Source organism: Celeribacter ethanolicus (assembly GCF_002407265.1).
Lineage (GTDB): Bacteria > Pseudomonadota > Alphaproteobacteria > Rhodobacterales > Rhodobacteraceae > Celeribacter > Celeribacter ethanolicus.
Genome location: NZ_CP022196.1, coordinates 1,012,549 through 1,125,279 on the forward strand (window position 1 = coordinate 1,012,549; position 112,731 = coordinate 1,125,279).

The window sequence follows — 112,731 nt, forward strand, 5'->3', positions numbered from 1 at the left end:
CGAGTATATCCATGCTTTCCTCTTGTCTTTTTTGCGACCGACTAGCCCATCGGCACCGAGGCACCGCGTCCCCGATCACAGCCGCATGTGGCATTGTCGACCTCAATCACCTTGCCATCCGTCACCTGTTCATAAAGACGGCGCTGATCCGGTGACATCTCGTCCTGATACCCCGGCGCATCGAATTTGAAATCGTAAATATTCGTGACCGCGCCGTCCGCATCGAGCGTGGCGAAATCGGGCTGAATCCGTAGCGCGTTGTCGAGCATATCCACCGCCCCGTCGATGATGTTGTAGACATCCATCGCCGTCATTGCCACATCGAGCCCCGTGGCAATCTGACCCAAAAACGGTACGGCCCGAAGCCAGAACCGTTTGCCCATGGACTTGAGACGGTTCACCCCTGCCCGGCCGATCGCGCGTGTGACCGCCCGTTTCATCGCCTCGCGCAAACCGCTCTGGGTGTAGAATTTGCGCCCGAGATCGAGCGCCTTGTCGCCCGCCGCGTAGAGGGTGCGTTCCGCCGCCCCGATGGAATTTCCGAGCGCACGGCGCAGCGGCGATCCCGCGCTGTCGAGGGCGGCATTAACCTTGTCGCGGGCAAGGATGGAGGGCCGTTTGCAGCCCGGTTTACCGCGGCATTTCTGCCATTCCTCCCGCGCCTCGCAAAAAATCTTGCACAGCGCATCCATCACCGGATCGCCCGAGCCGAGCCCCGCCTCACGCTGGCCCGAGTTGCCGCAGATCGTGTTGCGGTTGTTCATGAAAAGCTTGTCGCTGAGACGGCAGATGTTGTTGCCTTCGGCGTAGACGTTGGGAGAATAGGTGATCCAGTTGGACTGTTTGAGAAATGTGCCCGAGGCCACCCCGCCCATGGAGCCGCCGCCATCGCCCGTGCAGGAGGCAAATTCCGAGGGGCTCGTGGCAATCATCTGTCCACCGTCGGCCTTGACCGTTTCAGTGCCTTTGACGAGGCTGCCGTTGTCCGCTTTGATCGAATACGGCACAGGGTCGCCTTTTCCCGGCGTTTTGCACACATCGGGGGCGGAGTTCATATGGCTGCCGCCCGAGCCTTTGTGAGAGATGGTCAAACCATTGACCGCAATCGTCACCCCCATGGATCAAACCTCTCGCATGAGGGATGGAGATTTGTGGAACAGCCCCGCCGCCCCGGCCGGAACGCGGAAGCCCTGCGCGTGGTCCAGTTCGACCACGGTTTCGCTCACGGCCACATCCTCGTCGGCCCGCGCGAGCGACCAGGCCGCGTGGTAGAGCACATGAACCTGCATCGTGTCGAGATCCACCTCGACGCGCTGGAGCCGTGCCTCGGCGGGCTGCCAACGGCCCGAGAGTTTGGTGTCGCACCGCAGAGAAAGCAGCGGAAGCGGATAGATCCCCGGCGCATCTAAGGGGCCGGTGGTGCCGAAACCGCCTGCTTCCAGCGCGGCGCCCGGCGCAAAAAGATCGCGTGACAGGCGCTGATCGGGCGGCGCCGATTGCCAGTAGTCCGCCGACATATCCTCGGGAAAAAGCGGTGCACGGCGGCGTTCCCAGTTGGCATCATAGGTGCCGCCGAGCGCGCGGCGCGCCTCCCAGAGCGGGGAAATCGGACCGAGTTGCGCTGGCACCGTCCCTGTGCCCTCTGTCGCACCCTCCCTTGCCGGGGTCTGTCCGGCGAGATAGACCACTGGCGGGCTCGCCTTGGGATCTTCCGACACATTGCGAAAGCCCCGCCCGAGTGGATTGAGCGGATGCCCCGGCCCGCCGTATCCATGCGCCCCGTCAAGACAGAGCAAAGCGGGGGGCGTATCCGGGTCGGCTCGCACACGGATGCCGGGACTGCCGAAACCGAACGTCGGATTGCGTTGGTAGCAGAGCGGCGGATGCACTTCGAGAATTTTACTCCAGCCCCCGATCCGTAAACCCAGCGCGCGTGGCCGGCTCTCCTCGGCTTCCCTGCGCGCGGCGGGCTGATGGGCATGAGCGCGGATGATGAGATCGACACGCGGACGCGGTGGTGTGAGATCGGCATCGCGCGCGAGAGCGTCCCCCTCGGCGAAGACGAAAGAGGGGGTGATCGGACGCTGTTCGGGGTCGAAAAGCGGCAAGGCTCCGTCCCTGAGGGAGAACCCCGCCACCAGCCAAAGCCCCCAGAAGCCCGCATTGTCGGGGGTCCGATAGGCGCCAGTCTCCGCCGGAAAGGGGGTATGGTTCGTCAGCGTCCACATTCAGTTCAGATCTATCCTTCCGGCCAGAAGCCTGAGCGCTCCGGCGCTGTCGACCGTCACCTGTTCGCCCCGGAGACGGATATGGCCGTCCGGATAGAGTGCGATGGAGCTTTCCCCTGCGGAAATGATCGTCGGAGCGTCGTCGTCCCGTTCGGCCTCCTCGACGAGCCCAAGCACCACCGTCACCGGCGCGTCCCCGTCATTCAGGTCCTGACAGACCGCCAGACGCCCCACGTCCGAGGGCGACAGGCTCCCGGCCAGAAGAACCCGCGCGTTGGTGTCTGCAAGCCCCACGGCGCCATTCGGAGCAACACTGATCACACAGCGCAGGTGAAACGATCCGATCCGGTCCATGCGACGCTCCATACCACCCCGGCCTACTGCGCTTGTCTGGCGCCGAAATAGGCCGTCAGGGTTTCGAGCAGGATTTTCTGGACATAAGACGCATGCATCGAGGTGCCCTCCAGATAAAGATCGGTGCCCGCGGGCGCCACGGTGACGAAAGACAAAAGCTGCCCGTCCTTGCCATAGGCCAGCATCACGTCGAGTTTCACCAGAGCCTTGACCTCTCCCAGTTCGACGCGAAAGGTGTAGAGCGCGTTGAAGGCGGTCGTCTGCGCGAGATCCCCAATGCGGGAGGCCTCCACGGGCGCCAGTGTAAAGGGCTGATCGGGCGCCAGTTGGCCGAGCGCCATATGCGCCATCGCTGCCGCCGTATCGGCCAGATCGTTAAAGGACGCATCGCCGGGCGGGCCGTTCGGAAGATCGGCGGGTGCGGGCACTGACGCGATCATCGCGGCCAGATTGCCCTTGGCATCCGCCGTGTCGCGCCAGAATGAGAACACGCCCTTCGCGCCCAAATCCAGCGGTGCGTCGATCTCCTGCCAATGCGCGGGGAAACGCGCCCTCCAGGGCGCACCCCAGCGTGTCGCAAGTGCGCGGACCGGCGCGTCATCCCCGACCAGAGGCGTGTCGAGGGCGGTCTTGAATCTGAGGCTGCCGACCATTTTCGCCATGTCTTCGGCGTAGTTTTCGAACCGTTCGGCCTCGAAGCGCTGGCGCAGGATCAAAAGCTCCTCGCCGCGACGCCAGACGGAAATCCGGTTGACCATCATCGCACCGCTCGCATCGGTGCCGCCAAGCACCTCGCCGAACATCGGATCGGGCGCGCTCATGCCGAAATCGGTGGAAGACCAGACCCGCGCGAGCAGGCGCGCGTAGCTGACCGCGAGCGCAACCCGATCGGGATAGAGCGTGGCCCGGTAAAGGCGCACCTCATAGCGATCGCGTTCGAGCGGATCATAGCCGATACGGACCTGTTCGAAGGTGGAAAACAGCGCGGCGGGCGCAAATTCGACGGGCACATCCTGGGCTTCGCTCCACAGGAAGCGCTCGGGCACCCATGTGCTGAAATCGAGCGCCTCGCCGTCGAGATCGAAGGCGGTGAGACCCTTGGTTTCGCTCAAACGGGAAAATTTTTGCGCAGCAGCGCCCTCCGTTTCCGCCCTGCCCGTTTCCGCCCCGGTGTTCTGCGTATCAGCCATGCTGGCCCCCGCAACGCTCATCAGCGCGCCGATCAAAAGCGCCACCCGCGCCAAATTCCATCGCATTCGGGTCCATCGCATCGCGCCCCGCTCCTGTCATCAGTCGTTCCAAATCGCATTCCACCCGCTTTTGATCCCGTTCCAGATCTTGTCGAGCCCAACAAGCCCCGCGCGCCCCTTCACGGACGCCCCGAGCCCCAGCCCGATCTTCGCTCCGGCTTCGGCGGTCGCACGGCCTTTCTCATAGCCGACCTGCCCGTCGACACCGGCCTGCGCACCGATCTGGCCGCTGACCTCGCCACCGACCATAATACCGATGTCCCAGCTTTCCGAAAGCTCTTCGAAATCGTCTTCGGCCCAGCTATTATAAAGCGCGATCAGAGGGTTGGCGACACGTCGCGGGGTAATGTAGATATCGCCCCCTGCGCCGATTTCCACGAGGTTCACCTCCGCCCCAAGCTCGCCTTTGAGCGTGGCCTGTTCGGGAGAGAGCACCAGTTCGACATCGCCCTTGGCATCGCCCGAAACGACCGATCCGCTCACATCGCCCGCCACAAGACCGCTGTCGTCGCTCTCGATCTTGCCCTCGAGGAAGGAGCCGCTGGCTTGTGCGCCGGCGCCCGCTTTGAAACCGTCACTGCCCAACTCGAAACTGGCGGAGGCATCGCTGTCCGCGCCCAGAACGCGGCCCGAACCGGAAAAGAAATCGCCCTCTTCGCCGAAGCTGCCGTCTGCGACCGAGACGTCGAAGAAATCCTTGCTCGCCTCGGCCTGAGCCACGGTGAATTCCGCGTCGCGCCACTTGCCGGCGAAATCATTGTCCGACCAGTCTGTGCCGTCGGGATTCCTGCGGGTGTAGCCGGAGGCGAGATACTCGCGCACGACCCTTTGCGATCCGCTCCGCACCCCCAGATCCTTTGTGCCGCGCGACACCTCCCCGCCCGAGAAATCCCAGATCTTTTCCTCCTCGGCGGGCGCCGGATCGGGCGCCTCTGGCACGGTGACATTGGCCGGGGAGGCCAGCGCGAAATCCGTGGCGACACAGATGCCCGCGTCTCCCGCGGGTTCGAAGAATGGCAACGCCATCGGCGGGTGCCACCCTTCGGCGCTTTGTGTGCCTTCAAAGGGAAACTTGCTCTGCAGACGCATGTCCGAGCCGAGCATATCCATGAGCGACGGCAGCCCGTCCGGAACATTTTCCGGCTTGAGCACCCGAGGGCCGAAAAGAGGGGTATCCTGCGCCATCCGCCCCGCGCCCTCAGTTGAAATCTATCTTGTCGGCGTCGAGTTTGATATGCTTGCCCTTGAGGACGATATCTCCCTCCTTGGACATGGTCAGAGTGGAATTTTCCCCCACCTTTATGGTGATCTGATCGCCCACGCGCAGCACCTGTACCTGTCCCACATCAGATTCCCAACGCCCGCGCACCAGCGTGCTCATGGATTTGCCAACGGTTGTCTGAAACGCCTGCCCGACGACAATCGACTTGGCCACCCCCACGATCTCGGAAGACGCCACATTGACCACTTCGGATTTGTTCTTTTCCACGAACATCTGGAAGTTGCCCTTGCCGAAATTGAGCACGTCGGGGATTTTGATTTTCTCCATCACATCGCCCAATTTCGAGAACAACACCTGCGTCTTGTTCATCAGGGCGCGCGACAGGGGGTTGCTGCCGACGGCAATCGACATGTTTCCGGAAATCACTTCCGAATGATCGCCCCCGACCTGGATCGACTTATCCTGTCCCACAACCTCGCTCTGGTCGACCTCGACCCGTTTGGAGCGGTCGTTGAGCACCTGGATGTTCATATCCTTCTGAGCATGAAGGAACACCTCCTCCTCACCCCTCTTGTCCTCAAACCGAAGTTCGTTGAACCCCTCGCCCTCATGCGTATCCGTCCGGAACGTGCTGCGTGTCTTATGCTCCGGCAACTCATACGGCACCGCGTTCTTGCCGTTATAAAAGCACCCGGTGACCAACGGCTTGTCCGGGTCGCCGTCCAGAAACTCGACCACGACTTCCATCCCGATCCGCGGGATCACCATGCCGCCCCAGCCGTTGCCCGCCCAGCTCTGCGACACACGGCAGCGCATGGAGTAGGCTGCGTCCAAATCCCAGTGGAACTGCACCAGAATGCGCCCGTATTCGTCGCAGTCGATCTCGCCATCGCCCACGACCACCGCCGTTTGCGGACCTTTCACATCCGCCCGCGCGGTCTTCAGCTCCGGCACCAAGGGCGCGTCGGCGGGCAGCAAAACATAGCGCCCGGTGTAGGCGTAGCCGTCGCCCTCTTCACCGCCGGAGCCGTAATTGTCCGACGTGTAGCTGTGATGCGCCACGAGGCAGAGGTAGTCCTCTCCCGTCCCCGGAAGAGGCTCGCCGCCAAGCGTCACCCGCAGCCCCGCGCCAAGCGCAGGAATATCGCCCTGCGCCTCAAAGCGCCGGTCCTGGCCGGTCTCACCCTCCGACCGCAGCCGCGCGACCACATCGCCACGGCCCTGGTCGAGGTAATCCCCCGGCCAGTCAAAACTCTCGATCTGGCCCTGAGCATAGCGCGAAGAAGATGAAGAATTGGTTTCCATCGCCGCGGTCGGCGTCTTGAAATTGTAATCCGTGAGCCGCACCGCCCCCGTCGTGATCCGCCGCGCCGGACGCCATTCCCAGAAGTGCTCGATCTCTTCCTGATGGTGGCCGTCATAGGGTTTAAACGGGCGCGCGCCGATGGTCGCGTGGCTCTCGACAATGTCGGTCAGAACCATCAGGTGCGATCCGCTATCCTGTTCAAAATGATAGGAAATCCCGTGCCGCTCCATGAGCCGCGCGGCGAAATCCATGTCGCTCTCGCGGTACTGAACGGTGTATTCGAGTTCGGGATACTCGAGCGTCAGCCGGGGCTCCATCTTGCCCGCCGAGGCATAGGCGCCGAGGAGCTCGGTGAGGATGTCGACCACGGTTTTGTTGTGGAAAATCCGCTGGTTGCGGCGCAGAGAGGCAAGCCAGAACCAGGGTTTGAGCGTCAACCGGTAGCGATGCCCATTCTCGCCCGCGCCATCCACCGCGCTTCGGAAATGATGCCGTCAAAAGGCTTATCCGAGCCGTCATGGGTGCGCAGCGTAACGGTGGCATGGGTGCCCAAAAGCGCATCGAAATCAATATCATCGGCGGCGGCGAGACAGTCGACGTGGTAACTAAACACCCCGTTGACCCGCTCCTCGCCTTCAAAGCGCATCAGGACCAGAACGTCCTCGCCAAGAGCTGTGGTCAGGCGACCCATGCGGGAGGTTTGCGAGAAAAACGACATGACGGAAACCAGAAACTGGGAAGGAGTTGGCGCGAGTGTAGCCTCGTGAAAGATCAACTCAAGGGGAAATAAACGGAACAAGGTGTCATGACTGGAAACATTTGTGCGAGCTGAACAAAGCTCCCCCCGATCGGATATTCGCATTCCGTGCGGCGAGTGCCGGGCTGTCCGCCCGATGATTTTGCATCAAACCGCGTCTCTGATCGCACCTGCAAAATACAGCACGATGCTCCTGATGAGCGCGCCAAATTTTGTGTAATGCGGCCTTTAAAACGTCTCAGACCATCACTCTGTACAACGTGCCTCTACCGTCACACGGCTTCGCCGAGTTGCGCGAGATGGCTGGTCAGATCGGTTGCTTCGCCACCGGCATTGACGGTCTCGAAATAGTCGTGCCAGCCCGATTGCGCGATGCCGGAGACGAGCGCGCCGAGCGCCGCGTCATCGGGACAGCGCCACACTGCAAAGAATGCCTGCGGCGCGGAATGGAGTCTGGTCCGATCGACCTTGCCAAAGGCAAGAGCCTCCACGCCGAGGGCAGACAAGGCAGGCATCGCAGCCCCGATGGCGTCAAAGAACCGTTGGCGCCGGTCATCAGACAGGTCCAGCCAGGCAGGTTTCGGCGTGTAGAGTTCGGTGAGATAATGAGCCATGCATTGCATCCGTTTCAGTTTTTGGGAACGGGAGAGATCGAGCGAAGCGCGCGTTTGCAGATGCGCCCCGTCGCAGGTGTCGGACTTTCGACGGACCACCGGGCACATAGGGACTGCACCCAATCCGCCCGGTCCTTGCCAGCATCGTTCAGCCAGTTGCCGACGGAGTTCTGCACATAGGCGGACGGGTCTGCGCGAAGCGGCTCAAGAATCGAAAGCGCAAGTTGCGGCTGTGCCTTGAGCGCACCGATATGCGTGCACCACACACCACGCGGCCGGGTCGCTTCCGATGCAAAACGACGCACGCGCTCCGAAGGGTCCGCGGTCCATTCGGACAACATGGCGATGGCGGTTTCGAGTTCAGCGGCGAAATGCTTTCGGACGGCCATCCACGCCCATTCCCGCACCCCGAAATGCAGGTCGTCCGCATAGGGGCGTATGGCCGCGAGGCGGTCGCGGAGCGACATATCGGCGGCGGCGCCAATCATGAAGCAGGCCCAGCCACGCACGGTGTCCGATCTGTGCCGTCCAAGCCGCTCCAAAACGGAGCCGCCAAGCTCCGCGCGGATTACTCGCGCCGCAAGCGACATGCGTTTGGAAATGCCTGTCGCCGCACCGCGCTCCATTTCGCTCAAGGCGTCCGCACCGATTTCCGGCAGGACAGTGCGCATGAGTGCCGTGAAATCGACGGCCAGACATTCGGTCAGCGTTGCGGCCTCCACCTCTCCGGCGTTGAGCCGGGCGCGGCGGTTCGGATCAATCTCCTTGACGCCGCGCCCGGCGGCCTTCGCGCCGCTCATGCGCGTGCATCCTCATCCTGGCCAATCTGTTGCTTGCCTGCCCGTTGCTGGCCTGCCTGTTGCTTTCCGGTCTCCAGATTCCGCCAAATGCGTTGCAGCAGACCGGTCAAGGTCTGGCGGTCGGCTGCCGTAAAGCCTTGAAACAGGGAGGCGACCCATTCGGTATGTTCGCGGAACAGCTCCCCCGCCGCCGTCTGCCCGACCTCGGTCAATGCAACGGCAATCTTTCGCCGATCGCTGAGGCCACCGCGCCGAACTATGAAGCCGTCACGTTCCAGCCCATCGAGAAGTCCGGTGATCGTCGCCCGCGTCACGCCCGCCCGTTCAGCCAATTCATGCGGCGAAAGCCCCTCAGGCTTGTCGTGCAAAAGGAACAACAGAACGAACTTGCCTTCGGAAAGGCGATGCCGCGCGAGCCGGACTGCGCAGTCGCGATCGATGGCATCGTCCGGCGTCGTGCCACCACAAGGCGCCATTTCCGGATCGGGTAAGTTTCTCAAGGGACACCACGACATCTGAGGCACCGCCTTCACCGCACGCGGGCCGGACAGGTCCCGGGCCTCAAACGCCGGAACGAACGCCTAGAGCATTTGCGAAATCGTGCGCGCCGTGGCCCTGACCTTGCCGATCAGCGCCTCATCCGGGTGAAGCTGCATCTCGTGGCCGGACAGGTTGATCGCCCCAAGGGTACGCCCGTGACGCGAGACCAGAGGCGCGGCGATGGAAAACGTGCCGGTCGAAAGATGCGACCTTTGCGCGACATAACCTCTTTCCCGATCTTCCTTCAGAAGCGGCTTGAGCTCCGCAAGGGAGGACGGCGCGAGCGGGCTCATGCGTTCGAAGACATATCCGTCGAAGCGGCGGTCCAGATCCTCTTCCGGCAGGTCCGAAAGGAGCATACGCCCCATCGTCGTCGAGAAGGCCGGCAGGCGCGAGCCGACAGGCACGTTCGACACCATCGCGCGATTGGACAGGGCGCGATAGACATAGATGATCTCGGTCCCTTCGAGCACGGAAACATGCACCGTGAACCCGGTTTCGGCGCGCAGCTCGTCGGCGGGAACCCGGGCAATATCGTAGACATCCTGCGAGGCCAGATAGCGATAGCCCAGATCCATCACTCGCGGGGCGAGCCGATAGCTGGTCTTGTGCTTGCTGAGATAGCCTTCCCGCTCCAGCGTGACGACAAAGCGATAGGCCGCGCTGCTGGTGATCGACAGCGCCTCGGCGATTTCAGAGAGCGTCAACTCGGGGCTGTCAGCGCTGAAGCATTCGAGAATGCCGAGCCCCCGCAGAAGCGAATTCGAACGGTAATCAGGTTCCTTTACCAAAGCGCCTCCCCAGTGGATTGCAGTGTCAGGTCGACCTTCTTGCGGACAGCCGCTCTGCGACCCGCGACATGGCCACGCCATAATCTGCGACAATTTTCTCTTCCTGCGGATGCTGCCCGTCCGCGATCACCCTTTTGCCCCGGACCACGACATCCCCCACATGGAAGCCTCGGCCAGCGAAGACGTGGAAGTCAAGCAGGGCCTCGGGTTCGACCGGCAGAATCGCTGCGGGTTCCGGCGAAGCGACCTCGACGAAACTCGCCATGCCGCCGACGGCCAGCCCCTGCTCCGGGCGCCCCGCCGCCCGCGCCCCGCCCTGGGCCGCACGGGTCCAGAGGTTCGCGGCGACATGGGGCGTGTCCATCGCGGCCAGAACATTGCGTTGCCGGTCGCGAAGGCGCTGGCTGTATTCGAGTTGCTGCACTTCCTGGGCGGCACAGGTGGCGATGTTGGAATCCGATCCGATGCCGAAGAACCCGCCCTGCGCCAGATAATCCGTACCCCGGAAGATGCCGTCGCCGAGATTCGCCTCGGTCAGCGGACAGAGACCGACCGTCGCGCCGCTGCGCGCGATCATCGCCACCTCGCGGTCGTCGAGATGCGTCGCATGAATCAGGCACCAGCGCTTGTCTACGGGGGCGATGTCGAACAGTTGCGCGACCGGACGCTTGCCGTTCCAGGCCAGCGCATCCTCGACCTCCTTGACCTGCTCGGCGACGTGGATATGCACCGGGCTGTCGGGAATGAGATCGGCGCGCAGCTCCAGAAGCTTCGCGATCTCCTCCGGCGTGGCGGCGCGCAGCGAATGCGGCGCAATGCCGAGCGTATGACCCGCAGCCTTGGCGGGCGCACGCAGGCTGTCGAGCATTTCGGCATAGCCATCGAGGCTCTGGATGAACCGCCGCTGACCGTCGGTCGGCGCCAGCCCGCCAAAGTTGGAATGCGCGTAAAACACCGGCAGGTGCGTCAGGTCGATCCCGGTGGCCTCTGCCGCCTCGAAAATGCCCAGCGACAGTTCCTCGCGTCGGGCATAAGGTGTGCCGTCAAGATCGTTGTGCACGTAGTGGAATTCCACGATCCCCGTATAGCCGCCCTTGAGCAGCGACAGGTAAAGCCGCGCGGCGATGGCCTGCATGTCCTCGGGCGACAGGGTCAGGGCGAAGAAATACATGATGTCGCGCCAGGACCAGAAACTGTCGACCGGGTTGCGGCGCACCTCGGAAAGGCCCGCCATCGCATATTGGAAGGCGTGGCTGTGCAGGTCGGCGATCCCAGGCACGACCGGGTTGTCATAGACCGGAAGCCCCTCCGGGTTGTCGTCCTCGGCGGCGGCCCGGATCAGCCCGTCGGGCGAAAAATGGACCGACAGGTTGCGCACCCAGCCCTTGGGGGTCAGCGCAAATCGGAAATGCGCACCTTTCAGCGTTTCGAAAGCCATCACGATTGCTCCGTCTCGGGGTGGAAGTCGGCCATGACCGCAATCAACCGCGCCAGCGTCTCTTTCAGCCGGTCGGCACGCTCGGGAATGTAGCTCCAGGGCGTCTCTTCCTGCATGTAGCACTCCTGCGCGATCTCGATTTGCAGGGCATGCACGTTCTGCTCCGGCTGGCCATAGTGGCGCGTGATGTAGCCGCCCTTGAAGCGCCCGTCGCGCACCGCGCTGTACTCGCTGGCCTGAAGGGCTGCGAAAGCCGCGTCAGACAGGCCCGGCGCACAGGCCGCACCGGAATTCGTGCCGAGATTGAGATCCGGCAAACGCCCCTCGAACAGGCGCGGGACCTGACTGCGGATCGAGTGCATGTCCAGCATCACGCAATAGCCATGTGCCGCCTTGATGCGCGCGATCTCTGCGGCCAGCGCCGCGTGATAGGGCGTCCACCATGCCGCAATGCGCTCTGCCTGCTCCGCCGCATCCGGCTCGGCGCCGGGACGGTAGAGCGGCACGCCATCGAAGGTGATGGTCGACATCAGCCCGGTCGTGGCCCCGGCGTAAAGCGGCTTGTCGTCCGACGGACGGTTGAGATCCACCGCATAGCGCGTCACATTGGCGACCATCAGACTGGCACCCTCGGGCAAGAGGTCGCGCGCGATGCGATCCATGTGCCAATCGGTGTCACTCAGATCGAGCGCCCCGGGCGTCAGCGCCGCGCGCAGCGAGTCGGGCACCTGGGTGCCGGCATGCGGCACGTTCAGAAGCAACGGTGTGCTGCCGCATATCTGTTCAAATACTAGGCGTTTTTCGGGAAGGGCGGGCGCGTCCTGCATCTCCAATCCTTTCATATTTGAAAACAGTTATTGACATACAAAATTACGAGGTCAAGAAATTATACATCCAACACAGGAGTGCCTCCCCTGCGGCAACGCGAGGGGATGATGCTCGACAACCAACCACGGAGGATTCCATGTCCCTTTCCCGTCGCCAATTCCTCGGCGCGACCACGGCGAGCCTCGCCCTGCTGTCCGCCCCGGCCTTTGCCGCCGGCCGCACCTTCTTCGGCATCGCCACCGGCGGCACCGGCGGCACCTATTATCCGCTCGGCGGCATGCTGGCCCAGTTGATCTCGAACACCGCGGAACTGCCGGACACGAAACTGTCGGCCACGGCGGAAACCGGCAACGCCTCCGTTGCCAACGCCCAGCTTCTGGGCCGGGGCGAAATCGAATCCGCCTTTGCCGCCGCTGACATCCTGGATGCCGCCTATAAGGGCGTGAGCCAGTTCGAGGACGGCGCCATCACCAACCTGCGTGCCATCGGCGCGCTCTACCCGGAAACCGTACAGCTCGTGGTGCGTGCCGACAGCGGCATCGCGACCTTCGAGGATCTCAAGGGCAAATCCATCTCCTCCGGCTCGCCGGGCTCCGGCCAATGGCAGCTTCTGGGCGATCTGCTCGAAGCCCATGGCATGACCCGCGACGACGTGTCCGAGGATTATTCCTCCTTCGCGCAGTCGGTCGACAAGATCAAGGACGGCAACCTCGACGCCTCGCTGATCACCGCCGGCCTGCCGACTTCCTCGGTGACCGATCTCGCCAATGGCCATGACATCCGCATCGTGCCGCTGACCGGACCGGCCATCGTCAAGCTTCAGGAAGCCCAGCCCTATTACGCCGATGCCACCATTCCGGCAGGCAGCTACAAGGGCGTCGAGACCGATGTTCCGACCCTTGCCGTGCGCGCCATCTGGGCGACCCATGCGGAAGTCCCGGACGAGGTCATCTATGCCGTGACCAAGGCGCTCTACGAAAACACCGAGACCCTGGGTCAGGTGCACCCGATGGGCAAACAGATCTCGCTCGACAAGGCGCTCGAATCCGTCTCGATTCCGGTCCACCCGGGGGCCGAGAAATACTATGCCGAGAAAGGCATCACCAAGTAATGCCGGGGCATTTCCCCCTGCACCCCATCGGAAGGGCGGCCCGTGCCGCCCTTCTCCTTACGCTCGCCCTGCCCGCCACGGCCGGGCATGCGGACGGCTGGCTTTGCCTGTCCGAGACCCGTGGCAATCAGGCCGAAGTGGCCCGCCTGCCGCTCGGTCCCGACCGCAGCTTCGAGCTGAGTTTCATCCATTCCGTATCGCGCACCCCGGTCATCGACAGCTACCGCATTGAGGACGGAGAAATCCTCCAGACGCGGGAGGTCTTCATGGCACATGGGGCTGGACTTCCCTCGATTGCCAACGATATGGACGCCACCGGATGGCGGCACGAGGACGGACATTTCATCCTCGACATGCAGCGCCATACCGGCCCGATCCCGCTGCGCATTCAGGCGCAATTCAAGAACACCCTGTCGATTGACGGCACCGATCTGCCTCTGGCAAATCTGGGCCATTCGGCTCTCACCCTTGCCCCCTGCGACGAGGAGACACCCCAATGACCCAAGGTCTACCCCCGAAAGACAACCACGGCCATACTGCGGCCGATGGCGATCATGAATTCACCGCCGACGAGGTCGAAGCCCTCGTTCGGGAATACGACTCGGAATCGAATTTCCGCAATCTCGTCGGTCCGACCGCAATCCTGGTCACGATCGCCTCGGTCGCGCTGTCGCTGTTCCACGTCTACACCGCCGGTTTCGGCCTGCTGAACGAAGTGATGCACCGCACGATTCACCTGAGTTTCGTGATGGGGCTGATCTTCCTCGTCTTCCCGCGCAAACGCGCCGCGCCGACCACCCGCCTCTGGGTCGAATCCGGGCTTTTCGCGGCCTTTTATCTCTACATCCTCTACGGATTGGCCGGGTCGTTGACGGGCGGCACGCTGAAGACAGTGTTCATCGCCGTCATGCTTTTCCTGATCGCCCTGACCCTGCCCTTCAACCGCAAGGGCGCCGACCCCGAAAAGGTCGCCATCCGCGACTGGATCTTTGCCGCAGCAGGCGCCGGGTTCTCCGCCTATCTGTCGATCCTGTTCAAATACATCTTCATCGAAAACGTCGGCAATCCGCCCGAAGCCGCCTATATGATGGGCTTTCTCGCGATCATCATGACGCTGGAGGCGACGCGCCGCACCATGGGGCCGACGCTTGCCTGGATCGGCGTCTTCTGCCTGATCTACGCGCTCGCCGGGCCCTATCTGCCGGGCATCATGGCGCATCGTGGCTATTCGATCACCCGCATCATCAACCACCTTTTCATCGGCACCGAAGGCATCTACGGCGTCGCCGTCGGCGTGGTGGCCACATATGTGTTCCACTTCGTCCTCTTCGGCATCCTCGCCCAGATGAGCGGTCTCGGCCAGCTCTTCATCGACCTCGCCACCATCATCGCGGGCCGCGCCTCCGGCGGGTCTGCCAAGGTCTCCGTCGTGTCCTCGGGCTTCTTCGGCATGATCTCCGGCTCCCCCATCGCCAACACCGTAACCACCGGCGCCTTCACCATCCCGCTGATGAAGAAATCGGGGTTCTCGGGGCGGTTCGCGGGTGCGGTCGAAGCCTCCGCCTCCTGCGGTGGCCAGATCACCCCGCCGATCATGGGGGCCTCGGCCTTTGTCATGACCGAAATGCTGGGCGTGCCCTATAACGAACTGATCCTGATCGCCATCGTGCCCGCCGCCTTCCATTACATCGCCATCCTCCTGATGGTGCATCTGGAGGCCAAGAAGCTCGGCCTGACGGGCCTGTCCAAGGACAAGATCCCGCAGTTCGGTGCGGTTCTGGCCCGGTCCTGGCACCTCTTCGTGCCGCTGGGCGTGATGGTGGCGCTGCTTCTGATGCAATACACCCCCTTTCTCGCGGCCTTCTGGGGCATCATCCTGACCATCGTCTTTAGCTATGTGCCGCTCTTGATGCGCGCCTTCGGCAACACCACGATGGACACCTCCACCGTGCTGACGCCGCCGCGTCTGGTGCGGGGCTTCGAGGACGGGGCCAAGTTCGCGCTGGCCATCGGTGCGGCCTGTGCCTGTGTCGGATTCCTTCTGGGGATGACCACCCTGACCGGCCTCGGCTTCAAATTCTCCGCAGCCGTCGTCGAACTGGCGCATGACGTGGCCGGGTTCGCCATCGGGCTCGACTTCACCGGGCTGCTGTCGGAAAACGGTCTGGCGCTGTTCTTCGGTCTGATCTTCGTCGCCATCGCCTGCATCATCATGGGCGCGGGCATCCCGACGACGCCGACCTACATCATCCTCGCCTCGATCGCCGCCCCGGCGCTCACCGAATTCGGCGTGCCGCTGATCGCGACCCACTTCTTCGTCTTCTACTTCGGCGTGCTGGCCGACGTGACCCCACCGGTGGCGCTTGCGGCCTATGCCGCGGCGGGTCTGGCACGGGCCGAACCGATGACGACGGGGACGACCGCCTTCCGGCTGTCCATGGGCAAGGCTCTGGTGCCGTTCATGTTCATCTACGCGCCGAGCCTGCTGTTCGTGAACTTCACCTGGCTGGAATTCATCACCGCGCTTCTGTCCGGTCTGATGGGGGTGGTAGCGCTCTCGGCGGCCTATATCGGCTGGTTCCGGCGGCCCCTTGTGCTGTGGGAAAAACTGGCGCTGACCGTTGCCGGTCTGCTGCTGATTTCGACGCATTTCGCGACGATCTCGATCGGGGCGCTCATCGTTCTGGCCATTCTGGCCCGTCCCGTCAACGCACAGCCCGGCACCGCCTAGAACGGAGCCTCTGCACTTTTCGCACTGGCCGGCGCGCATCACGCACGTCGGCCAGTGTCGTGCATAGCCCCCTTCGACACCAAAGCCCGAGCATGCCCCTACGGCGCTCTTTCACAAAGCACCTTGCGCCACGAGACAGGTCTTGGTTTAGAAATATCAGGATATTTTACGGGAGCCCGCCTTGCCACTCATCAGCCTGTCCCATCTGGGGCAAGATTTGCAAAAGAAATACGTTCTGAGCTGTCTCGCCGAAATCTGGCAGGAGATGGGCCTGACCGTGCGTGTCGGCCCAGGCTTTGCGGAAGACGCTGATCTCTGCATCCTGCATCACGACGTCACCCGCCTGTCGCCGGAGCGCGTGCCACAGGCGCCAGAAGGGGTGCGGGTGCTCAACGGCGCGGTGCGCGACATTTCCAAGCGCCGCTATTCCTCGCTCCGGCTGGAGCCGGGCGCGGATTGGGACGGGCAGGTCATCGTCAAATCGAACCTCAACCATTTCGGCGGCCCCGAGCAACGCAACCTGCCGCGGCTGACGCGACTGCGGCTCAAGGCGCAAAGCCGCCTCGCCCGGTTGAACTGGGACCTCGCCCGCAGCCTGCCGAAGAAGACATATCCCGTGCTCGACCGTCTCGACAAGGTGCCCGGCTGGGTCTGGGAGCGCGACGATCTTCTGGTCGAGCGCTTCATGCCGGAGCGTGAAGGCGATCATTATTGCCTGCGTGGCTGGCTGTTCTTCGGCTCCGCCAGCTACGGCTACAAGCTGGTGGCGACCGATCCTCTGGTGAAGGTGCGCACCATGGTGCGCTATGAATATCTCGACGAAGTGCCACCGGAGCTGCAACGTCACCGCGAGGAGATGGGCTTCGACTTCGGCAAGTTCGATTATGTCATGCATGACGGGCGCGCGATCCTGCTGGACGCCAACAAGACACCGAGTTTCGCGGGCGACCGCCGCTCCGAACGCGTCCTGCGGCTGGCCCGCGCCGTCGAGGAGTTCCTGCCATGACAGCCGCGCTCCCTGCCCTGCCCCCGCTCACGCTCAGCGGACAAGAGGCTGTGCTCTGCCCCGCGCATGCCGCCTATATGGCCCGCACCGATCTCGAACAGACCCGAATGCTGGGCTATACGCCGGTCAATCTCGATGCGGTGACGACGCTCCTGCTCGGCCTGCTGGGCACGCGGGCGACCGTGCGCCACATCAGCGGCACCACGGATGAAATTCTGGACTGTCTCACCGAGGCGGGCCTGTCGATCACCGAGGAGATGCATCGCTACGAAACCCGGGCGGAGGCCGAAGCCCACGCCGAACGGCTGGTCGCCGAGGGCCGGGCGCTGTTCTGGCCCTACCCGCTGCGTGCCGGACGGTTTGCCGATGCGGCGCATCTGGTGCCGCCCGCGCTCTGGGCCCGTCTCAACAGCAAGACCGCCCTGCCCGATCTCGTGCCGCCCGAGGCGCTTGCGTCACGGCAAACCTACCCGACCGCAGCGCTGCCCGGGGAGATCGCCCTGCCCGTCTATCTCAAGGCTGGCGGAGAAGAGGCCACCGGCTGGGGTTATGCGGTGCGTCCTTGCGACACCGCCGGGCAACTGGACGAGGCGCGCGCCGCCTTCCTCGCTCAGGGCATCGAGACCGTGATCGTCGAGGACGCCATGACCGTGCGCCACTGCTGGTGTGTCAATCTCGCGGTCACCCCGGAGACCGTGCAACTGCTCGGCGCCGCCGAACAGACATTCTCCGCCCCCGCGCGGCAACTGGGCAGCGTGATCGACCCGGACACGCCCTATCCCGAGGCGGGTCATGCGCTTGCTTTGAGTGTCGCCGACGCGGCCCGCAGGCAGGGCTTTCTCGGAGTCTGCGGCCTGGACATCGGCCAGACCGACGACGGGCAGCTGATCGTCTTCGACCCGAATTTCCGCTTCAACTCCTCCACCCCGCAAATCCTGCTGCACCGCGCGGCGGCGATGCGCAGCGGGCTGCCGGTCAGCCTGTCCTTTTCCGGCACGACGCGCCGCGCAATGCCCGACCTGATCACACGCATCAGGGGGCCCATCGCGGACGGATGGTTCGTGCCGACGCGGCTGCTCGACGGCACACTCCTGCCCGCCGCCGACGGGATGAGCCTGTGCACCGGGTTCGTGCTGGCCGAAACGCGCGCGGCGGCAGAGGACCGCAGCCGCACGCTTCAGGCTCTGATCGAGGTCTGAGAACGCCTATCGGGTTCGGTCGATCACGCGTCCGCCACACAAAGCTGTCGCTGCTCGCCGAGCCCCTCGATGCCGAGCGTCACCACGTCTCCGTCCCGCAGAAACCGTTGCGGGGCCATCCCCATGCCGACGCCCGCGGGCGTACCGGTGGAAATGATGTCGCCCGGCTGTAGCGTGAAGAACTGCGACAGGTAGGAAATCAGCGCCGCCGGTTTGAAGACCATCGTCGCGGTCGTCCCCTCCTGCATGAGTTCGCCATTGACCTCCAGCCACATGTCGAGCGCGTCCGCGTCCGCGATCTCGTCCGGCGTCACGAGCCACGGCCCCACCGGTCCGAAATTGTCCGAGGATTTGCCCTTGGACCATTGCCCCGCGCGTTCAAGCTGATAGCTGCGCTCGGACACGTCGTTGATCAGGCAATAGCCCGCCAGATGATCGAGCGCATCCTCCTCCGAGACATATTTCGCGGGCTTGCCGATCACCAGGCCCAGTTCGACCTCCCAGTCGACCTTTTCCGCGCCGCGAGGTATCAGGATCGGGTCGTTCGGGCCACAGATTGCCGAGGTATATTTCGCGAAGATCACCGGCTCCTCCGGCAGCGCCATACCGCTTTCGGCAGCGTGATCGGCGTAATTGAGCCCGATGCAGATGAATTTACCGACACCGCCGACGCAGGGGCCATACCGCACCTCCTCGCTCACCACCGGCAGGGCATCGAGATCCAGCCGGGAAATTTCACCCAGCCGCGCAAGCTGCCCCCCCGCAATGTCATGCACATGATCCGACAGATCCCGCAGTCGTCCCTTGCCGTCGATCACCCCGGGTTTCTCTTCCCCCGCCTCGCCAAAACGTACCAGTTTCATAAGCCCTCTCCTTTGCTTTGCTCCTTCATGCCCCCTCCCGCCCGGCATGTTAAGCCGCAATCCTCGTCGCCCTCCGTCTTGTGATCGTTTTCCCGCTCCGCCGCTCTTGTCACCCAAGGACAAATCGCGAATGTAGAGCGCAAACAATCCGGAGCGCCCATGTCCACCGCCAGAGCCCGTCACGCCATCCTCGCCCTGTCCATCGGCACCCTGTTCTTCCTGTTCGAATTCGTCGCCCGCATCTCGCCCTCGACCGCCACCGAGGCAATCACCCGCGACCTCACCCTGTCGAGCGCCGAGCTCGGAGTGTTTTCTTCGCTGTTCTTCTGGGTTTACGCACCGATGCAGATCGTCGTCGGGCTGTTGCTCGATCGCTGGGGCGCGCGGCGTTTCGTCGTACCGGCCATCGCGTTCTGTGCCGGTGGCATCGCGCTCGTCGGCGCCGCCCCCAATGTCGAGGTCGCCGGGATCGGGCGGCTGATGACCGGGTTCGGGGCGTCTTTCGCCTTCGTCGGCGCGCTTTATGCAGTCAACCACTGGTTCGCCCCCGCCCGCTTCGCGCTCTTGTCCGGCATCGTCAATGCGGTCGGCATGATCGGCACCGCAATCGGTGTGGTCTGGCTCACCGCGCTGACCGAAACCGCAGGCTGGCGTCCGAGTTTTCTCGGCATCGGCGCGGTCGGGGGCGGGATTTTCCTGCTCGCGCTGCTGTTCTACCGCGACGCGCCCTCGGCCGGCGACACGGAAACCCACGCCACCCCTCTCGGTCCCCTGCGCCAGATCGTCAAAAGCCCACAGGTCTGGCTGATCTCCCTCGTGGGCGCGCTGATCTACATGCCGATCAACGTCTATGGCGGGCTCTGGGGCAATGAGGAGCTGACCGCCGATCACGCGCTCTCCGCCGTTTCGGCGGAAACCGCCGTGTCCATGGTGTTCTGGGGCATGGCAGCGGGATCGGTGCTCTGGGGCGCCGTGTCGGACGCCCTGGGCCATCGCAAATGGATCGTTTTCGGCGGCGCCGTGGCGGCGACACTGGCCTGGGCCGCCGTCATTTTCACCCCCATCGACAACTTCTGGCTCATCGCCACAGCGCTGTTTCTCGGGGGGCTGTTCTGCGGCGTACAGATGCTCACCTTCGCCATGGCCAAGGAAGGTCAGGACCAGAGCACGGTCGGCACAGTCACCGCTTTCGTCAACATGATCGGCATCGGTGCGGCTCTGGTGTTCCAGCCGCTGGTCGGCTGGCTTCTCGATCTCACGGGCGGCAAGCACGCGCTGGCGCTCGCCTCCGTACCGATCTGCCTTGGCCTCGCCGCGCTACTGGTGTTCACCCTGCGCGAACCCGACCAGCCGCATCTGCGCTAGAGGGCCGCCGTCTCAGTTCACCCGGCGGAGCTGCACACAGCCACCCTCCGGCATCATCATGTCCGGCTGCGGCAGGGACAAAAGCGCATCGAGACCCGCGTTGTCCGCCACCAGATCCTGCAGGGTCATCTCGTCGAGCACGCCGTAAAACGCCTCGAGCGCGGCAGTGAGCGCGACCCGCAAACGACAGACTGCCTGCAACGGACAGGTGTTGGCCCCATCCGCGAAACATTCGGCAAAAGGCACGCCCGCCTCGAAATGCCGCATCACCTCGCCCAGAGAAATCTGATCCGGCGCACGCGCCAGAACGATCCCGCCTGCCCGCCCGCGCGTGGTCTCGATGTATCCCCCGGTCGCCAGAAGATGCACCACCTGCGCCAGATGGTTTTCCGAGGCGTTCGCCGCCTTGGCAATGCCCGCCCGGCGGATCATATGACCCTCGTTCACGGCGCAGGCCATCAGCACACGCATGGCCAGATTGGTTCGGATCGTCAGACGCATCTGCGGTTTGTACTCCATCTCGAATGACACAAATTCCAACCACGTTAGAGCGCTCCGCGCCGCCCAGACGTTGATCTGTGTCAGAAAGGTATATCTCAGACTGAGAAATAAGTCCCGTCGAAAGGCACTGCAAGCGATCCTCCGCCGATGCCCTCGACCGTCAGCCGGTCCGCCCCGACACGCACCCCCGCCACGCCACGCCAGCCCTCGGGCCGGTCCAGCACCGCGATGGCATGGCGCAGGATGAGCCGCCCCTCTGGTCGCAACGAGACCGAGCTGGCCACGCCTTCGCGCGCCACCGCATTGTCCCCCAAGGCGGCGCGATGCCCCTCGGCGCCCGCCGCGCACCCGTCCTCGATGCCCAAAACCCCGTCGTGCCGCCCCTCCCAGGGCGCATAGCCCCGTCCGCCGTTGGAAACCCAAAGCATGGTGACCGGCATCACCCGGCTGTCTTTCAGCACCACGACGATGTCACCTTGCGCGGCGCGCGACACCGCGGTCCAGCCGATCCCCCCGCTGTCCGCCTCGATCAGCGTGATGAAGTCCTCGTGCCCGCTCTCACGCGGATAATGTGTCAGATCGACCGTGCAGCCTGAGACGGAGGGAAACCGTGTCACATCCTCGCTCCGCGCCCAGGGGGCCAGAACATGCGCGGGCTCCAGCGGATCATTGGTCACCGCCGCACGTTTCGGCGAATAGGCGATGTGATCCCCCGGCGACACCCGAAACATCGGATGATGTGCAAAGGTCAGTCCCCCTTCGCCGCCCGCGATCACATGGCGCTGATACAGCACTGGGTGGCCCTGACAGAACCGCAACTCCTTGGTGAGCCGCGCTCCCATCACCTCGCGTTCGAGCGCGAGTCTCATCATAGCGCAGGCCCCATCCTCCGCCCGCACCACCGGATGCCAGCGCGAATTGGCACTCCAGCCATGCGGCGGATCGCTCACCAGATCGGATGTGCCAAAGGGGGCGGCGAGAAAATCCCCCGCCAGATGCGCGTCGATCACAGACCCAGCGGCCTCTGCCGCAGGCGTGCCGACCCAATGCGCGGTATGAAAAATCTCGCGCCCGTCGACCGTGAAACGCCGGATATTGCCGACCTCCGGATCGAACGCAAGATCGAGCGGCCCCGCCCGAAGACGCAGCCAGCGCTCCATCAGCCCCGGAACCCCGTGGCGACCACGAATTTCTCGGAACTGTCGGAGCGCGAGGCCGGCGGCTTCATATTCACCACCTTCTCGAATTTCTGCTTCAACAGCTTCTGGAGATCACCCTCAGCGCCCCCCGCAAGCACTTTCGCCACAAAGGTCCCGCCCGGGGTCAGCACGTCAAACGCCAGATAGGCCGCCGCTTCGCACAGCGCGATGATCCGAAGGTGGTCGGTCTGCTTGTGGCCGGACGAGGCCGCCGCCATATCCGACATCACCACATCCGCCGGACCACCGAGCCATTCTTTCACCTGCTCGTCCGCATCATCGGACATGAAATCAAGCTGATAGGTCTGAGCCCCGGCAATCGGTTCGACCTCCTGCAAGTCGACCCCCAACACGGTGCCGATCTTCTTCCCGGACTTCTCGCCAAGCGCATTGACCCGTTTGACGGCCACCTGACACCAGCCGCCCGGCGCACAGCCGAGATCGACCACCCGCGCCCCCGGCACGAGAAAGCGGAACTTGTCGTCCAATTCGAGAATCTTGAACGCCGCGCGCCCGCGATAACCCTCGAGCTTGGCGCGCTTCACATAAGGATCGTTGAGTTGCCGCTCCAGCCAACGGGTCGACGACAGCTTGCGCCCGCGCGCAGACTTCACCTTCACCCGCAAATCACGCGCCCCACGCCCGGAAGTCTTCTTGTCGGCCATCACTCAGAGTCCTTTTGATCGAAAGGCCTTATAACAGCAACGCCGCCCCTTGGGAAAGGGCTTCCGATTTGAGTATTTTCACAGCAAAGGAAACCCGATTGCGTCTCCTTTGCGGCCGCAAATACTCACTTGAACGCTTTCAGTCGCGCCATCAGCGAGGACGTATCCCAACGCCCGCCGCCCATGGTCTGCACATCCTTGTAGAACTGATCTACAAGAGCCGTGACCGGCATCGGCGTGCCGGTTTCCTCGCCCGCCTCCAGACAGATCGCCAGATCCTTGCGCATCCAGTCAACCGCGAACCCGTGTTCGTACTCGCCCGCCAGCATGGTCTTGTGGCGGTTCACCATCTGCCACGACCCGGCCGCGCCGCCCGCGATCACCTCGACCAGCGCTTCGCCATCGAGACCGGAGTTTTCCGCCAGCAAAAGCGCTTCGGAGAGCCCCTGCACCAGCCCGGCGATACAGATCTGGTTGCACATCTTGGCGGTCTGGCCCATACCCACTTCGCCCAACCGTTTCACAGTGCGGCCATAGGCGGCCATGATCGGTTCGGCCTTGGCATAATCCTCTTCCGTCCCGCCGCACATCACCGAAAGCACACCGTTTTCCGCCCCCGCCTGACCGCCCGACACCGGCGCATCGACATAGCCGATACCGTTTTCAGCGGCCACGGCAGCCAGTTCGCGCGTCACTTTCGCCGAGACCGTGGTGTGATCGACAAACACCGAGCCGGCGCTCATACCCGCGAAAGCCCCGTCCGGGCCGAGGCACACAGACCGCAGATCGTCATCGTTGCCAACACAGGCCATCACAAAGCCTGCACCCTCTACCGCCTCGCGCGGTGTGGCGGCGAATCCGCCTTTGTGCGCCGCTGCCCAAGCTTCGGCCTTGGCCGTGGTGCGGTTGTAAACCGTCACGTCATGGCCTTTGGCTTCGAGATGGCCCGCCATCGGGGACCCCATGACTCCCAACCCCAAGAATGTGACTTTTGCCATGGCTTTTCCCTCTCCGCCGGATGTGATTTAACGGCGCAAACCGTAGCCGCTCGCGGCCCCGCGTCAACATCCATTCGCGCACATCCGATAGGTCTGCCCCGCCCATGGCCCGCACTTTCTCCATTCTGCTGAAGCTTGTCTCAGCCCTTGTCCTTCTGACCGTCCTCGGCATCTGGCTGACCTATTGGCTCGCCGCGCGCTCGCTTCCGGATTACGATGCCGATTACGAGGTGCCGGGGATTTCCGCCCCGGTCGAGATCGCCCGCGACAACGCCAACGTACCGCATATCTTTGGCACCACCGATGCGGATGTCTATTACGGGCTCGGCTTTGCCCATGCCCAGGACCGTCTGTTCCAGATGATCCTCCTGCGCCGCACAGCCCAGGGCAAACTGTCCGAGATGTTCGGCGAGCGCACATTCAAGACCGACGAGCTGATGCGGCGGCTGGGGATTTACGACGCGGCTCAGGCCTCTGCTCAGGTTCAGAGCCCCGAGGCCATGGCGGCGCTCGGGGCCTATGCCCGCGGCGTCAACGCCTGGATCGCCGAGGTCAACGAGGGCGCGCGCGGACGCGGTGCGCCGGAGTTCTTTCTCTTCCCGAGCGAGATCGCCTATTGGCAGCCCGCCGATTCCATTGCGATCCTGAAACTCGTGGCCCTCCAGCTCTCCGATCAAATCCCCAATGAGGTGCTGCGCGCCCAAGCTTCGCTTTTACTGCCGCAGGAACGTCTGCGCGACCTGATGCCCGATGCCCCCGGTACCGGCACCGCCCTTTTGCCCTCCTATGCGGCCCTGTTCCCGGAGGCCATCCCCGGCAAACAGCCGTCCGGCACGCAATATGCCATGTCGCCTTTCCCCAAACCGGGTCTTGCGGGCGCGTCCAACGTCTGGGCCGCCGCCCCCGGGCGCTCGACCTCCGGCTCGACGCTTCTCGCCAACGATCCGCATCTCGGGTTTTCCGCCCCCGGCGCGTGGTATCTGGCGCGGCTCGAACTTTCGAGCGGCGGGGTGATCGGCGCCTCCGTGCCCGGCATTCCCGCCATCGTCTCCGGGCGGCGCGAGGATTTCGGCTGGGGCATCACCGCCGCCTATCTCGACGACGCCGATCTCTATATCGAGCAACTCAACCCGGACAATACCAGCGAAGTTCTCACGCCTGACGGCTTCAAACCGATGCGCACCCGGCCCTCGATCGTTCAGATCAAGGATGCCGCGCCGCGCACCCTGACGTTGCAATGGACCGAAAACGGCCCGGTCCTGCCGGCCACCGCCTTTGACGTCGACACGATCACGCCGCCGGGCCATGTGGTCTCTGCCGCCTGGACCGCGCTGGTCTCCGACGACCGTTCCATGTCCGCCGTTGTGGCGCTCAATCACGCCCATACCCTGACCGAGGCGATGCAGGCGGCGCGCGATTTCGCCGCCCCGGCGCTCAACCTCGTTATGGCCGACCCGGACCGGGTGCAGATGAAGGTGATCGGCCGTGCGCCTCTGCGCGACGCCCGCCACCAGTCGCAGGGCCGCATCCCCTCGCCGGGCTGGATCGAGACCAACCGCTGGCAGGGCTGGCGCGATTTCGACGATCTGCCGCTGTTCACCGGCGGCGAGACCGGCATTGTCGGCAACACCAACAACAAGACCGTGGAGGCCCCCTTCCCCGAGCACCTGTCCTATCACTGGGGCGACACGCAACGCGTGCAGCGCTGGACCCGGCTGATGCAATCGCGCGAGGTCCACACCCGCGACAGTTTCATCGAAACGCAAAACGACGTCGTCTCCCCTGCCGCGCGCACGCTTTTGCCGCTTGTGGGCGCAGACCTGTGGTTCACCGGAGAGGCGGCGCCCGAAGGCACGCCAGAACGCCAGCGCCAGCATGCGCTCGAGCTTCTGGCCGAATGGAACGGTGAGATGAACGAGCACCTGCCGGAGCCGCTGATCTACTACGCCTGGATGCGCGCGCTTCAGGATCGGCTGATCCGAGACGAAATCGGGCCGCTCGCGCGTGAATTTACCCATGTCGACCCGTTGTTCATCGAACGCGTCTATCGCGACATCGACGGCGCGTCTGCGTGGTGCGACGTGATCCAGTCGGCACCTGTCGAGACCTGCACCGACATCGCACGCATGGCGCTCGACGATGCGCTGTTGTGGATCGGGGAGCATTATTCAACGAATCTTGAAAGCCTACGCTGGGGCGATGCGCATATGGCGCATCACGATCACCCTGTGCTGGGCGATGTGCCCTTCCTGAAGTGGGTGGTGAATATCCGGCAATCGACCTCGGGGGGCGACAACACGCTGATGCGCGGCGTCACCTCCGGCGATCCCGCCGATCCTTTCGCCAACGTCCATGGTGCAGCCTATCGCGGCGTCTACGATTTCGCCGATCCCGACAGTTCGGTCTTTATCACCGCCACCGGCCAGTCCGGCCATCCCTTGAGCCGTCACTATGACGATCTGGGCGAGCTGTGGCGGCGGGGCGAATATGTACCGATGAGCCTCGACCCGGAACTGGCGCGGGCGGCTGGTGTCGGCATCACCCATCTGATGCCGAGAGAATGAACCCGCAATGACCTCCGAGCTCGACAAGATGCGCGCGGGTGACTGGTATTGCTCGATGGACCCGGAGATCGACGCGATCCGTACCCGGGTCTTCGATGCAGTGCACAGGCACAACATGGCGCTGCCGTCCGAGCGCGGCAACATGCACCCGGCCCTGCGCGCGGTGATCGCCGCTGCGCCGGAAAGCGCACGGATCGAGGGTCAGTTTCACCTCCTGTATGGCGAGAACATGTTTCTCGGTGAAGAGGCGTTTCTCAACGTCGGCTGCGTCGTGCTCGACAGCGGTCGGGTGGAGATCGGCGCGCGCACGATGATCGGGCCAAAGGCGCAGATCTACTGCGCCGATCACCACCGCGATCCGGTGCTGCGCGGCCAGTTGATCGAACGCGCCCTGCCCGTCACCATCGGCCAGGACGTCTGGATCGGCGGCTGCGCGATTGTCCTTCCGGGGGTCACCATCGGCGACGGCGCGATTGTCGGCGCGGGGGCTGTCGTGACGAAAAACGTCTCACCGGGTGCACGGGTTATCGGCAATCCGGCGCGGGAGATTTAAAGCCTTTTAACGCGCAGAAAAGACCCGCTCGAACTTTGGGTCACGTGCAAATTCTCTTTGTGCGGCCCATGCCTCGAACCCGACCTCTGGGCCAAGTCGGCCATGGATTTGCGGCTTGAACCAATATTCCAGAACCTGCACCGAAATGGAATTCATCGTCGGCCCCGTAGAACAACATCGAACATTTGGCGGATCGCCGAAGCGCAATGTCCGAGCTTCAATCTTCGGTGCCAAAACCGGTTTCGCTTCCGACGAAGACAGGGCGACTCGGAAGTCCCGGCGACAGGCCTGGCACCGGATCAAAAGCAGCACTACTTCCTGCGCGGAAATCTTGGCCGCCTGTTCCGGTGAAAAATCCGCATAACGCGGCACGGCATGCTCATCGAACCAAAGCGGGGGTTCGGCAATACGGCTCAGAATGTCATCGTAAAAGACATGCACGGACAGCACTCACGCCTGCGCCTTCAACTCTTTCTTGTAGACGAGGAAAGACGCGCCCTTCTGCGCCGCGGTCTGGGCCGCACGATCGAGGGCCTTGTCGGTGAACCGCTGTTTCTGACCGGTGATGTCCCCGGCCTTTTTCAGCGTGATCCCGGACCATCCCGTCACCTGAAGCCCCTTGGCCGCCTTCCCCGTGGCATGTTTCACCTCAGAGGCCACCATAAACACCATGATTGCGTGGCGCGCGCCCATGCGCAGGCCGGTTTTCGCCCCCGCCGTGGCCTCGAACAGCATCATGAACAGATGCGGCTTCGACGCGGCATCCGCCTTTTGTGCGCCCGTCTTCGGTGCCGCCTGTTTCGCCGTGGCCTTTTTCGGCGCGGCCTTCCTGGTCGTCTTGCTCTCTTGCGCGCTCATCTCACATCTCCCGGAATTGCTTTTCCTGCCGCGGCGTCCACAGCACCTTGAGCTGATACCCCTCTTCGGTCATCTCTTCGGAAAGAACAACCCCCTCCTCGAACAACCACGCGCGCTTGCGCCCGTCTGCATAGGGCAGGATCATGTCGCGCTCGATCTTGTCTTCCTCAAAGAACGCCGACACGGCGGCCAGAAGTTCCGGAACGCCCTCGCCGGTCACCGCCGAGATCGCGAAGATGTTCTCCTCATGCGCCGCACGCTCCATGCGCGCCGCACGCGCCTCGTCGTCCAGCAGGTCGATCTTGTTCCAGACCTCGAACATCGGCGCGTCGTCCTTGATCCCGAGATCGCGCAGGATTTTCAGAACGTCGTCGCGCTGATGATCGGTTTCCTCCGACGCAATATCGCGCACATGCAGGATCAGATCGGCGTCAAGCACCTCTTCGAGCGTCGCGCGGAAGGCGGCCACAAGCTGCGTCGGCAGGTTGGAGATGAACCCCACCGTGTCGGACAGGATAATCTCGCGATCACCGCCATGGGCGTTCTCGATCACAAGCTGGCGCATGGTCGGGTCGAGCGTCGCAAACAGCATGTCTTTGGCGAACACATCCGCGCCGGTCACCGTGTTGAAAAACGTCGACTTGCCAGCGTTGGTGTAGCCCACCAGTGCCACGATCGGAAACGGCACCTTGGCGCGGGACGCGCGGTGCAGCTCACGGGTTTTCACGACTTTCTCCAACTGACGCCGGAGCCGGGTCAGTTGTTCGTCGATGGCACGGCGGTCGGCCTCGATCTGGGTCTCGCCGGGACCGCCGACAAAGCCCAAACCGCCGCGTTGCCGCTCAAGGTGGGTCCAGGCGCGCACCAGCCGCGTGCGCTGATAGGTGAGTGCGGCCATTTCGACCTGCAACACGCCTTCGCGGGTCCGCGCACGGTCAGAGAAAATCTCCAAAATCAACCCGGTGCGGTCCAGAAGCTTGACCTTCCATTCCTTCTCCAGGTTGCGCTGCTGCACCGGCGTCACCGGCCCGTCGACCAGCACCAACTCCACCTCAGCGAGCTTCATCCGCTGCTTCAGCTCCTCAATCTTGCCGGTGCCAAAGAGATGGCCGGGCTGGATCTTGGGCAGGCGCACGATTTCGGAGCCGACCACCTCCAATTCGGGCAAGGCATCGGCCAGGGCCACGGCCTCTTCGAGTCCCGCGACGGGATCGCGGCGGGTGCGGTCGGAAGTAATGTCGGGATGAAGCACCCAGGCGCGGGTCTTCTTCACCTCATGGTCATGCAGTTCGGCCAAATGCCGCTCCTTCAAACGTGAGAAAGCACCTGTCGCAATGCGACAAGTGCCCGGTTCCATACCGTCACTTATACCTTAACGAACGGAATACAAGAGGCCTGAAATCAGGCCTCTTCGCCGTCGTAGAGATTGATCGGCTGGGCCGGCATGATCGTCGAAATCGCGTGTTTGTAGACGAGCTGCGACTGGCCGTCGCGGCGCAGCAGGACGCAGAAGTTGTCAAACCATGTGATCACCCCCTGAAGTTTCACACCGTTGATCAGAAAGATCGTCACGGGAACTTTGGTCTTGCGAACATGGTTGAGGAAGGCGTCCTGAAGGTTCTGTTTGTCGGCGGCCATGATCTTTGCCTTTTTCTTGCGCTTTTGATGCGAACTGTCCCTCGGGCGACAGCACTTGAGGTGAGTTCGCCGGAGATTCCGGGGAATGTCAAGATAAGGCGCTGATTTTCGGAAGCTTGTTTTCGCCGCGACGCAAATTTGTGTCACATCCGCAGGATGGTGGCGCTAACGCCTCACACCAAAACCTCAGCGCCGCCAGAACTCCGGGTTCAGAAGCGCGATGATCGCCAGCATCTCCAGCCGCCCGAGCACCATGGTCGCCGCCAGAATGAGCTTTTCCGGACTGCCGAGCGCGGCATAGCTCAGCGGCACATCGCCCGCCACCTGCACCAGCGGTCCGGTGGTGGTCAGCGCCGAGATGGTAAAAATCGTCGCCGCTTCGAAATTCTGCCCGTAGAGCGACAAAAGCATCATCACGGCAGCGATGGTAAAGGCGAAGACCATGAAATAGACCCAGGCGACATAGGCGCCCTCGCGCCGGATGCGCCGGGCATTGGCACCCGCGCCGCCGACCGAGTTCGGCGAAATCAGTTTCTCGATCTCGCGTTCTCCATGGCGCACCAGCGCATAGAGCCGGATGAGTTTCACCCCCCCGGCCGTGGTCGCCACACCGCCGCCGAAAATCGCCAGCCCCATCAGCAGCACGCCCGGCGCCTGAAGCCCGGACCAAAGCCGCGCTTCTTCCCAGCCCCGGGATTCGAACCCCGAGGTCGAGAGAAAGGAGAGCACCATGAAGGTGCCGCCCCAGAGCGAGGACAGCGCCCGTCCGACGGTCCAGTCGCCGGAGACCTCAAGCACCGCAACCCAATGGCGCAGAAACAGGAGCAAGGGCACGGTTACGATAAGCGCCAGCGCGATCTTCATCTCCGGATCGCGCCACAGCGGCGGCGCATCGAGCCGCGGCTGATCTGCGGTGAAGGTCTTGCGCGACAGCGCCAGGAACAGGAAGGCGAAGACCAGCAGCTCGCCCATGAACCCGCCTCCGGCCTGGGTCAGCCCCCCCACAGGCGAAATGCCGGAGGTCGCCATCACCGACATCGCATGGCAGAGCGCCACATAGGGGGTGGAGCCGACCATGGAGAGCGCGAACCACAGCGCCAGCGTCAGCCCGAGGTAGATCGGAAACAGTTTCGAGGTGAATTTCGCCATCCGCTCGGGGGCGGCGGCGATGCGGGTGATCTGGCTCGCCCGCGTCTCCGCCTGCCCCGGCTGGCGCGAGGAGATGACCTCGAACCCGCCGAGGTTCAGCGGCGCCAGAACCGCCACCGCCGTGACCCAGGCGAACAGCCCGCCGAGCCAGCCGACGAGCGCCGTCCAGAGATGCACCGGCTTGGTCAGCCGCGCCGGGTCGTCAAACAGCGTCGCCCCGGTGGTGGTGAGCGCAGAGACCATCTCGAAATAGGAGTTGAAATAGGTGGTGTCCTTGGTCGCCTCGGAAAACGGCACCGCCAGGATCAGCGGCAAAAGCGTATAGGCCCCCAAAAGGGTCAAAAGCTGGTTGCGCCCCTCCCGGTCGCGCCCGGCACCCGCATCCGCCCCCTCGGGGCGATAGCGCGCGATGGCGATGAACAGCGCCAGAGAGGAAAACAATACGCTGGCGTAGACGAAGGCCCGCGCATCGTCCCATTCCCGCAGCACAAGCGCATAGATCGCCGGCACCATCATGGCGGCGCCGGAGACCAGCATGAGCTGGACGAAAAAGGGCATGCGCGAAAAGCGGTTCATCGGGCGCCGTTCATCAGAAATAGTCGATCGAGACCTGCAACAGGCGTTCGACCTCCGGCACGTCGGCCGCGAGCGAGAAGATGGTGATCACATCGCCCTCGTCGATCCGGGTCTCGCCCATCGGCTTGACGTATGTGTCGCCTTTGGTCAGCGCGCCGACAAGCACGCCTTCCGGGAAGTCGATGTCCCGGATGCGCTTGCCGGAGATCGGCGAGGTCGAGAGCACCTGCGCCTCGATCACCTCCGCCTCGCTGTCGCCCACCGAATAGACGTTGCGCACCCGGCCGTGGCGGATGTGGCGCAGGATCGAGGACACGGTCGTGGCCCGCGGGTTGATATAGGCGTCGATGTCGAGCGCATTGAGGATCGGCACCAGCGTCGGGTCGTTGACCAGCACAATGGCCATTTTGGCCCCGGCGGTCTTCGCCCGCACGGCGGCCAGCATGTTGACCTTGTCGTCATCCGTCACACAGAGCACCGCATCGGCGCGGCTCACCCCGGCTTCGGACAAAAGCTCCGGATCGAGCCCGTCGCCGTTCAGGACGATGGTGCGTTCCAGCGCGTCCGCCGCCTTCTCGGCGATCTTGCGGTCGCGCTCGATGATCTTGGCCCGCACCCGTTCGGTCCGTGCCTCCAGCGCCTGGGCCACGCCGAGACCCACGTTGCCGCCGCCCAGGATCACCACACGCTCCTGTTTCGCGTTGGTCTTGCCGAAAATCTCCAGCGTCCGGGTGATGTCGTCGGAATGCGCAAACACGTAAATCTCGTCACGGGCGAAAAGCTGGTCCTTCGGCTCCGGTGCAAACAGCCGCCCGTCACGGCGCACCCCCACCACGGTGGCGCGCAGCGTCGAGAACAGCTCGGTCAGCTCTCGCAGCGAGGTATTGAGCACCGGGCATTCCTCTTCGAGCAGGATGCCCATGAGCTGCACCCGCCCGGCCAGAAACGCCTGGGTGTCAAAAGCCGCAGGGGCCGCCAAACGCCGGAGCGCAGCCTCGGCCACCTCCTTCTCCGGCGAAATCACCACGTCGATCGGAAGGTGATCGCGGCGGTAGAGATCGGAATAGATCGCGGTCAGATAGCTCTGCGCCCGCAGCCGGGCGATCTTGCGCGGCACGTTGAACACGGAATGCGCCACCTGACAGGTAACCATGTTCACCTCATCGGAATAGGTCGCGGCAATCACCATGTCGGCGTCGCGCGCGCCCGCCTTTTCCAGCACGTCCGGGTAGGAGGCAAAGCCTTCGATCCCCTGCACGTCGAGCGTGTCGGTGGCGCGGCGCACCAGCGCGGGGTTGTTGTCCACGACCGTCACGTCGTTCTTCTCGACGGAGAGCTGCTTGGCGATCTGCCAGCCGACCTGCCCCGCGCCGCAAATGATGACCTTCATCGCATCATCCCTGTTTCAGGGCCGTCCGTGAAACTCACGTCGCGCCCTTGCCATATCACGCCCTGCGCCGGAACCGGTCCGGTGCGCGCAGGGCTTTCGCTTCGCCACAGGCTTGGCACGGAATATCAGGGGCGTCAACGCACCCGCATGCCGCCCGGGCCTCCGGGTGCCGTTGCGTCACCCCATGCCGCCCGCCCCGCTCAGTCGGTTTCCTCGACATAGGCCATCCGGCCACCCTGCTTGTTGCCGGTCACCACGCCCAGCGACTTGAGCTTGCGGTGCAGCGCCGAGCGCTCCATGCCCACGAAGGTTGCAGTGCGGGAAATATTGCCGCCGAACCGGTTGATCTGGGTCAGCAGGTATTCGCGTTCGAACACCTCGCGCGCCTCCCGAAGCGGCAGGGTCGCGATCGCAGGCGACAGCATCGCCCGCCCGTCGTCCTCGCGCACACCGTCCTCGTTGGGCAATTCGTCGGCCTCGATCAGCCCGGTGCTGTCGCCGAGGATCAACACCCGTTCGATGACGTTCTTGAGCTGGCGCACGTTGCCCGGCCAGGCCATGGTCTGAAGCATCGCCGCGGCATCTTCGGACAGATCGCGCAGCGGCAAGCCCTGTTCCCGGTTCAGCTTCTCGATGAAATACCGTGCCAGTTCCGGGATGTCCTCCCGGCGTTTTTCGAGCGCGGGCACCTCGATCGGCACCACGTTCAGCCGGTGATACAGTTCTTCGCGGAACCGCCCCGCCTCGATCTCCGCCAGAAGATCGCGCGAGGTCGAGGACACCACCCGCAGATCGACCGACACCCTGGCATTGCCGCCCACGCGGGTGAAGCGCTGATCGACCAACACCCGCAGGATCTTCGACTGGGTGCCAAGCGGCATGTCGGCAACCTCGTCGAAATAGATCACGCCGCCGTTGGCCTCCTCGAGAAGCCCCTTCTCGACGCCCCGCTCCGGCGTCTCGCGCCCGAACAGCACCTCTTCCATCCGGTCCGGTTCGATGGTCGCGGACGAAACCGTGACAAACGGCGCCTCGCGCCGCTCGGAGCCGGCGTGAATGAACCGCGCCGCCACTTCCTTGCCGACCCCTGCACCGCCCGTCAGCATCACCCGACCGTTGGATTTCGTCACCTTCTCAAGGTTGCTCTTGAGCTGCTTGAACGCCGCCGAGACGCCGATCATTTCCAGATCGCCCGAGCCCGAGCGTTTCAGCGTGGCGTTCTCCCGGCGCAGACGCGAGGTCTCCATGGCGCGCGTGATCACCACCATGAGCTGGTCGATGTTGAACGGTTTCTCGATGAAATCGTAAGCGCCCTGTTTGATCGCCGCGACGGCGATTTCGATATTCCCGTGACCGGAAATGATGATGATCGGCACTTCCGGGTGCTCGCGCTTGACATGTTTCAGGATGTCGATCCCGTCCATGTCGCTGTCCTTCAGCCAGATGTCGAGGATCATCAGCGCCGGAACGCCCGCGTCGATTTCCTTCAGGCATTCGTCCGAATTCGCGGCCAGCCGCGTCTCAAAGCCCTCATCCTGCAAAATATCCCCGATCAGCTCGCGAATATCGCGCTCATCGTCGACGATCAGAATATCAGACATCATTCACTCCAGACTTCATCTTTACACCGCAAGTTCTTGTTTTTCTTCAACACGCTCATCGCCTGCAACAGCGATGCGAATGGTCGCACAGGCCCCGATCCGGCCCGTGTCATCCAGAGGCGCCCCGTCGGTCAGCGTCAGCGTCCCGCCGTGTTCCTCGATGATCTTCTTGACGATCGGCAGGCCCAGCCCGGTACCTTTTTCCCGCGTCGTCACATAGGGTTCGAACAGCCGCGAACGATCCTCCGGCAGGCCGATGCCGTTGTCCGTCACCGTGATCACCGCCTCCTGATCGTCGCATTGCATGGCCACGAGAATGCGCGGCTCATAGCCCTGAGGAATTCCGCATTCCTCAAGACTTTCAATTGCTTCTCCGGCGTTCTTGATCAAATTTGTGAGCGCCTGCCCGATCATCGTCGCATCGACTTCAGCCAACGCCGTGGTCGGTTCGATCCGCGCCGTGATCTTCACATCCGGCTGGGCATTCTGCTGCAACAGCACCGCGCCCTTCACCAGCTCGACCAGATCGTGCTCGCGCCGCTCCGGGCTTGGCATCCGGGCGAATTTCGAGAATTCGTCGACGATCCGGCGCAGATCACCGGTCTGGCGCACGATGACCTGAGTATATTGCTCAAGATCCGCGCGCGCCTCCTCATCAAGCCCGCGTCCGAATTTGCGCAGGATGCGTTCGGCGGACAATTGAATGGGCGTCAGCGGGTTCTTGATCTCATGCGCGATCCGTCGCGCCACATCGCCCCAGGCCGCCAGCCGCTGTGCACTCACAAGATCCGTCACGTCGTCAAAGGCCACCACATAGCCCTCAAGCGCACCTTCGACGTCACGTCGGGTGGCGATCCGCACCAAAAGGCTTTCCTGCGCGCCGGACCGAATGAGCCGCAACTCCTCCTGTGCCACCTCGCGTTTCTGGCTGCGCAACAGGTCGAAGAGCGGACCGAATTCCGGCACGACAACGGCCAGCGCCTCGCCGGTCACGTCGCGCTCGCCAAGATTCAAAAGCGCCTGCGCCGAGCGGTTCAGAAGCGTCACACGGCCCTCCGCGTCCAGCCCCACAACCCCCGCCGTCACCGAGGACAGCACGGAATCGAACAGCCGGCGGCGATGCTCGATCTGGGCGTTGCGCTCCAGCAATTCGTCGCGCTGCACCTTCACCTGACCGGTCATCTGGTTGAACACACGACCCAGTGTGGCGATCTCGTCCTGCCCCTCTTCCTCGGGCACACGCACCGAAAGATCGCCTTCGCCCACCTTCTGCGCCGCGCCCGCCAGCCGCCCGATCGGCTGCGCCAGCCGTTCGGCGAACCACAGACCGAGCCAGGTCGCGGCCAGAATGAGGATGATGGCAAAGCCGATGTACAAGAGACCGAATTCGAACAACAGCCGCCCGCGCTCGCTTTCCAACTGGTTGTACAGCGCGATGCTGTCCTGGGTCTCATCGAGCAGGTTGAGGATCTTGCCGTCCACATCGCGGGTCACGTAGAGATAGCGGTCGGAAAAGCCCGCCAGACGCTGAAGCGCCCGGCTCTCGTTGCGGTCCCAATCGTCGATCAGAACCAGTTCGCCGGTCTCCGCCCGCGCCCGTTGCGCCTCCGTCGGTTTCTCGTAATTGAACAGATAGGAACGCTCGCCCCGCGCCTTGATCTCGCCCGCCCGGTCGATGACATAGCCCTCGCGCAGACCGCGCTGGATGAGCCCCTGCCCCTGGTTGAGCACCTGCCGCAAGTCGCCGTCGGACAGAATCGTGACCTGGCGGCGTCGATCAATGATGAAATTCGCCAAGGCGCGGGTGTCGTCGGCCAGACCGTCACGATGTTCGGTCTCATAGGCCTTCGCCGCTTCCAGAGACGAGCCCACCACGTTGCGCACCCGGTCGGAAAACCAGCCCTCGAGGCCGAAATTCACCGTCACCACGGCGAAGACAGCCACCATGACGGTCGGGATGAGCGCCAGAAGCACGAAGGCCCCCGACAGGCGCAGGTGCAGCCGCGAGCCCTCGGAATGCGCCCGGCGCGCGGCGACCACACTGGCGATGCGCTGCGCCACGAGCCCCGCGACGACAATGATATAGACCACATCGGCCAAAAGCACGCCGCGCAGCACGGAAGAGGCCGGGCCATGGTCGAGCGGCCCCAAAACGAGGAAGGTCAGCACCGCCAGCAGCGGCCCGAGAACGAACACGGCAAGGGTCGCCGCATTCTGCAACCGCCGTTGCCGCCGAAGCCGCATCAGCCTGTGCCAGCTTTGCCGACCGATTCTTTGTGCCACGGGCTTTTGCGCCATGGACCGTACCCTCGTACTGCTCAAAACCAGCCCCGCGCGCCCCATTATTCATGGGGTTTGACGCAAGACACCGTGGCAGAGACAGCGCAGCGGAGTGTCATTCCGGTCACTGCGCCCTATTCGGCACGGATGTGGCCTTTTTACATCAGCTTGCGACGGCGTGTCACCTGAATATCGAGGTCATTGATCTTTTTCCGCAAGGTATTGCGGTTGATGCCAAGCAAATCGGCACATTTGGCCTGATTTCCCCCGACCGCATCGAGCGCGATCTCGATCAGCGGCCCCTCGACCTCTTTCAGAATCCGCTGATAAAGGCCCGGCGGCGGCAGCACGCCCCCATGCAGGTCGAAATAGCGACGCAGATGCTTGGCCACCGACGACGACAGCTTCTCGCCCTCGCCCCCGCCCTGCAGCGGTTCCATCGCGGGCTGGTTGCCCAGCACGGTCTCGACCTCCATCCGGGTGATTTCCTCCTCCGGCGAGGTTACGATCAGACGACGAATGGTGTTCTCCAACTGGCGCACGTTGCCCGGCCAGCTATAGGCCCGCACCAGATCCATCGCCTCGCCGGTGAAGCGGCGCGCCGACAGCCCGTCGCGCTCGGCCTTCGAGAGGAAGAACTCCGCCAGCAGCGGAATGTCGTCCACCCGCTCGCGTAGCGAGGGCACGGAAATCGTCACGCCGCCCAAGCGGTAGAACAGGTCCTGACGGAAGGCACCGCTTTCCATCTTGGCCGAAAGATTGGCCTGCGAGGTCGCCATGATGCGTGGCGCGTTGTCGGTAAAGCTGTCGAGCATGCGCACGATGCGGGCCTGCGCTTCCTCATCGAGATCGCCGACCTCATCGAACAGGATCGAGCCGTTCCGGGCCTTGGAAATCACCGCCGCCGGGCCTTCCATCGTTGCCAGATCGGAGGCGGAGACCACCACGAACGGCAGGCTACGACGGTCGGAGAAATCGTGGATCGCGCGGGCAATCAGGCTTTTGCCGGTGCCGCTCTCGCCGGTGATCAGCACCGGCAGATCGGTGTTCATCACGCGCGCGACAAGCCGGTACAGCGTCTGCATCGCGGGCGTGCGCCCCACCAGCGGCAGGTCTTCCTGCGGCGCGCCCAGTTCCGACGGCGCCTTGGCGGTCGACGGCGCCGGATTGGCGCGACGCTTGACCTCGAGCGCCTTGGCCGCGCGCTTCATCAGGTCGGGAAGGTCGAAGGGCTTCGGCAGATAGTCGAAGGCCTCGGCCTCGGCGGCCTGAATGGCCGTCATGATGGTGTTCTGCGCCGAGATCACGATCACCGGCAGGCCGGGGCGCAGTTCGGCGATGCGCGGCAGGCTCTCAAGCCCGTTGCCATCGGGCATCATCACATCGGAGATCACCAGATCGCCTTTGCCCTCTTCCACCCAGCGCATCAGCGTGACCAGAGACGAGGTCGCATGCACCTTGCAGCCCGCGCGGGTCAGCGCCTGGGTCAGGACCGTGCGGATCGTGCGGTCGTCATCGGCGACGAGGATCGTGCCATCCATAGTATTCTCTCCTTGTCAGTCTCGCATCGAGCCCATCGGCCCGCGCGCAGCCCCCTTCTCTGCGGGGTTTTTCTCAACTTTATGACCTGTCACGCGCATGTCACTCTTTATTTCGGCTCACTCTTTCTCGGTTCGCGCGGCGCGACCGGAAGCGAGATGCGGAACACGGTTCTGCCGGGCACGGAATCCACGGAAATCCAACCCTCGTGATCGGAAATAATCTTCGACACCAGTGCAAGGCCCAGCCCCGTGCCGTTCTCGCGCCCCGAGACGAAGGGCTCGAACACATCGGCGGCAATCTCCGGCGGAAGTCCAGGGCCGTCGTCGATGATCTCGACCTGAAGCGGCAGCGCCGCCCCCGTGCCGTCCTTGCGCCGCAGGCGCAGCGACAGGTCGTAGAAGGTCCGAAGCCGGATCGTACCGCCCCCCTTGCCCGCCGCCTCAGAGGCGTTTTTGATCAGATTCAGAAACACCTGAAGGATCTGATCACCATCGACGAAGGTGGGTGGCAGAGAGGGGTCGAACTCCTCAATGAATTTCATGTTCGCGCCGTAAGACAACTCGGCGGATTTGCGTGCCCGGTCCAAGAGGTCGTGAATGTTGATCGGGCGTTTCGCGGGCGGGCGCAGGTTGCCGAATTGCTCCACCTGCTCCAGAAGCGCCACGATCCGGCGGCTCTCAGCCACGATCAGATCGGTCAGCTCCAGATCCTCCGGCGTGAGGCTCATCGACAAAAGCTGCGCCGCGCCCGTGATGCCCGCCAGCGGGTTCTTGATCTCATGCGCCAGCATTTCCGCCATGCCAATGGCCGAGCGCGCCGAGGTCTTGACCTGATGTGCCCGGCCCAGCCGGTCGGCGATCTGGCGCGGTTCCATCAGCAGGACAAGCCAGTTGTCCATACCCTGCAAGGGCGCGATCTGGATGTTGCACTGCACCGGCGCCGCATTGCCGCCCGAGACATCGACATTGTTGATAAACAAGGGGGAATCGTCACGCCGCACACGTCCGAAGGCCTCTTCCAGAGGTGCGTCGATGGCGAGCTTGTCGAACACCGGCACGCCGGTCAGCGCCTTGGCGGAGGCGTTGAGAAACAGCTCGGCGGCAGAATTGACCTCGACGATCTGGTCATCCGCGTCGATCATGATCGCGGGCACCGGCAGCGAGGGCCAGAGCATGTCGAAACGATGTGTCATGCGGCGCAGACCTCCCCGCTCAGTGCTTCGGGCAGCAGCGCGAACACGTCGCGCGGCGATTTTTGCGTCAAAACGCGCTTGCGCAGCGCATCCGCCGTGCCCGCCGTATCCATGTACCAGCCCAGATGTTTGCGCATCACCCGACCGCCCAAGGCTTCGCCATAAAACGTGAGCCCTGCCTCGTAATGACCCGCGACCATGTCGGCGAAATCCTTGCCCTCGGGGCGCGCGGGCATTGGTGCACCGGTCAGGTTCGCAGCGACCTGCGCCAAAATCCACGGACGCCCCTGCGCGCCCCGCCCGATCATCACCCCGTCGGCCCCCGATTGCGCCAGCGCCATCCGCGCAGCCTCGGGGCTGGTAATGTCGCCATTGGCGATCACCGGGATCGCCACCACGTCCTTCACCGCCCGGATCGCCGCCCAATCGGCGCGCCCCTTGTAGAACTGGCACCGCGTCCGGCCATGGATCGTGATCATCTGAATGCCCGCCTCTTCGGCGCGTTTCGCCAGTTCCGGCGCGTTCAACAGCGCGTCGTCCCACCCAAGCCGGGTTTTCAGCGTCACGGGTACGGCAACCGCCCCCACCACCGCTTCGATCAGGCTCAACGCATGATCGAGATCGCGCATCAGCGCCGAGCCGGAATAACCCGACACCACCTTTTTCGCCGGACAGCCCATGTTGATGTCGATGATCTGCGCGCCATTGTCTTCGGCCATTTTTGCCGCGAGCGCCATCGGCTCCGCCTCGCGCCCCGCAAGCTGCACGGCGGTGTTCTCGACCCCGAAGCCAAGCTCCGCCTTCTCGCGCGCGCCCGGACGCGCGTTCAGCATGTCATGCGAGGCGACCATCTCCGACACCACCAACCCCGCACCGAAAGACGCGACCAGATCGCGAAACGGCAGGTCCGTGATGCCAGCCATGGGGGCCAGGAACACGGGCGGGTCCAGTGCGAGTTGCGCCAATTCAACGGGCAAGCGATTAATCCTTGAGCATTTCGGACAGAGGTAGCGGTCACAGCCGCGAGTCGCAAAGGATCGCGGCGAAAAATGTGGCGAAAAACACGTTATGCATAAAATTTAACCATCCCTCAGGTCAAAAACAGCGCATTGCAAGCCTGCGCGCCACCGATTATGCCAAAACCCATGACAAAAATCGCAGCTCTGATCGTCGCCGCCGGACGCGGCACCCGCGCGGGCGGGGAGATGCCGAAGCAATGGCAAAGGCTGGGGACCGCCCCCACAGCCCTGCGCGTCATCGACCATGCCATCTCCGCCTTTCGCCCGCATGTCGCGCGCATCGTCGTCGTGCATCACGCGGACGATTTCGATCTGGCGCAAAGCCTTGAAAACGTGACGCTTGTTTCCGGTGGCGCGACCCGATCGGCTTCCGTGAAGGCGGGGCTTGAGGCACTTTCCGGTCAGGATTTCGACAGGGTTCTGATCCATGACGCGGCCCGCGCCCTGATCCCTACCGAGGTGATCGAAGGCGTGCTCACCGCACTCGAAACCCACGAGGGCGCAGCACCTGCGCTCATGGTCACGGATGCACTTTGGTTGGGCGCGTCCTCGCAAAACGCCGCTGAAACAGGCATTCTTGTCGAGGGCACCCGCGACCGCAGCGGGCTGTATCGCGCCCAGACGCCGCAGGGTTTTGTCTTCGACGCCATTCTGACCGCCCACCGCGCCTTTCAAGGCGAGGCCGCCGACGATGTCGAAGTGGCCCGCGCCCATGGCCTCGCGGTTGCGATCACCGAAGGCTCGGAAGAGAATTTCAAGATCACCCACCCCGGCGATTTCGCCCGGGCCGACGCAGTTCTGCGTCAAAGACAACAGGAGAAGGCAGCGATGGAAATCCGCCCCGATATACGCTTGGGCAATGGCTATGACGTGCACCGTTTCGGCGAGGGCGACCATGTCTGGCTCTGCGGCGTGAAACTCCCGCACGGGCGCAGCCTTCAGGGCCATTCCGACGCCGATGTCGGCATGCATGCGCTCACCGATGCGATTTACGGCGCACTGGCGCGCGGCGACATCGGTCAGCATTTTCCGCCCTCGGACCCGCAATGGAAAGGCGCCGAAAGCCATATCTTCCTGCGCCATGCCATCGGGCTTGCGCGCGAGATGGGTTATGAGATGATGAATTGCGACGTCACTCTGGTCTGCGAACGTCCCAAGGTGGGACCCCATGCCGCCTCGATGCGCGCCGCTCTGGCGGATATCATGGGCGTCGATGTGGAGAAAGTCTCGGTCAAGGCGACCACCTCCGAGCGGCTCGGCTTCACCGGGCGCGAAGAGGGCATCGCGTCGCTCGCGACTGCCGCCCTGATCAAGAGCTGAGCGACAAAACCGCGGCAAAGGCCCCGGTCAAAGACCTGAAGGAGACCCCGGATGAACCCCTATGCGGAACTGATCGCGACCCTCGCCAAGATCGGCTACATGAAACCCGCCTCCGGCACCTGGGGCTCCGCCGCCGCCGTGCCGCTGTTCTGGGCGCTGCATGAAAGCCTCGGCGTCCCCGGCGTGCTGATCGGCACAGCGGTGGCCTTTGTCGCAGGCCTCTGGGCCACCCAGAAAATGACCGCAAACAGCGACAACGAAGACCCCTCCGAGATCGTCATCGACGAGCTGGTCGGCATGTGGATCGCGCTCATCCCGGTCTCCATCGGCTCCGCCATGGCCGGTATGCCCTCCACCACGCTCTGGCCCGCATGGCCCACCGCCTTTCTCGCCTTCCGCCTGTTCGACATCTGGAAACCGGGCCCCATCGGCTGGGCCGACCGGCGCGGCGATGCGCTTGGTGTGATGCTCGACGACGTCATCGCGGGCGTCTTCGCCGCCGTCGTCGTTCTGGTCTTTGCAGGCGTCTATCACGGTCTGATCCAATGAGCGCGCATGCCACTACCCTGCCCCTCGCGCTGGCCGAAGAGGTGCTTGCGCTGGCCCGCACCGCAGGCCTGATGATCGCCACCGCCGAAAGCTGCACCGGCGGGCTGATCGTCGGCACGCTGACCGAGATCCCCGGCTCCTCCGACGTGGTGGATCGCGGCTATGTCACCTATTCAAACACCGCCAAGCGCGAGATGATCGGTGTTTCGCCTGTGACGCTCGCCGAACATGGTGCGGTCTCCGAACAGGTGGCCCAGGAGATGGCGGAAGGCGCGCTTGCGAAATCCATGGCCGGGATCGCTGTCGCCGTCACCGGCATCGCAGGCCCGGGCGGTTCGGAGCACAAGCCCGAAGGCCGGGTCTGTTTCGGCCTTGCCCGCAAGGGCGCGGTCACCGTGGTGGAAACCGTGGAATTCGGTCCCTTGGGCCGGGCGGGCGTGCGTGGCGCAACGGTGGAGCATGCGCTCGAAATGCTGCGCTCGGCGCTCAGGACATAAGAGCATAAAATCGGCGGGCACGCGCCGGATCGGGAGGAAACATGATCGACATTCTGCTGGTGCTCGTCGCCGGGCTCTTGGGCGGCATGCTCAATGCCGTTGCGGGCGGTGGCACCTTCCTGACCCTGCCCGCGCTGATCTTCGCGGGCGTGCCTGCCGTGTCCGCCAATGCCACCGCCACGCTCTGCGCCCTGCCCGGCTATGTCAGCAGCGTCTGGGCCTATCGCCGCGACCTGCACACCACCGCCAATATGCCCGCCCTGCGCATGATCGCCGTCTCGGCCCTCGGCGGCCTTCTTGGCGCGGGGCTGCTGCTCATTACCCCCAATGACACGTTTCTCATCGCCGTGCCCGGCCTCATGGCGCTGGCGACCCTGCTCTTTGCCGGCGGGCCGCAACTGATCCGGCGCCTTTTGGCCCGCGACATGCTGGCGCCTACAGGCGCGGCCATCGCGCTGTTGCTGGTGTCGATCTATGGCGGCTATTTCAACGGCGGGCTGGGGATCATGCTCCTCGCGGTGCTGGGCCTCATCGGCTACACCGACCTGCATGCCATGAACGGGCTGAAAAACGCGCTGTCGGTGCTTTTGTCGCTGGTCTCCGCCGTGACCTATGCGCTCGCAGGCGTCATCGCCTGGGACTATGCCGCGCTTCTGGCCGGAGCGATGATCGCGGGCGGATTTTTAGGCGCGCATTTCGCCCGCCGCATCCGCAACACCGCCCGGCTCAAACAGTTCATCGTGCTGGTCGGCGTGGTGATGACCGTGATCTTCACGGTTCGGCTGTTCTGAGCGCTTAGCTGTACAACTCCTGCGCCCGGCGCTCGAACGCCCGGACGATGCGCTGCATCGCCTCGTTGAACACCACGCCGATCACGCCTTGCAGGATCGCGTTCTTGAATTCGAAATCGACAAAGAACTCGATGTCACAACCGCCATCCGCGGCGGGTGTAAAGACCCACCAGCTTTTCATATAGCGAAACGGCCCGTCGAGATATTCCGTGTCGATCTTGCGCTCCGCCGGGTAGAGTTTGACCCGAGAGCCGAATTTCTCGCGGAACACTTTGAACGAGATCACCAGATCGGCCAGCATCAACTCGTGGTCGCCCATGTCCGTGCGCGAGCGGATGCGCGCGGCGGCGTTCCACGGCAGGAATTTCGGGTAATTCTCCACATCCGCCACAAGCGCGTACATCTGATCGGCGCTGTAGGGGAGGTGTTTTGTTTCCTGATGCGTCGGCATGGTCTCTGGTCTGTCTTTGTCCGGCCTGATACATCTATGGCCGAGACGGAAAATGCAAGAGTCCAAAGAGGGGACAGCATGACGCAGCGGCCATATCACATCGACACCATGATCTCGGCCAAGGCCATCGCGGCGCGGATCGAGGATCTCGCAAAAGAAATCCGGCGCGCCTACAAGGACACGGACAAACTCGTGGTCGTGGGTCTGCTGCGCGGGTCTTTCGTGTTCATCGCCGATCTGGTGCGCGAACTGGACATGAATGTCGAGGTCGATTTCCTCGAAGCCTCCTCCTATGGCGACGGCACGGAATCCTCTCGCGAAGTGCGCATCCTCAAGGACCTGCGCAACCCGATCGAGGGCCGTGACGTGTTGGTGGTCGAAGACATCGTCGACACCGGCCACACCCTCTCCGCCGTCATCAAGCTCTTGAAATCGCGCAAACCGCGCAAGCTCGAGACCATCGCCCTTCTGGACAAACCCGCCCGCCGCGAGGTCGATCTCAAGGCCACATGGATCGGCTTTGAAATCCCCGACGCTTTCGTCGTGGGCTATGGCATCGACTATGCGCAGGCCAACCGCAACCTGCCCTTCATCGGCTCCGTGGTCTTCGACGACGCACCGGAAACGCCCGCATGACCCCCATGCACTGGCTGCTGCGCGCCAAACGCTGGTCGCAAAATCCACCTTCGGCGAAACGGGTCGTCTTCATCTTCGCCATCGTCGCCACCTGTCTGGCAATTGTCCTTGTGGAAAAACTCTTCGGCCTGCCGGCCTGGATGCAGATCAACGGCGGACCCCGTTAAGGACCCGCCGCATATCCGAGGATGTCGGATTACTGCCCCGGCACCAGAACCTTGCCCATCAGATGCGGTTCCTCCGCCTCCAGCGCCGCCGCGATCCGGGCGCGTGCCTGCCGCAGACGCGGCGCATCGGCCAGATCGGCATGCGAGGCCACAAAGACCGGCAAAGGTGCCAGATCGACCACCGGCTCCACGGGCACGAGCTTCGGCGCGGCATTGCCAAGCACCACCGGCAACATCACCCGACCGATGCCGGTTTCCGCCAGCGCCTTGAGCGTCAGGAAACTGTCGGCGGCGGCCACGAAGGTGACTTTGCGCCGCTCCAGCTCCTCGCGCAGCTTCTGCGCCGCATGCGAGCGTCCGATTGCGCCCGTCAGCCCGATCCAGCGGTCCGCCGGCACCTCGGTCGAGCGGGCATAGAACCCGAACCGCATCTGTGCCGCCATCTCGCCATGCAGTTCTTCCGGCAGTTTGAACGTCGGGCGAACCGTCACATCGGCATGCAGCCGCGACAGATCCAGATGCGCGTTGTTCGAGATCAGCTCGAAGGACAGTTCCTTCTCATGCGCCGACAGACGCGTCAGGAGCGGCGGAAGCACCACCTGACAGAAGGTGTCCGTCGATGTCACCCGGATCACCCCCGCAAGCGGCGCCTCGCCCGCCCGCGCCAGACGTTCGACCGCACTCACCGCGGCCTCCACCTCGCGCGCAGCCTCGATCAGCCGCAATTTCTCCGGCGCGATTTCATAACCGCGCACGGATTTCTCGAACAGTTCGACGCCGAGCCGCTTTTCGATCCCCGCCACGCGCCGCAAGACGGTGGCATGGTTGACGCCCAACTCACGCGCCGCACCGGATACCGACCCCGTCCGCGCCACGGCGAGCACGAAGCGGTAATCATCCCAATTCGGCCTGTGCATCATTTCAAAACCTCCCCTCCTATACGCACGTATATTAGCATAGGAATGTGAGAAAATGCCTTGAGAGAGATCACATTTGAAGCGATTTTTGCACGGCCCGGTGCAAAATCAGGCCTGCAAAACTGCAGTCCTGTATAACCGCACCTTGAGCCCGCCATGGGCAATCGGTGCGGAAAGCGGCTCCCAGGGCAGCCCCGTGGCCTGCGCCAGTTGCCCGTCGGAGGTAATCATGCCGACCCGCCAACCGGTGAAACGCTCCCGCATCACCTGCCCGAAGGCGCCGTAAAGCGCGTAGAGGTCTTTCTTTTTGCCGATCCTCGCGCCATAGGGCGGGTTGACGATCACCAGACCGGGCTGGCCCTCGGGCCGTTCGACCTCCGAGACCGGCACGGGTTTGAACGTGCAAAGATCGGCCACGTCGGCGCGTTCGGCATTGTCGGTCGCCATGCGAACAACATTCACATTGCGATCAGACCCGCAAAACCGCAAAGCCGTTTCGCGTTCCCGCCAGTTCGCTTTGATTTTTTGCACAACCTGCGCATCGAACGGCGCGAGATGCTCGAAGGCAAAGCCACGCGCACGACCGGGCATCTGCCCCCGCGCCCATTCCGCCGCCTCGATCACAAAGGTCCCCGAACCGCACATCGGATCGAGCACCGGTTCACGCCCGTCATAACCGCAGGCCCGCAGAAAGAGCGCCGCCATGGTTTCGCGCATCGGCGCCTTGCCGACGCCCGCCTTGTAGCCGCGCTTATGCAGCGCCTCGCCGGAGGTGTCGACCGACAGGATCACATTGTCATCCTCGATCCGCACCTTGAGCACCACCTCGGCCTCGGCCGACACAGGCGCGCCCAATTCCTCGGTGATCGCGCGCTCGATGCGTTCCTGCGCGGCGCCTGCGTGGTAAATCTTGTTGCGCTTGCCGGTGACGACCTCGACCCGGAACGGCACATCGGGCCTCAGCACCTCACCCCAGGGAAATTTGCGCGCCCGCTTGTCGAGCTGCGCCAGATGAAACGCCCGGAACGTGCCGATCCGCGCCAACACACGCGCAGCCCCCCGCAGCACCAGATTGGCCCGCACCACGTCGTCCCAGGTGCCTTCAAAAGTCACGCCCCCGCCCACGGCGACAGGCGACGGAAACCCCGCCTCCACCGCCTCGGCCAGAAGATACGGCTCAAGCCCCGGCTGCGTGCCGAGGAAAATTTCAAATGTTCCCGACACTTACGCCTGACCGAGTTTCTTCAGGCGGTTTTCGCGCAGACGGGCGAAATCGTCGCCCGCATGATAGGACGAGCGCGTTAGAGGCGTGGCGGAGACCATCAGGAAGCCCTTGTTGATCGCGGCTTTTTCGTAGCTTTTGAACTCATCCGGCGTGATGAACTCGGCGACACGGTGGTGTTTCGGCGTCGGTTGAAGATACTGACCGATGGTCATGAAGTCGATGTCGGCGGCGCGCATGTCGTCCATGACTTGCAGCACCTCGGGGCGTTTCTCGCCCAGCCCCACCATGATGCCGGATTTGGTGAACATCGTCGGATCAAGCTCCTTCACCCGCTGCAACAGCCGCAGGGAGTGGAAGTAACGCGCACCGGGGCGCACCTCGTGATAGAGGCCCGGCACGGTCTCGAGGTTGTGGTTGAACACGTCGGGCTTGGCCGCGACCACCGTTTCCAGCGCCGAAGGGTCGCATTTCAGGAAATCCGGCGTGAGAATTTCGATGGTGGTCTCCGGCGAGCGTTTGCGGACCGCGCGGATGGTCATGGCGAAATGCTCCGCGCCCCCGTCCTCAAGATCGTCGCGGTCCACCGAGGTAATCACCACATGTTTGAGCCCGAGTTTCTGAACCGCATCGGCCACGCGCCCCGGCTCAAAAACGTCCAACGCATCGGGGCGCCCGGTGGCGACATTGCAGAAGGTACAACCCCGGGTACAAATCTCGCCCATGATCATCATGGTGGCATGGCCCTGCGACCAGCATTCACCCGCGTTCGGACAGCCCGCCTCTTCGCAGACCGTCACGAGTTTATGCTCGCGCATGATCTTGTGCGTGTCCATGTAGCCCTTCGAGGTCGGCGCCTTGACCCGGATCCAGCTCGGCTTCTTCGGCTGAGCATTGTCGGGACGATGCGCCTTTTCGGGGTGACGCTGATCGGGAATCTTGAGATCACGCATGGCGGGGGTCTTTTCCGTTTGGGCTTTTCCGTTTGGACCACGATATAGGCAAGCTGCCTGCAAATGTCTCGCGAAAACCGCGCATCTTGCCCGCATCTCGCCTGTGCAGCGATTTCTGCTGCAGGCACATTGATAGCTCGTTTAGAATCGCTCTAAAAGATGCGGCATAATGAAGCGCCTCCCTGCACGGAGAAGCGCAAGCTCAAGGAGTTTTCCCATGAAAGCCGGTTACAAACTGCCCGAAGTGACCTTCCACACCCGCGTTCGCGACGACAGCATCGGCGGTCCGAACCCGTTCAAATGGGAGGACAAGACCACCTCCGATTACTTCGCGGGCAAGCGCGTCGTGCTGTTCTCGCTGCCCGGCGCCTTCACGCCGACCTGCTCCACCTACCAGCTTCCGGGCTTTGAAAAAGGCTTCCCGGAGTTCAAGGAACTGGGCATCGACGCGATCTACTGCATGTCCGTGAACGACAGCTTCGTCATGAACAAATGGGCGCAATCTCAAGAACTTGAGAACGTCGGCGTGATCCCGGACGGCTCCGGCGAATTCACCCGCCGCGTCGGCATGCTGGTGCGCAAGGACAACCTCGGCTTCGGCCTGCGCTCCTGGCGCTACGCCGCCGTCGTCAATGACGGTGTGGTCGAAGCCTGGTTCGAAGAGCCGGGTCTGTGCGACAACCACGGCGAAGACCCCTACGGCGTCTCCTCCCCGGAGAACGTGCTCAAATGGCTCAAAGGCGAAGAAGCGGTCGCCGTCGCCTGATCCTCTCCCGGATCCGATCCTAAGAAAGGCCCGCAGGACATCCCTGCGGGCCTTTTCGCATCCGCAGCATCGCGCGATCTCGGAATACCGTCGCATACCGGGAATACCCGGAACGCATGGCTGATACGCGCCTCACGCCCGGCTTTGCGCCTCACACATCAACTCTTCCCCCGCATCCTTCAAAAGCGCCGCCAGCTCGGTGAACCACAGCTTCGCCTCCGTCGACTGCCGCCGCACCAGCGCCACCATGCGCTGCGGCTCCGGATCGGAAAAGCGCAGCACCGCCATCTCCGGGCTCGCCGCCATTTCGGAACAGAGCGCAATCTCCGGCAACAACGTCAGGCCAAAGCCCTGCGCCACCAACCCGCAAAGCGTCGCCAGAGACGAGGCCCCGAGATCGACCGACTGCCGGTTGCGTTTCAGCCCGCAGACCTCAAGTGCCTGATCGGCAAGGCAGTGGCCCTCATCGAGCAACAAAAGGGTGTCCGGCGACAACTCCGTCGGGCGCGGCACCGTGGCCTCGGTCAGCGCCGCGATCCGTGCCTGCGATCCGGCCAGGAGAAACCGGTCGGTAAAAAGCGGCTCGGCCAGCAACCCCTGGATGTCATACGGCAGCGCGATCACCGCCGCATCGAGTTTTCCCGCCGCCACCAGCGCGATCAGCTCCGCCGTCTGCGCCTCCCGCACCCGCATGTCGAGATCAAGCGCCGCCGCCTTGATCCGTGTGAGCGCCCGTGGCAGGAGATAGGGCGCGATGGTCGGGATCACCCCAAGCGCCAGCCGCCCGGTCAGGCCTTTCGAGAGCCGGATTTCCGCCTCCAGATCGCGGGTCATCGCCAGGATCTGCCGCGCCCGGTCCAAAACCACCTGCCCCGCCCGCGTCAGCCTTATGTCCCGCGGCAGCCGTTCGACCAGTTGCGTGCCGAGGCTTGCCTCCATTTCCTTGATCTGCTGCGACAGGGCGGGCTGGGTCACATGCACGGTCTCGGCCGCCTGCGAAAAGCTGCGAGTCTCGGCCAGCGCCACGAAATAGGTCATTTGTCTGAGTGTCAGCATGGCCCCTCCAGTCATTAGAAGAGCTAATATCAAATCACGGAAATTACAATTTCAATTGATCCCATAGCGGTGCTATTCCCGCTTCACCCCGCTGGCTAGGGGGCGCCCAAAGGGTCCTGACCGACCCGATGGGCACGGATCGCAAGCTCCGACTTGAGCAGGACCGCCCCGGATCGGTCCCACCTGAACACCCGGAGGTTTTGAGGCCTTCGGGTGCTTTTTTCAGGAGGCGGCAGAGCATTTGCCGGGTCAAAAACCCAGACCTACCGGCCCTCGCAAGGGTGCGAGGGCGTTCGCGCCTTGAAAAGGTCCACTGGACCTTTCAATCTGGCCACAGGCCAGACCGGCCGGGGCTCCGCCCGTAAAATCCTCAAACGCTCCACTGGAGCGTTTGCCGGGGCCATGCCCCGAACCGGCCGGGGCTCCGCCCGTAAAATCCTCAAACGCTCCACTGGAGCGTTTGCCGGGGCCATGCCCCGAACCGGATTTTACCCAATCAAATTCGAATACCCCGCCTCGTCGTAATGCTTTTTCAACCGCTGCAACGCGATCCGCAGCACGATCTTGCCCGAGCGCGCCGACCAGCCCATGCGCTTCTCCGCCTGCTCCATCCCTTCAAGAAAGCAACAACAGCGCAGCGCCACATCGCCAAGCCCCGGCCCGAGATCGCCAAGCGCCGCCGCAACCCGCGCTTTCGCCGCCTCCGACCCGAAACCGTTGACGTCCCCCGTCACCTGCCGTGCCTCGATCAGAAACCGCTCCCAGTTCACGCCGCCCGCGCCCATCTGCGCCAGTTCGAAATCCTCGCGCAGCCGCTCCGCCGCCGCCACAAGCTCCGGCAAGAGGAACATCGCACCATCCTTGTCGCGCCGCCGCGCCAGCACCATCACCGGGCTTTCCGCGGCATTGTAGCGAATGCGCTTCGGACGATCCTCCGCCTGCGTTTCATCGCGAAATACAAAGCCGCCGGACCCGGCATCGAACCGCGTCGGCGCTTCGGCAAAGCCTGCCCGCGCGCTTTCGTCTTCGGCGAGAAACCCGCGCAGCGCCGCGCGCCCCGCCGCCGTGATCGTGTAGCGCGTGATCTTGCCCTTGGCATTGGCCACAATCCAGTCCTTGAGCGCCATCGCCTGCGCAATGGGACGGTCGAGCACCGCCGTGCGCGCTGTGCGCCCGTCCGGCAGATCGCGCACGACCACGGCCTTTTCCATATCCTTGGCCACCGCCAGACAGGCCCCCGGCTCCGACAGGCGACGCAGGATGCGGCGGGCTTCGCGGGCGATGGTCGCGTCATCCGGCGGCGTGGTGCCGGTCGGCTCGGAGAACGGGCTGTGGTCGGTCATGGAGTCCTTGTCCTTGCTGTCCTGAATGTCCGGGGAGGTCTGAAAATGCGGGTGCGCGTGCAACGACGGATCGACCCCGGGCGCGGCCTTCGGTGCAAGACGGCTGAGCGAAGACAGCGCCTCGTCGATCAGCGGGTCGTCCCGCTTCTGTTCGAGCTTGCGCACCTGGCGCAGCACGGTCGAGGGCGCACAGCCGCCGCGCCGCGCAAGTTCACGGATCGTGTCGCCGCTTTCCGTATGCGCCAGATAGCGCTTGGCCTCCTGTGGCACCCATTTCGGAAGCTGCCCCCCGGCTCCGGCGGTTCCTTTCCTAGTTTCCAGCATATTTCCCCCAGCGTTCAGAATAATTGTTTCCATTTTTGATACAGTTAAGGTTTGGGCCCCTCACAAAACAGGCAGATATCCACTGGATCTTCACAGGTTATCCCCCGTTTTATCCCGAATCCTGCCTCAACCATGAGTTGCATTGGTTACGCAAAGGTTAACTGTTTCTCGCTCTGCCATTATCGTTTCTTAAATATAAACAATAACGCCACGCACCGCCCTCAATTAGGAAACAATACGCAACACACGCTTAGGTTGTGCAAAGCTCCTTTCATATCGTTTCAACCACGACCCGCCGCCTGACATCGGACATTCCGTCGAACAGGCGCGACACCAACAGGAGACCTGCCATGACCGACGTCACGACCCTGCTTGCCGCCCTGCGCCGTCCCCGCCTTTTGATCCGCGCCGCACGCTTCGGACTGGAACATTACAACCGCAATCATGACCTCAAACGCGTCATGCGCAGCGCCACCGCCCCCTCGCCCGCCCGCGCCCTCACCGCGTTGATCGAGGAAGAGGCCCGCATGGAAGACATCCGCCGTTCGGGCGATGCCACCTATAATGTCACCCGCCATGTCGAGGTTCTGATCGCACTGATGGGCGAGGCCCGTTTGTTGCCGCAGAAGCAACAGACCGCCTGACCGGCCCCGTTCAAAGGCCACCCGACAGACCATCCCCCTGTACCGCCCCCGTTTCCGCCCCCGTTTCCGCCTCCTCCCGGCCGAAACGGGGGCTTTTTTATGGGCGCTTTTTCGGTGTGAAACGCCGGAATACGGAAATCCATCTTGCCTGAATCCGTCCGCGCGCATAAAGGCAGGGCATGACCCAGATTTCCCATGACCGCCTCCTCATCATTGACTTTGGTTCTCAGGTGACGCAGCTCATCGCGCGCCGTCTGCGGGAGCTGAATGTCTATTGCGAAATCCACCCCTATCAGAAGGTCACCGAAGAGAGCCTCAAGGAATTTGATCCGCGTGCGATCATCTTCTCCGGCGGACCGGATTCGGTGATGCGCGAGGGCTCGCCCCGCCCGCCGAAAGCGGCCTATGAGCTGGGCGTGCCGATCCTCGGCATCTGCTACGGCCAACAGGTGATGATGCACGATCTGGGCGGTCGTGTCGAAGCGGGCGAACATGCCACCGCCGAATTCGGCCGCGCCTATGTGACCCCGACCAAAGATCACACCGATCTCCTGAACGGCTGGTTCATGGATGCGACCGGCAAGGAACAGGTCTGGATGTCCCACGGCGACCACGTCGCCGAGATCGCGCCGGGCTTTGAGGTCTACGGCACAAGCCCTGGTGCGCCTTTCGCCATCACCGCCGACACCGAGCGCCGTTTTTACGCCGTGCAATTCCACCCGGAAGTGCACCACACGCCCAATGGCGCGACGCTCTACGAGAATTTCATCAAACTTGCGGGCTTCTCCGGCGACTGGACCATGGGCGCGTATCGCGAAGAGATGATCGCGAAAATCCGCGAACAGGTCGGCGACAAGAAAGTCATCTGTGCCCTGTCCGGCGGCGTCGACAGTTCCGTCACCGGCATCCTGCTGCACGAGGCGATCGGCGATCAGCTCACCTGCGTCTTCGTCGATCACGGCCTTCTGCGTCTCGGCGAAGCCGAGCAGGTCGTCAACATGTTCCGCGAGAACTACAACCTCAATCTGATCCATGCCGACGAGAGCGATCTTTTCCTCGGCGCGCTCGAAGGCGTGTCCGACCCGGAAGTGAAGCGCAAAACCATTGGCAAGCTGTTCATCGACGTGTTCCAGAAATACGCCGATCAGATCGAAGGTGCCGAATTCCTCGCGCAAGGTACGCTCTATCCCGACGTGATCGAATCCGTGTCCTTCTCCGGTGGCCCCTCGGTGACGATCAAATCGCACCACAACGTCGGCGGGTTGCCGGAAAAAATGGGCCTCAAGCTCGTTGAACCGCTGCGTGAGCTGTTCAAGGACGAGGTCCGCGCGCTGGGTCACGAGCTGGGCCTTCCGGCCTCCTTCATCGGGCGCCATCCCTTCCCCGGCCCGGGTCTTGCGATCCGCTGCCCCGGCGAAATCACCCGCGAGAAACTCGACATCCTGCGCAAAGCGGACGCGGTCTACATCGACCAGATCCGCAAACACGGGCTCTACGACGAGATCTGGCAGGCCTTCGCCGCCATCCTGCCGATGCGCACCGTGGGCGTGATGGGCGACGGGCGCACCTATGACTATGCGCTGGCGCTGCGCGCCGTGACCTCGGTCGATGGCATGACCGCGGATTACTACCCGTTCACCCACGAGTTCCTCTCTGAGACCTCCACCCGGATCATCAACGAGGTCAAAGGCGTGAACCGCGTGTTCTACGACTGCACCTCGAAGCCGCCGGGAACCATCGAGCTGGAATAAGTCCAAGTCTCAACATGCCCTGCTTTGGGGCATGTTCCAGTTTTAAAGCCTATATTGATGTCAGACCCTGCCCATTTTTCCTACGTATTCAACCGCGGCTATGCGTTTCCGTCTCTGGTGTCGTTGTCGTCTTTGCTGCGCCAGAGCCGCAAAGGCTGCGACGTTCTTCTCCTGACCGACTGCGCGGTGCCGCGGTTCAAGGCCGCCTTGGACTGCCTGCGCGAGCGCCATCCCGAATCTCGGATCAACCTCGTCGAAGACCCGACCCTCCCTAGTGCGGATCACCCCCTGGCGCATAAGGTGCGGCTGCAAAACTTCTGGCAGCTGTCTCTCTATAAGATCCTGCCGCGCAAAAGCCTTGCGATCGACGGCGACACTTTGGTGATGGAAGACCCTGTGGAGGCCTATGAAACACCTCTGGGACAACATGCCATCGCCGCCGCACCCGATTATCACTTTCAGGACCTCTATTACCGAAAGCGGTACTACCGGCGCTTCTATCCGTTCGAGCAAAACAAATGGCGCGACATTCCCGCCATCCTTTGTAAGAGCAAACGCGACATTCCCTTGCGCCACTACTGCAACAACGGCATCGTCCTGATCGACATGCCGAAACTGCGCGCTACGGGATGGGCGGACCGTCTTTGCGATCTCGACACCTGCCTGAGCACCAAACTGGAAAAAGGTTGGGAACACAACGATCAGGACTGGATGAATTTTATGTTCGCCGGACGGATCGCGCCGATGTCGCTCCGGTGGAATTTCCAGATCATGCTGATCGTGCCAAGCCGAACACGCAAACGCTACACACCCCGCCATATGCGCAAAGACTACAAAGACGGCTTTGCCCGCCCCGGCATCCTGCATTTCGCCGGAGATCGGAAACCCTGGCGGGACATGGAGACCGACACGGACCTGAACACTCTGCATCGCGAGGCCTTCCTGCATTGGCGCAAAGAGGCTGAGCGTCTTTCGGAGGAAACAGGGATGGACATCCGCCACCTTTGCAACGACCCTTTGGCTGCTTGACACGTGTATTCATTGCCAAAATAACGCAGGCGTGTCGGGCACAGGGAGGAGACAAGAACCATGGCTGGCAAAGTGATGCTCAGCGGCACCCTGACCTGCGCCGCCCATGAGGTCGACCATGTTCTGGCGCTGATGCCGGAACATATCCGCCTCTCACGCGCCGAACCGGGATGCCTCCAGTTCGAACTCTGGCAGGACGAGGTGCGCCCCACCGAATTCCACGTCACCGAAGTCTTCCGCGACGCGCGCGCCTTCGAGGCCCATCAGGACCGCGCCCAAAGCTCCGACTGGGGACGTGTCACCCATCACATGCAGCGCGATTTCCGGAAGACCGACGCATGAGTCAGGAGAGCCACCCACTCAAGGCCGCGCTCTGGATGAGTGGCGCACTCGCGGGATTCTCCGCCATGGCCGTCGCCGGGCGCAAACTCGCCGGTCATCTCGATACGTTCGAAATCCTCGGCTACCGCTCGCTCGTGGGGCTCGTGATCGTACTCACCATCGCCGTGGCACAACGCCGTCTCAAGGAATTCCGGCCCAAGGCCATGGGCCTCCACATCGGCCGCAACCTCGGGCATTTCGCCGGTCAGAACCTCTGGCTCTACGCCCTGACCCTCATTCCCATGGCCCAGCTCTTCGCGCTGGAATTCTCCTACCCGATCCTCGTGGGCCTCGGCGCCACGATCTTTCTCGGGGAAAAGATGACACCGACGCGGGCGCTCACCTCCGCCATGGGCTTTGTCGGCATCCTGATCGTCGCCCGGCCCTTCGGCGGTGCGCTTTCCATCGGGTTGATTGCCGCCATGCTCTGTGCCCTCGGTTTCGCCGCCTCGGCGCTGTTCACCAAGCGCCTGACGCTCACCGCCCATGTCACCGTTCTCTCGATCATGTTCTGGATGGTCACGCTGCAACTGATCTTCGGTCTGGTCTGTGCGCTGGCCGACGCCGATGTCGCCCTGCCGCGTCTTCAGGATGTGCCTTGGGTGATGGTCGTTGCCGTCGCCGGACTCGGCGCGCATTTCTGCCTGACCACGGCATTGTCGCTGGCGCCCGCCTCCATTGTCACGCCCATCGACTTCCTGCGCCTGCCGATCATCGCGGTCATCGGCATGGCCTTTTACAATGAGAGCATCGACATCTGGGTGTTCATCGGCGCGGCGATCATTTTTTCCGCCAATTACATCAATATCTTGTCCGAAAACCGCCGGATGTCCCGCTTGTCCCGCCCCGCCTGATGCAGAAAAGCCATGGTCGGGCGGTTGCAACCATGACGCGGCGTCAGAATTGCTTGAAATCTTGTCGCAGCTTAGGCTGATTGGACAATAAGAGCGGCAATTCGCTCACCACGACACTTTAAAAAGATCTAAGGAGCGGGCCTCAGTGCCCGTCAGGGATGGAGATCAATGAAAAACACGACACTTCTGGCGGCCTCCGCGGCCGTCGCAGCCATCAGTGCCGCCACCGGAGCTTATGCGGGCGGCATGGATCGGTCCCGTCAATCCATCGCACCGCTGTTTGAGACCGGCAGCTATGTGGAATTCAGCTTCGGCTCCGTCAGCCCGGATGTTTCCGGGGCCTATCCTGTCATGCCCGGTTATGAGCTCGACGCAGGCGATGTAACCCCGTCTTTCAACATGGTGGGTGGTGCCTACAAACGCGACCTCAACGACAAACTGTCCTTCGCGCTGATCATCGACCAGCCCTTCGGCGCGGATGTGTCTTATGGTGGCAACACGAGCTATCCGATTGCCGGGTCCAACGCCTCGGTGGACACCACCGCTGTGACGGCCATTTTGCGCTACAAATTCGATGATCGTTTCTCGGTCTATGGTGGTGTGCGCAACCTGAGCTCCGAAGGTAATGTCTATTTGAACATTCCGGTTCCAAACTCACCGGGCAGCACATTCCCCTATGCGATGGAAACCTCGACCGAAAACGACTGGGGCTATCTCGTCGGTGCCGCCTATGAGATCCCGGACATCGCGCTGCGCGCAAGCCTGACCTTCAACTCCGAGATCGACATCAGCTTCGACACGCATGAAGTGTCGGTCGCTATCGCAGATCAGAGCAATCCGACCGGAACGCTCGACAGTTCGATGGACGTAACGATGCCGAAATCGGTGAACTTCGACTTCCAGACCGGGATCGCCGCCGATACGCTTCTGATGTTCTCGGCCCGCTGGGCAGAATGGACCACCACGACCATCACCCCGACCGCTTACGAAGCAATCATTCACGACAACCTTGTCGACCACTCCGACGACACGATCTCCTACAGCCTCGGCCTTGGCCGTCGTTTCAACGACAAGCTCTCCGGCTCGTTCTCCATCGGCTATGAAAAGGCCTATGGCGGGATCTCCGGCAACCTGTCGCCGACCGACGGTTACAAATCCGTCGCGGCCGGTCTGAAATATCAGATCACCGATCAGACCGCGATTTCCGGTGGCGTCAGCTACGCCTGGATCGGCGACACCACCACTTCGGTGGGCGGCGAGTTCGAAGACAACTCCGCCATCGGTTTCGGCATCAAGCTGTCGCATCACTTCTGATCCGACCTCTGCCCCCCATCGAAAGGCCCTGCGAGATCGCAGGGCCTTTTTCGTGGCGCTCCATGCCCGACAAAAGTCCGACACAAGTCCGACGCTTTGCCGACAACGGTTTCGGGCCCTTTTACTGTCCCTTCCGAGCGAAAACCGTGATCCGCGTTTGCACAAATTCCGGTTTGCCTCCGGGGCCCGCTCAGGCGATTTTGCAGCGAACACATAAGGAAAGATCATGGCCCCGCAAAAGACCATCTCCGCCGCCGCATGGGCCGGGCTGTTTGCCATGGGCTTTCTCTGGGGCTGTTCCTTTCTCGCCGTCGCGATCCTCATCCGCGAGCTGCCGATCTACTGGGTCGTGGCGGGCCGGGTCTCCATCGCCGCCGTGGTGCTTTGGGGCTACATCATGCTCAAGGGTCTGCCCGTGCCGAAAATTTCCCAGTATTTATGGCGGTTTATCCTTGTCGGCGCCTTGACCTCCGCGATCCCCTTCCTGCTGATCACATGGGCGCAGCGGCACATCCCCTCTGGGCTTGCGGGCATTCTCAACGCCTCGACCGCGATCTTCGGCGTGCTCTTTGCGGCGCTGATCTTTGCCGATGAAAAACTGGGATGGCGCAAGGGAACCGGTGTGGCGCTCGGCGTGCTGGGCATCGTCGCCGTGATCGGCCCGGAGGCGCTTCAGTCCTTCGACCTGACCTCTCTGGGCCAGCTTGCCATGATCGCCGCAACCATGTCCTACGGGGTCTCGAACTCCGTCGGGCGCATCCTGCTCTCCGACCTGCGCCCCGAGGTGGCCGCCGCCGGCATGCTCTCCGGAGCCGCCCTCATCGCGCTTCCGGTCGCCTTTTTCGTCGCGGGCGCCCCGCCCGTGTCGCTCAAGCCCGAAACCTGGGGCGCGCTGCTCTATCTCTCGGTGATGTCGACCAGCCTCACCTATATCATTTACTACAAGGTGATGGCCGCGGCCGGTGCGGGCAACACCTCGCTCACCACCCTTATCGTCGCCCCCGTCTCCATCGCTCTTGGCGCACTCGTTCTGGGCGAAAGCCTGCCACCACAGGCCTATCTCGGCTTCGGCCTGATCGCGCTCGGGCTTCTGGTGATCGACGGGCGGATTTTGACCCGGCTGCGGGGCAAGGATACGGCTTAACCCTTGCGAGCGGGCGCGCGCCGTGGCACCACCGAACCCGACCAACAGGGCCCGACAGGAACAGACGGATGACATACGAAACAGGTGCACAGTGGCAGGAGTGCGGGCGCAAGCGGCTCATTCTCTTTGGCATGTCGGGTCTCGGCAAGACCGTGATCTCCAACATGCTGCGCGGCACGGGGGAATGGTATCACTACTCGATCGACTACCGCATCGGCACGCGCTACCTCGGCGAAGCCATTGACGACAATCTGAAAAAGGTTGCGATGCGCGAGCCGTTCCTGCGCGAACAATTCCTCTCCGACAGCATCTACATCAAGGCCAACCTGACCTTCGACAACCTCGCACCGGTGTCCTATTTTCTCGGCAAACCCGGCTCCGAAGCCCTGGGTGGCATCCCCATGGCCGAGTTCCGCCGCCGTCAGGCCCTGTTCCGCCGTGCCGAAGAAGCCGCCCTGCTCGACACTGGTCATTTCATCGACCGGGCGCAGGCGCTTTACGGCTATCCGCATTTCGTCTGCGACACCGGCGGCTCGATCTGTGAATGGGTCGATCCCGAGAACGCGCAGGACCCGATCCTCAAGGCGCTCTCCGACGAGGCGCTTCTGGTCTGGATCAAAGGCTCCGAGGCCCATACCGAAGAGTTGATCCGCCGCTTCGACAAGGCGCCGAAGCCGATGGCCTATCAGCCGGAATTTCTGGCTGCGATCTGGGAGGAATATCTCGCCGCCAAGGAGGTCACGGAAGACGCGGTCAACCCGGACGATTTCATCCGTTACACCTATGCCCGCGCCCTTGCACATCGCCAGCCGCGCTACAAGGCGATGGCCGACAACTGGGGCATCACGCTCGATTATGAGGACGTCAAACGGATCGAGGGTCCCGACGACTTCTCCGCCCTGATCGCCACGGCGCTTGATAATCGTCCAAAAGAGTCCTAAATCACCTAGCCTTACCCATAAGGAGCGCTCACATGCCCATCACCCTGCCCGAAAACCTTCCCGCCTATGACGTGCTCTCGGCCGAGGGTGTGATGGTCATGGGCGAAGGCCGGGCAGCGACGCAGGAAATCCGGCCGCTCAAGATCGCGCTTCTGAACCTGATGCCGAAGAAAATTCAGACGGAAAACCAGTTTGCCCGTCTGATCGGCGCCACGCCGTTGCAGATTGATTTTCACCTGATCCGCATGAGCGAGCATCAGACGAAAAACACCGCCGCCGAGCATATGGAGCAGTTCTACCGCCCCTTCTCCGAGGTCAAAGCCTCCGGCGAGAAGTTCGACGGGCTGATCATCACCGGCGCACCGATCGAGCATCTGCCCTTCGAAGAGGTCACCTATTGGGACGAGCTCAAAGAGGTGTTCGACTGGACCCAGAGCCATGTGTTTTCCACCTTCGGCGTCTGCTGGGGCGGCATGGCGATGATCTATTACTTCCACGGGGTGCAGAAACACATCCTCGATCACAAGGCCTTTGGCCTGTTCCAACAGGAAAACCTCGCCCCAAGCTCGCCCTATCTGCGCGGGTTCTCGGACCTGTGCTACATCCCGGTGAGCCGCTGGACGGAAATGCGTCAGGCGGAGATCGACGCTGTGCCCGGCCTCGTGCCGCTTCTCGGGTCCGACGAGACAGGGCCGTGCCTCGTGCAGGACCCGGATCACCGCGCGCTCTACATCTTCAACCATTTCGAATATGACACCGGCACGCTGAACGAGGAATATCAGCGCGATGTGGCCGCCGGCAAACCCATCGTCCTGCCGGAGCATTACTATCCGAACGACAACCCTTCGCTGCGTCCGATGAACCGCTGGCGCTCGCACGCGCATCTGCTTTACGGCAACTGGATCAACGAGATCTATCAGACGACGCCCTACAAGCTGGAAGACATCGGCAACTGAGGTGGCCACCCGCGCGCCGCATCCGCTGACTGAAATGCCGCTTCGGCGCGGGCCGATGCGGGCGCTCAAAACCCGGCGCAAGGGCGATCTGATCGAAACGCCTTCGGGCGCGGCGATCCATGTCGAGAGCTATGGCCCCCCCGAATCCAGCCCCGTTGTGCTGATCCATGGCGCGTCGGGTTCGACTTATGACATGAATTTCGCCCTTGCCCCGGCTCTGGCACAAGGCCACCGCGTCTATGCCGTGGACCGTCCCGGCTATGGCCACAGCCCCCGGATGCGCGACGAAAGCCTTGCCGCTCAGGCGCGTGTCCTGCGCGACGCCATTGCCATTGTGGAGCCGCGCACGCCGGTCGTTCTGGGCCAGTCCTATGGCGGCGCCGTGGCGCTTCGCTGGGCGCTCGATGCGCCCGGCACGCTTGCGGCCCTCGTGCTGGTCTCTTCGCCCTCGCATGACTGGGAAACCGGCCATCCGCTGCTGCACCGCACGCTGGCCGCGCCCATTCTCGGCTGGTGGGCGGCGGAGCTGATTTCGCTCACCGTGCCGGAGTTCATCGTCGAACAGCGTCTGGCCGAGGTCTTCGCCCCCGATCCGGTGCCCGACGGCTATGCCGAGCATTTCCAGCCGCGCAAGTCGATCCACCCGCCCCGGCACCGGATGAACGCCCGCCAGCGCATCGCGCTGCGTGACGAGATCAGGGCCATGGTGCCGCGCTACGATACGCTCACCCTGCCGATCGAGAGTATCCACGGCACGGCGGATGTCATCGTCCCAGACAGCGTGCATGCTCTGGCGCTTGCCGCGCGCCTGCCCTCGAACCGCCTCACGCGGCTCGAAGGCATCGGCCATATGCCGCATCACGCCGCGACAGAGGCGGTGGTCGCCGCCGTCGCGCGCGCCACGTCACGGGCTGCCGCACGTTGCAACCGGGGCTGAAAAACCCCATAGTGTTAAAGAGATTAACACGGAAAGCCACGCGCCATGCCCGACAAATCCCCTGATCTGCCCTTTGGCGGGGCCATTTCCCGCTATTTCGAAAAGGACGCGCCGAAATCCATCCGCAAGGCGGTCGAGGACGGCGGCAAGAAGGAAATCCTCTCGCCCTCCTTCCCCTATGAGACCTGGATGAAGAAGGCCGAGTACGAGGCGGAGATCGAGGCACTGCAACTCGAACTGGTCAAGATGCTTTCTGATGTGCGCGAGACCGGCAAGCGCATCGTCGTGGTCTTCGAAGGCCGCGACGCGGCGGGCAAGGGCGGCACGATCAAACGCTTTCGCGAGAATTTGAACCCACGTTCGGCACGGATCGTGGCCCTGTCGAAACCGACCGAGCGCGAGGCCGGGCAATGGTATTTCCAGCGCTATATCGACCACCTGCCGACGGCGGGGGAAGTCGTCTTGTTCGACCGCTCATGGTACAACCGCGCCGTGGTCGAAAAGGTCTTCGGCTTTTGCAGCGATGAGCAGCGCGAGAAATTTTTCCACCAACTCCCCGAGTTCGAGGAGATGCTGGTCTCCGAAGGCATCCAGCTTTTCAAGATCTGGCTCAATGTCGGGCGCGCCGAACAGCTCCGACGGTTTCTGGCGCGCGAGAGCGATCCGCTGAAACAATGGAAACTGTCCTCGATCGACGTCGAGGGGCTGAAACGCTGGGACGAGTATACGAAAGCGATTTCCGAGACCATGGAGCGCAGCCACACGCTGATCGCGCCCTGGACGGTGATCCGCTCCGACGACAAATACCGCGCGCGGCTGAATGCGATCCGCTCGGTGCTTTCGAAAATCGACTACAAGGGCAAGAACGCCAGAAATCTCGGCGAGATCGACCCGAAAGTCGTTGACGGGCCGAAGCTTCTGATCACCGGCGACGCAGACGAATAAGCGGGGCGATTGAGCGGTGAGCAAACGCGGCTATCATCACGGCAACCTGAAACAGGCCCTCATCGACGCGGCCTTGCAGTTGATCGAGGAAAAGGGCCCGACCGGCTTCACCCTCTCGGAGGCCGCGAAAACTGCGGGCGTGACCCCGGCGGCAGTCTATCGCCATTTCGAGGGGCGTGAGGATCTGATCGCGGAGATTGCGTTGCAGGGCTTCGAGGCGTTCGCCGACCTGCTCAACTACGCTTACGACACCGGCCAGCCCTCGGCGCTGGCGTCCTTCGAGGCGGTCGGGCGCGCCTATCTGGCCTTTGCCCGCAAATACCCCGGCCATTACATAGCGATGTTCGAAAGCGGCATCTCCATGCAACGCTCGCCCGAGCTTTTCGCGGTCGCAAACCGCGCGCTCGGGGTGCTGGAACGCGCCGCCGATCAGCTTGCGCAGCAGATCCCCGAGGGCAAACGCCCGCCGCCACAGATGTTTGCCGCGCATGTCTGGGCCATGGCGCATGGCGTGGTCGAGCTTTTCGCGCGCGGCACCCCCGGCGCGCGCGTCCCTTTCCCGCCCGAAGACCTTTTGGAAACCGGAATCGGGATATACTTGCGTGGATTGGGGCTCATTCCACAGGATACGTAAGCCCCGCAAAGGAGGCATATGTCTGGTTTCACACGCAGAACCCTGATTGCTGGCGGCGCGGCGGCACTTGCCTGCCCCTCCCTGCTTTGGGCCAGAGACAAGACTGAGACCCGGAGCTACGGCGCGGATGTGCTCGACATTTTCCGCGCCCACGCGCCACGCGGGGCGGTGATTTACATCCATGGCGGGGCATGGCGGGCCGGATCGCGCAAGGCGGTCGATGCCAAACCGGCATGGATCAACGCGATGAACCTCGATTTCGTCTCCATCGACTATCCGATGTTGCCGAAAACCCCGGTGACCGGTCAGATCAGGGCAGTGCGGCAGGCAATCGACTGGTGCTTCGCCCATGTCGCCAAACCAGATCGCACGATTGTCATGGGCCATTCGGCGGGGGCGCATCTCGCCGCCATGGCGACGCTCACCGGATGGGAGCCACGCCCGGCGGGCGTCATCGTCAACGACAGCGGCGCGGTCGACCTGATCACATTGGCGCGTGTCAATGAAGGCCACCTGCCCTTCGGAACCGCGAGCGCGTTCAAGGACCGCGCGCAATGGGGAGCACTCTCCCCCGCCTACAACCTCGCCAAGACCCTGCCGCCCATTCTGGCAATCTGGTCGGGGGCGCGGGGCCACGGGCTGGCGATGTCGAATTTCGTCACTGTGGCGCGCTCCAGAGGCGCGAATGTCAGCCTGTTCGACGGATCGGCCTACCGCCATGCCGAGGTGAACCGCACGCTCGGCACGGGCAAGATCCCCGATCTGGAACGCGCAGTGACAGGATTCGTGACCAAGGCGCTGCGGCGGTAAGTTACTGATCCGCCCCGAAGACCACCAGCGCCCCCGGCGACCAGCTCACGCGGGCCGAGGCACCGACGTCCAGAACATCCCGGCCGAAAATGTTGCGCATCGAAATGCGCACCGGCTTTTCGACGCCTTCGAAACGCACGTCATAATAGGTCATGTCACCGTAATAGACGACCTCCTCGACCTTGGCGGGGGCTTCGCGGTGGGTGGCGGTCTGACCTTCGTAGAGGATGGTCAGGGTTTCAGGCCGAAAGCCCACGGTCGCCTCGCCCAAGGGCACGCCTGCGGGGCATTGCCCCTCGGCGATCTCCGCCTCGCCGAGCCCCGCGACCGAGGCAATATATGTGCCGTTCTCTTCGCGCACTGTGGCCGGAAGGAAGTTCATCACCCCAATGAAATCCGCCACGCGTTTCGATTTCGGACGGCGATAGAGCACTTCCGGGTCGTCGCATTGCACGATTTCGCCCTCGAACATGACGGCGATCCGGTCGGACATCACGAGCGCCTCTTCCTGATCGTGGGTCACGAGGATGAAGGTGATACCCACCTCGCGTTGCAGCTTGATCAGCTCCACCTGCATCTGTTCGCGCATCTTGCGGTCGAGCGCGGAGAGCGGTTCGTCGAGAAGCAGAACCTTGGGTTTCAGCACAAGCGCGCGGGCCAGAGCCACCCGTTGACGTTGCCCACCGGACAAAGCATGCGCCGCGCGGTGGCCGTAGCCCTTGAGGCCGACCATCTCCAAAGCGTCCTCGGCGGCCTTGGTTTTCTCCGCTTTCGACATCGGCGATTTGCGCAGACCGAAGGCGACGTTCTGCAACACGGTGAGGTGCGGGAAGATGGCGTAGCTCTGGAACACCATGTTCGTGGGCCGTTTGTTGGCCGGAACCCCGCGCATGTCACGCCCGGAGATCAGCACGTAACCGCTATCGTAATCCTCGAACCCTGCGATGGTACGTAAAAGCGTGGTCTTGCCACAGCCGGACGGCCCGAGGAGCGAAAAGAACTCGCCCGTACCGATCTCGAGATTGATGCCCCGGAGCGCATGGTAGTCGCCGTAGTGCTTTTCCACGTTTTGAAGCGTGATCAGCGCGGGACCTGTCGGTTTTTTCTTGATGGTCATTAGAGGAAGCCCCCGGTGTCTTTAAGGCCTGCGCGTTTGGCGCCACGGCGGCGGAAGAATTCGGCAATCACGATGAGCAGTACGGAGAGCACGACGAGGATCGTGCCAAGCGCCATGACCGCCGGAAGAAGTTTCGGGAATCGCATCATCGAGAACAGGTAGACCGGCAGGGTCGGCTCAGCCCCTGTGAGGAAGAAGGCGATGATGAACTCATCCATCGAGATGGTGAAGGAAATCAGAAGCGCGGAGATGATCCCCGGCATGACGAGCGGCAATGTCACCAGACGGAAGGTCGAGGCGGGCGTCTCCCCCAGATCATAGGCCGCCTCTTCGAGCGACGGGTCGAGAGAGGCGAAGGCCGATTGCAGGATGGCGATGGCAAAGGGCGTACAAATGAGTGTATGGCCCGCGATCACCGACCAGGCCCCGGTGTCAAACCCCATGCGCAGGATCACGATCAGCAGCGAGACCGCGACAATGATCTCCGGCAGTACCAGAGGCAGCATGATAAAGCCCATGATGCCCTTTTGCCCCGGAAACGTATAGCGCGTCGCCGCCATGGCCGCGAAAATCCCGAGGATCGTGGCGAGCACGGCGGAAGTCAGCGCGATCTTGAGCGAGTTCAACAGCGCACCATGCATTTCGGTCAGCGTCAGGAGCGTGGTGAACCATTCGGTCGTAAAGCTCGTGAGCGGGAAGGCGATGACCGTCGAGCTGTTGAAAGCGAAGAGCGGCAGCAGAAAGATCGGCGCGTAGAGGAAGATCAGATAGAGGATGGCGTAGGTTTTGAGCGGTTTCATTTGCGGCGCCCTCCTTTGTTCCCGCCTGCGGCCTTGTTGCCCAGGAGCATGAAGGCGATGGCGATCACCGCGACGATGAGCATGGCGAGCACCGCCAAAGTGGCCCCCAGAGGCGCGTTGTTGAGGCGCAGGAACTGGGTCTGGATCATGTTGGCGATCATCAGACCACCCGGACCGCCGACAAGGCGCGGGGTCACATAGTCACCGATGGTCGGGATAAAGACAATCAGCACGGCGGCAACCACGCCGGGCGCGGCCAGCGGCAGGGTGACGCGCAGGAAGGTCATCGTGCGGCTTTCACCGAGATCGCGGGAGGCCTCCAGAAGCGAGCGGTCGATCTTTTCGAGCGCCACGAAGATCGGCAGGATCGCAAAGGGCGCATAGGCATGGGCCAGCGTGATCACCACGGCGTTGACGTTATAGAGGATGAAACTCATCGGCTCCTCGATCACGCCCACGGCCAGAAGCCCGGAGTTCAGCACACCGTTGTAACCAAGGATCACTTTCCACAGGAACACGCGGATCAGATAGGAGGTCCAGAACGGGATGGTGATCAGAAAGATCCAAAGGGATTTATGCTCCGGCTTCACCCCGAAGGAGACGAAATAGGCAATCGGGAAGGCCAGAACCACCGTGATCGTCGTCACCAGCCCCGACACCATCAGCGAGCGCAGCATGAGCTGGCGATAGAGCGGATCGGTCAGCGCCTCTTTGTAATTGGCCAGGGTAAACGCGGTGTCGAAATCGCGCACGCCCGTCTGAGTCCAGAAGGAAATCACCACAATCGCCACCAGAGGCACCGCCAGCAGCAAAAGCGCATAAAGGGCGGTCGGTGACACGAGCATCACGCCAACCCCCTGCTCCGAACGGAAGAACCGCCGTATCTTGTCACCGAATGTCATGCCCTCTTCCCCTGGACCCACCTGTGAGAACCGCTTTTCCCGATCCTGTGAGGTTTTTGATCAAATGCGCAAGAGCCAACCCGCAAGCCTCACGCCGCAATGGGTAAATTCATCGCAACTGCCACTTGATCGACCATCAAACGGGCAAAATCCGCATTGGCATGCAGCACATCGTCGTCGTCATGCGCCAGGCCTTTGCGCTTGGCGAGCCGCACCGAGCCACGCAGAAAGGACTCGCTCGTGAACAGCCCCTCCTCCACCGTCTCCGCCGGTTGCGGGATAAACTTGAGCCGCCGGGACGCACAGAACGCCTCTGTCTCCCGGTCGAACCAGTCGGACACGAAACCCCCGTCGCCACGGGCCGCCAACTGGGTGAATCCAAGATAGGTGCCGCCGCGCTCCCGCACCCGCCCCGAGGGCCGCGGCTGGCTTGCGACGAAGACCGGCGCGTCACAGGCCGCCCGCAGCATCAGGGCAAGCTTCATTCCCGCCGTGCGCATCAGACGCTCCGTCCCATAGGCCCTGAGCATCGCGGTCGAGGCCAAGGGCCGACCGTCCTCCAAGGCGCTTAACGCTCCCTTCACCGACGGCATGTCGACCGAAGACAGCTCACGGAACATCCGCACGAAAGTGAAGACCGAAACATGCAGCCCGGTGACGACGAAACCGTCGTAATCGGAGAGCGCAAAGGCGTCACGCCCGACCAGATGGGCGAGCCGCGCCCGTGCCTCCGCATCCTCGCTCAGAAACCGCCCGTCCTGCACCTCGAAGCGCGACAGCGCATCGCCATGTGCCCCAAACATGTCGAGCGCCATCCCCGGCCAGCGCGCGGCATCGCGCTCCGCCGCCGTGGCGAAGGCGGCCATGTGGGAATTGCCCAGAACGCAGAGCCGCTTGGTCATCTCGCCCCCTTCACTTTGCCAGCTTCATTTCCGGAGCGCCTCCAGAAGCGCGTCTTCGCAGACCACATCGTCCTCCGCCTCCTCGCTGTCAGAAAACTCTTCATGCTGCATCGCCTCGACAGGCTCCAGAAGCCCCTGCGCGGTGAGAAAGATCGCCATGACCCGCTCAACCGTTTCCGGGCGGACCGAGCGCAGGTTGGCGGCAAAGGCAGGCGCGGTGTTGGCCCATGTGGTCACCAGCTCATAGGACGGGAAATAATCCACACTCTTCCGGGAGGCGGCGAAATCGCCCGCCGCAGCACGTAGCACGGATTTCGAATAGGTCGTCGCCGCCAGAACGTGCTGACCCGAAGCGGTGGCCGTGAGCGGCACCGGCGAGACGGTCAGCAGGAGCCGGATGTTCCTGTTCAGCATCCTGAGCAGGCGCTGGATCTCAGCCAGATCGGCCATGATCTCGTCATAGGTGAAATTGTGAAACACATGGCGCTTGCGATAGCTGCCCGCGATCACGCCCGGAGCCATCGCCATGGTGCGGTTGACCCCAGTGTGAATCCAGCCCTCGGTCAGGCCAAGGGTGAAGACGAAGACATCCGCCATCTGCGCCAGAGACACCACTTTCATGAGATGCTCGCGCCTGAGCTCGATCGCCTCTTCCCGGCTCTCGCACCCCTCGGGCTCCACCCCGGGCCGCAACGCATCGAACCAACGATCTTCACGGGTCAGGAACAGGCGGGTGTAAACCTGCCCGGCAATGGCATCTTCGAGCAGCTCGCGCATCTGCCGGGCGGTGTAGACATTGCCATAGCGCGCCGAATAGAGGCCATAGCCATAGCGGCGGGCCAGCGCATCGCTCATCCCTTTCGGCTTGGGCTCGGCATCGAGTACATTGACCCCGGCCAGCGTCAGGTAATTGCCGATATGCTGGGCGAAACAGCTCCCCGCCGTGGCCACGGCCGTATCGCGCCTGATGCGCACCTTCGGCATATACATCCCCGGCCAGCTCTGGCGGTCGGTCTCGACCACCCCGCTGCGCCAGAAACTTCGCGAAGGAATATCTTCGTAGGGATGGGACAAATTTCAGGCGGCTCGCATCGAACGGATTTGCCCCACTATGAACCGCAGGGCCCGGGTTGCCAAGGGGATCGCAGCTTCGTCTTCCGGCATGAAAAAGGGCCGCCCGAAGGCGACCCTTTGAAACTTTGAACCAGTCCGGCGATTAACGCTTGGAGAACTGGAAGGAACGGCGGGCTTTGCGCTTACCGAATTTCTTCCGTTCCACAACACGGGAGTCGCGGGTCAGGAAGCCGGCGGCTTTCAGAGCGCCGCGCAGTTCCGGGTTGTAGAGCTGCAGAGCTTTGGAGATGCCGTGTTTCACAGCACCGGCCTGACCGGAGAGACCGCCGCCTTTGACGGTGGCGACAACGTCGAATTCACCTTCGACGCCGGCGATCTGGGCCGGTTGTTTCACGATGAGCTGGAGCACCGGACGGGCGAAGTACACGGACATGTCCTTGCCGTTGACGGTGACCTTGCCGGAACCCGGCTTGATCCAGACGCGGGCGACAGCGTCTTTACGCTTGCCGGTGGCGTAGGAACGGCCCAGTTCGTCACGAACGGGTTCACGGGGGGCGGCTTCGACGACGAGGGTCTCACCACCGGCGACTGCGCTCAGCGCGTCGAGGGATTTGATTTCTTCAGCCATCGGTCTCAGCTCCGGGTGTTTTTCTTGTTCATGGACTTGACGTCCAGCACTTCCGGGCTCTGAGCTTCATGCGGGTGCTCGGAGCCGGCGTAAACGCGCAGGTTGGTCATTTGCTGGCGGGACAGCTTGCCGCCCGGCAGCATACGTTGCACGGCTTTGGTCACGACGCGTTCCGGGTGATCGCCTTCGAGGATCTGACCGATGGTGCGGGATTTGATGCCGCCCGGGTGGCCGGTGTGCCAGTAGAAGCGCTCGTCGGTGCGTTTCTTGCCGGACAACTGGATTTTGTCGGCGTTGATCACGATGACGTTGTCACCCATGTCCATGGACGGGGTGAAGGTCGCTTTATGTTTGCCACGCAGGCGCATGGCGACGATGGAAGCAAGACGGCCCAGCACGACGCCTTCAGCGTCGATCAGGATCCATTTCTTGTCCACGTCCGCGGGAGTAGCGGAAAAGGTTTTCATGTTTCTTGCCCTTATGGGATAGGAATTCGATTGAGCGTGTTCTAAGCATTTCACGCCCCGCGTCAAGCGCCCGCTACTTCGATTTTCCATTCAAAAACAAATGCTTAAAAAATAGGTATTATTATACCCCATAAAATCCCCGGCTTTCTCCGCAAAATCCGGTCCACATCGGGTTTGAGCGATGTCATGGAGCGCTCTATAGCTCTCTTCTACCATCGCAGCCAGTCGGATGCGAGACGCGCAAGAAGGATCCCAGCATGTTCGCCAGGCCCAGGCTCACCGATCACCTGAAACAGATCGTCTATGGCGGCAACGACGGCATCGTCACCACCTTCGCCATTGTCGCAGGTTACGCGGGCGCCAATGCCGAGGGAGGCGGGGAGCTCGCCACGCTGGCGGTGCTGGTCTTCGGGCTGGCCAATCTCTTTGCCGATGCGACGTCGATGGGGCTGGGTGAATTCCTCTCTGCCCGCGCCGCGCGCGACATGATCCGGCGGCGGCAAGCCCGGCTGTCGCGCGATCCTTCGGCACAGATCGGCGCGCTCACCCGGCATCTCAAGGGCCACGGGCTGTCGACGCTCGACGCCACCACCATGGCAACTCTGGCCGCCAAATCACCTGGCCTGATGGCGGAGATCACCCTGTCGCAGGTCGAGGGGCTGGAAGACCCCGGTCAGGGGGCGCTCTGGCCACGGGCGCTGATCACCTTCCTCTCCTTCGTGAGCTTCGGCGTGATCCCGATCCTGCCCTATATCCTCGGCCTCCCCGGCCCCGACCAGTTTACCGCCGCAGTGGCCGCCACCGTGCTCGCACTGACACTTCTGGGGCTGTTGCGCCATGTGGCGACGCGGGCCGGGCTCTGGCGCGCGATCGGGGAAACGGTCTTCCTCGGCGGCATCTGCGCCATGGTCGCCTATGCGGTCGGGGTGATCGTGGCGGGATGACGCCAAAAGGCCTGCCCCCGAAGGAGCAGGCCCGCCTGATATTCCATCCGCGAAGGGCTCAGAACCGGTAGGTCATCCCCACCTGAATCGTCCGCCCGCGCCCACCGAAGTCGTTGGAGTAATCCACCGAGCCGGTCGAGGCGTCGACGTAATAGGTGTCAGCGACGTTCTCGATATTGGCGTAAAGCTCCAACGAGTCCGTGACGTCCCAAGAGGCATAAAGGTCGACCACCGTGTAATCATCCACCGGCTGCACGGTCCCCTCGCCGGTCACGAAGGACATGATCGCAATCGAGCTTTCCCCGACATAGCGCACCCGCGTGCCGATCCGGGCATCGCCCTCCAAAAGTTTCATTCCGAGATCGAGAGTCAGGTACTGATCCGGCAGTTCGCCGTATTGGTCCTGACCATAGCCAGCATAGGTGGCAATCGGCTGATCCGTGTCGGAGAGCGTGAAAGCGAGGCTGCCAAAGAACCGGTCGTTTTCGAACCCGCCCGACAATTCCAATCCGCGCATGTGCGTTGTGCCATCAATGTTCACATAACGCACATTGCTGTCCGTATCCTGCTGATACCCGATGTAATCGTCGATATCCGACTGGAACAGCACCGCCTCGGCCCAGAGCCCCTCGCGGGCAAAGCTCACGCCGATCTCAAAGGTCTCGGCCTTTTCCGCCTCAAGGTCCGGGTTGGTCAAAACCGAGTTGGCCGCCGTCGCATGCGAACCGCCGCCGTAGAACATTTCCGTCACCGTCGGCGCGCGCATGGTCTGGGCGTAAGAGCCATAGACAGACCAGGCGTCGCTCAGATGATAGCGCGCCGACAGGTTGGGGTTCCATTCGCCAGCGCTGCGGGACACCTCGTCGCTGTCGATCAGCCCGGTGAGCTTGTAGTGATCGTAACGCAGGCCCGCGCCCAGTTCCCAATTGCCAATCGCATAAGCCGCCGACAGGAAGGCCCCGGACTTCGCAAGTTTGCCATCCGAGTTCGACCCGCCGTATTCATTGATGTCGAAATCGTTCTCCGTGTAGGCGACGCCGTAATTCAGCAACAGCTCTCCATTCGCCAGCGCGATGCGGCTTGTATTGGAAAGATCGCCCCCAAGCGTCGCATCCGTGCCATCCCGCCCAAGATAGGAACCGGAGGTCTTGCCTTCGCCGGTCGGAAAGCTGAAATCCAGCTCCTGCCAGTACAGTTTGGCGCTGACGTCGATCAGCGGATCGCCCGGATCATAGGCCATCTCCGCCACCACGCTCTGACGTTTCACATCCCAGATGTAGCCCGATGAACTGGTCGGGTAGAAAGTGTTGTCGTAATCCTGCGCGGTCAGGTTGAATTCGAGATCGGACGACGGGCGATAGCGCATCTTGGCCAGAAGCGTGCGCGGTTCGTCCTTGTAATACTCACTGGTCTCCGTGCCATCGCCATCCTGATAGGGCCCGTCGTTATAACCGCTCACCGCCGCCATGCCACCGAACACGCCGTCGGCGCTTTGCATCGCGCCCGCAAACGTCGCCGCCGCATCCTTGCCATTGTCGCCGAAGCTCAGCCGCACCATACCGCCGGAGGTCTCCCCTTCCTCCAGCAGATCGTCGATGCCGATGGTGCGGAAATTCGCAGCCCCGGCCAGTGCGCCCATGCCGGCCGCCCCTGCAACCGCGCCTTTCGCAATATCCGCCTCGGCCAGCAAACCGGGATCGAGATAGACCTGATCGTCATAGGAGCCGCCATGCCCCGACATGTTGCGGAAGGTCTGCGGGATACCGTCGATCATGGTGTTGACCCGGCCAAAGCCCTGCATGCCACGGATGTTCACCGAAACCGCCGGGCTGTCGGAGGGCGAACGGGTGAAGGCACCGGGCGCATTGCGCACCGCGGTCGCAACATCGCCGCCATAGGTTTCGACCAGCGCCGTGCCGTCGATCGTGCTGACGGAGCCGCCGGAGAGGGTCTCTGCCCCCTCCTCCGTTTCGCCCTGAACCACGATCAGGTCGAGCTGTGTCATATCCTGTGCGGCAAGCGGCAGGCCAGGCAGAACCAGCGCGGCACTGAGCAGCAGCCGGGCGCGGGCCCGTTCGGGCCATAGAAATACGGTCATGAGAATCCCCTCTGATGTCTCCGGATCGGTTGAATCTTGGGCTTTCGTGATCTCGGGGGCCGGGTTCGGGGACCTTGGGCTGCCTGGCACCGGCATGCACCTGCCGGGAAAGCGTATGAGACGCCGTGTATGAATTCTTAGTTTTTCTGTCAACTTTAAAATCACATTTCGTGACGGCATGAACTGCCGCGAAATCGGGCAAAGCCGAAGGCCGCAACACGCAGCCCCCCCCACCGCCACTCTCAGCTTTGTGAAAATTTGGTATACAATGGTATGCACATCTTCCACTCGCCTCGGATATGGTCTAAAAGAAAGCGACTCTCCCAGACCCCTCATGGAGCTCCCCCAGATGACCAAGATCAAGGTAGACAACCCCATCGTCGAGATGGACGGCGATGAGATGACCCGCATCATGTGGGATTTCATCAAGAAGAAACTCATCCTGCCCTACCTCGACATCGACCTGCTCTATTACGATCTCGGCATCGAAGAGCGCGACGCCACCGAGGACCAGATCACCATCGACGCCGCGATGAAGACCAAGGAGGTCGGTGTCGCCGTCAAATGCGCGACCATCACCCCCGACGAGCAACGCGTCGAGGAATTCGGCCTCAAGAAAATGTGGAAATCGCCCAACGGCACGATCCGCAACATCCTCGGCGGCGTGGTGTTCCGCCAGCCGATCATCTGCAAGAACGTGCCGCGCCTCGTGCCCGGCTGGACCAACCCGATCGTGGTCGGCCGTCACGCCTTCGGCGACCAGTATAAGGCCACCGATTTCCGCTTCCCCGGCAAGGGGCAGTTGACGATGAAATTCACCGGCGAGGACGGCACGGAGATCGAACATGTGGTCTATGACGCCCCCTCGGAGGGCGTGTTCATGGGCATGTACAACCTCGACGCCTCGATCCGCGATTTCGCCCGCGCCTCGCTGAACTACGGTCTCAACGTCGGCTGGCCGGTCTATCTCTCGACGAAAAACACCATCCTCAAGGCCTATGACGGTCGCTTCAAGGACATCTTCCAGGAGATCTACGAAGAGGAATTCGCCGATGCCTTCAAAAAGGCGGGCATCTGGTACGAACACCGGCTGATCGACGACATGGTCGCCTGTGCGATGAAATGGTCCGGGAAATTTGTCTGGGCCTGTAAAAACTACGACGGTGACGTGCAATCCGACACCGTGGCGCAGGGCTTCGGTTCGCTGGGTCTCATGACCTCGCAACTCATGACCCCAGACGGCAAGATCGTCGAGGCCGAAGCCGCCCACGGCACCGTGACACGCCACTATCGTCAGCATCAGGCGGGCGAAGCCACATCGACCAACTCGATCGCCTCGATTTACGCCTGGACCGGCGGCCTGAAGCACCGCGCGAAACTCGACGGCAACGAACAGCTCATGCGCTTTGCCACCACGCTGGAAAAAGTCATCGTCGACACCGTCGAAAGCGGTTTCATGACCAAGGACCTTGCCCTGCTCGTCGGCCCGAACCAGGGCTGGCTCACCACCATGGGCTTCCTCGAGAAGATCGACGAGAACCTGAACAAGGCTCTGGCGGGCTGAGATCCCCAGTCCACCCCGCCACAAAGGCCGGAGCTCGCACGCTCCGGCCTTTTTTATGCCGATGTCATGCGCAGTCTATCAGCGGAAATCCTGCCACTCCGCCTTTCCCGGAGGCGCTTCGGGCGGCAGACCGATGTCACGGCGCAGATGTGCATTGAGATCGCCCGGGTTTTTCGCCAGCCGTGCCTCGCGTTTGAGCGCGCCACGCGCGGCAAAGGCGGCGCGGAGCACCTGCCAGAAGCCGTGACTTTCGATCAGGGGTTGCAGAGCCTGCCGCAGGGAAAGCGGCGCGGAGGGATTGGAAACCAACATGAGATTTTCCCGGCAAACACCGGGCCCTATTGAGAGATTTTGGAAGAAATGGGCCGCGCCGGACGCCCGATCCAAGACAAAATGTCGGAAATCAGAAGACGTCTTAACCGGCCCGTTGCAAAGAACAGACACGGCAGCGATGACGGGTTTTCAGGAAAAGGATCGTTTAAGATCGCAGAGCTTTGCCAGCTCCCTTGCCACACAGGGTCATCGCCGCAGAGGCGTGTCCACGGAGGGTATGTCGAATGCTGATGATCATGTCGCCCTCCTTCGTGGCTGTTTGCAATGAGCGCACCATGGATGACGCCCGAATTTGAGGCAAAGGTTTTTTTCTTCCGCGAGGAAACCGTGTCCTTTTTGCCGCAAAGCCCGCCCCGCCCCTTGCCTGTGCCGTGCGGCTTCGTCAGGTTGGGCAGAGGCGTGACCCAACCCGGGGCGCCCGTTGACTTCAGTAAGGGACAGTCATGAACAAATATCTCCTGACCGGGCTTTTCGCCCTTCTCGCCAGCCCCGCCCTCGCCCATCTGCCGCCCGAGGAGCACGGCTCCTTTCTGGCCGGGGTGAGCCACCCGCTCTTCGGTCTCGATCACGTGCTGGCGATGCTCGCCGTCGGCGTCTGGGCGCTGCAGATCGGCGGCAAGGCGCTCTGGGCCGTGCCTGCGGGCTTCGTCGGCGCCATGACGCTGGGCTATATCGGCGGCATCACCGGCCTGCCCCTGCCCTTCGTCGAACCGATGATCCTCGCTTCCGCCATCGTGATCGGCCTCCTGGTCAGCTTCGCCGTGCGTCCGGGTCTCTGGGGCGGGGTCGCCATCGCCGCCTTCTTCGGCCTGTTCCACGGCCATGCCCATGGCGCGGAACTCGGTGCGGCCCATGCGATGGGCTTTGGCGTCGGTTTCATCTTCGCAACCGCGGCGCTGCATGCGGCGGGCATCGTGATGGCCCAGTTCATGGCCCGCGCCCATCCGCTCGCGCCCCGCTTCCTCGGCGCGGCCTCGGCGCTTCTGGGGCTGTCACTGGTGTTCGGCTGATCGCCACGACGATCACGAAGAATTAACCATAACCTACGGATTGCGCGGAAAAATTACGCCGTAAAATTTCCGCGCAATTTTACCTGTTATCTCGAATTTAAACCACGGGCACCTATCTTCTGATCATCAGGAGAACAGAAGGTTTCCGATGCAGATTTCCTCTGCCTATCATTTTCCCGCCCCCCAAGGGACGACACAGGGCTCCCCCCAGGGCAGCCAGTCGCAAAACCGGACCGCCGTCCCGGATGCGGAGGCGCGCGGCTCTTCGGTGTCCGACGGCCCGGCCTCGCAAGACTCGCCGCAAAACCCGGCGAAATCCACCACCGACACCGGCAAAAGCACTGCGGTTCAGAGCGCACGCGACATCTTTGCCCGCTACGACCTCACCGCGATTTCCGCCAATGAGATCGACCGGCTGACCGCCGATCTGAAGGCCGCGCGCTTCGACGATCTGGGGTTTGTCATGGGGCTCGAACGCCAGGGGGCGAGCTATCGTGCCGATATGGAACATTCCGGCAGCGTCTATGGCATTGGCGGTGCCGAGGCGTTCGATCCCGATGCGCCGATGGACCTGATCGCGCAAACCCGCTCCGATCTGGCCTTGGCACGGCGTTACGGTCAGGACACCGAGCGCCTGTCCACACACCTGTTCAAGCTCGAGGAAGCACAGATGACCCGCCCGGTCGCGACTGCCACCGTCTCGCCCCCGCAACTCGCGGAGACGCTGGTGCTGTTTCAGGCCCAACGCCTTTGGATCGAATGACCCCCAACCCAAAAGGTTCCGCCATGCAGATTGCCGCCGACACGAAGATACCGCAGCCCGTGCCAAAAGGCCTCCCGCTCCCATCCCCGGGACCGGAAAGTGCGGCAGAGGCCCGGAGCGGCTTCACCCCCGCCATGAGCGCCGAAGAAATTTACGCAGAATACGATTTCACCGCGATCACCCCGCGCCAGATCGACGAACTGGCCGACCGGCTGCGCGACAATGGCGTCTACGATTTCGGCACCATGATGGCGCTTGAGACGCGCGGCGAGCGGTTTGTGCAGCATATGCACGACATGCTCTATGAAGCCGGGCTCATTGACACGCCGGAGTTCGGCGCCACCACGCCCATGGATCTGATCGAAGGGTTCAAGGCCCGGATCGAGATGTCGCGGCGCCATGGCGACCCGACCGCGTTTCATCAGCGTGCGCTCGACCGGATCGAAGAATTGCAGCGCCTGTCGGAGGCGCGGCGTGCAGAGCCCCGCTCTCCCGTCGCAACCACGCCCGTCGCGACGCCCGCGCTGACCCAGTCTCTGTTCGGATTGCAAACAACCGCCACCTGAACTGCTGCAATTTTCCTCAGCCCTGCGCCCCGCTCCGATTTTGTCATGGGCAAGCTGCATTTTGCGCTAGACAGGTCAGCAAAGCTGTCCTACCTACAGCTTATGCCAGCCCCCTTACCCCTTCCGGAGAATCCCCCGAAACACAGCCTCATCGAGGATGTGCAGGGCTTTTCCATCGCGCTTATCACCACCTCCATCGGCTTGGTGATCATCAATCAGCTCGGTTTCATCACCGGACAGACGGCGGGGCTGGCGCTGGTGATCTCCTATCTCACCGGCTGGTCGTTCTCCTGGGTGTTCTGGCTGATCAACGTGCCGTTCTATGCGCTGGCATGGTTCCGCATGGGCACGGAATTCACCGTAAAATCAGCGATTTGCGTCACCGTCGCCTCCGTCCTGATCGCGCAGATTCCGAACTGGATGACGTTTTCCTACATCAACCCGCTGTTCGGCACGGTCGCCTTCGGCATTCTGGCGGGCTATGGGCTTTTGGGAATCTTCCGGCACAAGGGCTCACTCGGCGCACTCGGCGTCATCGCGCTTGTGGCACAGGACCGCTTCGGCGTCCGGGCAGGCATTGTCCAGCTCGGCTTCGACGCCGTGCTGTTTGCCGTGGCGTTCTTCCTTTTCGAACCGACGCGGGTGTTGTATTCGCTCCTCGGCGCGGCGGTTCTCAATGGCGTGATCGCCTTCAACCACCGCCGGGACCGTTATATCGCCAACTGACCGACGAAAGACCGGGGACACTCATGCAAACGGATGTGCAAAAACCCGAGAAACACACATGGTTCGAGGATCTTCAGGGCTATCTTTTCGGCACCTCCATGTGTGCCTTCGCCCTTGTCATGCTGCGGTCTCTGGGGCTGATCACCGGGCAGATGGCGGGGCTGGCCGTGCTGATTTCCTATGTCACCGACCTGCCCTTCGGCTGGGTCTTTTTTGCCGTCAACCTGCCATTCTACTGGTTCGGCTACAAACGCATGGGCAAGGTCTTCGTCGGCAAGACCTTTGTCAACGTGGCGCTGATTTCGGTTCTCTCGGAATGGTTCCCCTCGATGGTCTCCTTCGAAGGCGTCACACCCTGGTTCGGTGCGGTGATGGTCGGGTTCATGACCGGCGCGGGCCTCATGGCGATCTTTCGCCACGGCGGATCGCTGGGCGGACTGGGCATCCTCGCGCTCTATCTTCAGGACGCGACCGGCTTCAAGGCGGGCTATGTCCAACTGGCCTTCGACGCCTGCCTGTTTGCCATCGCGTTCTTCGTGATGCCCCTGCCCCTCGTGCTCTATTCGCTTCTGGGCGCTGTCGTCGTGAACCTCGTGATCGCAATCAACCACCGTCGCGACCGCTATATCGCGATGTGAACGGAGCCGGGATCATGCCGAAACATTACCTTTTCCTCATTGCCGCCATCGTCTCCGAAGTCATCGGCACCTCGGCGCTCAATGCCTCGCAGCAGTTCACCAAACCTCTGCCGACCGCTGCGGTGGTCATCGGCTATGGCCTCGCCTTCTATTTCCTCACCCATGTGCTCAAGGTCATGCCGGTGGGGGTGGTTTACGCCATCTGGTCCGGTCTCGGCATCGTTTTGATCACCCTTGTCGGCCTCGTCGCCTTCGGGCAGAAAATCGACCTCGCGGCGGCTCTTGGCATGGGGTTGATCATCGCAGGCGTGCTTGTCATCCACCTTTTCTCGCACACCGCATCACATTGAACGGCTTTTCACACCGTTCGGGTGCTTTAAAGCTGGCCTTTTGCCCTCTCACCCGTTAGGCGCGGGGCCAAGACATATTCACGACGGAAACCCCACCCTATGGATCTTCGCAATATCGCCATCATCGCCCACGTGGACCACGGCAAGACGACGCTTGTCGATGAGCTTCTGAAACAATCGGGCACCTTCCGCGAAAACCAGGCCACCACCGAGCGTGCCATGGACTCCAACGATCTGGAGCGCGAGCGCGGCATCACCATTCTGGCGAAAGCCACCTCGGTCGAGTGGAAAGGCCATCGCATCAACATCGTCGACACCCCCGGCCACGCCGATTTCGGCGGCGAGGTGGAGCGCATCCTCTCCATGGTCGATGGCGTTGTCCTTTTGGTGGACGCCGCAGAAGGCCCGATGCCGCAGACCAAATTCGTGACCTCGAAAGCGCTGGCTCTCGGCCTGCGCCCGATCGTGGTTCTGAACAAGGTCGACAAACCGGACGCCGAGCCGGACCGCGCGCTGGACGAGTGTTTCGATCTCTTCGCCTCGCTCGATGCCGACGAGGACCAGCTCGACTTCCCGCATCTCTACGCCTCCGGTCGCTCCGGCTGGTGTGACGCCGAACTCGACGGACCGCGCAAGAACCTCGACGCGCTGTTCAACCTGATCCTGAACCACGTGCCCGCACCGAAACAGATCAAGAAACAGGGCGAGCCCTTCACCATGCTCGCCACCACGCTGGGCTCCGACCCGTTCCTCGGCCGTCTGCTCACGGGCCGTGTTGAGAGCGGCAAGATCAAGGCCGGTGCAACCATTCAGGCCCTGACCCGCAACGGTCAGAAGATCGAGCAATTCCAGGTCAAGAAAATCCAGGCCTTCCGCGGTCTCGCCATGGCGGAGATCGAAGAGGCCGTCGCGGGCGATATCGTGTCGCTCTCCGGCATGACAAAAGCGACCGTCTCCGACACGCTCTGCGCGCTGGAAGTTGACGAACCGCTCGAAGCCCAGCCGATCGACCCGCCGACCATCACCGTGACCTTTGGCATCAACGACAGCCCCTTGGCCGGTCGTGAAGGCAAGAAGGTTCAGTCCCGTGTGATCCGCGACCGCCTCATGAAAGAGGCCGAGTCGAACGTCGCGATTAAGATCAAGGACACCCCCGGCGGCGAGGCCTTCGAAGTCTCCGGTCGAGGCGAATTGCAGATGGGCGTTCTCATTGAGAACATGCGCCGCGAGGGCTTCGAGCTGTCGATCTCTCGTCCGCAGGTGATCATGCGCGAAGAGAACGGTCAGCGCATGGAGCCGATCGAGGAAGTCACCGTCGATGTGGACGATGAATACTCCGGCGCGGTGATCGAGAAACTGACCGGCCCGCGCAAGGGCGACCTGACCGAGATGAAACAGCAGAACGGCAAGACGCGGATCATCGCGCATGTGCCGTCGCGCGGTCTGATCGGCTATCACGGTGAGTTCCTCACCGACACCCGCGGCACCGGCGTGCTGAACCGCGTGTTCCATAGCTGGGCCCCCTACAAAGGCGCGATCCCGGGCCGTCGTCAGGGCGTTCTGATCTCCATGGAAGACGGCGAGGCCGTGGCCTATGCGCTGTGGAACCTCGAGGAGCGCGGCAAGCTGTTCCTCGGCGCTCAGGCAAAGGTCTATCAGGGCATGATCATCGGCGAGCATTCGCGTGACAACGATCTCGAAGTGAACCCGCTCAAGGGCAAGAAACTCACCAACGTGCGCGCCTCCGGCACCGACGATGCGGTGCGTCTCACCACGCCCAAGACCCTGTCGCTGGAAGAGGCCATCGCCTATATCAACGACGACGAGCTGGTCGAAGTGACGCCGGAAAGCATCCGCCTGCGCAAACGCTACCTCGACCCGCACGAGCGCAAGCGCAACGCCAAGGCGGCGCAGTAAGCGCGCGTAAGTCTGAGTATTTCAGGCACAAAGGAAACCAAAGGCCCGCCTTCACCGGCGGGTCTTTCTCTTTGGCGCGCAGTCTCTGTGCGCGGGCAGGACTACGGTGTGGCGGGCTTTTCGCCTATCTTGGGCCGAAAGGAGACACGTCCATGCGTAAGATTCAGACCCAGGGGGTTCACCACATCACCATCACCGGCGCGGACCGGCAATCTTCCATCGACTTCTGGGAGGGCGTTTTGGGCATGCCCTTCGTCTTTGACCAACCCAATCTGGACGCGCCCGAACAGGGCCATCTCTATTTCGATCCGGGTGACGGGCGGCTGATCACGGTGTTCACCAATGAGGAGCGAAAGCCGGGCCGTCACAAGATCGACCAGGGGCCCGGCTCGCTGCATCATCTGGCGTTCAACATCTCGAAGGTCACTTTCGACCAGGTGGTGGAGCGGCTGGATGCGCGCGGCGTCAAGCACTCCGGCGTCAAGGATCGCGGGTTCATGGACAGCATCTATTTCCGTGAACCGAACGGCATGTTGATCGAACTTGCGAGCTATCGGTTTGAGCCGCCGCAGGGGTTTACCCATACCGATGTGCTGCACCGTGCGCATTTCATTCGCGTGGCGGCGGGCGACGATCACATCGACACGGTGCATCTCGCCGACGCCATCGAGGAGCTGGTGCATCAGAGCACGAACACGCTGTCCTTCGATCGCAGCCCGAAAAACCCGTTTTCCAAATAAAAGCGGCGCGGAGTGTCCCCCGCGCCGCATTCAAATCCTGTGAGAGATCTCACTCGGTGGTTTCGATCACCACGATGTCCCGCTCGGAAGCGCCATTGGCGTGGCTCAGCGCCTCCTGATATTCAGGGCTGTTGTAGCAGGCGACGGCGGCCTCGACACTGTCGAACCGCGTCACCACATTGCGCGGACGGTCATTACCCTCAAGCTGGACATAGCGCCCGCCCCGCGCAAGGAAGGTGCCACCGTGCTTGGCAATCGCGGGGCCTGCGAGTTTGGCGTAGCGGCCATAGGCCTCTTCGTCGGTGACCTTGATATTGGCGATCCAGAGAGCGGGCATGTCTTATCCTTTCAAAAGCATTTCAGCGGCAGCAATGGCAGCCTCGGCACCGGAGAAGTCCTTGCCCCCGCCCTGCGCCATATCCGGACGACCACCGCCGCCCTGACCGCCCACCGCGGGCACAGCGGCCTTGAGCACGTCGACGGCGGAGATTTTGCCGGTCAGATCGTCGGTCACACCACAGGCGACTGCGACTTTGCCGTCTTCTTCGGCGATCAGAAGGATGACGCCGGAGCCGAGATTGTTTTTATGCGCGTCGATCAAGCCGCGCAGATCCTTGCCGGAGACGCCCGAGAGCGCCTGCGCGAGGAATTTCACGCCGCCGATCTCTTTGGCTTCGACCCCGCCTTTGGCACCGCCACCAAGCGCGATCTGTTGCTTGAGGTTGGCGACCTCCTGCTCCAGTTTCTTGCGCTCGTCCGCGAGCGCCTTGACGCGGTCCACCACCTCGGCGACCGGGGTTTTCAGCAGGGCCGCCACCTCAGCCGCGCGATGCGCCTCGGATTCGAGATGGGCAATCGCCGCCTGACCGGTCAGCGCCTCGATCCGGCGCACACCGGCAGAGGACGCGCTGTCGCCCAGCACCACGCAAACCCCGATGTCGCCGGTGCGTTTCACATGGGTGCCGCCGCAAAGTTCGAGCGAATAGGTCTGGCCATCCGTGCCCTTGCCGGTGTCCGCACGTCCCATGGAGACCACACGAACCTCGTCACCGTATTTCTCGCCGAAGAGCGCCTGCGCTCCAAGTGCACGGGCGTCATCCGGGGTCATGATCCGGGTTTCCACCGCAGTGTTCTGGCGGATGAAGGCATTCACGTCGCGCTTGACCTTGGCGATTTCCTCGGCGCTCAAGGCTTTGGCGTGCGAAAAGTCGAAGCGCAGACGATCCGGCGCATTCAGAGACCCGCGTTGGGCCACGTGATCGCCAAGCGTTTCGCGCAAGGCTTCGTGCAACAGGTGCGTCGCGGAGTGGTTGGCGCGAATGGCAGACCGGCGGGTGTGATCAACCTCGAGAGCCGCCGGTGCGCCGACTTTGATCTCACCGGTCTCGATGGTGGCGAAATGGATGAAGACGCCCGCGACCTTTTTCGTGTCGGTCACTTTGGCGATGGATTTTTCCACGCGGATCACGCCGGTGTCGCCAACCTGACCGCCAGACTCGCCATAGAACGGCGTCTGGTTAACCACGATTTGCACCGTGTCACCCTCTTTGACGCTGTCCACGCGCGCGCCGTCTTTAACGAGCGCCACGATCTCGCCCTCGGCCTTCTCGGTGTCATAGCCTAGGAATTCCGTGGTGCCTTTGTCCTCGGCGATGTCATACCAGACGGTCGCATCCGCCGCTTCGCCAGAGCCGGCCCAGGCCGCACGCGCTTTGGCTTTTTGCTCGGCCATGGCCGCGTCAAAGCCAGAGGTGTCGACCTCGACGCCCTTTTCGCGCAGCGCATCCTGGGTCAGATCGAGCGGGAAGCCGTAGGTATCGTAAAGCTTGAACGCCGCCTCGCCCGGAAGCTTTTCGCCTTCGGGCAGGTCGACCAGCTCGTCTTCCAGCAACTTCAACCCGCGATCCAGCGTCTGGATGAAACGGGTTTCTTCGAGCTTCAGCGTCTCTTCGATCATCGCCTGACCGACGCGCAATTCCGGGTAGGCATCCCCCATCTGGCGCACTAGTTCCGGCACGAGCTTGTGCATGATCGGATCTTTCGCACCCAGAAGATGCGCATGACGCATGGCGCGACGCATGATGCGGCGGAGCACATAGCCCCGGCCCTCATTCGACGGCATCACCCCGTCGGCGATGAGGAAAGAGGTCGAGCGCAGGTGATCCGCGATCACCCGGTGGTGGACGTTCTTGTCGCCATAAGGATCGACAGAGGTCGCATGCGCAGACGCCTCGATCAGCGACTTCATCATGTCGGTGTCGTAGTTGTCGTGCGAGCCCTGCAAAAGCGCCGAAATCCGCTCAAGCCCCATGCCGGTGTCGATCGACTGCATGTCGAGATCGGTCATCGTTCCATCGGCGAATTTCTCGTTCTGCATGAACACGAGGTTCCAGATCTCGATGAAACGGTCGCCATCCTCTTCCGGGCTGCCCGGAGGGCCACCCCAGATGTGATCGCCGTGATCGTAGAAAATCTCGGTACACGGCCCGCAAGGTCCAGTGTCGCCCATCTGCCAGAAGTTGTCCGAGGTGGCGATGCGAATGATCCGATCTTCCGGCACGCCGACCTTTTTCCAAATCTCGAACGCCTCGTCATCGGTGTGATAGACGGTGGTGTAGAGCTTGTCCTTCGGAATGTCGAAATCCTTGGTGATCAGCTCCCAGGCAAAGGGGATCGCCTCATGTTTGAAGTAATCGCCAAAGGAAAAGTTGCCGAGCATCTCAAAGAACGTGTGGTGCCGCGCCGTGTAGCCGACATTGTCCAAATCGTTGTGCTTACCGCCCGCGCGCACACATTTTTGCGCCGTGGTGGCCCGCACGTAATCGCGTTTTTCCACCCCGGTGAAGCAGTTCTTGAACTGCACCATCCCGGAGTTGGTGAACATGAGCGTCGGGTCATTGCGCGGCACGAGCGGCGAACTCGGCACGACGGTGTGACCGTTGCGCTCGAAATAGTTGAGGAAGGTGGAGCGGATATCGTTCACGCTGGGCATGGTGGGCGCGTCCTTACGGAAAATCTTGGCGTTCGGCATGGTTTACCCGCGCGCGCCCGTGCTGTCCATAAGCGCCAAACGGAAAAGGGCCGAAACCCTCATGGCTTCGGCCCTGAAATCCTAGGACGGTCGGACGAATTATTCGTCGTCGTCGATCATGTCATCATGCTCGAACCCGTCGCCCATGTCGAAATCGAGCCCGTGGGCGGCGCGGATCTTGTCCTCGATCTCCAGCGCGGTCTGCGGGTTGTCCTTGAGATAGCGTTTCGCATTCTCCCGGCCCTGCCCGATGCGCTCGTCGCCGTAAGAGAACCACGCGCCGGATTTATCGACCACGCCCGCCTTGACGCCGAGGTCCAAAAGCTCGCCGGTTTTCGAGATGCCTTCGCCATACATGATGTCGAATTCGACCTGTTTGAACGGCGGCGCGACCTTGTTTTTCACGATTTTCACGCGAGTCTCGTTGCCGACCACCTCGTCGCGGTCCTTGATCGCTCCGATGCGGCGGATGTCCATGCGCACGGAGGAGTAGAACTTCAGCGCGTTGCCGCCGGTGGTGGTTTCGGGCGAACCGAACATCACGCCGATTTTCATGCGGATCTGGTTGATGAAAATCACGGTGCATTTCGAGCGGCTGATCGAGCCGGTCAGCTTACGCATCGCCTGCGACATCAGACGGGCCTGAACCCCCACGGAGCTGTCGCCCATGTCGCCTTCAAGCTCGGATTTCGGCGTCAGAGCGGCCACCGAGTCGACCACGACCAGCGACACGGCCCCGGAGCGCACCAAGGTGTCGACGATCTCGAGCGCCTGCTCGCCGGTGTCGGGCTGGGAAATCAGCAGCTCGTCGAGGTCGACGCCGAGTTTCTTGGCATAGATCGGATCGAGCGCATGTTCGGCATCGACGAACGCGCAAACGCCGCCCTTTTTCTGTTCCTCGGCGACGCAATGCAGGGTCAGCGTGGTTTTCCCCGAGGATTCCGGGCCGTAGATCTCGACGATACGGCCTTTCGGAATGCCGCCGATGCCGAGCGCAATATCGAGCCCCAGAGAACCCGTGGAGGTCGCTTCGATCTCCTGCACCGGGTTGTCGGCGCCGAGTTTCATGATCGACCCTTTGCCGAATTGACGTTCGATCTGCGCCAGCGCGCTTTCGAGCGCCTTCTGCTTGTCCCCGTTCTGCTTGTCGTTCTTTGCCATGTTTTTTTCTACGTCTCTGGTCGCCGTTGCCATCTGTTCAATCCCTTATCTCACACCCGTCAAAAAGCGTCCATCGCGGAAACGTCGCGGGGCTGAGGACTGCTCTGAGCGGAACCTTGTTCGCCTCTTGTTCTCACTTATCTTTATGAGCACAAAAAGAGAACATTTCAACTTAAATTTATGGAAATCACTTTGATCTGGAATCGGTTAACGACAGGTTATCAAAAGACCTGGGCGTGCAAAAATTATGCCCTTCCGCAAGGACACCCCCGAAACACATTGAAAAGACACGATTTTCAGTGAAACTGTGCCTGCACGGTCGCGGTCAGTTCCGACAAGGAAAACGGTTTCGGCAGGAAGGTCGAATTCGGAATGCGCGATTGCTGTTCAGAGAAATGATCTTCCGCATAGCCGGAGACGAAGACCACCTTTACACCCGGACGGTGTTTCAGCGCCTCGGAGACCCAGCTCGGCCCGTCCATCCCCGGCATGATCACGTCGGACACGAAAACGTCGATATGCAGGCTCTCGTCCTCCAGCGTTTCGAGCGCCTCCTCGGCATTCTCCGCCTCGATCACCGTATAACCGCGCAGACGCAACGCGCGAGACGCAAAGGCCCGCACCGGCGCCTCGTCCTCCACCAGAAGGATCACGCCGGAGCCCCGCTCGGAGGTCGGATGCGCCTCCGCAACCGGCTTGTTCGCCGCCTCGACCACTGCCTCGGCCCGCGCCGTATGCGCCGGCAGGAAAATGGTGAAGGCCGTGCCGCTGCCCACCATGCTGTCGACGAAAATGAAACCGCCGGTCTGCTTGATGATGCCATAAGCGGTCGACAACCCAAGCCCAGTGCCTTCACCCGTCCGCTTCGTGGTGTAAAACGGTTCGAACACTTTCTGCAGCCGGTCCGGCGGGATGCCGACGCCCTGATCCGACACGGTCACCACGACATATTCCCCCGGCGGAATCGTCGCCCGGTCGCGGGTAAACGCGTCCCGGAGCACCTCGTTGCGGGTCTCGATCTTGATCTCGCCGCCCAACGGCATGGCGTCGCGGGCGTTAACCACAAGGTTCATGATCACCTGCTCGAGCTGGCGCTTGTCGACCCGGATCGGCAGGAGCCCGGCGTCATGGTCGAGCGACAGGCTGACCTTTTCGCCCACCAGACGGTTCAGAAGATGGGTCAGATCGGACAGCGTATCGCGCAGGTCGATCACCTCGGGCTTGAGCGTCTGCTTGCGCGAAAACGCCAGAAGCTGTCCGACCAGAGACGCGGCCCGGTTGGCGTTCTGATGAATCTGCACGAGATCGCCATAGTCCGGATCGGCCTTATCATGACGCAACAGCAACAGATCGCAATGCCCTGATATTGCAGTCAAAAGATTGTTGAAATCATGTGCTACACCACCCGCGAGCTGGCCGATGGCCTGCATCTTTTGCGATTGCACGAATTGCGCCTCGAGCGATTTCAACTCCGTCGCATCAGAGAGCACGGCGATCAGTTCGATCTGGTCCTTCTTGCCTTCTCCCTTGCCTTCGACGCGGTTGAGAGAAATTTGCAGGAAGGTATCGCTTTGCGGGCGCGAGGCCCGCACGAACTCGGGCTTGCGCGCCCGCCCCATGGCCACATCCGAGACCCAGTCCTGCACCGGTCGCCCCAGCCCCTCCACCAGATCGCCAAGACTCAGACGGTCATGCGACGGGATCGCCAGAAGCTCCCGCGCGGGGCGGTTGGATTGCAGGATACGCCCGTCCACTGCCACTTTCAAAAGTGCGACCGGCAACGCGTCCAAGGCCTCCCATGCGCCGAGACTCGGAGTCGTTTCCGGAAGGAAATACAATTCCTTACGTCCCGTTCCCGAGCGTTCATATTGCGCGACGCGGGCATGGATCCGCCCCTCGACACCCGCCAGGACATGGACATCCCCCGGACGGATCGGCAAGTCGGTCACCACCCGGTCCAGCGCCTTTTCGCGATGCCCGATCAGGCGCCGCATCGGTTCGTTCAGAAACAGCACCGTGTTGTTCTTCGACAGGGTGACCATCGGCAGGGAGATCGCGTCGCCATCGAACGCGCCACCGCGTTCGGCCATGTCCTCGAGCCGCCACAGGAAACCGCTTTCGCCAATCAGATGCACCGAGAGGCGCATATGACCGTGGCGCATCACCACGTCCTCGCGCGCCGCCCCTTTGGCCAGCGCCCGCGATTGCAGCCGGCTGAGCGTCGCGCCGGGGGCCGCAAAGACCTCTTCGAGGGCGTGGAGCAGCGTCTGGCCACCGCGCCCGCCGAACCGTTCGATCGCGGCCCGGTTTTCATAGCCGATCACCCCATTCAGATCGGTGGTGAAAGAGGGTGCGGCGTCATTGGCGACAAATTCGGCCAGCGCCATGTTGAGACGGTTGCGCGCCACATGCCGGCGGTGGTTGAGGACCCGCACCAGAAGTGCGGCCCAAAGCAATGCGGCGCCGCCACTGAACAGGATGAGACCGAGTTGCGGGACCGGCAGGATCAAGGCTCCGACACAAAGTGCCAGCCCGCCCAGAGCAAGCCCCATGCTGTAAGGTGCGATCCGTTCGGCCTGTTTCGACAATGGCCCTGCGGTCATGCTGGTGCTGAACACCTGTTCCCCTTTGCGTTTCTTTCCCGGGTGACGCGCCGAACCGGTTGCGCAATACGCAATCCAGAGCACTGTCCCACGGGATGTCCCCGATGTCTTGCCGATTTTGGCCCGATTTTGGCCGATCCTGACGGATCCTGGCCGAGTTTTGCGGTGATTTGGTTAACGGCTCTTTAATCGGCAGCACAAAACGAGGATAAAACGCGAATAACTATCGGTAAAGTTGTATCCGATAAGAATTTTACACGTCAGATAAAAAGTTGCGTTTTGCGTCAGTTCAGGCGGCGCAGAGTCGCGAAATAGAAACCGTCGCCGCCCTCCAGCGGGCTGATCTGCCTTTGACGGATCGGCTCGAATGCGGCATGGCGCGCCAGAAACCCCGCGACCTGAGCTGCATTTTCCATCTCGAACAACGAACAGGTCGCATAGGCCAGCACGCCTCCCGGGCACACACGCGGGGCGACTTCCGCGAGAATCTCGGCCTGAAGTGCGACCAGCCGGTCGAGCCGGGCCTGGGTCAGAGCCCATTTGCCCTGCGGGCTGCGGGAAAACGCGCCGGAACCGGAACAGGGCACGTCGCAGAGCACCAGATCGTAGGCGGCGGCGAGATCGGCTTTGCGCGCGGTCTGAACCGTGATCCCCGCCCGGGAGGCGCGCGGGGCGATGTCCTGCATCCGCGCGGGGTCGACGTCATGCGCCGTGAGGTTCAGCGCGGCGCGCGCGCCCATGGCAAGGCTCTTGCCACCGCCCCCCGCGCAATAGTCCAGAACCGCCATGCCGTCTTCCAGAGGCAAGCCGTCGATGATCGCCTGCGAGCCTGCGTCCTGCAATTCCACGACGCCGGTGAGATAGGCCTGCGAGCGGGCAACGGCACGCGCACCACGGGTGACTTTCAGGGCGGTTTCGGAGAGCGGATGCGGCACCGCCTCGATGCCGTCGTCGGCCAGAAGTTCGAGCGCATAGCTCAGTGTGGATTTGCGGATATTGACGCGCAGGAAGACATCGGAACGCTGACGCAGGAGGGCGAGCGCGGCCTCTGCATCCGCGCCCAGCGTTTCATCATAGAGCGGCAAAAGCCAGTCGGGGCAATCGAGACGCACACCCCGCGGCGCCGCGTCGAGCGCCGGAGGGGCCGTGCGTTCCTCGTCGGTCAAAGGGCGCGGTGCGAAACGGTCGTCACAAAACAGCGTATCGGGATCGGCACCCTGTGCCCGAAGCGCGCCGATCATCAACTGACGCCCGGAGGGGCGCACCTCGCCCGCCCCACCAAGCCAGCCATAGGACCGTTTGCAGCGCAACGCGTCGAAGACATGATCCCGGATCGCGGCGCGGTCCTTGGACCCGGCGAACCGATGCCCGCGCGCCCAGTTGGTGAGCACGCGCTCGGCATTCTCACCGGCGAGCACATCGTCGAGACATTCGATGGCGGCGGACAGTCGGGCGGCAGGGGTCATTCAGGGCTCCGGTTGCGGATCGGACACGATCCCTCTCCCCAGACCTACACCGCCCCTGCCCGACAATCAACGCGCAGTCACAGGCCGCCTAACGGGCCAGAAGCTTGCCGATCAACCCGGCATCGAGCACCCGGTCGCCGCAATTCTCTTCGCCCGGCAAAGCTTTGCACATCTTGTAGAGCCCCTTGAGCGTGCGCGGTCCGGCATAGCCATCCTGCGCCCCGCCATAAAGCCCCTGGGCCTTGAGATCGGCCTGCAACATATAGATCGCGAGGTTCGGATTGGCCTTGTAGAGCTCCTTGCCAAACCAGTCGGTCATCAGGCCGGGAGTTTCCGCAACGGCCGCCTCGATCCTGGCCGCCATCTTCGGCAGATCCTGTTTCATGCGATGGGTCGCGGCCTCGATCGTCAGAGCGTATTGCGTCCGCTGCTCGGCACTCAACAGATCACCATGGGCCTCAAGCGATGCCAGAGCGCCTGCCGGGTCCTTGCGGATGTTGTAGCGATTGCCGTCGCGTTGCAGCGAAATCAGGTTCAGAAGAGCGGTGACATTGCCATCCTCCGCAGCGGTTTCCAGCTCGGCCAGAGCTTTCGGGCCGCTGGCTTCCATGGAAATCCCCCAGGTCGCACGCTGCGACTCGAGAACCGCGATGCGTTCCTCGCCCGCCGCCCGCGCCTTGTCGGCGAACCCGTCGAACTTGCCGCGCGAATCCGCTCCGAGATAGCCGTACATCGCCCCTTCCGCGAGCGTGACCCACGCCCCGCCCTCGCCCATCTCTCCGGCCCGGATGAGATCGGCCTCGGCGGTCCTCCAGTCCTTTTCACTCCACATCAGCATCGCGCCATAGGCCGCAAGGCCGGAGCCGTCCCCCGCGGCGGCAGCCTCTTCGAACAGCGCCTCGGCGCGTGTCCAGTCTTTCGCCAGAGGCTTGCCATAGAGATAGAATTCCCCGAGCGCGATCTTGGCCGGAACATCGCCCTGCGCCGCCGCACCTTCGAGCAGAGGCAGGCCACGCTCAATGTCCTGCGGCATGACCCAACCGCCGATCAACTGTTGCCCCAGCACCCGCATCGCACTGGCATCGCCCAAGGCTGCGGCGGCGCTCAGGAGGCGGTCGGCCTCGGCGAGATCCTTGGCCAGCGGCGTGCCCCAAAGATAGGCCTGCCCGAGCGTCGATTGCGCCTTGGCATCCCCCGCTTCGGCGGCATGTGTCAGCAAAAGCGTCGCGGCCTCGACATCCTGATCGACACCGCCATAGCCCCAGAGCAGCGCACTGCCGAGCTGCCGCGCCGCGACCATGTCGCCCGCCTCCGCGGCGGCCTTCAGCGCGGGAGCATCAAGATCCTGTGCCCCCCCGGCCAGCGGCAGAGCAAGACAGGCAAGGCTCACCGTCCCCCACAGCGTCCCCCAACGCGCGATTTTCCGAAGTCCCGAATGCAACATGTTCCCCTCCTCTTCCCAGAACCATGGGCGGAAAAGGCAATTCTGCCCCTCTCGCGCAAAGCGCATGTGACACGCTTTCGACGGGCGAGTGAGTCCGGCACCATGGCCATGTCGATATTAGATCATAAAACCAGCGGAATATCAATTTGCCACAGCGTCACGAAGCTGCGGTGCAGAAAATGAAAAAGCGCCACGGTTCATTCCGTGGCGCCTTGCAATCCTGTCGTCTCGAAGCCTCAACCGATGCGGTAGTTCGGGCTTTCACGGGTGATCTGTACGTCGTGGACGTGGCTTTCCTTGAGACCCGAGCCGGTGATCTTCACGAACTCGCAGTTTTTGCGCATCTCGGCCACGGTGGCGCAGCCGGTATAGCCCATGGAGGCGCGGAGCCCCCCGACCATCTGGTGCAACACGGTTGCGACCGGGCCTTTATAGGGCACCTGCCCCTCGATGCCTTCGGGCACGAGCTTGTCGGAGGCTGCGTCTTTCTGGAAATAGCGATCCGCCGAGCCGCGCGCCATGGCGCCCAGCGACCCCATGCCACGATAGGATTTGAACGAGCGGCCCTGATAGAGGATCACCTCGCCCGGAGACTCGTCCGTGCCCGCAATCATCGAGCCGACCATGGCGACGGAAGCGCCCGCCGCGATGGCTTTCGAGAAATCGCCGGAGAATTTGATGCCGCCATCGGCGATGATCGGCACATCGCCCGCCGCCTTGGCGCAATCCATGATGGCGGTGAGCTGCGGCACGCCGACGCCTGCGACCATGCGGGTCGTACAAATCGACCCCGGCCCGATGCCGACCTTGACCGCATCCGCACCCGCGTCGATCAGTGCCTTGGTCGCAGAGCCAGTTGCGACGTTGCCCGCGATGATCTGCACCTTGTCGCCGAAGATCTTCTTGGCCCGTGCAACCGCCTCGATCACCCCCGCCGAATGGCCATGCGCCGTGTCGATGACGATAATGTCGACGCCCGCATCGACCAGCGCCTCGGAGCGCTCGAACCCCGCATCGCCCACGCCCGTCGCTGCTGCGACCCGGAGACGCCCGAGCGCGTCCTTGCTGGCCGAGGGGTTCAGCACGCTTTGCTCGGTGTCCTTGAGGGTCAGAAGGCCGGTGAGGCGGTTGTCCTTGTCGACGACCAGAAGTTTCTCGATCCGGCGCGCTTTCATCAGCGAGATCGCCTCGTCACGGTCGGCGGGTTCCTGAAGGATCGCGAGATTGTCCGTGGTCATCACCTGAGAGACCGGCGTGCCGTCCGAAGTGGCAAAGCGCATGTCGCGGTTGGTGACGATACCGACGATGCGACGATCCGCGTCGATCACCGGGAAGCCGGTGAAATTGTACTGGGCACAAAGGGCCTTGGCATCGGCGATGGTCTGGTTCGCGGTCAGCGTCACCGGATTGTAGACGATGCCGCTCTCGAACCGTTTGACCCGGCGCACTTCGATAGACTGCTGCTCGATGTTGAGGTTCTTGTGGATCACCCCGATGCCCCCGGCCTGCGCCATGGCGATAGCCATGCGGGCTTCGGTCACGGTGTCCATCGCCGACGACAAAAGCGGGATGTTCAGCTGAATGGATTTGGTGACATAGGTCCTGGTATCGGCTGTGGACGGCAGCACGGTAGATGCGGCCGGAACAAGCAATACGTCATCGAAGGTAAGCGCCTCGCGAATCTCCATCGGGTCTCTCCATGGGGGATACGGTTTGGCACGTCCCTATTGCACGGATACCCCACAATGGAAAGGGCGTTTTGTGGGTTTTACAGCGATGCCCCGCAAGATTTAGGGCCGCGCTCCCCTCGGAGGCAGCCCTTTTTCGAGGTTTTGGCAGCAAAGGAAACGTCAGACCGTCGCGGCGTTGGTGGCCTTGGACAGCTTGCCCCGCATCCAGATCTGCATGATCTTCGAGGCGATATAGACGATGATCAGCGTGGCCGCGACCAGTTCGAGCCCGCCGATCAGACGGAACGCGCCCGGCGAGACGGAAGCCACGGCAAACATCAGATTGGCAAAGGCCGCGAGCGGAAAAGTGAAGGCGCCCCAGAGCGCGGAGAACCCTGCCTTGATCAGATAGGGCGTGCCGAGAATGCCGATCACCAGAAGGGTGATGGCGATCAGTCCAAAGCCCGCCGCGGCGGAATTATAGCCCAACAGGACCGAGACGATGCCGAAGAGCGAGAGCGGCGCAATATGGATCGCCAGAAGCGGACGCAGCGGCGCGGGCACATCGGCCTTGAGCACCTGAAGCACGGAGATCAGCCAGATCGCCAGAGCGATCGGCAGGGTGGTCATATAGATGAACTGCGACAGGCCGATCCAGCCCAGCGGCACGGCGGAAAGCGGCGCGAGGATGTAACCGACGAAAGACAAATGCCATGCGGGAGTCACCCTGCGCTGCTCGGCAGGGCCAAGCGCGAAGGACCGCAGGATCAGCAGCGCCACGACGGTCAGTGCCATGAGCGAAAGCACCAGAACGGTTTTCGCAAGGGAGGCCGAATAGGGCACGAGGGCCGCGGCGAAGAGAAAGCCGGTGTCGGCGCCTGCGGCAAGCCCCGCCCGCCCCGGCAGAATGCGCAGATCTTCGGCCATCACGGCGGGACGGCGGACGACTTTGGCGACATAGGTCAGAAGCGCGAAGAGATAGAGCAAAGAGAAGGCCCCTAGCAACATTTCCCCGATCCAGGCGGGGGCGCCGGGGATCACCTTGGCCGCATTGCGCCAGGCCAGCCCGAGGCCCATCAGCCCCATGATCGGCGGAAAGATCGCGGGCGGCGTGGCGCGCCAGAGCCCTTTGGGGGGCGCATTGAAAGGTTTCGGCATGATGCGGGGCGGGGTCTGGGACATGGGCTCTGGCCTTCAAACATATATTTCGAAGATTGAATATCACCCTGCCCGGCCCGTTGAAAGGATTTCATAGGGGCGTATCATGGGGCGCGACGTCGCGGGCGCGACAGGCCATAGTTACGCCCGATTTCCAAACTAAGGCTAACCCTGTTTGAACCAATATCGTTAACCAGATTCCATTGAGATAGCCGAATGAGCACAAGCACTTCACTGCCACGTCTTGCCGTCCTGATCGACGCGGACAATATGCCCGCCCGATATGCGACGGCCATTTTCGAGGAAGTTTCTTCCTTGGGCGAGGCCAGCATTCGCCGGATTTACGGGGATTTCAGCGGGGGCTGTCCACAAGGGTGGAAACAGGACGTGCTGGCCTCTCTCGCCATTGTCGCTCACCAACACTTCGCCAACACCACCGGAAAGAACGCCTCGGACATCGCCTTGGTGATCGACGCCATGGACATTTTACATTCCGGTCTTGTGAGCGGTTTCGTCCTTGTGTCTTCGGACAGCGACTTTACCCGCCTGGCAAGCCGCATCCGGGAACAGGGGCTGGATGTCTTCGGCATTGGTGAGGAAAAGACACCCGCCGCATTCGTCAATGCCTGCAAACGGTTTATCCGTGCCGAAAACCTGTCCTCTTCCGACAGCACATCCAGCACAGTGAAGTCTCTTCAACCCGAGATAGAGACCACCAAACGCGTAGCGCCGGTCAAACAGGAAAGCCCCAAGCGCCTCATCGAGCGGGCGATGGACAAGATCGAACAGGAGAGCGATTGGTATACGCTCAGTCAGATCGGCAACGCCATACGCGCAACAAAGCCTGATTTCGATCCCCGCAACTATGGGCATACGAAATTCGTGACACTGGTCGAGAAACTCAACGGTTTCGAGATCAAACGTCAGGGCGGCACCCAAGTGTCGGTTCGCAAAACATCTGCAAAGCAGAAATAAGGCCGCCCAAAGGCGGCCCATTTAGCTCACAGGGTTCACCCTTTCGGACGCATCGACAGCCCGTCGGCAAAGAGATGCACCTTTTCCGGCGGGGCGGAAAGCCTCACGGTCTGTCCCTTGAGCCCCGCGTGAATGCCCGGCAGTTTGGCAATGATCGGATCGTTGCCACGCTCGGCCACGAAATACAGAAGCGTCACCTCGCCCAGAGCCTCCACCACATCGACCACGCCGTCGAGGATCGCTTCGCCTTCCGCGAGGTGCATGTCTTCGGGGCGCACGCCGATGTTGACGCGACGGCCCATGTCGGCCTCCACCGTCGGGATCGCGGAGGTGGCGATGCCCTCGCCGTCGAGTTTCACCCGGGTCATCGCGCCGGTCTCGATGATCTCGCCCGCCAAAAGGTTCATCGCAGGCGAGCCAATGAACTGCGCCACGAATTCATTGTCCGGGCGCTCGTAGAGATCGAGCGGGCTACCGACCTGGGCGATACCTTTGTTCGCGAGCACCACGATGCGGTCGGCCAAGGTCATCGCCTCGACCTGATCGTGGGTCACGTAGATCATCGTGCTCTCGGGCATGCTTTCCTTGAGCTGGGCAATCTCAAGCCGGGTGGCGACACGGAGCGCAGCATCGAGATTCGAGAGCGGTTCATCGAAGAGATAGACCTTCGGGTCGCGCACAATGGCCCGACCGATGGCGACACGTTGGCGCTGACCGCCCGAAAGCGCCTTGGGCAGACGGTCGAGGTAGTCTTCGAGCTGAAGGATATGGGCGGCGCGCATCACCGCCTCCTTGATCTCGGCCTTCGATTTCTTGGCGAGTTTGAGGGAGAAGGCCATGTTGTCGTAGACGGTCATATGCGGGTAGAGCGCATAGGACTGGAAGACCATGGCGATCCCGCGTTGCGCGGGCGGCACGTCGTTGACCAGAACGCCGTCGATCTCGAGCGTGCCGCCGGAGATTTTCTCCAGCCCCGCGATCATCCGCAAAAGCGTGGATTTGCCACAGCCCGACGGGCCAACAAAGACGATCAATTCCCCGGTCGCGATGTCGAGATTGATGTCCTTGAGGACTTCGACCTTACCGCCGTAGACCTTCGAGACATGTTCCAGTTTCAGATCGGCCATAACTCTCTCCCCTCGCGCTCTTATTCCTGTTCCGGGTCTTGTCCCGATGTCTCACGCAGCATCAGCGCCGGTTGCCACGGCCCCAGATGCAGCTTGCCGTCTTCCATCGGAGAGGCCGAATTCAATTCGCTGCCGACATGATGCCAGTTCCCCCCGGGCGCGTCGAGCGTTGCGGGCTGATCGGACAGATTGAAAACGCAGAGCAACTCTTCCTCCGCACTCTTGCGGGTGAAGGTCAGGCAGGCCCCCTGCACCTTCATGTCGACCATCTCGCCACTTTTGAGCGCCGGATGGGCGTGACGGAAGGCAATCGCGCGACGGTAGTGATGCAGGATCGAGCCCGGGTCGTATTCGGACTGCGCCACGGACAACGACAGGTGATCGGGGCTGACCGGCAACCAGGTGCGCGGCGCCTCGGAGAAGCCGCCGTGATGCTGGGTCTGATCCCAGACCATCGGCGTGCGACACCCGTCGCGGCCTTTGAACTCCGGCCAGAAGCGGATGCCATAAGGGTCTTGCAGATCCTCGAACGCAACATCCGCCTCGGTGAGGCCAAGCTCCTCGCCCTCATAGATACAGGTCGAGCCGCGCAGGCACATCATCAGCGTGGTAAAAGCACGCGCCCCCATCGGGTCGAGATGCCAGCGCGACATGTGCCGCACCACGTCGTGGTTGGAATAGGCCCAGCAGGCCCAGCCGTCGGAAGCCACCTCGGCCACCTTGTCCATCACCTCCTTGACATAGCCGGGCGTCGGCGTGTCGCCGGACAACAGCTCGAAGGCGTAGCACATATGCATGAGGTCATCGCCACGGGTGTATTCGCCGAGGATTTCAAGACCACGCTGATCGTCTCCGACTTCGCCCACCGCAGCCGCATTGAACGGCTCCATCACCGCCCGCAGCTTGCGCAGGAACTCAAGGTTTTCCGGTCGGGATTTATCATAGATGTGATCCTGCCATGTGTAGGGGTTCACCGCCGGCGCGGTCTTCGCCTGCCGCGCTTCGGGCGGCAACGGCGGGTTGTCACGCAACTCCGCATCATGGGTGTAGAAGTTGATGGTATCAAGACGGAACCCGTCGACGCCACGTTGCAGCCAGAACCGCGCCACATCGAGTAGCGCCTCCTGCACCTCCGGTTCGTGGAAGTTCAGGTCGGGTTGCTCGACGAGGAAATTGTGCAGGTAATACTGCATCCGCCCGGCGTCCCATTGCCAACCGGAGCCGCCGAAGATCGACAGCCAGTTGTTCGGCGGCGTGCCGTCTGGTTTGGCATCGGCCCAGACATACCAGTTCGATTTGGCATTGTCCTTCGACGACCGGCTTTCCGCGAACCACGGGTGTTGATCCGAGGTGTGCGACAGAACGAGGTCGATCATCACCTTAACACCCAGGCTGTGCGCCGTGTCGATCACCGCGTCGAAATCGGCCAAAGTGCCGAACATCGGATCGACATCGCAATAGTCCGACACATCGTAGCCGAAATCCTTCATCGGCGAGGTGAAGAAAGGCGAAATCCAGATCGCATCGACACCGAGCGAGGCGATATACGGCAGGCGGTTCACGATGCCCAGAAGATCGCCGACCCCGTCGCCGTTGCTGTCCTGAAACGAGCGCGGGTAGATCTGATAGATGACGGCGCCGCGCCACCAGTCCTTATCACGGGTGAACCCTTTGGGGGAGGAAGAGGATGCGTTCATGATTTTGCTCTTTTGTTATGTCGTGCGTGTCACTTGACGGACCCGGCCAGAAGGCCGCGCACGAGGTATTTCTGCATGAAGAAGAAGACGGCCAGCGGCACGGAGATCGACACGAAGGCTGCGGTCGCGAGGATTTCCCAGTTGCCGCCCCGGGTGCCCAGAAGCTCGACGATCTGGCGCGTCATCACGGTGGTCTCGCCCGAACTGTCGATCAGGAAAACCAGCGCCACAAGAAGGTCGTTCCAAGTCCAGAGGAACTGGAAGATCGCGAAGGAGGCGAGCGCCGGGAAGGAAAGCGGCAGGATGATTTTCGTGAAAATCTGGAAATCCGTCGCGCCGTCGACGCGGGCGTTTTCGATGATGTCCTTCGGAAGGCCGACCATGTAATTGCGCAAAAGATAGATCGCAAGCGGCAGACCGAACCCGGTATGCGCCGCCCAGACGCCCAGATAACCCTTGGAATTGATCGTATCGCCCGGCGCAAAGCCCAGCATCTGACCCAGAGAGCCAACCGTCAGGAAGCGGCGCGCATTGGCCGGATCAGGTGTGCCCATCAGGTCTACGAACCATTCGACCACCGCGCCATGGAAGGACAGAAGCGGAATCAGCGCCAGTTGCAGCGGCACCACGAGAAGCCCGACGATCACCGCAATCAGAAATGCGCGGCCCCGGAAATCCATCCACGCCAAAGCATAGGCCGCGAAAGCCGCGATCAGGATCGGAATGACAGTCGCCGGGATCGTCACGGTAAAGGTGTTGATGAAGGCCTTGCCCATCTTGTCCGTGGCCTTGCCGGAGAACAGCACGGTGCGGTAGTTCTCCAGCGTGAAGCTGGGCGGTGTCCTGGCGGTGAGGAACACCCGCTCACCGCGCGAGCCGGAATATTGCGTCTCCCCGACCAGCCGGTAATCGCCGTTTTCCTCGACTGTCAGCAGACCGTCTTCGCCCAGATCGGCGGTCTCCCCGGCCTTGTAGGCGTCGATGGCGCGTGAAGACGTGCCCCAGACCGAAATCGTGCCGGGCTTGTCGCCCTCTTCCGCGAAGAGATTGCCCGCGATGACATATTTGCCGTCGATCTGTTGCTGCGTCTCGGGTGCCGCGGTGCGGATCATCGTGTTCTGCACCTGCGGGAACAGCGCCTTCCACCAGCCGGAACCGGAGATCTGATCGGCCGTGCGGAAGGACGAAACGAACAGCCCGACCGTCGGGAACAGCCAGAGAAAGACGAGCAGAGCGACCGAAATATGCGTGGCCCAGATCAGCGCGGGTTTCTTGCCGGCAATATTGTCCATGGTCCTGCCCTCACTTCATCTCTTTGCGTGCGTTGTAGACGTTCCAGACCAGGATCGGCGTCACCAAGAGCATGATCACCATGGCCGCCGCCGAGCCAACGCCCCAGTCACGGGCGCGGAAGAGTTGGTCGTACATGTAATTGGCCAAAACCTGCGTCTCCCATTGCCCGTTGGTCATGGCGAAGACGATGTCGAAGATTTTCAGCACGGTGATGGTGATCGTGGTCCAGACCACGACGATGGTGCCCATGATCTGCGGCACCTTGATGCGGAAGAAGATCTGGAACGGGTTGGCGCCGTCGACGATGGCCGCCTCGATGGTTTCCTCCGGCACGCCTCTGAGCGCCGCCGAAAGGATCACCATGGCGAACCCGGTCTGAATCCAGATCAGCACCACCATGAGAAAGAAGTTGTTCCAGAACGGCAGGGTCAGCCAGTTGATCGGCTCCGCCCCCCCGAGGCCAAGGTAGATCGCGTTCAGAATGCCGATCTGTTCCGTGCCCAGAGGCCGGGCGTCGTACACGAGTTTCCAGATCACCGCCGCGCCAACAAAGGAAATCGCCATCGGCATGAAAATCAAGGACTTGGCGATTGAACCCCAACGAATTCGGTCGGTGAGCTGCGCCACCAAAAGCCCGAAAGCGGTGGACATCGCAGGCACCACCAAAAGCCAGAATGCGTTGTTGCGCATCGCCTCCCAGAATTTCGGATCGCCGGACATTTTGCGGTAATTCTCGAGCCCGACATAGGCGCCGCCGAGATCGCGGTCGGTGAGAGACAGCCTGAGCGTCTCGACCACCGGATAGGCCAGGTACAGCCCAAGTGCCAACAGCCCCGGCAGCAGGAACAGCCACGGACGGACAAGATTCGCCCGGTTGATGTTGCGCCCGGCATGCGGACCACGGGCCGGAAAGATCACCTTGTCGAGAATGATGTTGGAAAAATAGAAATAGCCGATACAGGCGCCGACGCCGATGGCGATGGTCAGAAGACCCTGAAAAGCCGGATGCATTGTCTCTCTCCCCTTCGATCTGTCGCGCCGCGGTCTCCTGACCGGACCCGCCCTCCCCGCCTGATCGTTTCTCCCCGAACCGGGGGCCATCTTGAGCGGCGCGGACGTGAAAGTCCCCGGCCCCGAAGGGCCGGAGAGCCTTTTGGGCTTAGACGCAGATTATTTCAGCGCATCCCAGGAGGCCTGGATCGACTTGGCGACATCCTCGGCGGATTTGCCACCGGCGTAATCGACCATACCGGTCCAGAAGGAGCCTGCGCCCACGCCGCCCGGCATCAGGTCGGAACCGTCGAAGCGGAAGGTGGTCGCGCCGAGCAGGATCTCGTTCATCGCAGCAGTCGCCGGATCGCCGAATTTCGACGCATCGACGCCTTTATGCGGGGTCAGGAAGCCTTTTTGCGACATCCAGACCTCATGCGCCTCAGGCGTTTCGAGGAATTCGATAAACTGATGCGCCGCCGGGCTGTCGTTGGTGATCGCCCAGAGCGTGCCCGCGCCCAAGACCGGATTGCCGAGATCTTTTTCCGCATAGGACGGGAAGTAGAAGAAATCGACATCTTCCCCCTCGACGGTGCCTTCCGGGAAATAGGCCGGGATGAACGACGCCATACGGTGCAGGTAGCATTGCGGCGGCGAGGTGAAGAGACCTTTCGGGCTGTCGCGGAAGTCGGTCGAGGCCACCGCGGAAGCCCCACCGGAGACGAAGGCGTCGTTGCGGGCGAACCAGCCGAATTCCTCGATCGCAGCGACCACGCGCGGGTCGTCGAATTTCACGCTGTTGTCGACCCAGCCGTCATAGACTTCGGGCGGCTGCGTGCGCAGCATCATGTCCTCGACCCAGTCGGTTGCCGGCCAGCCGGTCGCGGCCCCGGACCCCAGACCGATACACCAGGGCGTCTCGCCATCGGCAACGATCTGTTCGGTGAGCGCTTTCAGTTCTTCCATCGAGGTCGGGACCTCATAACCCGCATCCTCGAAGTTTTCCGGCACGTACCAGACGAGGGATTTCAGATCGACCTTGTAGAAGAAGCCGTAAAGCGCCGGGTTTCCGTCGGGCCCCACAGACGTGCCGAGATCGACCCAGGACTGACCGGCAGCGTAATTGTCGCGCACCCAGTTTTCCACGTCGGCGCCCAGCGGCGTCAGGAAGCCGCGCTTCGCCATGTCGGAGGCCAGACCCGGCTGCGGAAAGACGGCGATGTTCGGCGCGGAGCCCGCTTCGGCGTCGATCACGATCTGCTGTTCAAAACTGTCGGAGCCGACATAGGCGACATCGAGACCACTTTGTTCTTCGAAAAGCTCCAGAACCTTCTCGACCATCTCCTGGTCGGCGCCGATCCACGGACCGGCAATGGTCAGATCCTGTGCCTGCGCGCCTCCAGCCAAGCCGACTGTCGTCAGGGCGAGCGTCGCAGCGCCGGTCATAAGTGTCTTTTTCATGTAAAACCTCCCAGTTTTCAGACCCGGACACGGGTGAGGAAATCTTAGCGCTACCAGCCCGAAAATCAATCACTTCCCACAGGATCAAAGCGCTTTGACGCCCACACCCTGTCGCAAGCCCGCCCCCGTGTCAATGACACGGATCAAGGCAGGCTTCACGGCGCGGGAGAGATGCCGCACGACTTCCGCAACGTCATTCCGCAAGGATCGCACAGGCCTCGCATCGGCATCGCACCGGCCCGGACGACAGAAACGCGGCCCAGAAGCGCTCCCGAGAAACGCCCCGGCGTGACATGGTCCGAAACTCGCGTCTTTACCTCCGCCCCGCGCTCGGTCTAGCGTGGCGAAACACCACGCAACGGGTCATCCGCGCACATCCGGGCCCATGTGACGCCTGCGTGGCTCGCACGACGCCATTTCACCAACGGGGATCACATGAACCTCAAAGAGCTTTCAACCCTGCTCGGCCTGTCCCAGACGACGGTCTCCCGCGCCCTGAACGGATACCCCGAGGTCTCCGAGGTGACGCGGCAAAAGGTGATGAAAGCGGCGCGCAAGCACAATTACGCCCCGAACCCCCGTGCCCGGGGCCTCGCGACCGGGCGCAACCATGCCGTCGGCCATATCATCCCGCTCTCCAAGGGCCATGAGATGGTCAACCCGGTGTTCGCCGACTTCATCGCCGGCGCGTCGGAGATCTACTCGCGCGAGAACATCGACATGTTGTTGACCGTGGTGCCCGACAGCGGCGAGGCCGACGCCTATCGGAAGATCGCGGCCAAGGGCTCGGTCGATGGGGTAATCGTGCATGGCCCCAAGGCAGACGATCCCAGAATCAAACTGTTACGCGACATCGGCATGCCGTTTGTCGTGCATGGACGGTCCGGCAGCGCCGATGAAAACGACTATGCCTGGGTCGATATGAACAACCAGCGCGCCTTCGAGCGGGCAACGAAATTTCTCATTGACCTGGGGCACCGGCGGATCGGCCTCCTGAACGGGCTGGAGACGATGGACTTCGCCGCCAAACGCCGCGAAGGCTATCGCGCAGCCCTCGACGCCGCCGGGATCGAGGAGGATCCGAGCCTCTGCCACAGCGCAGAGATGACCGAGGAATTCGGCTATGTCGCCGCGATGAACGTGCTGAACCGGCCCGATCCGGCGACCGCACTTCTGACCTCCTCGATCATCATCGGCTATGGCGTGCGCCGAGCGCTCGACACGCTCAAACTCACCATCGGCAAGGACGTCTCGCTGATCGTGCATGACGACGAACTGTCCTATATGCGCAACGGCAGCTCCGAACCGATCTACACCGCGACACGGTCTTCCGTGCGGCTGGCCGGGCGGATTTGCGCGGAGATGCTGCTCGAACAGATCGCCCACCCCGAGCGCCCGCCGCGCCACGAATTGCTCGATGCCGATCTGATCATCGGCCACACCACCGGCCCCGCCCCCCGATAACCGCAGGATCCTTGCGCCAAATCATGGCGTGCCGACAGCGGCGCTGTTAGCTCAAAAACTCAAAGCGCTTTGAGCTTGCCCGAAGCCGCACCTTCTCGCTATAAGCGCATCCAGCCCTTCACAGATGGAGCCCCTGATGACCTCGATCGCCTCGCTCACCCGGAACGATTTCCCCGACGGCTTCCTGTTCGGCGCCGCCACCGCCGCCTATCAGGTCGAAGGCCACAAATTCGGCGGGGCGGGCTCCTGCCACTGGGACACATTCGCTGCCACACCGGGCAACGTGCTGCGGGCCGAGGATGGCGCGCTGGCCTGCGACCAGTATCATCGCTACGAGGAAGATCTGGACATTCTCAAGGCCGGCAATTTCGACGCCTACCGGTTCTCCACGAGCTGGGCACGGGTGATCCCCGAGGGCCGGGGTGCCGTGAACCGTGAAGGGCTCGACTATTACGACCGCCTCACCGATGCGATCCTCGAGCGCGGGATGGAGCCGCATGTCACGCTCTATCACTGGGAATTGCCCTCGGCGCTCTCGGACCTGGGCGGCTGGACCAACCCGTCGATTGCCCGCTGGTTCGGCGATTTTGTCGAGGTGATCGACGACCGGATCGGCGACCGGGTTGCCAGCTATGCCACGATCAACGAGCCGTGGTGCGTTTCCTACCTGTCGCATCTTCTGGGCCATCACGCGCCCGGGCTGCGCAACATCCGCGCCGCCGCGCGTTCCATGCATTATGTGCTCAAGGCTCATGCCGAAGCCGTCGCCCGCCTGCGTGGCCATGGCCGCAACAACCTCGGCATCGTGCTGAATTTCGAACATACCCAGCCTGCCACGGATGACCCCAGGGACATTCGGGCCGCCGCCACACAAGACGCCACCCACAATCGCTGGTTCATCGAAGCCATCGCCAAGGGGCGTTACCCGACAGAGGCGCTCGAAGGGCTCGAGCCGTATCTGCCGCGCGACTGGCAGGAGGATCTCAAGGCGATCTCGCGGCCCATCGACTGGCTCGGCATCAATTATTACACCCGCAATCTGGTGGCTCATGACGCCGAAAGCCCCTGGCCCTCGACCGCCCCGGCCGCGGGCCATCTGGCGACGACGCAGATGGGCTGGGAGATTTGCCCCGAAGGCCTTGAGGCGCTGCTCCTGCGGCTCAAGGAAAGCTATGTCGGCGACCTGCCGATGATGGTCACGGAAAACGGCATGGCTTGGGACGATCATGTGCGAAACGGTGTCGTGAACGACCCTGAACGCTGCGGCTTTATCCGTGACCATATGGCGGCGATGCAGCGTGCCATTGCGGCCGGTGTCAACCTCAAGGGCTTCTTCTACTGGTCGCTTCTGGACAATTACGAATGGGCCTTCGGCTATGAAAGGCGCTTCGGGATCGTGCATGTGGACTTTGAAACATTGAAACGCACCCCCAAAGCCTCGTATCACATGTTGAAAGCCCTTCTGGAACGGACCTGACCCATGCCGCAGCACCCCGCCGACACTCTCACCCTCGTGGCCGATATCGGCGGGACCAACACCCGTGTGGCGCTGGCCGACGGCGTAAGCCTGTTGCCGGAGACGATCCGGCGCTATTCGAACCGCAAGTTTCCGGGACTCGAAAGCGTCTTGCGGCAATATGTCGAGGATGAGGGCGGCGTGGATTGCAAGGGCGCCTGCGTGGCGCTCGCCGGCCCGGTGCGCGACGGGGTCGGCACGATGACCAATCTCGACTGGACCATCGACCGCGACACGCTGCACCGCGCCACACGGGCCGAACATGTCTCCATTCTCAACGACTTGCAAGCGCAGGGCCATGCTTTGGGCCTGATCGCACCGGACAACATCCGCCCGGTGATCGAGGCCCCAGCCGCGCCCTCGCAGGCGGTGCGTCTGGTGATCGGCATCGGCACCGGATTCAACGCCTCGCCGGTGTTCGAGACCGAAACCGGTCGTTTCGTCGCCCCCTCCGAAAGCGGTCACGCCAACCTTCCGATCCGCACCCCGCATGAGCTCAAACTCTGTGAATTCGTTGAAACCGCACATGGCTTTCCCGCCATTGAGGACGTGCTTTCGGGCCGTGGCCTCGAACGCACCTACCTGTTCCTCGGCACCGAGGCCGGGACCCCGCGCGAGAAATCCGCCGCCGACATCATGGCCGCCGTTGAGAGCGGCGAGGATGCCATCGCCACCGAGGCCGCCCGGCTTTTCGTCCATATGCTCGGCACAGTGGCCGGAAACCTCGCACTCATCCAACTGCCGTTCGGCGGCATTTACCTTGTCGGCGGCGTGGCCCGTCACATCGCGCCTTACCTCGATCGCTTCGGCTTTGACGACGCGTTTCGCGACAAGGGACGCTTTGCCGGTTTCATGAAGAATTTTTCCGTCTCCGTGATCGAAGACGACTATGCGGCGCTCACCGGATGCGCCTCGCATATGCACAACATCTACCCGTAATTCATTGACATAAAATATATTTATCAAGCCCCCTCTAGGCTGAGACAGGGGAATTTTCGGTTTCCATAAAAATCGAGCCACGTAACCTCGTTTTAACTCCCTTGCCCTTACACAAGATCTCGTGACCGCAGTTGTAAGGGAAATTTGAGATGTCTCACCCCTGCCGTAATGAAGGTGTGCGCACATGACCACACATGTGCAACTCCACGACCGGCTCGATTATCAATCCGTGGCTCCCCTGATGGCAGAGCTCACCGCCATTGCCGACGACATGCTGGTGATCGACGCCGGCAATGTCCGGCATCTCGGCACCCTGCCACTTCAGGTGCTCCTCTCCGCGGTCAGGACCCGGGCGGCGCAGGGCAAGATCACGCGTCTCGCCCATGCCTCCGACAACTGCATCGACATGCTTGGCCTCTTTGGCTTTACCCCCGAAACCCTGACCCAACCGGAGGCCTGGACATGAGTCTGGAAGTTCTCGCTGTCGACGACAGCCGCACCATGCGCGATATGCTCAATCTCGCACTGTCATCGGCGGGCTTTACCGCCCATCTCGCCGAAGACGGCATTCACGGTCTCGAAGTGCTCGAGGACATCGAGCCCGACGTGATCATCACCGACATCAACATGCCACGCATGGACGGGTTCGGTTTCATCGACGCCGTACGCTCCGAGGACAAATGGAGCCGCATCCCGATCCTCGTGCTGACCACGGAAAGCGCCGACGAGCTCAAGGCCAAGGCCCGTGCCGCCGGTGCCACCGGCTGGATCGTCAAACCGTTCGACCCCGCCAAACTCGTCAAAGCCCTCCAAATGGTGGCTGGTTAAGAGGTTCCCATGTCCGACCCGATGGCAGAAATCCGCGCCTCCTTCTTTATCGAATGCGAGGAACTCCTGGAAAGCCTCCAGGATGGTCTCCAACTGATGGATGACGGCGACACAGATCCGGAAACGATCAATATCGTGTTCCGCGCCGTGCATTCGATCAAGGGCGGCGCGGGAGCTTTCGGGCTCGACGACCTCGTGCATTTCGCGCATCGCTTCGAAACCGCGATGGATGAAGTCCGCGCCGGGCGCTTCCAGCCGGATGGCGAGGCGATCCGCCTGTTCTTCACCTGCGCCGATGTGCTGGGCGATCTCGTGCGGGCCGCCCGCGACGATGACGCGGTGTCCTCCGAGGTGACCGATCCGGTGCTGGAAAAGCTCGAAAATCTCGTCGGCGTCGAAGAAGAATCCGAAGAGGAACTCGATTTTACCCCTGCCACCCTGTCACTGGATTTGTCTCTGGATTTCGGGGGCGATGCAGGCCTGCCGAATTTGCCGGACCTGTCCGACCTGCCCATGGCCGGAGCCGACGAATCCCCCTTGGATCTGAGTTCCTCAGAGGAGGCCACCGAACCGCTGGTGGCCAGCAAGGGGTTCACCGTCTTCTTCAAGCCCGAACCGGCCCTTTACATCTCTGGCAACGAACCGCTCTACCTGTTCCGCGCCCTGCGTGACCTCGGCGATCTCGCCGTAACCTGCCATGCGGCCTCTCTGCCGCTTCTGGACTCGATAGATCCCGACATCGGACATCTGTCATGGACACTCACGGTGCATACCGAGGAAAGCGAACAGACCGTACGCGAAGTGTTCGAGTTCGTTGACGGTCTGTGCCAGCTCGACATCACACCGCTGGCGGCAGCGCCCGTGGCGCCCTCCCCTGCATCCGTCGCTGTCGTACCTGCCCTCCCTCCCCTGCCGCCTCTCGTACAACCGGAACCCGTCGCAGCCCGACCGGCCCCCGACCCCGCGTCCACTGCCACGCCGAACGATGCACCTGTCACAGCCGCCCCCAAGCCCGAAGCACCGCAGGAAGAAGCCTCCCCCGCGCCCGTGAAGAGCTCGGCCACAACCACGTCCGAAGGCACCACCCCGACCAAGACGACCGGCACACCGACGCAGCCGCGCGCCACCGTGCGCGTGGATCTTGAGCGCATCGACCGTCTGGTGAACCTTGTGGGGGAATTGGTGATCAATCAGGCCATGCTCAGCCAATCTGTCACCGAAGCCGGCCTGCCGCCGAACTCTCCGGTGTCCACCGGGCTCGAGGAATTCCTGCAACTGACCCGTGACATTCAGGAATCGGTGATGATGATCCGCGCCCAGCCGATCAAGTCCCTGTTCCAGCGCATGGGCCGGATCGTCCGCGAATCCTCGGCTTCGGTCGGCAAGGAGGTGCGCCTACACACCGACGGCGAGAACACCGAAGTCGACAAGACCGTCATCGAGCGCCTCGCCGACCCCCTCACCCATATGATCCGCAATGCCGTGGACCATGGCTTGGAAAGCCCCGAGAAACGCCTTGCAGTGGATAAATCCCGCGAAGGTCACGTCACACTGACGGCACAACACCGCTCCGGGCGCATCGTCATCGAAGTGAGCGACGACGGCGCCGGGATCAACCGCGAACGCGTCAAGGCGAAAGCCATCGAAAAGGGTCTCATCCCCGCCGAAGCGCAACTCAGCGATGGCGACATCGACAACCTTCTGTTCCTGCCCGGCTTTTCCACGGCGCAGGAAATCTCGAACCTCTCCGGGCGCGGGGTCGGCATGGATGTGGTCAAAAGCTCCATCCAGGCGCTGGGGGGGCGCATTGCGATCACCTCGCAGGAAGGCAAGGGCACGACCTTCTCAATTTCCCTGCCGCTGACATTGGCCGTGCTCGACGGCATGGTCGTGCGCGTTGCCGACGAAACCCTGGTCGTGCCGCTCAATGCCATTCTCGAAACGCTCACCCTCACCGACGACGACGTCAAGGCGCTCGGCCCGGAGACCCATGTGGTACAGATCCGCGGCGGTTTCGTCCCGCTGCTCGATCTCGGCGCGGAGCTTGGCTATCGCCCGCCGCAGGAAAGCTATGTCGGCGGCATCGTCCTCCTGATCGGGCAGGAAGACGGCAACCGCGCAGCCCTCGCAGTGGATGCGATCGAAGACCAGCGTCAGGTCGTCATCAAGGGGCTCGAAGGCAGCTACGGACGTGTCCCGGGCATCGCCGCTGCCACCATCCTCGGCGACGGGCAGATCGCGCTCATCCTCGATCCGACCGATCTGGTCAGCCAAGCCTCCGGGCGCACCCGTCCCCGCAAACCCCAGCATGCTCTTGTAGGATAAGACAATGACCGACAACGACAAACTGACTTCCTCATCGTCTATCGAACTCTTGTCCTTCCGCGTCGGCGGTCAGGACTACTCGGTGGACATCATGTCCGTCCGCGAAATCCGCGGCTCCGCCAAGGCGACCTCCCTGCCGCATGCCCCCTTCTTCGTCAAAGGGGTCATCAACCTGCGCGGCACCGTATTGCCGATCATCGATCTGTCGGCGCGCCTCGGATTGCAGACCGGTGAGGATTCCGAACGCAACGTCATCATCGTGGTCGACCTCGGGGAACGTACCGCCGGTCTCATGGTCGATGCCGTGTCCGACATTCTCGCCATCCCCTCCGAGGAGATGCAGCCGCCGCCCGACCTCGCCGCAGACGAAGCCCGCACCTTCGTATCCGCCCTGACCATCGTCGACGGCCGGATGATCCGTATTCTCGATCTGGAAGCTGTCATGCCGCCGCAGGGCGAGGAGGTCGCTTGAGCGAGTTGTCCCCCATAAGCGGACGTCCCAGGATGGCGAGCGCCATTTCGGATCGGGCCTTTGCCCGAATCGTCGCCATCGCGTCCAGGGAGGCGGGCATCGTGCTTGCCCAATCCAAGGTCTCGATGGTGAAATCCCGTCTGAGCCGTCGTCTGCGCGCCCTGAACATCCCGAGCTTCGACGCCTATCTGGATTTTCTGGAGACCTCGAACGACAAGCAGGAGATGGAGAATTTCATCTCGGCGCTGACCACGAACGTCTCGCATTTCTTCAGGGAAAACCATCACTTTGACTATCTGAGTACCACCATCATCCCGCATCTCCGTAAAAAACTTGCGGCGGGCGGCAAGGCCCGGATCTGGTCGGCGGGCTGCTCGAACGGGCAGGAACCCTATTCCATCGCCATGACAATCCTGAAGGAAGCCCCGGACCTCGCCAAGAAGGATCTCAAGATCCTGGCGACGGATATCGACCCTGAGGTCCTCGTGCGGGCGAAAAGCGCGCAGTATATCGGCTCCCTGACCACGGGTCTCAGCGACGAGATAATCAAAGCCTTCTGCACGAGTTCCGAACAGGACGGCGAGATTGCGTTGACCCTCAAACCGGAGCTTCGCAACATGGTCGCGTTCCGACAGCTCAACCTGCATGCAGAATGGCCCATGAAGGGCAAATTCGACGCCATTTTCTGTCGCAATGTCGTGATCTATTTCGACGAAGAGACGCAAGCCCGGCTGTTCCGGCGTTTTGCCGGCATTCTCGAACCCGGAGGCTGGCTGATGCTCGGACATTCAGAGCGGTTGAGCGAAAGCGCGGCACCGCTTTTCGAAAATGCCGGCGTCACCACCTACAAAACGAAATCGAACACCCTGCTCCTCTCCACGACTGAGGCACAGGCCCAAAAAGGAACGGTCTGATGGCACTTCGAGATCAACTTCGCGTCATGGTCGTCGATGATATGTCCACGAGCCGCGGGCTTATCACCAACGCCTTGGATTCCTTCGGCATTCGCAATGTGGCAAGCGCGGGAGACGGGCCCTCCGCCTTGCAGAAACTCGCAACCACCCCGGTGCATCTTGTGATCTCGGATTACAACATGCCCGGTATGGATGGGCTTCAGCTTCTGCATGCGCTGCGCACGAATGGCCCCACCCGCGGCATCGGATTTTTGCTGATCACGGGGCGTGCCGACCGAGAGATTATTGATATGGGCAAACGCCTAGGAATGAACAATTTCCTGAAAAAGCCCTTTGATCCGAACGGGCTGAGGTCCGCGATCGAAGCTATCGTGGGAAAACTCTGATGTCGCCGATCCCAGCACATTCCCTACCGCAAGACAGTTCGAGCGAACCAGCATCCATTCCTCTGAAAACGCTGAACAAGCGCATTCAGGATGAAATGGTGACTCTGGTCATCCTAGCGGCGGAGGTCCAGATTGCGCTGGGGCCGACACTTGCGGAAGCCAAGAGCCTCTCCCCGGCGGTGCAACGCAGCCTTCAGGCAATCGACCGCCTGCATCAGACGCTTGACGATCTGCAACGGGTGATGGGGCATCTGTCCGGCCAGGCCGAACAGGAACTGGTGGAAATCAACCCTTTGAGCGAGGTCATCCGGCTGCGCCACCTCGCCCATAAACTGTTCGACAATATCGACGCGCCTTTCGCCCTCTCAGAAGACGACTCCGGGGAAATCGCCTGGTTCTGATCCGCGCCCCTCGTGCGATCCTTCCGGCGCGAACCTTCGCAGCCTCCGCGTCCCGGTCCGACAGCAGGAACCTCCCTGTCGGACGACACTCTGTCAGCGATGTCGCGGTTGCCTCTGACACAGGCCAAAGAGAACAGCCAGGACGAAACAGAACCGGCCCGACGGAGCCCAAACCCGCACAGGGTTCAAACCAGCGCTCGAAATAAAACTCGCAATGAAAAACAGCGCCTGTTTCCACAGCACTCTGTTCTGCGCTCTTTTCAAACAGATCTGACACAGCAGAAGAGCTCAGGCACTCACCCGAAGTTTCTCTCGCGATTGGTACGGCACAGGTCACGGCTCGGACCGTAGCCCCCTGCCGCCCCAAACTGTCGAAATCAGCGGCGATAGCAGCGGGAATGGTTGCCGAAGCCGGCAGGCGAACAAATCCAGGAGCCGGAGCCTTGCGGTGTCGGGGCCGTCGTGGTCATGCCGGCATCCGCGACATCCTTGCCACCTGCGAGCCAGTCGAAGCGGGTGCCGCCGCTGCCACCGACCGTGGTCTTTTGCGCGCTCGTCCCCGTCTGCGAGGCCAATACCGGATCCCCCGCAGCCATCACAGCCATTGCGAACGCGGCAGTCAGAACCGCCTTGGATAGAGCACCTTTGCTGCACACATCTTTGCTGTACACATGGGAAATGGATTTCGTAAACACGAACATTGCTCTGCCTCCTTTGCGCGGCCTCGTCCAGCACAGGGGCAGAGACAGGTCCGTCGTTCTCTCGTTACCCCGTGATTGGTAAAAACGAGGTTACAGGTCAAGAAGGTCATGAGTTCGACACAAGCATGGCAGCATTGTGTCAGACACGGATGACGAATGTGATCCAGATAAAATAAAATATCTTCAATACGTTGCACAAAACAAAAGAAATGGGCGGTTTTTCGCCGCCCATTCGTCTCTGTCGCAATTTAGAGCATAACGCCCAAGATCAGGTCATTTGAGAACCTGGTTCTTGACGCGCCAGTCCGGCTGTCCGAAGCCTTCCGGCCACGGGTAGACTTCCGGGTAGTTGAAGTAGACGACACCGACCAGAGCCGGATAATCGGCATTTTCGGCCCGCACCGTGTTCTTCCAGTTTTCGACGTAACCCGCCTGACCGACATAGCCGAGTTCGGCGACCACGACCGGTTTGCCGAAGGCCTGCGCCCGTTCATAACGCGGCGCGAAAATCTCGTCATAGGTCCGGTCATGACCGTATTTCGCCTGATCCCAAGCCTGAAGACCGAAGACCGACAGGCCAACGAGATCGGCATAGTCGTCACCCGGATAGTATTGCGCCATTTTCTCATCGCCCAGTGGCGACCACATCAGGTTGATGTTCGGCGCATCTTCCTTGCAGAGATCCGTCATCCGACGGTAGGCGGCGATATAGTCGTCGGGGTTCCAGCCTGCCCAGATGAATTGGCCGCTCTCGTCGTCCATTTCATGCATGAACCGCAGGGTCACCGGGCTTTTCAGCGTGCCCAGAACCTGACAGACCGCATGCATGTTGCCGTCATAAGTGCCATTGAAAATCCCCTCGCGCAGGTAGCGCGCGGTGTTGCGTTCGCTGCGCGACCAGGTCCAAGGCTCCAGCGTCACCAGCAGCGCGCGCTGACGTTCGAGCGCATAGGCGTCGGCATCGTTCAGCGACGGAAGGTACACGTCCTCCCACGGCAGGAACAGATGTTCGACCGTGATCGCATCGTCGCGGGAGAAATCCCCGTCCGGGTCATAGACCCCGAACGGCACCTGCCCCGGCGGCGATTGCGCAAAGCCCATGCTCAGAAGCCCCGACAGGACCCCTATTCCAAGACCGGCGCCCAGCGCCTTCATCATCCGTTTTGTCGACATCGTCAGCATCGCTCCCTCCCTTTCAGGGCGCTAGGTCCCCAAACCATTCCGGTGCGAATTCCAGATGCACATCCCCCGGCTGGCCCTGACCCGCACCGGCGACCACGTACTCGACTTTCATCACTTGCAGAGGCTCGAGTCCGTAAGACAGGGCAAGGAGACCCATCTGTCCCCTCAGGATAACAGAATTGGCAAAAAACGCCATGATCATTATCAAAACAGCACTTTGCATTGCGAGTTTCGGGGTGAAATTCCGCAATCTGATATGGTTTTCCCGCACATGGTGAAGGATCGCCACCGCAAGCAGGATGACGTAGATCACCGCGTTCAACAGCGTCAAAAGATAGAACCCCGGCGCCACCACGAGATGCGCGCGCAGCATGACCGGAAGGATCGCGCCCAGCGCCAGAACCGCGTACACCATGATGATCCGCATTGGCATAGTGGCCTGTGCCGCAGCCCCCTTGGGCGTGATGCGGAAATCCACGAAATGCCCGGAAATCCGATCTCGCACCGCCATGGCAACGCCCCAAAGCA

General features: G+C 62.4%; 110 protein-coding genes (2 of these 110 cut by a window edge). 49 read left to right on the forward strand and 61 right to left on the reverse strand.

Annotation, left to right across the window (positions count from 1 at the left end):
• The 14 genes from CEW89_RS04900 to hutG all read right to left on the reverse strand — a co-directional run.
• Positions 1 to 13: the start of a hypothetical protein gene (locus CEW89_RS04900; RefSeq protein WP_096805118.1), read on the reverse strand. The gene continues 1,025 nt to the left of window position 1, outside the view; the window shows 13 of its 1,038 coding nt (coding positions 1–13); the start codon lies at positions 11 to 13; its stop codon lies beyond the left edge, outside the window.
• Positions 14 to 41: 28 nt separating this feature from the next.
• The gene (locus tag CEW89_RS04905; RefSeq protein WP_096805119.1) at positions 42 to 1,118 is read right to left on the reverse strand and encodes a DUF4150 domain-containing protein; all 1,077 of its coding nucleotides are present in this window, start codon (positions 1,116 to 1,118) and stop codon (positions 42 to 44) included.
• A gap of 3 nt (positions 1,119 to 1,121) precedes the next feature.
• On the reverse strand, positions 1,122 to 2,228 hold the full coding sequence (locus CEW89_RS04910) for a DUF2169 domain-containing protein (RefSeq protein ID WP_096805120.1): 1,107 nt from the start codon (positions 2,226 to 2,228) through the stop codon (positions 1,122 to 1,124).
• Positions 2,229 to 2,582: a hypothetical protein gene (locus CEW89_RS04915; RefSeq protein ID WP_155846110.1), complete on the reverse strand. Its 354-nt coding sequence runs from the start codon at positions 2,580 to 2,582 to the stop codon at positions 2,229 to 2,231. It abuts the gene before it with no gap.
• 23 nt (positions 2,583 to 2,605) lie between these two features.
• Positions 2,606 to 3,838: a hypothetical protein gene (locus CEW89_RS04920; protein WP_096805121.1), complete on the reverse strand. Its 1,233-nt coding sequence runs from the start codon at positions 3,836 to 3,838 to the stop codon at positions 2,606 to 2,608.
• A 33-nt stretch (positions 3,839 to 3,871) separates the two neighbouring features.
• Positions 3,872 to 5,017 (reverse strand): hypothetical protein, encoded by a 1,146-nt coding sequence (locus CEW89_RS04925; RefSeq protein ID WP_096805122.1) that lies wholly within the window; start codon positions 5,015 to 5,017, stop codon positions 3,872 to 3,874.
• Positions 5,018 to 5,030: 13 nt separating this feature from the next.
• On the reverse strand, positions 5,031 to 6,833 hold the full coding sequence (locus CEW89_RS04930; protein ID WP_280522631.1) for a type VI secretion system Vgr family protein: 1,803 nt from the start codon (positions 6,831 to 6,833) through the stop codon (positions 5,031 to 5,033).
• Entirely contained in the window at positions 6,794 to 7,078 is a 285-nt protein-coding gene (locus CEW89_RS21400; protein WP_280522632.1) for a contractile injection system protein, VgrG/Pvc8 family, read from the reverse strand. The genes CEW89_RS04930 and CEW89_RS21400 overlap by 40 nt, the downstream gene beginning before the upstream one ends.
• A gap of 311 nt (positions 7,079 to 7,389) precedes the next feature.
• On the reverse strand, positions 7,390 to 7,731 hold the full coding sequence (locus CEW89_RS04935) for a DUF6616 family protein (RefSeq protein WP_096805123.1): 342 nt from the start codon (positions 7,729 to 7,731) through the stop codon (positions 7,390 to 7,392).
• A gap of 14 nt (positions 7,732 to 7,745) precedes the next feature.
• Positions 7,746 to 8,531, reverse strand: coding sequence for a DNA alkylation repair protein (locus CEW89_RS04940; RefSeq protein WP_096805124.1), 786 nt, complete (start codon positions 8,529 to 8,531; stop codon positions 7,746 to 7,748).
• On the reverse strand, positions 8,528 to 9,046 hold the full coding sequence (locus CEW89_RS21405; protein WP_096805125.1) for a MarR family winged helix-turn-helix transcriptional regulator: 519 nt from the start codon (positions 9,044 to 9,046) through the stop codon (positions 8,528 to 8,530). The genes CEW89_RS04940 and CEW89_RS21405 overlap by 4 nt, the downstream gene beginning before the upstream one ends.
• A gap of 66 nt (positions 9,047 to 9,112) precedes the next feature.
• A complete protein-coding gene (locus CEW89_RS04950; protein ID WP_198403498.1) occupies positions 9,113 to 9,862 on the reverse strand; it encodes an IclR family transcriptional regulator in 750 nt (249 codons plus the stop codon).
• 25 nt (positions 9,863 to 9,887) lie between these two features.
• On the reverse strand, positions 9,888 to 11,300 hold the full coding sequence (locus CEW89_RS04955) for a formimidoylglutamate deiminase (RefSeq protein WP_096805127.1): 1,413 nt from the start codon (positions 11,298 to 11,300) through the stop codon (positions 9,888 to 9,890).
• Entirely contained in the window at positions 11,300 to 12,127 is an 828-nt protein-coding gene (gene hutG / locus CEW89_RS04960; RefSeq protein WP_066705058.1) for an N-formylglutamate deformylase, read from the reverse strand. The genes CEW89_RS04955 and hutG overlap by 1 nt, the downstream gene beginning before the upstream one ends.
• 137 nt (positions 12,128 to 12,264) lie before the next feature.
• Here hutG and CEW89_RS04965 point away from each other — a divergent pair, with 137 nt between their 5' ends.
• From CEW89_RS04965 to CEW89_RS04985, 5 genes are all read left to right on the forward strand, one after another.
• Complete coding sequence (locus CEW89_RS04965; protein WP_096805128.1) at positions 12,265 to 13,239, forward strand: TAXI family TRAP transporter solute-binding subunit; 975 nt, start codon at positions 12,265 to 12,267, stop codon at positions 13,237 to 13,239.
• The gene (locus tag CEW89_RS04970) at positions 13,239 to 13,739 is read left to right on the forward strand and encodes a DUF1850 domain-containing protein (protein WP_096805129.1); all 501 of its coding nucleotides are present in this window, start codon (positions 13,239 to 13,241) and stop codon (positions 13,737 to 13,739) included. The genes CEW89_RS04965 and CEW89_RS04970 overlap by 1 nt, the downstream gene beginning before the upstream one ends.
• Positions 13,736 to 15,970, forward strand: a complete 2,235-nt coding sequence (locus CEW89_RS04975) for a TRAP transporter permease (protein WP_096805130.1) — start codon at positions 13,736 to 13,738, stop codon at positions 15,968 to 15,970. The genes CEW89_RS04970 and CEW89_RS04975 overlap by 4 nt, the downstream gene beginning before the upstream one ends.
• Before the next feature lie 181 nt (positions 15,971 to 16,151).
• Complete coding sequence (locus CEW89_RS04980) at positions 16,152 to 16,976, forward strand: hypothetical protein (RefSeq protein ID WP_096805131.1); 825 nt, start codon at positions 16,152 to 16,154, stop codon at positions 16,974 to 16,976.
• Complete coding sequence (locus CEW89_RS04985) at positions 16,973 to 18,175, forward strand: hypothetical protein (protein WP_096805132.1); 1,203 nt, start codon at positions 16,973 to 16,975, stop codon at positions 18,173 to 18,175. Before CEW89_RS04980 ends, CEW89_RS04985 begins: the two co-directional genes overlap by 4 nt.
• Positions 18,176 to 18,198: 23 nt before the next feature.
• Here the strand turns inward: CEW89_RS04985 and CEW89_RS04990 are convergent, their stop codons facing one another.
• Positions 18,199 to 19,038: a fumarylacetoacetate hydrolase family protein gene (locus CEW89_RS04990; RefSeq protein WP_096805133.1), complete on the reverse strand. Its 840-nt coding sequence runs from the start codon at positions 19,036 to 19,038 to the stop codon at positions 18,199 to 18,201.
• Between the two features lie 159 nt (positions 19,039 to 19,197).
• On the opposite strand from CEW89_RS04990, the gene CEW89_RS04995 reads away from it, so the two are divergent.
• Positions 19,198 to 20,403, forward strand: a complete 1,206-nt coding sequence (locus CEW89_RS04995) for an MFS transporter (protein WP_096805134.1) — start codon at positions 19,198 to 19,200, stop codon at positions 20,401 to 20,403.
• 12 nt (positions 20,404 to 20,415) lie between these two features.
• Here the strand turns inward: CEW89_RS04995 and CEW89_RS05000 are convergent, their stop codons facing one another.
• The 4 genes from CEW89_RS05000 to CEW89_RS05015 form a co-directional block, all read right to left on the reverse strand.
• Positions 20,416 to 20,904, reverse strand: a complete 489-nt coding sequence (locus CEW89_RS05000; RefSeq protein ID WP_066705086.1) for an RrF2 family transcriptional regulator — start codon at positions 20,902 to 20,904, stop codon at positions 20,416 to 20,418.
• Positions 20,905 to 20,999: 95 nt separating this feature from the next.
• Complete coding sequence (locus tag CEW89_RS05005) at positions 21,000 to 22,064, reverse strand: hypothetical protein (RefSeq protein WP_096805135.1); 1,065 nt, start codon at positions 22,062 to 22,064, stop codon at positions 21,000 to 21,002.
• Complete coding sequence (locus CEW89_RS05010; protein ID WP_066705040.1) at positions 22,064 to 22,768, reverse strand: RlmE family RNA methyltransferase; 705 nt, start codon at positions 22,766 to 22,768, stop codon at positions 22,064 to 22,066. Before CEW89_RS05010 ends, CEW89_RS05005 begins: the two co-directional genes overlap by 1 nt.
• A gap of 125 nt (positions 22,769 to 22,893) precedes the next feature.
• Entirely contained in the window at positions 22,894 to 23,766 is an 873-nt protein-coding gene (locus tag CEW89_RS05015; RefSeq protein ID WP_096805136.1) for an NAD(P)-dependent oxidoreductase, read from the reverse strand.
• Positions 23,767 to 23,870: 104 nt separating this feature from the next.
• Between CEW89_RS05015 and CEW89_RS05020 the strand changes: the two genes are divergently transcribed.
• Together CEW89_RS05020 and CEW89_RS05025 are read left to right on the forward strand one after the other, a co-directional pair.
• Positions 23,871 to 26,330, forward strand: coding sequence for a penicillin acylase family protein (locus CEW89_RS05020; RefSeq protein WP_096805137.1), 2,460 nt, complete (start codon positions 23,871 to 23,873; stop codon positions 26,328 to 26,330).
• Positions 26,331 to 26,337: 7 nt separating this feature from the next.
• Positions 26,338 to 26,883 carry a sugar O-acetyltransferase gene (locus CEW89_RS05025; RefSeq protein ID WP_096805138.1) on the forward strand — a complete coding sequence of 182 codons (546 nt, stop codon included), beginning with the start codon at positions 26,338 to 26,340 and terminating at the stop codon, positions 26,881 to 26,883.
• Between the two features lie 6 nt (positions 26,884 to 26,889).
• Here the strand turns inward: CEW89_RS05025 and CEW89_RS05030 are convergent, their stop codons facing one another.
• The 11 genes from CEW89_RS05030 to dusB form a co-directional block, all read right to left on the reverse strand.
• Positions 26,890 to 27,333 (reverse strand): hypothetical protein, encoded by a 444-nt coding sequence (locus CEW89_RS05030; protein ID WP_096805139.1) that lies wholly within the window; start codon positions 27,331 to 27,333, stop codon positions 26,890 to 26,892.
• Positions 27,334 to 27,741: a hypothetical protein gene (locus CEW89_RS05035; protein WP_096805140.1), complete on the reverse strand. Its 408-nt coding sequence runs from the start codon at positions 27,739 to 27,741 to the stop codon at positions 27,334 to 27,336. It abuts the gene before it with no gap.
• A 1-nt stretch (position 27,742) separates the two neighbouring features.
• Positions 27,743 to 29,038: a GTPase HflX gene (gene hflX / locus CEW89_RS05040; RefSeq protein ID WP_244906161.1), complete on the reverse strand. Its 1,296-nt coding sequence runs from the start codon at positions 29,036 to 29,038 to the stop codon at positions 27,743 to 27,745.
• Between the two features lie 104 nt (positions 29,039 to 29,142).
• Positions 29,143 to 29,379, reverse strand: a complete 237-nt coding sequence (hfq, locus tag CEW89_RS05045; RefSeq protein WP_066603845.1) for an RNA chaperone Hfq — start codon at positions 29,377 to 29,379, stop codon at positions 29,143 to 29,145.
• A gap of 186 nt (positions 29,380 to 29,565) precedes the next feature.
• Entirely contained in the window at positions 29,566 to 31,104 is a 1,539-nt protein-coding gene (locus CEW89_RS05050) for a TrkH family potassium uptake protein (protein ID WP_096805142.1), read from the reverse strand.
• A 13-nt stretch (positions 31,105 to 31,117) separates the two neighbouring features.
• A complete protein-coding gene (gene trkA / locus CEW89_RS05055; RefSeq protein ID WP_096805143.1) occupies positions 31,118 to 32,494 on the reverse strand; it encodes a Trk system potassium transporter TrkA in 1,377 nt (458 codons plus the stop codon).
• Positions 32,495 to 32,694: 200 nt separating this feature from the next.
• On the reverse strand, positions 32,695 to 34,095 hold the full coding sequence (gene ntrX, locus CEW89_RS05060) for a nitrogen assimilation response regulator NtrX (RefSeq protein WP_096807133.1): 1,401 nt from the start codon (positions 34,093 to 34,095) through the stop codon (positions 32,695 to 32,697).
• 21 nt (positions 34,096 to 34,116) lie between these two features.
• The gene (locus CEW89_RS05065) at positions 34,117 to 36,393 is read right to left on the reverse strand and encodes a sensor histidine kinase NtrY-like (RefSeq protein ID WP_425321021.1); all 2,277 of its coding nucleotides are present in this window, start codon (positions 36,391 to 36,393) and stop codon (positions 34,117 to 34,119) included.
• Positions 36,394 to 36,533: 140 nt separating this feature from the next.
• The gene (locus CEW89_RS05070) at positions 36,534 to 37,916 is read right to left on the reverse strand and encodes a response regulator (protein WP_066705023.1); all 1,383 of its coding nucleotides are present in this window, start codon (positions 37,914 to 37,916) and stop codon (positions 36,534 to 36,536) included.
• 107 nt (positions 37,917 to 38,023) lie between these two features.
• Positions 38,024 to 39,109: a two-component system sensor histidine kinase NtrB gene (locus CEW89_RS05075; RefSeq protein WP_066705021.1), complete on the reverse strand. Its 1,086-nt coding sequence runs from the start codon at positions 39,107 to 39,109 to the stop codon at positions 38,024 to 38,026.
• Positions 39,106 to 40,086, reverse strand: coding sequence for a tRNA dihydrouridine synthase DusB (gene dusB / locus CEW89_RS05080; RefSeq protein ID WP_081423818.1), 981 nt, complete (start codon positions 40,084 to 40,086; stop codon positions 39,106 to 39,108). Before dusB ends, CEW89_RS05075 begins: the two co-directional genes overlap by 4 nt.
• A gap of 168 nt (positions 40,087 to 40,254) precedes the next feature.
• Here dusB and CEW89_RS05085 point away from each other — a divergent pair, with 168 nt between their 5' ends.
• Genes CEW89_RS05085 through CEW89_RS05100 form a run of 4 tightly spaced genes read left to right on the forward strand, consistent with a single transcriptional unit; the run spans position 40,255 to position 43,285 of the window.
• Complete coding sequence (locus CEW89_RS05085; RefSeq protein ID WP_096805145.1) at positions 40,255 to 41,448, forward strand: bifunctional 2-C-methyl-D-erythritol 4-phosphate cytidylyltransferase/2-C-methyl-D-erythritol 2,4-cyclodiphosphate synthase; 1,194 nt, start codon at positions 40,255 to 40,257, stop codon at positions 41,446 to 41,448.
• 51 nt (positions 41,449 to 41,499) lie between these two features.
• Positions 41,500 to 41,997 carry a phosphatidylglycerophosphatase A family protein gene (locus CEW89_RS05090; RefSeq protein WP_066705016.1) on the forward strand — a complete coding sequence of 166 codons (498 nt, stop codon included), beginning with the start codon at positions 41,500 to 41,502 and terminating at the stop codon, positions 41,995 to 41,997.
• Positions 41,994 to 42,494, forward strand: a complete 501-nt coding sequence (locus CEW89_RS05095; protein ID WP_066705015.1) for a CinA family protein — start codon at positions 41,994 to 41,996, stop codon at positions 42,492 to 42,494. Before CEW89_RS05090 ends, CEW89_RS05095 begins: the two co-directional genes overlap by 4 nt.
• A gap of 41 nt (positions 42,495 to 42,535) precedes the next feature.
• Positions 42,536 to 43,285, forward strand: coding sequence for a sulfite exporter TauE/SafE family protein (locus CEW89_RS05100; protein WP_096805146.1), 750 nt, complete (start codon positions 42,536 to 42,538; stop codon positions 43,283 to 43,285).
• Positions 43,286 to 43,289: 4 nt separating this feature from the next.
• Here the strand turns inward: CEW89_RS05100 and CEW89_RS05105 are convergent, their stop codons facing one another.
• A complete protein-coding gene (locus CEW89_RS05105; RefSeq protein WP_096805147.1) occupies positions 43,290 to 43,736 on the reverse strand; it encodes a type II toxin-antitoxin system RatA family toxin in 447 nt (148 codons plus the stop codon).
• 78 nt (positions 43,737 to 43,814) lie between these two features.
• On the opposite strand from CEW89_RS05105, the gene hpt reads away from it, so the two are divergent.
• Together hpt and CEW89_RS20995 are read left to right on the forward strand one after the other, a co-directional pair.
• Positions 43,815 to 44,372 (forward strand): hypoxanthine phosphoribosyltransferase, encoded by a 558-nt coding sequence (gene hpt, locus CEW89_RS05110; protein WP_066705006.1) that lies wholly within the window; start codon positions 43,815 to 43,817, stop codon positions 44,370 to 44,372.
• A complete protein-coding gene (locus CEW89_RS20995; protein ID WP_198403500.1) occupies positions 44,369 to 44,539 on the forward strand; it encodes a hypothetical protein in 171 nt (56 codons plus the stop codon). Before hpt ends, CEW89_RS20995 begins: the two co-directional genes overlap by 4 nt.
• Positions 44,540 to 44,568: 29 nt before the next feature.
• Here CEW89_RS20995 and CEW89_RS05115 read toward each other — a convergent pair whose 3' ends face one another.
• The 3 genes from CEW89_RS05115 to lipA form a co-directional block, all read right to left on the reverse strand.
• Positions 44,569 to 45,459, reverse strand: a complete 891-nt coding sequence (locus tag CEW89_RS05115; protein WP_096805148.1) for a LysR family transcriptional regulator — start codon at positions 45,457 to 45,459, stop codon at positions 44,569 to 44,571.
• A 105-nt stretch (positions 45,460 to 45,564) separates the two neighbouring features.
• Positions 45,565 to 46,680 (reverse strand): THUMP domain-containing class I SAM-dependent RNA methyltransferase, encoded by a 1,116-nt coding sequence (locus tag CEW89_RS05120; protein ID WP_096805149.1) that lies wholly within the window; start codon positions 46,678 to 46,680, stop codon positions 45,565 to 45,567.
• Positions 46,681 to 47,631, reverse strand: coding sequence for a lipoyl synthase (gene lipA, locus CEW89_RS05125; protein WP_066705002.1), 951 nt, complete (start codon positions 47,629 to 47,631; stop codon positions 46,681 to 46,683). It lies immediately after the preceding gene.
• Between the two features lie 217 nt (positions 47,632 to 47,848).
• Here lipA and CEW89_RS05130 point away from each other — a divergent pair, with 217 nt between their 5' ends.
• A complete protein-coding gene (locus CEW89_RS05130) occupies positions 47,849 to 48,397 on the forward strand; it encodes a peroxiredoxin (protein ID WP_066705000.1) in 549 nt (182 codons plus the stop codon).
• A 132-nt stretch (positions 48,398 to 48,529) separates the two neighbouring features.
• On the opposite strand, the gene CEW89_RS05135 is transcribed toward CEW89_RS05130, so the two are convergent.
• Both CEW89_RS05135 and CEW89_RS05140 read right to left on the reverse strand, forming a co-directional pair.
• Positions 48,530 to 49,453 (reverse strand): hydrogen peroxide-inducible genes activator, encoded by a 924-nt coding sequence (locus CEW89_RS05135; RefSeq protein WP_066704998.1) that lies wholly within the window; start codon positions 49,451 to 49,453, stop codon positions 48,530 to 48,532.
• Positions 49,454 to 49,941: 488 nt separating this feature from the next.
• Positions 49,942 to 51,120, reverse strand: coding sequence for a DUF6456 domain-containing protein (locus CEW89_RS05140; protein ID WP_096805150.1), 1,179 nt, complete (start codon positions 51,118 to 51,120; stop codon positions 49,942 to 49,944).
• Between the two features lie 350 nt (positions 51,121 to 51,470).
• Here CEW89_RS05140 and CEW89_RS05145 point away from each other — a divergent pair, with 350 nt between their 5' ends.
• From CEW89_RS05145 to CEW89_RS05205, 13 genes are all read left to right on the forward strand, one after another.
• The gene (locus CEW89_RS05145) at positions 51,471 to 51,764 is read left to right on the forward strand and encodes a DUF6477 family protein (protein WP_096805151.1); all 294 of its coding nucleotides are present in this window, start codon (positions 51,471 to 51,473) and stop codon (positions 51,762 to 51,764) included.
• Positions 51,765 to 51,943: 179 nt separating this feature from the next.
• On the forward strand, positions 51,944 to 53,515 hold the full coding sequence (guaA, locus tag CEW89_RS05150; RefSeq protein WP_066704993.1) for a glutamine-hydrolyzing GMP synthase: 1,572 nt from the start codon (positions 51,944 to 51,946) through the stop codon (positions 53,513 to 53,515).
• A gap of 57 nt (positions 53,516 to 53,572) precedes the next feature.
• Positions 53,573 to 54,544 (forward strand): glycosyltransferase family 8 protein, encoded by a 972-nt coding sequence (locus CEW89_RS05155; RefSeq protein WP_096805152.1) that lies wholly within the window; start codon positions 53,573 to 53,575, stop codon positions 54,542 to 54,544.
• 60 nt (positions 54,545 to 54,604) lie between these two features.
• A complete protein-coding gene (locus CEW89_RS05160) occupies positions 54,605 to 54,886 on the forward strand; it encodes a putative quinol monooxygenase (RefSeq protein ID WP_096805153.1) in 282 nt (93 codons plus the stop codon).
• Positions 54,883 to 55,779 (forward strand): DMT family transporter, encoded by an 897-nt coding sequence (locus CEW89_RS05165; RefSeq protein ID WP_066704988.1) that lies wholly within the window; start codon positions 54,883 to 54,885, stop codon positions 55,777 to 55,779. Before CEW89_RS05160 ends, CEW89_RS05165 begins: the two co-directional genes overlap by 4 nt.
• Positions 55,780 to 55,947: 168 nt before the next feature.
• Entirely contained in the window at positions 55,948 to 57,093 is a 1,146-nt protein-coding gene (locus CEW89_RS05170; RefSeq protein WP_096805154.1) for an OmpP1/FadL family transporter, read from the forward strand.
• A gap of 226 nt (positions 57,094 to 57,319) precedes the next feature.
• The gene (locus tag CEW89_RS05175; protein ID WP_066704984.1) at positions 57,320 to 58,237 is read left to right on the forward strand and encodes a DMT family transporter; all 918 of its coding nucleotides are present in this window, start codon (positions 57,320 to 57,322) and stop codon (positions 58,235 to 58,237) included.
• A 68-nt stretch (positions 58,238 to 58,305) separates the two neighbouring features.
• Positions 58,306 to 59,178 carry an ATPase gene (locus tag CEW89_RS05180; RefSeq protein WP_096805155.1) on the forward strand — a complete coding sequence of 291 codons (873 nt, stop codon included), beginning with the start codon at positions 58,306 to 58,308 and terminating at the stop codon, positions 59,176 to 59,178.
• Positions 59,179 to 59,210: 32 nt separating this feature from the next.
• Positions 59,211 to 60,134, forward strand: a complete 924-nt coding sequence (locus CEW89_RS05185; protein WP_096805156.1) for a homoserine O-succinyltransferase — start codon at positions 59,211 to 59,213, stop codon at positions 60,132 to 60,134.
• A 1-nt stretch (position 60,135) separates the two neighbouring features.
• Positions 60,136 to 61,071 (forward strand): alpha/beta fold hydrolase, encoded by a 936-nt coding sequence (locus tag CEW89_RS05190; RefSeq protein ID WP_096805157.1) that lies wholly within the window; start codon positions 60,136 to 60,138, stop codon positions 61,069 to 61,071.
• A 45-nt stretch (positions 61,072 to 61,116) separates the two neighbouring features.
• Positions 61,117 to 62,016: a polyphosphate kinase 2 gene (gene ppk2 / locus CEW89_RS05195; RefSeq protein ID WP_066704978.1), complete on the forward strand. Its 900-nt coding sequence runs from the start codon at positions 61,117 to 61,119 to the stop codon at positions 62,014 to 62,016.
• Between the two features lie 16 nt (positions 62,017 to 62,032).
• Entirely contained in the window at positions 62,033 to 62,650 is a 618-nt protein-coding gene (locus tag CEW89_RS05200; RefSeq protein ID WP_096805158.1) for a TetR/AcrR family transcriptional regulator, read from the forward strand.
• 18 nt (positions 62,651 to 62,668) lie between these two features.
• Positions 62,669 to 63,460: an alpha/beta hydrolase gene (locus CEW89_RS05205; RefSeq protein WP_096805159.1), complete on the forward strand. Its 792-nt coding sequence runs from the start codon at positions 62,669 to 62,671 to the stop codon at positions 63,458 to 63,460.
• A 1-nt stretch (position 63,461) separates the two neighbouring features.
• Here CEW89_RS05205 and CEW89_RS05210 read toward each other — a convergent pair whose 3' ends face one another.
• The 7 genes from CEW89_RS05210 to rplM all read right to left on the reverse strand — a co-directional run bounded on the left by CEW89_RS05210 (position 63,462) and on the right by rplM (position 69,350).
• On the reverse strand, positions 63,462 to 64,577 hold the full coding sequence (locus CEW89_RS05210) for an ABC transporter ATP-binding protein (RefSeq protein ID WP_096805160.1): 1,116 nt from the start codon (positions 64,575 to 64,577) through the stop codon (positions 63,462 to 63,464).
• On the reverse strand, positions 64,577 to 65,377 hold the full coding sequence (locus tag CEW89_RS05215) for an ABC transporter permease (RefSeq protein ID WP_096805161.1): 801 nt from the start codon (positions 65,375 to 65,377) through the stop codon (positions 64,577 to 64,579). The genes CEW89_RS05210 and CEW89_RS05215 overlap by 1 nt, the downstream gene beginning before the upstream one ends.
• A complete protein-coding gene (locus CEW89_RS05220; protein ID WP_096805162.1) occupies positions 65,374 to 66,279 on the reverse strand; it encodes an ABC transporter permease in 906 nt (301 codons plus the stop codon). Before CEW89_RS05220 ends, CEW89_RS05215 begins: the two co-directional genes overlap by 4 nt.
• An 89-nt stretch (positions 66,280 to 66,368) precedes the next feature.
• Positions 66,369 to 67,181 (reverse strand): hypothetical protein, encoded by an 813-nt coding sequence (locus tag CEW89_RS05225; protein ID WP_096805163.1) that lies wholly within the window; start codon positions 67,179 to 67,181, stop codon positions 66,369 to 66,371.
• A gap of 24 nt (positions 67,182 to 67,205) precedes the next feature.
• A complete protein-coding gene (locus CEW89_RS05230; protein ID WP_096805164.1) occupies positions 67,206 to 68,204 on the reverse strand; it encodes a GSCFA domain-containing protein in 999 nt (332 codons plus the stop codon).
• A gap of 193 nt (positions 68,205 to 68,397) precedes the next feature.
• On the reverse strand, positions 68,398 to 68,883 hold the full coding sequence (gene rpsI / locus CEW89_RS05235) for a 30S ribosomal protein S9 (protein ID WP_096805165.1): 486 nt from the start codon (positions 68,881 to 68,883) through the stop codon (positions 68,398 to 68,400).
• Positions 68,884 to 68,888: 5 nt separating this feature from the next.
• Positions 68,889 to 69,350: a 50S ribosomal protein L13 gene (gene rplM, locus CEW89_RS05240; RefSeq protein WP_066704957.1), complete on the reverse strand. Its 462-nt coding sequence runs from the start codon at positions 69,348 to 69,350 to the stop codon at positions 68,889 to 68,891.
• A 257-nt stretch (positions 69,351 to 69,607) separates the two neighbouring features.
• Here rplM and CEW89_RS05245 point away from each other — a divergent pair, with 257 nt between their 5' ends.
• Positions 69,608 to 70,294, forward strand: coding sequence for a VIT1/CCC1 transporter family protein (locus CEW89_RS05245; protein ID WP_066704956.1), 687 nt, complete (start codon positions 69,608 to 69,610; stop codon positions 70,292 to 70,294).
• Positions 70,295 to 70,352: 58 nt separating this feature from the next.
• Here CEW89_RS05245 and CEW89_RS05250 read toward each other — a convergent pair whose 3' ends face one another.
• Entirely contained in the window at positions 70,353 to 72,392 is a 2,040-nt protein-coding gene (locus CEW89_RS05250; protein WP_157779762.1) for a TonB-dependent receptor domain-containing protein, read from the reverse strand.
• A gap of 349 nt (positions 72,393 to 72,741) precedes the next feature.
• Here CEW89_RS05250 and CEW89_RS05255 point away from each other — a divergent pair, with 349 nt between their 5' ends.
• A complete protein-coding gene (locus CEW89_RS05255; RefSeq protein WP_066705080.1) occupies positions 72,742 to 73,956 on the forward strand; it encodes an NADP-dependent isocitrate dehydrogenase in 1,215 nt (404 codons plus the stop codon).
• 78 nt (positions 73,957 to 74,034) lie between these two features.
• Here CEW89_RS05255 and CEW89_RS05260 read toward each other — a convergent pair whose 3' ends face one another.
• Complete coding sequence (locus CEW89_RS05260) at positions 74,035 to 74,268, reverse strand: hypothetical protein (RefSeq protein WP_096805167.1); 234 nt, start codon at positions 74,266 to 74,268, stop codon at positions 74,035 to 74,037.
• A 464-nt stretch (positions 74,269 to 74,732) separates the two neighbouring features.
• On the opposite strand from CEW89_RS05260, the gene CEW89_RS05265 reads away from it, so the two are divergent.
• The 8 genes from CEW89_RS05265 (at position 74,733) to CEW89_RS05300 (ending at position 80,999) form a co-directional block, all read left to right on the forward strand.
• Positions 74,733 to 75,299, forward strand: coding sequence for a HupE/UreJ family protein (locus CEW89_RS05265; protein WP_066704950.1), 567 nt, complete (start codon positions 74,733 to 74,735; stop codon positions 75,297 to 75,299).
• Between the two features lie 148 nt (positions 75,300 to 75,447).
• Positions 75,448 to 76,062: a hypothetical protein gene (locus CEW89_RS05270; RefSeq protein WP_096805168.1), complete on the forward strand. Its 615-nt coding sequence runs from the start codon at positions 75,448 to 75,450 to the stop codon at positions 76,060 to 76,062.
• A gap of 134 nt (positions 76,063 to 76,196) precedes the next feature.
• Positions 76,197 to 76,628, forward strand: a complete 432-nt coding sequence (locus CEW89_RS05275) for a hypothetical protein (RefSeq protein ID WP_157779763.1) — start codon at positions 76,197 to 76,199, stop codon at positions 76,626 to 76,628.
• A 159-nt stretch (positions 76,629 to 76,787) separates the two neighbouring features.
• On the forward strand, positions 76,788 to 77,354 hold the full coding sequence (locus tag CEW89_RS05280) for a YitT family protein (RefSeq protein ID WP_342352348.1): 567 nt from the start codon (positions 76,788 to 76,790) through the stop codon (positions 77,352 to 77,354).
• Positions 77,355 to 77,377: 23 nt separating this feature from the next.
• Positions 77,378 to 77,992, forward strand: coding sequence for a YitT family protein (locus CEW89_RS05285; RefSeq protein WP_096805171.1), 615 nt, complete (start codon positions 77,378 to 77,380; stop codon positions 77,990 to 77,992).
• 14 nt (positions 77,993 to 78,006) lie between these two features.
• Positions 78,007 to 78,342, forward strand: coding sequence for a DMT family transporter (locus tag CEW89_RS05290; RefSeq protein WP_066704940.1), 336 nt, complete (start codon positions 78,007 to 78,009; stop codon positions 78,340 to 78,342).
• A 99-nt stretch (positions 78,343 to 78,441) separates the two neighbouring features.
• On the forward strand, positions 78,442 to 80,259 hold the full coding sequence (gene typA, locus CEW89_RS05295) for a translational GTPase TypA (RefSeq protein WP_096805172.1): 1,818 nt from the start codon (positions 78,442 to 78,444) through the stop codon (positions 80,257 to 80,259).
• Positions 80,260 to 80,411: 152 nt separating this feature from the next.
• Positions 80,412 to 80,999: a VOC family protein gene (locus tag CEW89_RS05300; RefSeq protein WP_096805173.1), complete on the forward strand. Its 588-nt coding sequence runs from the start codon at positions 80,412 to 80,414 to the stop codon at positions 80,997 to 80,999.
• 49 nt (positions 81,000 to 81,048) lie between these two features.
• Here the strand turns inward: CEW89_RS05300 and CEW89_RS05305 are convergent, their stop codons facing one another.
• The 8 genes from CEW89_RS05305 to CEW89_RS05340 all read right to left on the reverse strand — a co-directional run bounded on the left by CEW89_RS05305 (position 81,049) and on the right by CEW89_RS05340 (position 93,556).
• Positions 81,049 to 81,336: a DUF1330 domain-containing protein gene (locus CEW89_RS05305; protein WP_066704933.1), complete on the reverse strand. Its 288-nt coding sequence runs from the start codon at positions 81,334 to 81,336 to the stop codon at positions 81,049 to 81,051.
• A 3-nt stretch (positions 81,337 to 81,339) separates the two neighbouring features.
• Positions 81,340 to 83,991, reverse strand: coding sequence for an alanine--tRNA ligase (gene alaS / locus CEW89_RS05310; protein WP_096805174.1), 2,652 nt, complete (start codon positions 83,989 to 83,991; stop codon positions 81,340 to 81,342).
• 138 nt (positions 83,992 to 84,129) lie between these two features.
• Entirely contained in the window at positions 84,130 to 85,191 is a 1,062-nt protein-coding gene (gene recA / locus CEW89_RS05315; protein ID WP_238379714.1) for a recombinase RecA, read from the reverse strand.
• Positions 85,192 to 85,487: 296 nt separating this feature from the next.
• Complete coding sequence (locus CEW89_RS05320) at positions 85,488 to 87,794, reverse strand: ATP-binding protein (RefSeq protein WP_096807135.1); 2,307 nt, start codon at positions 87,792 to 87,794, stop codon at positions 85,488 to 85,490.
• A 284-nt stretch (positions 87,795 to 88,078) separates the two neighbouring features.
• Entirely contained in the window at positions 88,079 to 89,260 is a 1,182-nt protein-coding gene (locus CEW89_RS05325; protein WP_096805175.1) for an RsmB/NOP family class I SAM-dependent RNA methyltransferase, read from the reverse strand.
• A gap of 88 nt (positions 89,261 to 89,348) precedes the next feature.
• The gene (locus CEW89_RS05330; protein WP_096805176.1) at positions 89,349 to 90,704 is read right to left on the reverse strand and encodes a tetratricopeptide repeat protein; all 1,356 of its coding nucleotides are present in this window, start codon (positions 90,702 to 90,704) and stop codon (positions 89,349 to 89,351) included.
• 236 nt (positions 90,705 to 90,940) lie between these two features.
• On the reverse strand, positions 90,941 to 92,392 hold the full coding sequence (gene guaB, locus CEW89_RS05335; RefSeq protein WP_096805177.1) for an IMP dehydrogenase: 1,452 nt from the start codon (positions 92,390 to 92,392) through the stop codon (positions 90,941 to 90,943).
• A gap of 162 nt (positions 92,393 to 92,554) precedes the next feature.
• The gene (locus CEW89_RS05340; RefSeq protein WP_096805178.1) at positions 92,555 to 93,556 is read right to left on the reverse strand and encodes a TDT family transporter; all 1,002 of its coding nucleotides are present in this window, start codon (positions 93,554 to 93,556) and stop codon (positions 92,555 to 92,557) included.
• Between the two features lie 192 nt (positions 93,557 to 93,748).
• On the opposite strand from CEW89_RS05340, the gene CEW89_RS05345 reads away from it, so the two are divergent.
• Positions 93,749 to 94,507 (forward strand): NYN domain-containing protein, encoded by a 759-nt coding sequence (locus CEW89_RS05345; protein ID WP_096805179.1) that lies wholly within the window; start codon positions 93,749 to 93,751, stop codon positions 94,505 to 94,507.
• A 35-nt stretch (positions 94,508 to 94,542) separates the two neighbouring features.
• Here CEW89_RS05345 and CEW89_RS05350 read toward each other — a convergent pair whose 3' ends face one another.
• From CEW89_RS05350 to CEW89_RS05370, 5 genes are all read right to left on the reverse strand, one after another.
• Complete coding sequence (locus tag CEW89_RS05350; protein WP_096805180.1) at positions 94,543 to 95,634, reverse strand: ABC transporter ATP-binding protein; 1,092 nt, start codon at positions 95,632 to 95,634, stop codon at positions 94,543 to 94,545.
• Between the two features lie 20 nt (positions 95,635 to 95,654).
• Complete coding sequence (locus CEW89_RS05355; RefSeq protein ID WP_096805181.1) at positions 95,655 to 97,331, reverse strand: alpha-glucosidase; 1,677 nt, start codon at positions 97,329 to 97,331, stop codon at positions 95,655 to 95,657.
• A 29-nt stretch (positions 97,332 to 97,360) separates the two neighbouring features.
• The gene (locus tag CEW89_RS05360) at positions 97,361 to 98,623 is read right to left on the reverse strand and encodes a carbohydrate ABC transporter permease (protein WP_096805182.1); all 1,263 of its coding nucleotides are present in this window, start codon (positions 98,621 to 98,623) and stop codon (positions 97,361 to 97,363) included.
• Between the two features lie 10 nt (positions 98,624 to 98,633).
• Positions 98,634 to 99,635, reverse strand: a complete 1,002-nt coding sequence (locus CEW89_RS05365) for a carbohydrate ABC transporter permease (protein WP_096805183.1) — start codon at positions 99,633 to 99,635, stop codon at positions 98,634 to 98,636.
• 159 nt (positions 99,636 to 99,794) lie between these two features.
• Positions 99,795 to 101,075: an ABC transporter substrate-binding protein gene (locus CEW89_RS05370; protein WP_066704906.1), complete on the reverse strand. Its 1,281-nt coding sequence runs from the start codon at positions 101,073 to 101,075 to the stop codon at positions 99,795 to 99,797.
• Between the two features lie 435 nt (positions 101,076 to 101,510).
• Between CEW89_RS05370 and CEW89_RS05375 the strand changes: the two genes are divergently transcribed.
• The 10 genes from CEW89_RS05375 (at position 101,511) to CEW89_RS05420 (ending at position 110,320) form a co-directional block, all read left to right on the forward strand.
• Positions 101,511 to 102,539 carry a substrate-binding domain-containing protein gene (locus CEW89_RS05375; protein WP_096805184.1) on the forward strand — a complete coding sequence of 343 codons (1,029 nt, stop codon included), beginning with the start codon at positions 101,511 to 101,513 and terminating at the stop codon, positions 102,537 to 102,539.
• Positions 102,540 to 102,675: 136 nt separating this feature from the next.
• Positions 102,676 to 104,016, forward strand: a complete 1,341-nt coding sequence (locus CEW89_RS05380) for a GH1 family beta-glucosidase (RefSeq protein WP_096805185.1) — start codon at positions 102,676 to 102,678, stop codon at positions 104,014 to 104,016.
• Between the two features lie 3 nt (positions 104,017 to 104,019).
• Positions 104,020 to 104,994: a glucokinase gene (locus tag CEW89_RS05385; protein ID WP_096805186.1), complete on the forward strand. Its 975-nt coding sequence runs from the start codon at positions 104,020 to 104,022 to the stop codon at positions 104,992 to 104,994.
• Positions 104,995 to 105,178: 184 nt separating this feature from the next.
• The gene (locus tag CEW89_RS05390) at positions 105,179 to 105,460 is read left to right on the forward strand and encodes an STAS domain-containing protein (RefSeq protein ID WP_096805187.1); all 282 of its coding nucleotides are present in this window, start codon (positions 105,179 to 105,181) and stop codon (positions 105,458 to 105,460) included.
• Complete coding sequence (locus CEW89_RS05395; protein WP_066704896.1) at positions 105,457 to 105,822, forward strand: response regulator; 366 nt, start codon at positions 105,457 to 105,459, stop codon at positions 105,820 to 105,822. The genes CEW89_RS05390 and CEW89_RS05395 overlap by 4 nt, the downstream gene beginning before the upstream one ends.
• A 9-nt stretch (positions 105,823 to 105,831) precedes the next feature.
• Positions 105,832 to 108,147: a chemotaxis protein CheA gene (locus CEW89_RS05400; protein WP_096805188.1), complete on the forward strand. Its 2,316-nt coding sequence runs from the start codon at positions 105,832 to 105,834 to the stop codon at positions 108,145 to 108,147.
• Positions 108,148 to 108,151: 4 nt separating this feature from the next.
• Positions 108,152 to 108,619 (forward strand): chemotaxis protein CheW, encoded by a 468-nt coding sequence (locus tag CEW89_RS05405; RefSeq protein WP_096805189.1) that lies wholly within the window; start codon positions 108,152 to 108,154, stop codon positions 108,617 to 108,619.
• Between the two features lie 32 nt (positions 108,620 to 108,651).
• Positions 108,652 to 109,533 (forward strand): CheR family methyltransferase, encoded by an 882-nt coding sequence (locus CEW89_RS05410; RefSeq protein ID WP_096805190.1) that lies wholly within the window; start codon positions 108,652 to 108,654, stop codon positions 109,531 to 109,533.
• Positions 109,533 to 109,919: a response regulator gene (locus tag CEW89_RS05415; RefSeq protein WP_096805191.1), complete on the forward strand. Its 387-nt coding sequence runs from the start codon at positions 109,533 to 109,535 to the stop codon at positions 109,917 to 109,919. Before CEW89_RS05410 ends, CEW89_RS05415 begins: the two co-directional genes overlap by 1 nt.
• Complete coding sequence (locus CEW89_RS05420) at positions 109,919 to 110,320, forward strand: hypothetical protein (RefSeq protein ID WP_157779765.1); 402 nt, start codon at positions 109,919 to 109,921, stop codon at positions 110,318 to 110,320. Before CEW89_RS05415 ends, CEW89_RS05420 begins: the two co-directional genes overlap by 1 nt.
• Before the next feature lie 377 nt (positions 110,321 to 110,697).
• On the opposite strand, the gene CEW89_RS05425 is transcribed toward CEW89_RS05420, so the two are convergent.
• From CEW89_RS05425 to CEW89_RS05435, 3 genes are all read right to left on the reverse strand, one after another.
• A complete protein-coding gene (locus CEW89_RS05425; protein WP_096805193.1) occupies positions 110,698 to 111,021 on the reverse strand; it encodes a hypothetical protein in 324 nt (107 codons plus the stop codon).
• 273 nt (positions 111,022 to 111,294) lie between these two features.
• Complete coding sequence (locus CEW89_RS05430; protein ID WP_096805194.1) at positions 111,295 to 112,203, reverse strand: glycoside hydrolase family 26 protein; 909 nt, start codon at positions 112,201 to 112,203, stop codon at positions 111,295 to 111,297.
• 13 nt (positions 112,204 to 112,216) lie between these two features.
• Positions 112,217 to 112,731, reverse strand: the 3' portion of a protein-coding gene (locus CEW89_RS05435) for a glycosyltransferase (RefSeq protein WP_244906162.1). The gene runs 1,372 nt beyond the window's last position; only the last 515 of its 1,887 coding nucleotides appear in the window; the start codon falls outside the window, past its right edge; its stop codon occupies positions 112,217 to 112,219.

What these genes read in the sequence shown, in the direction of transcription:
- CEW89_RS04905 (WP_096805119.1), bottom strand. Translation starts at nt 1,118, where the DNA reads ATGGGGGTGACGATTGCGGTCAATGGTTTGACCATCTCTCACAAAGGC.
- CEW89_RS04910 (WP_096805120.1), bottom strand. Translation starts at nt 2,228, where the DNA reads ATGTGGACGCTGACGAACCATACCCCCTTTCCGGCGGAGACTGGCGCC.
- CEW89_RS04915 (WP_155846110.1), bottom strand. Translation starts at nt 2,582, where the DNA reads ATGGACCGGATCGGATCGTTTCACCTGCGCTGTGTGATCAGTGTTGCT.
- CEW89_RS04920 (WP_096805121.1), bottom strand. Translation starts at nt 3,838, where the DNA reads ATGCGATGGAATTTGGCGCGGGTGGCGCTTTTGATCGGCGCGCTGATG.
- CEW89_RS04925 (WP_096805122.1), bottom strand. Translation starts at nt 5,017, where the DNA reads ATGGCGCAGGATACCCCTCTTTTCGGCCCTCGGGTGCTCAAGCCGGAA.
- CEW89_RS21400 (WP_280522632.1), bottom strand. Translation starts at nt 7,078, where the DNA reads ATGTCGTTTTTCTCGCAAACCTCCCGCATGGGTCGCCTGACCACAGCT.
- CEW89_RS04935 (WP_096805123.1), bottom strand. Translation starts at nt 7,731, where the DNA reads ATGGCTCATTATCTCACCGAACTCTACACGCCGAAACCTGCCTGGCTG.
- CEW89_RS04940 (WP_096805124.1), bottom strand. Translation starts at nt 8,531, where the DNA reads ATGAGCGGCGCGAAGGCCGCCGGGCGCGGCGTCAAGGAGATTGATCCG.
- CEW89_RS21405 (WP_096805125.1), bottom strand. Translation starts at nt 9,046, where the DNA reads ATGTCGTGGTGTCCCTTGAGAAACTTACCCGATCCGGAAATGGCGCCT.
- CEW89_RS04955 (WP_096805127.1), bottom strand. Translation starts at nt 11,300, where the DNA reads ATGGCTTTCGAAACGCTGAAAGGTGCGCATTTCCGATTTGCGCTGACC.
- hutG (WP_066705058.1), bottom strand. Translation starts at nt 12,127, where the DNA reads ATGCAGGACGCGCCCGCCCTTCCCGAAAAACGCCTAGTATTTGAACAG.
- CEW89_RS04965 (WP_096805128.1), top strand. Translation starts at nt 12,265, where the DNA reads ATGTCCCTTTCCCGTCGCCAATTCCTCGGCGCGACCACGGCGAGCCTC.
- CEW89_RS04970 (WP_096805129.1), top strand. Translation starts at nt 13,239, where the DNA reads ATGCCGGGGCATTTCCCCCTGCACCCCATCGGAAGGGCGGCCCGTGCC.
- CEW89_RS04975 (WP_096805130.1), top strand. Translation starts at nt 13,736, where the DNA reads ATGACCCAAGGTCTACCCCCGAAAGACAACCACGGCCATACTGCGGCC.
- CEW89_RS04985 (WP_096805132.1), top strand. Translation starts at nt 16,973, where the DNA reads ATGACAGCCGCGCTCCCTGCCCTGCCCCCGCTCACGCTCAGCGGACAA.
- CEW89_RS04990 (WP_096805133.1), bottom strand. Translation starts at nt 19,038, where the DNA reads ATGAAACTGGTACGTTTTGGCGAGGCGGGGGAAGAGAAACCCGGGGTG.
- CEW89_RS04995 (WP_096805134.1), top strand. Translation starts at nt 19,198, where the DNA reads ATGTCCACCGCCAGAGCCCGTCACGCCATCCTCGCCCTGTCCATCGGC.
- CEW89_RS05000 (WP_066705086.1), bottom strand. Translation starts at nt 20,904, where the DNA reads ATGCGTCTGACGATCCGAACCAATCTGGCCATGCGTGTGCTGATGGCC.
- CEW89_RS05005 (WP_096805135.1), bottom strand. Translation starts at nt 22,064, where the DNA reads ATGGAGCGCTGGCTGCGTCTTCGGGCGGGGCCGCTCGATCTTGCGTTC.
- CEW89_RS05010 (WP_066705040.1), bottom strand. Translation starts at nt 22,768, where the DNA reads ATGGCCGACAAGAAGACTTCCGGGCGTGGGGCGCGTGATTTGCGGGTG.
- CEW89_RS05015 (WP_096805136.1), bottom strand. Translation starts at nt 23,766, where the DNA reads ATGGCAAAAGTCACATTCTTGGGGTTGGGAGTCATGGGGTCCCCGATG.
- CEW89_RS05020 (WP_096805137.1), top strand. Translation starts at nt 23,871, where the DNA reads ATGGCCCGCACTTTCTCCATTCTGCTGAAGCTTGTCTCAGCCCTTGTC.
- CEW89_RS05025 (WP_096805138.1), top strand. Translation starts at nt 26,338, where the DNA reads ATGACCTCCGAGCTCGACAAGATGCGCGCGGGTGACTGGTATTGCTCG.
- CEW89_RS05035 (WP_096805140.1), bottom strand. Translation starts at nt 27,741, where the DNA reads ATGAGCGCGCAAGAGAGCAAGACGACCAGGAAGGCCGCGCCGAAAAAG.
- hfq (WP_066603845.1), bottom strand. Translation starts at nt 29,379, where the DNA reads ATGGCCGCCGACAAACAGAACCTTCAGGACGCCTTCCTCAACCATGTT.
- CEW89_RS05050 (WP_096805142.1), bottom strand. Translation starts at nt 31,104, where the DNA reads ATGAACCGCTTTTCGCGCATGCCCTTTTTCGTCCAGCTCATGCTGGTC.
- trkA (WP_096805143.1), bottom strand. Translation starts at nt 32,494, where the DNA reads ATGAAGGTCATCATTTGCGGCGCGGGGCAGGTCGGCTGGCAGATCGCC.
- ntrX (WP_096807133.1), bottom strand. Translation starts at nt 34,095, where the DNA reads ATGTCTGATATTCTGATCGTCGACGATGAGCGCGATATTCGCGAGCTG.
- CEW89_RS05065 (WP_425321021.1), bottom strand. Translation starts at nt 36,393, where the DNA reads ATGGCGCAAAAGCCCGTGGCACAAAGAATCGGTCGGCAAAGCTGGCAC.
- CEW89_RS05070 (WP_066705023.1), bottom strand. Translation starts at nt 37,916, where the DNA reads ATGGATGGCACGATCCTCGTCGCCGATGACGACCGCACGATCCGCACG.
- CEW89_RS05075 (WP_066705021.1), bottom strand. Translation starts at nt 39,109, where the DNA reads ATGACACATCGTTTCGACATGCTCTGGCCCTCGCTGCCGGTGCCCGCG.
- CEW89_RS05085 (WP_096805145.1), top strand. Translation starts at nt 40,255, where the DNA reads ATGACAAAAATCGCAGCTCTGATCGTCGCCGCCGGACGCGGCACCCGC.
- CEW89_RS05090 (WP_066705016.1), top strand. Translation starts at nt 41,500, where the DNA reads ATGAACCCCTATGCGGAACTGATCGCGACCCTCGCCAAGATCGGCTAC.
- CEW89_RS05095 (WP_066705015.1), top strand. Translation starts at nt 41,994, where the DNA reads ATGAGCGCGCATGCCACTACCCTGCCCCTCGCGCTGGCCGAAGAGGTG.
- CEW89_RS05100 (WP_096805146.1), top strand. Translation starts at nt 42,536, where the DNA reads ATGATCGACATTCTGCTGGTGCTCGTCGCCGGGCTCTTGGGCGGCATG.
- CEW89_RS05105 (WP_096805147.1), bottom strand. Translation starts at nt 43,736, where the DNA reads ATGCCGACGCATCAGGAAACAAAACACCTCCCCTACAGCGCCGATCAG.
- hpt (WP_066705006.1), top strand. Translation starts at nt 43,815, where the DNA reads ATGACGCAGCGGCCATATCACATCGACACCATGATCTCGGCCAAGGCC.
- CEW89_RS20995 (WP_198403500.1), top strand. Translation starts at nt 44,369, where the DNA reads ATGACCCCCATGCACTGGCTGCTGCGCGCCAAACGCTGGTCGCAAAAT.
- CEW89_RS05115 (WP_096805148.1), bottom strand. Translation starts at nt 45,459, where the DNA reads ATGATGCACAGGCCGAATTGGGATGATTACCGCTTCGTGCTCGCCGTG.
- lipA (WP_066705002.1), bottom strand. Translation starts at nt 47,631, where the DNA reads ATGCGTGATCTCAAGATTCCCGATCAGCGTCACCCCGAAAAGGCGCAT.
- CEW89_RS05130 (WP_066705000.1), top strand. Translation starts at nt 47,849, where the DNA reads ATGAAAGCCGGTTACAAACTGCCCGAAGTGACCTTCCACACCCGCGTT.
- CEW89_RS05135 (WP_066704998.1), bottom strand. Translation starts at nt 49,453, where the DNA reads ATGCTGACACTCAGACAAATGACCTATTTCGTGGCGCTGGCCGAGACT.
- CEW89_RS05140 (WP_096805150.1), bottom strand. Translation starts at nt 51,120, where the DNA reads ATGCTGGAAACTAGGAAAGGAACCGCCGGAGCCGGGGGGCAGCTTCCG.
- CEW89_RS05145 (WP_096805151.1), top strand. Translation starts at nt 51,471, where the DNA reads ATGACCGACGTCACGACCCTGCTTGCCGCCCTGCGCCGTCCCCGCCTT.
- guaA (WP_066704993.1), top strand. Translation starts at nt 51,944, where the DNA reads ATGACCCAGATTTCCCATGACCGCCTCCTCATCATTGACTTTGGTTCT.
- CEW89_RS05155 (WP_096805152.1), top strand. Translation starts at nt 53,573, where the DNA reads ATGTCAGACCCTGCCCATTTTTCCTACGTATTCAACCGCGGCTATGCG.
- CEW89_RS05160 (WP_096805153.1), top strand. Translation starts at nt 54,605, where the DNA reads ATGGCTGGCAAAGTGATGCTCAGCGGCACCCTGACCTGCGCCGCCCAT.
- CEW89_RS05165 (WP_066704988.1), top strand. Translation starts at nt 54,883, where the DNA reads ATGAGTCAGGAGAGCCACCCACTCAAGGCCGCGCTCTGGATGAGTGGC.
- CEW89_RS05170 (WP_096805154.1), top strand. Translation starts at nt 55,948, where the DNA reads ATGAAAAACACGACACTTCTGGCGGCCTCCGCGGCCGTCGCAGCCATC.
- CEW89_RS05175 (WP_066704984.1), top strand. Translation starts at nt 57,320, where the DNA reads ATGGCCCCGCAAAAGACCATCTCCGCCGCCGCATGGGCCGGGCTGTTT.
- CEW89_RS05180 (WP_096805155.1), top strand. Translation starts at nt 58,306, where the DNA reads ATGACATACGAAACAGGTGCACAGTGGCAGGAGTGCGGGCGCAAGCGG.
- CEW89_RS05185 (WP_096805156.1), top strand. Translation starts at nt 59,211, where the DNA reads ATGCCCATCACCCTGCCCGAAAACCTTCCCGCCTATGACGTGCTCTCG.
- ppk2 (WP_066704978.1), top strand. Translation starts at nt 61,117, where the DNA reads ATGCCCGACAAATCCCCTGATCTGCCCTTTGGCGGGGCCATTTCCCGC.
- CEW89_RS05205 (WP_096805159.1), top strand. Translation starts at nt 62,669, where the DNA reads ATGTCTGGTTTCACACGCAGAACCCTGATTGCTGGCGGCGCGGCGGCA.
- CEW89_RS05210 (WP_096805160.1), bottom strand. Translation starts at nt 64,577, where the DNA reads ATGACCATCAAGAAAAAACCGACAGGTCCCGCGCTGATCACGCTTCAA.
- CEW89_RS05215 (WP_096805161.1), bottom strand. Translation starts at nt 65,377, where the DNA reads ATGAAACCGCTCAAAACCTACGCCATCCTCTATCTGATCTTCCTCTAC.
- CEW89_RS05220 (WP_096805162.1), bottom strand. Translation starts at nt 66,279, where the DNA reads ATGACATTCGGTGACAAGATACGGCGGTTCTTCCGTTCGGAGCAGGGG.
- CEW89_RS05225 (WP_096805163.1), bottom strand. Translation starts at nt 67,181, where the DNA reads ATGACCAAGCGGCTCTGCGTTCTGGGCAATTCCCACATGGCCGCCTTC.
- rpsI (WP_096805165.1), bottom strand. Translation starts at nt 68,883, where the DNA reads ATGGCTGAAGAAATCAAATCCCTCGACGCGCTGAGCGCAGTCGCCGGT.
- rplM (WP_066704957.1), bottom strand. Translation starts at nt 69,350, where the DNA reads ATGAAAACCTTTTCCGCTACTCCCGCGGACGTGGACAAGAAATGGATC.
- CEW89_RS05245 (WP_066704956.1), top strand. Translation starts at nt 69,608, where the DNA reads ATGTTCGCCAGGCCCAGGCTCACCGATCACCTGAAACAGATCGTCTAT.
- CEW89_RS05250 (WP_157779762.1), bottom strand. Translation starts at nt 72,392, where the DNA reads ATGACCGTATTTCTATGGCCCGAACGGGCCCGCGCCCGGCTGCTGCTC.
- CEW89_RS05255 (WP_066705080.1), top strand. Translation starts at nt 72,742, where the DNA reads ATGACCAAGATCAAGGTAGACAACCCCATCGTCGAGATGGACGGCGAT.
- CEW89_RS05260 (WP_096805167.1), bottom strand. Translation starts at nt 74,268, where the DNA reads ATGTTGGTTTCCAATCCCTCCGCGCCGCTTTCCCTGCGGCAGGCTCTG.
- CEW89_RS05265 (WP_066704950.1), top strand. Translation starts at nt 74,733, where the DNA reads ATGAACAAATATCTCCTGACCGGGCTTTTCGCCCTTCTCGCCAGCCCC.
- CEW89_RS05270 (WP_096805168.1), top strand. Translation starts at nt 75,448, where the DNA reads ATGCAGATTTCCTCTGCCTATCATTTTCCCGCCCCCCAAGGGACGACA.
- CEW89_RS05275 (WP_157779763.1), top strand. Translation starts at nt 76,197, where the DNA reads ATGAGCGCCGAAGAAATTTACGCAGAATACGATTTCACCGCGATCACC.
- CEW89_RS05285 (WP_096805171.1), top strand. Translation starts at nt 77,378, where the DNA reads ATGCAAACGGATGTGCAAAAACCCGAGAAACACACATGGTTCGAGGAT.
- CEW89_RS05290 (WP_066704940.1), top strand. Translation starts at nt 78,007, where the DNA reads ATGCCGAAACATTACCTTTTCCTCATTGCCGCCATCGTCTCCGAAGTC.
- typA (WP_096805172.1), top strand. Translation starts at nt 78,442, where the DNA reads ATGGATCTTCGCAATATCGCCATCATCGCCCACGTGGACCACGGCAAG.
- CEW89_RS05300 (WP_096805173.1), top strand. Translation starts at nt 80,412, where the DNA reads ATGCGTAAGATTCAGACCCAGGGGGTTCACCACATCACCATCACCGGC.
- CEW89_RS05305 (WP_066704933.1), bottom strand. Translation starts at nt 81,336, where the DNA reads ATGCCCGCTCTCTGGATCGCCAATATCAAGGTCACCGACGAAGAGGCC.
- alaS (WP_096805174.1), bottom strand. Translation starts at nt 83,991, where the DNA reads ATGCCCAGCGTGAACGATATCCGCTCCACCTTCCTCAACTATTTCGAG.
- recA (WP_238379714.1), bottom strand. Translation starts at nt 85,191, where the DNA reads ATGGCAAAGAACGACAAGCAGAACGGGGACAAGCAGAAGGCGCTCGAA.
- CEW89_RS05320 (WP_096807135.1), bottom strand. Translation starts at nt 87,794, where the DNA reads ATGACCGCAGGGCCATTGTCGAAACAGGCCGAACGGATCGCACCTTAC.
- CEW89_RS05325 (WP_096805175.1), bottom strand. Translation starts at nt 89,260, where the DNA reads ATGACCCCTGCCGCCCGACTGTCCGCCGCCATCGAATGTCTCGACGAT.
- CEW89_RS05330 (WP_096805176.1), bottom strand. Translation starts at nt 90,704, where the DNA reads ATGTTGCATTCGGGACTTCGGAAAATCGCGCGTTGGGGGACGCTGTGG.
- guaB (WP_096805177.1), bottom strand. Translation starts at nt 92,392, where the DNA reads ATGGAGATTCGCGAGGCGCTTACCTTCGATGACGTATTGCTTGTTCCG.
- CEW89_RS05340 (WP_096805178.1), bottom strand. Translation starts at nt 93,556, where the DNA reads ATGTCCCAGACCCCGCCCCGCATCATGCCGAAACCTTTCAATGCGCCC.
- CEW89_RS05345 (WP_096805179.1), top strand. Translation starts at nt 93,749, where the DNA reads ATGAGCACAAGCACTTCACTGCCACGTCTTGCCGTCCTGATCGACGCG.
- CEW89_RS05350 (WP_096805180.1), bottom strand. Translation starts at nt 95,634, where the DNA reads ATGGCCGATCTGAAACTGGAACATGTCTCGAAGGTCTACGGCGGTAAG.
- CEW89_RS05355 (WP_096805181.1), bottom strand. Translation starts at nt 97,331, where the DNA reads ATGAACGCATCCTCTTCCTCCCCCAAAGGGTTCACCCGTGATAAGGAC.
- CEW89_RS05360 (WP_096805182.1), bottom strand. Translation starts at nt 98,623, where the DNA reads ATGGACAATATTGCCGGCAAGAAACCCGCGCTGATCTGGGCCACGCAT.
- CEW89_RS05365 (WP_096805183.1), bottom strand. Translation starts at nt 99,635, where the DNA reads ATGCATCCGGCTTTTCAGGGTCTTCTGACCATCGCCATCGGCGTCGGC.
- CEW89_RS05370 (WP_066704906.1), bottom strand. Translation starts at nt 101,075, where the DNA reads ATGAAAAAGACACTTATGACCGGCGCTGCGACGCTCGCCCTGACGACA.
- CEW89_RS05375 (WP_096805184.1), top strand. Translation starts at nt 101,511, where the DNA reads ATGAACCTCAAAGAGCTTTCAACCCTGCTCGGCCTGTCCCAGACGACG.
- CEW89_RS05380 (WP_096805185.1), top strand. Translation starts at nt 102,676, where the DNA reads ATGACCTCGATCGCCTCGCTCACCCGGAACGATTTCCCCGACGGCTTC.
- CEW89_RS05385 (WP_096805186.1), top strand. Translation starts at nt 104,020, where the DNA reads ATGCCGCAGCACCCCGCCGACACTCTCACCCTCGTGGCCGATATCGGC.
- CEW89_RS05390 (WP_096805187.1), top strand. Translation starts at nt 105,179, where the DNA reads ATGACCACACATGTGCAACTCCACGACCGGCTCGATTATCAATCCGTG.
- CEW89_RS05395 (WP_066704896.1), top strand. Translation starts at nt 105,457, where the DNA reads ATGAGTCTGGAAGTTCTCGCTGTCGACGACAGCCGCACCATGCGCGAT.
- CEW89_RS05400 (WP_096805188.1), top strand. Translation starts at nt 105,832, where the DNA reads ATGTCCGACCCGATGGCAGAAATCCGCGCCTCCTTCTTTATCGAATGC.
- CEW89_RS05405 (WP_096805189.1), top strand. Translation starts at nt 108,152, where the DNA reads ATGACCGACAACGACAAACTGACTTCCTCATCGTCTATCGAACTCTTG.
- CEW89_RS05410 (WP_096805190.1), top strand. Translation starts at nt 108,652, where the DNA reads ATGGCGAGCGCCATTTCGGATCGGGCCTTTGCCCGAATCGTCGCCATC.
- CEW89_RS05415 (WP_096805191.1), top strand. Translation starts at nt 109,533, where the DNA reads ATGGCACTTCGAGATCAACTTCGCGTCATGGTCGTCGATGATATGTCC.
- CEW89_RS05420 (WP_157779765.1), top strand. Translation starts at nt 109,919, where the DNA reads ATGTCGCCGATCCCAGCACATTCCCTACCGCAAGACAGTTCGAGCGAA.
- CEW89_RS05425 (WP_096805193.1), bottom strand. Translation starts at nt 111,021, where the DNA reads ATGTTCGTGTTTACGAAATCCATTTCCCATGTGTACAGCAAAGATGTG.
- CEW89_RS05430 (WP_096805194.1), bottom strand. Translation starts at nt 112,203, where the DNA reads ATGCTGACGATGTCGACAAAACGGATGATGAAGGCGCTGGGCGCCGGT.